Source organism: Pseudomonas sp. URMO17WK12:I7, from assembly GCF_003269045.1.
Classification (GTDB): Bacteria; Pseudomonadota; Gammaproteobacteria; order Pseudomonadales; family Pseudomonadaceae; genus Aquipseudomonas; species Aquipseudomonas putida_J.
This window is the reverse complement of record NZ_QLTL01000009.1, coordinates 111,859-224,001: the sequence shown is the minus strand read 5'-3', so window position 1 is coordinate 224,001 and position 112,143 is coordinate 111,859. Positions and strand designations below refer to the sequence as shown.

Sequence of the window (112,143 nt, the reverse complement as noted above, 5' to 3'; positions counted from 1 at the left end):
TGGACCAGGTCGCGCAAATTGAACGGGATGCTGTCGAGCACCAGCTTGCCGGCTTCGATCTTGGAGAAGTCGAGGATCTCGTTGATGATCCCCAGCAGGTTGTCGGCGGACTTTTCGATGGTGCTCAGGTAGTCCAGCTGCCGCGGGGTCATCTCGCTCTTCTGCAGCAGGTGGGTGAAGCCAAGGATGCCATTGAGCGGCGTGCGGATTTCATGGCTCATGTTGGCCAGGAACTCCGACTTGATGCGGCTGGCCTCCAGGGCCTCCTTGCGCGCCATGTCCAGCTCGATGTTCTGGATCTCGATGGTTTCCAGGTTCTGGCGGACATCCTCGGTGGCCTGGTCGATGCTGTGTTGCAGTTCCTCGTGGGCCCCGTGCAGGGTCTCGGCCATGCGGTTGATGCCGCGGGCCAGTTCGTCCAGTTCATGGCTGCCCATGGCCGGCAGGCGTTCGTCGAGGTGGCCGTCCTTGAGCTGGTTGACCGCATGCTTGATGCGGGCGATCGGGTCATTGATGGTGCGGCTCATGCGCATTGCCAGCAAGCCGCTGAGGCCCAGGCAAGCGAGGATCAGCAGCACGCTGGTGAACAGGTTGCGGTAGCCGCGCAGCAACATGCCGTCGTGTGACAGTTCGATCTCGACCCAGCCGAGCAGGCGCTCGGCCTCGGCCGGAATGGCATCGGTGGCCAGGTCGCGGTGGTGCCCGAACACCGGCATCAGGTAGCGGGTGGCGTCGTTGCCGGTGCGCTGCAGCAATTGCGTGCCGGTACCACCACTGGGCGCTTGGTTGATCATGCTCGGGCCGGCATGGGCCAGGCGGCTGCGGTCGGGGGCGAGGAAGGCCACTGCGCGCACGTCGGCCTGTTCCAAGGTCTGCGCGGCGATACGCTCCAGCTGGGCAGGCGTCTGCCGTGCCAGGGCCGGTGCGGCCAGCGGTGCCAGTTGCTCGGCGAGCATCTTGCCGCGCTGCAGCAGCTGGGTGCGCAGCTGGTCTTGCTGCAGCCAGGTGAAATAACTGCCCAGCACCAGTGCCATCAGGCTGGCCGGCAGCAGCGCCAGCAGCAGCACGCGGCTTCTGATTCCCAAACGATCGAGCACACTCGCCTCCTGTGATGTGCCTGGACGCCGTCGTCACTGCGACGGACCAAAGCGGAAAGTTACTCCGCTGGCTGCGCTAATGCACTCTTTGTATAGCTTTTCATTGCCTGGCCAGGGCGCTGGTCGCAAGGCGGTTGCCTGGACGGTGAGCATGCACAATAATTGCGCAACTGAGAATGGATGGCAGTTGCCAATGAATCCTGTAACTAATTACGCCTCCCGCATCCTGGCCATCGAGGACGACCCGGTCCTGGGTGCCTACCTGCACGAAGAGTTGCAGCGTGGCGGCTTCCAGGTCACCTGGTGCCGCAACGGCCTGGAGGGCCTGGAGGCGGCCGGTCGGCAAGCCTTCGACGTGGTACTGCTGGACATCCTGCTGCCAGGCCTCAATGGCCTGGACGCTCTTGCCCGGCTGCGCCAACACAGCGCCACGCCGGTCATCCTGATGTCGGCGCTGGGCGCCGAGGCCGATCGTATCAGCGGCTTCCAGCGTGGTGCCGACGACTACCTGCCCAAGCCCTTCAGCATGGCCGAGCTGCAGGTGCGCATTGAAGCGATCCTGCGCCGGGTTGCCCTTGAGCGTCGTCATCAGCCGCCGCTGGAGTCTGCCGGAAGCGAGTTGCACTTCGACGAAGGCCTGTGTGATGTCAGCCTGGGTGGCCAGCCAGCCGGCATGACTCCCACCGAATACCGCCTGTTCGACACCCTCTACCGCAATGCCGATGAAATGTTGAGCAAGGCCTTCCTTTACCAGCAGGTGCTGCAACGTGGCTATTCGCGGCACGACCGCAGCCTGGACATGCACGTCAGCCAGATCCGCCGCAAGCTCAAGGGTATCGGCTACCACGAGCGTCAGATCCGCACCGTGTGGGGCAAAGGGTACGTACTGAGCGTCGGCGAAGCGGAGTAAGCCATGCTTGATCGCCATTCGCTGTTCTGGAAGCTTGCCATCCTGCTGGTGGGCTTCTGCCTGTTGATGATCGGCCTCAGCTACACCTGGGGCCGGCATATGGAAACCCAGAACGCCTTTCTCGACGAGCCGGCCCGCCAGGTGCTGCGCGACTATGCCAGCGAGGCGGAAAAGGCCTGGCGCGGCGGTGGGCGCGAGGGGCTGGACCGCTGGGTGGCGGCGATGCACCAGCGCGAGCACGGCTGGGTCGGTGTGCTCGACCTCAACCTGCGGCCCCTCGACAGTGCCATGCTCGGCCCCCAGATCATGCAGCGGCTCACTCGCCTGCGTGGTGTCGACTGGCCCATGAGCCGGCGCAGTGTCGACCAGCCGTGGTTGCGCATTCCGTTCCCCGGTGCGCCGGAGCAGGGCATGCTGGTGATGGAACTGCCGCATCGGCTCAATCCTGGCCACTATCGGGTGTTCTGGCAGATCATCACCAACGGCATCATCCCCGGCCTGTTCACCTTGCTGCTGTGCGTCGGCCTGTACCGCATGCTGATCGTCCCGCTCAACCAGCTGCGCGAGCAGGCCAATGCCTGGCGTGCCGACCAGCTTTGCGCACGCCTGGATTCCCGTACTACGGCCCGGCACGATGAGCTGGGCGAACTGGCCCGTGCCTTCGATCAGATGGCCGAGCGGCTGCAAGGCACGGTGATGATGCAGCAGCAGTTGCTGCGCGACCTGTCCCATGAAATGCGCACGCCGCTCAGCCGCTTGCGCGTGGCCTGCGATGGCGAGACCGACCTTGAGCGCCTGCGTGAGCGCCTGAGCCGCGAGGTGGACGGCATGCAGCAGTTGGTCGAGAACACGCTGCAGCTGGCTTGGCAGGATGCCGAACGCGCACCGATGAACCTTGAGCCGATCCAGGTTCAGGCGCTGTGGGACCTGCTGAGCGAAGACGCCAGCTACGAAAGCGGCTGGTCGCCCGAGCGGCTGCGCTGCGAGCTGCCGGGTACTTGCTGGGTGCAGGGCAACCTCAACCACCTGGCCCAGGCCTTGGAGAACATGCTGCGCAATGCCATCCGCCATTCGCCGGAAAACGGCCTGGTGCGACTCGGCGGGCAGCGCGAGGGCGGGTATTGGCGTTTGTGGCTGGAAGATGATGGCGGCGGCGTGGCCGATGAGCATCTGGAGCGGATCTTTGCACCGTTCTCCCGGCTTGATGGCTCGCGGCCGGGGGATGGCGGATTTGGCCTGGGGCTGAGCATTGCTCGCAGCGCCATTCAGCGTCAAGGCGGCACACTGTGGGCGGAGAATGGCAAGCGCGGGCTGCGCCTGTGCATGCGCTTGCCGGCTCATGTGCCGGGCTCTGTGCCCCACAGGTACAACACTGTGCTTGATAGCGGCGCTGCCCTTGTTGAAGCAGGCTTGCCGGCGAAGCAGGCGGCGCCGTTATAGCTTGTAGCTATAGCGACCACAGATTGCGTGATATGGCCAGAAGGGGTTTGCCGGTATGATAGGCACCCCTGCCGTCCGGATTGTGAAATACGCCATGACCTTGCAGTACCCAACCATCGCCGATTGCGTCGGCAATACGCCCCTGGTTCGCCTGCAGCGCATCGCTGGCGAAACCAGCAACACCCTCCTGCTCAAGCTCGAAGGTAACAATCCCGCCGGCTCGGTGAAGGACCGCCCGGCACTGTCGATGATCACTCGCGCCGAACTGCGCGGCCAGATCAAGCCAGGTGACACCCTGATCGAAGCCACCTCCGGCAACACCGGCATCGCCTTGGCGATGGCGGCTGCGATCAAGGGTTACAAGATGATCCTGATCATGCCTGACAACTCCACCGCCGAACGCAAGGCCGCGATGACCGCCTACGGCGCCGAGCTGATCCTTGTGACCAAGGAGGAGGGCATGGAAGGCGCCCGCGACCTCGCCGAGAAGCTGCAGGCCGAAGGCCGTGGCCTGGTCCTGGATCAGTTTGCCAATGGCGACAACCCGATCGCCCACTACAACAGCACCGGCCCGGAGATCTGGCAGCAGACCCAGGGCAGCATCACCCATTTCGTCAGCTCCATGGGCACTACCGGCACCATCATGGGCTGCTCGCAGTACCTCAAGGAGCAGAACCCCAACGTGCAGATCGTCGGCCTGCAGCCGATGGAAGGCTCGGCCATCCCGGGTATCCGCCGTTGGCCCGAGGAGTACCTGCCGAAGATCTTCGATGCCACGCGTGTCGACCGCGTGATGGACATGTCCCAGCAGGAAGCAGAAGACACCACCCGCCGCCTCGCTCGCGAAGAGGGCATTTTCTGTGGCGTGTCTTCCGGTGGTGCGGTGGCAGCCATGCTGCGCCTGTCCCGCGAAGTCGAAAACGCCGTGATGGTCGCGATCATCTGTGACCGCGGCGACCGCTACCTGTCCACCGGCCTGTTCGACCCGAGCTAAATGTCCAAGAAAAAAAGCAACAGCGGCCTGCGCTTCCAGCCAGCCGGCGGCAACCGCACGCCCCAGGTCCCCGTGGGCAAGAAACAGCGCCTGGATATCGAGCGCCTGGCCGGTGACGGCCGTGGCATCGCCTTCCTCGAAGGGCGCACCTGGTTCGTCAGTGGCGCCCTGGCCGGTGAAGCGGTCGAAGCGCGCGTGCTCAATGCCCGTGGCAAAGTCGTCGAGGCGCGCCTGGAGCGGTTGCTGCAGGCCAGCCCCGAACGCCGACAGGCGCCGTGCCGTCACTACGAGCGTTGCGGCGGCTGCAACCTGCAACACCTGCCCCACGACGCCCAGCTGGCGCTCAAGCAGCGCACCCTGGCAGAACAGCTGCAACGGGTGGCCGGCGTGCAACCGGAAGAATGGGCCGCGCCCCTCAGCGGGCCGGAATTCGGCTACCGGCGCCGGGCGCGGGTGGCAGTGCGCTGGGACGTCAAGGCCAAGCACCTGGATGTCGGCTTGCGTGCCGAAGCCAGCCAGGAAATTGTCGCCATCGATGACTGCGCCGTGCTGGTACAGCCTTTGCAATCTATTCTTCGCCACTTGCCGACCGTGCTGCGTTCGTTGGGCAAGCCGCAAGCGATCGGCCACGTGGAGCTGTTCAGTGGCACTGCCGAAGCCGTGCTGGTGCGTCATGTGGCACCGCTGCCAGCCGACGACCTGGCGCGCCTGCAGGCGTTCTGCGACGAGGCCAGGGCGCAGCTCTGGCTGCAAGGCGAGGGTGAGCCGGCACCCGTGGATGCCAAGGCGAAACTGGGCTTTGCCCTGGAGCCTTGGCAGCTCGAACTGGCCTGGCGCCCGGGCGACTTCGTCCAGGTCAACGCCCAGGTCAACACGGCGATGATCGAGCAGGCCCTGGCCTGGCTCGCACCGCAAGCTGACGAGCGCGTACTGGACCTGTTCTGCGGCCTGGGCAACTTCGCCCTGCCGCTGGCTCGCCAGGCACGTGAAGTGGTGGCGGTGGAAGGTGTGCAGGCCATGGTCGATCGGGCCGCGGCCAATGCCCGGAACAACGATGTGCATAACGCCGCGTTTTTTCAGGCCGATTTATCGCAGCCTTTGGCAGGCGCCGGATGGGCCGCCGAAGGCTTTTCTGCGGTACTCTTGGATCCACCGCGCGACGGTGCATACGAGGTGGTGCAAGGCATCGCCCGCCTCAACGCCAAGCGCTTGGTGTATGTATCGTGCAACCCGGCCACGCTGGCGCGAGACGCCCAGGTGCTGGTCGGCCAGGGGTACCGGTTAAAAAGGGCCGGGATTCTCGACATGTTTCCTCAGACGGCGCATGTCGAAGCCATGGCGTTATTCGAAGCGGGCTAGCAGGCTGGCCCCTTGGTGCGGCTTCCACGGAAGCGAAGCTGCACGGTGATAGCCAGTGCACCCGTGCGGTGCGCTGTATGGAAAGGTAAAACAAAGATGGTACAGGTGAGAGTGCACCAGCCGGTCAACACAGACGGCAGTATCAATCTCGAAGCATGGCTGGATCACGTGGTGAGCGTCGATTCGGCACTGGATCGCGTGGCCCTGAAAGAGGCCTGCGAGTTCACCCAGGAAATCGAAAAGAAGGGCAACCCGGCCAAGCATTCATGGGCCGATGGTACGTCCAGTTATCAGGCTGGCCTTGAGATCGCCGAAATCCTCGCCGACCTCAAGCTCGACCAGGATTCGTTGGTCGCGGCGGTGATCTATCGCTCGGTGCGTGAAGGCAAGGTGACCCTGGCCGAAGTCGGCCAGCGCTTCGGCCCGGTGGTGTCCAAGCTGATCGACGGTGTGCTGCGCATGGCCGCCATCAGCGCCAGCCTCAGCCCGCGGCAGTCACTGGTGCTGGGCTCGCAGGCGCAGGTCGAGAACCTGCGCAAGATGCTCGTGGCCATGGTCGACGACGTGCGCGTGGCGCTGATCAAGCTGGCCGAGCGTACCTGTGCGATCCGGGCGGTAAAAGCAGCCGATGACGAAAAACGCCTGCGCGTGGCACGTGAGGTGTTCGACATCTATGCGCCGCTGGCTCACCGGCTGGGCATCGGCCACATCAAATGGGAGCTGGAAGACCTGTCCTTCCGCTACCTGGAGCCTGACCAGTACAAGCAGATCGCCAAGCTGCTGCACGAGCGCCGGCTGGACCGTGAGCGCTTCATCAGCGATGTGATGAACCAGTTGCAGAACGAGCTGCTGGCCACTGGGGTCAAGGCTGACATCAGCGGCCGGGCGAAGCACATCTATTCGATCTGGCGCAAGATGCAGCGCAAAGGCCTGGAATTCAGCCAGATCTACGACGTGCGTGCGGTGCGCGTGCTGGTACCGGAGGTGCGTGACTGCTACACCGCGCTGGGCATCGTGCACACCCTGTGGCGGCACATCCCCAAGGAATTCGACGACTACATCGCCAACCCCAAGGAAAACGGCTATCGCTCGCTGCACACTGCGGTGATCGGCCCCGAGGGCAAGGTGCTGGAAGTGCAGATCCGTACCCACGGCATGCACGAGGAAGCCGAGCTTGGCGTCTGCGCCCACTGGCGTTACAAAGGCACCGACGTCAAGCCAAGCTCCAACCACTACGAAGAGAAGATCTCGTGGCTGCGCCAGGTGCTCGAATGGCATGAGGAGCTGGGCGACATCGGTGGCCTGGCCGAACAGCTGCGGGTCGATATCGAACCGGACCGGGTTTACGTGTTCACCCCGGATGGCCACGCCATCGACCTGCCCAAGGGTGCCACACCGCTGGACTTCGCCTACCGCGTGCACACCGAGATCGGCCACAACTGCCGTGGGGCCAAGATCAACGGGCGCATCGTGCCGCTCAACTACAGCCTGCAGACCGGCGAGCAGGTAGAGATCATCACCAGCAAGCACGGCAATCCAAGCCGTGACTGGCTGAACTCGAACCTGGGCTACGTCACTACCTCGCGGGCGCGGGCCAAGATCGTCCACTGGTTCAAGCTGCAGGCGCGTGACCAGAACGTCGCTGCCGGCAAGACCTTGCTCGAGCGCGAGCTCAGCCGCCTGGGCCTGCCGCAGGTGGACTTCGAACGCCTGGCCGAGAAGACCAACGTCAAGACCGCCGAAGACATGTTCGCCTCGCTCGGTGCCGGCGACCTGCGCCTGGCGCACCTGGTCAACGCCGCCCAGCAGTTGCTCGAGCCCGAACGTATCGAGCAGATCGAACTGGTACCGCGCAAGCCCACCGGCCCGCGTACCGGCAAGCGTGGCGACATCCAGATCCAGGGCGTCGGCAACCTGCTCACGCAGATGGCCGGCTGCTGTCAGCCGCTGCCGGGTGATGCCATCGTCGGCTATATCACTCAGGGGCGCGGCGTCAGCATCCACCGCCAGGACTGCGCCTCGGCGCTGCAGTTGGCCGGGCGCGAGCCGGAGCGCATGATCCAGGTGAGTTGGGGCCCGATCCCGGTGCAGACCTATCCGGTCGACATCGTCATCCGCGCCTACGACCGCCCAGGGCTGTTGCGCGACGTGTCGCAGGTGCTGTTGAACGAGAAGATCAACGTGCTGGCGGTCAACACCCGCTCGAACAAGGAAGACAACACCGCGCTGATGTCGCTGACCATTGAAATTCCGGGCCTGGATGCGCTGGGGCGCTTGTTGGGGCGGATTTCGCAGTTGCCTAACATCATCGAGACGCGGCGTAACCGTACCCCTTGAGATCGCGGCGCCTGATTCGCGGGCAAGCCCGCTCCCACAGGAACGGTGCATACCTTGAATGTGCACAAGACCCTGTTGGAGCGGGCTTGCCCGCGAAGAGGGCTACACCGAAGGACCTGCTTATATGACCTACACCCTCGAAGACCTGCTGCACCTCATGGCTCGCTTGCGTGACCCGCAGTACGGCTGCCCATGGGACCTCAAGCAGAACTACGCGAGTATCGTCCCGCACACCCTCGAAGAGGCGTATGAAGTCGCCGATACCATCGAGCGCGGCGATTTCGAGCACCTGCAGGGCGAGCTGGGTGACCTCTTGTTCCAGGTGGTCTACTACAGCCAGCTGGCCCGGGAAGAAGGGCGTTTCGAATTTGACGGTGTGGTCGACAGCATCACCCGCAAGCTGATCCGCCGTCACCCCCACGTATTCCCCACAGGCGAGCTGTACGCGCCGCTGGACACGCCCAGCCTGAGCGAGGCCCAGGTCAAGTCACGCTGGGAGGAGATCAAGGCCGAGGAACGCGCCGAGAAAAGCACCCCTGAACAACTGTCGTTGCTCGATGACGTGCCGGCGGCATTGCCGGCGCTGTCGCGGGCGGCCAAACTGCAGAAGCGCGCGGCCACCGTCGGTTTCGACTGGCCAGCGGCGCTGCCGGTGCTGGACAAGGTGCGCGAGGAGCTCGACGAAGTGTTGCAGGCCATGGCCGACAACGACGCCGACGCCCTTGAGGATGAAGTCGGCGACCTGCTGTTTGCCGCCGCGAACCTGGCCCGCCACCTCAAGCAAGACCCGGAAAGCGCCCTGCGCCGCGCCAACCGAAAGTTCGAGCGGCGTTTCCGCTTCATTGAGCAGGCATTGCGCGACAGCGGCCGGCCGATTGAAAATTGTAACCTTGACGAGCTGGACGCCCTCTGGGGCGAAGCCAAACGTCAGGAAAAGAACCTGCCCAGCTGCGGCTGAGCTGTTGCATAAGTGAGTGAACATTCAATGAGCCTTTCCCTTCGCGACCAATTGCTCAAAGCCGGTCTGGTCAACCAGAAACAGGTCTCGCAGACCAACAAAGCCGAGAAGAAACAAAAACGCCTGGAGCACAAGGGCCAGGTCGAAGTCGACGACAGCCAGCAGCGCATCGCCAAGGAGGCCATGGCCGAGAAGGCCAAGCGTGACCAGGAGCTGAATCGCCAGCAGCAGGAAAAGGCCGAGCAGAAGGCCCGTGTGGCGCAGATCAAGCAGTTGATCGAAGCCACCCGCCTGCCCAAGCTGACCACCGAGGACTACTACAACTTCGTCGACGACAAGAAGGTCAAGCGCATTGCCGTCAACGCCTTGATGCGCACCCGCCTGAGCAATGGCGCGCTGGCCATCGTGTCGCATGCCGGTGGCTACGAAGTGATCCCGCGCGAGGCGGCGGTGAAGATTCAGGAACGTGACCCGAACCGCATCCTGCTGCTCAATACCCATGTCGAGGAGGCGGACGAGGACGATCCGTACGCGGCCTACAAGATCCCGGACGATCTGATGTGGTAAACACGAAAAACCCCGCCTTGGCGGGGTTTTTTATTGGAAGACTGTGTGAGTGCAGGGATCATTGCGTGTTGCGCTGGTTTTCCAGGTTTTCGAGCTCCACCCGGTACTGGTGAGCTTCATGTTCATTGTGGAACATACCTACCAGCTGGCCTTGTTGGTGCACATCCCAGATCCGCACGCCAGCGGCCAGGCCTTCGTGGGACATTTTCGATTCGTCGCGTTCGGTTACTTGGACTGTCATCGTTAAACTCCACTGCTTGAGTTGGCTGCGACACGGTGTCGCACAACCCCTTTATAGAGTTTGTTAGCAGGCTAAGTAAATAAAACGGGCATGAAACAAGTTTCATGAAGGCCCGTAAGCGGTCAGCTTTGCAGGAGCGGCCACCATCCGGGCACAAAAAAGCCCCGCACTGGCGGGGCTCCGGAGATTGCGGGCTGTAGCGGATCAGTTACCCTTCACCGACTTGCCATCGACTGTGCCATCCTGCAGCACGATGACGTATTCCTTGCCATCGGTTTCGACCTGGCGCAATTGCACCAGCAAGTAGTCCCAATCCTTGGCGAACCACAGTTCGGTGATGCGCTTGCTCTGGCTCGGATCGCGTACGCGTTCGACCTTCACCGCTTCGACCTGCCCGGTCTTGGTGGTGACTTTCTCGGTGCCCAATACACGGAAGTCGTAGGCGTCGATCTCGTCACCGTCGACCACCTGGTAGGTCATGCTCTTCTTGCCAGCGGCCACATCGTGTTGCAGGGCCAGCTGGTAGGACGATTTGTCCAGCACACCGCGGTTGAGCGGCAGGCTGATCGCATCGCCGCGATCGCTACCGGTGATTTTCTTGCCACTCCAGTCGAAGGTCAGGTCGACTTTCTTGGCCTTGCCCAGGCCGCCACGTTCGAAGTGGTACTTCTGTGGCAGCAGGGTATCGTTGTCCAGGCGCAGGGTGCTTTGCTCGGTCAGGCTGGCGATCATCATGGAAGCCTTGAAATTAAGGTCCCAGGTACCGTTGGCATTCTTGACCAGGCTGCGTTCGGCAGTGCCGCTCATGGGCAGCTGCTTCCAGTCAGCGGTGTAGCTGGCCGAGAACGGCTTCAGGTCAGCTGCCTGGAGAGGCAGGGCGAGCACAGCGAGAGCCAATAGCAGGGCGCGACGCATAAATTCTCCTAGGGTCGGATCAAGTGACCACTGGCCGGCAGCGGTTGGTCATCCAGTAAGGCACCCTGTTCACCCAGGCGCAAACGCCCTTGGGCAAACCAGTGCACCGCCAGCGGGTAGATCTGGTGTTCCTGATGGTGGACCCTTTGGGCCAGGCTTTCCACCGTGTCGTCAGACAGCACCGGTACCACAGCCTGTACGACCAGAGGCCCGCCATCGAGTTCCTCGGTGACGAAGTGGACGCTGCAGCCATGCTCGGCGTCGCCTGCCTCCAGTGCCCGGCGATGGGTATGCAGGCCCTTGTAGCGGGGCAGCAACGACGGGTGGATGTTGAGCAGGCGGCCCTGGTAGTGGCGCACGAAGTCGCCACTGAGGATGCGCATGAAACCGGCCAGCACCACCAGGTCCGGGGCAAAGCCGTCGATGCGCGCCATAAGCGCGGCATCGAAGGCTTCACGACCGTCGAACTGGGTGTGGTCGAGCACCACGGTGTCGATACCGACCGCCAGGGCCCGTTGCAGGCCATAGGCATCGGCGCGGTTGGAAACCACCGCGGCGATGCGCACCTGGCTGTCCTGCGTGCGGCAACGGTCGATCAAGGCTTGCAGGTTGCTGCCGGAACCCGACAGCAGTACCACAACATTGCAGGGCTTGCTCGGCATCAGTGTGCCTTGAGGTTCTGCAGTTCGACCTGGGCGGCGCCTTCGGCGGCTTCGGCGATGTGGCCGATGACCCAAGGCTGCTCGCCGGCGGCGCGCAGTTCGTTCAGGGCAGCTTCAACCTGGTCCTGGGCAACGCAGATGACCATGCCGACGCCGCAGTTCAGGACGCGGTGCATTTCGTGCTCGTCGACGTTGCCTTTTTCCTGCAGGAAGTCGAATACCGCCGGGCGCTGCCAGCTGGCCACGTCAACCACGGCCTGGGCGTTCTTCGGCAGTACGCGCGGGATGTTGTCCAGCAGGCCGCCGCCGGTGATGTGGGCCATGGCCTTGACTGCGCCGGTGTTCTTGATCAGCTGCAGCAGCGGCTTGACGTAGATGCGGGTCGGCGCCATCAGCAGGTCGGTCAGCGGCTTGCCGTCGAGCTGGGTGTTTTCGATGTCGGTGCCGGACACTTCGAGGATCTTGCGGATTAGCGAGTAGCCATTGGAGTGCGGGCCGGAGGAAGGCAGGGCGATCAGCGCGTCACCGGTGGCAACCTTGGAGCCGTCGATGATCTCGGCCTTTTCCACCACGCCGACGCAGAAGCCGGCCAGGTCGTAGTCTTCGCCTTCGTACATGCCCGGCATTTCGGCGGTTTCGCCGCCAACCAGGGAGCAGCCAGCCAGTTCACAGCCGGCGCCGATGCCGGTTACCACGGTGGCGGCGACGTCAACGTTCAGCTTGCCGGTGGCGTAGTAGTCGAGGAAGAACAGCGGCTCGGCGCCGCAGACCACCAGGTCGTTGACGCACATGGCGACCAGGTCCTGGCCGATGCTGTCGTGCTTGTTCAGGTTCAGCGCCAGGCGCAGCTTGGTGCCGACGCCGTCGGTGCCGGAGACCAGCACCGGCTGCTTGTAGCCGGCCGGGATCTCGCAGAGGGCGCCGAAGCCACCCAGGCCACCCATGACTTCAGGGCGTGCGGTGCGTTTTGCCACGCCCTTGATGCGTTCGACCAGTGCTTCGCCGGCGTCGATGTCTACACCGGCGTCCTTGTAGCTCAGGGAGGGTTGCTTGCTCATTGATCCAGGCCTTTAAGAGGGAGGGATTCGTAAAAACGACCATGACGGCCAAGGCCGGCTGGGAAGCGGCGGCTGCCTGAAACGTCAGTGGTCTGTGAAGGCGCGCGATTTTATCAGGGTTGCCGTGCAGCGGCCATCCTCAGGCCGACGGGCAGGGCGGTTAATTGCTGAAAAAGGTGTGCGGGTGGTTGATACGCCGCCTTCTGTATAAGCTGCAGGCACATGCTTCATGCGCAACCGGACAGGAATCCCCATGCGACTTCTCAATTTTCTGGCGGCAGGCTGTCTCGCGCTGGCCAGTGTCACCGCGCAGGCCGAAACCGTCTCCGGGCTCTATCAAGTGCGCGAGCCGGTCGAGGGGCAGGGCGCCGAAGCCCGTTCTGCGGCCACTGCCAAAGCCCTCGATACCTTGGTGCTGCGCCTGACCGGCGACCCCAAGGCGGTGCAGAACCCGGCGCTGGCCGGGCTGCGCAAGGACCCGCAACAGATCATCAACCAGGTTGGGACTGAAGCCGGGCCGCCGGAATCGGTGCTGGTCGAATTCGACCCCGGCAGTTCCGAACGCGCCTTGCGCAAGGCAGGCCTGGCGCTGTGGGGCAGCAACCGGCCATCTATCCTCGGCTGGTGGCTCAACGACAGCGCCGAAGGCAGCAACCTGGTCGGTGACGGCCAGGCCAGCGCCCAGCCGCTGCGCCGTGCTGCCCAGCACCGAGGCTTGCCGCTGCGCTTGCCGCTGGCTGACCTGCAGGAGCAACTGGTGGCCAACGCCAAGCAGCTCGAAGGCAATGACCCGGCGCCACTGCGCAATGCCGCGGAGCGCTACGGCGCCGATGCCCTGCTGGCGGTACACGCCCAGGAAGCCGATGGCAAATGGCAAGGTAAATGGCAGCTGTGGCTAGGCGACCAGCGTGAGCAGGGTAACGCCGAAGGCGCTGACCAGGCTGCCCTGGCGGACGCTGTCATGCTGGCGGTCAGCAGCCGCCTGGCGCCGCGCTACGTGATCAAGGCCGGTGCCAGCAGCCAATTGCAGCTGCAGGTGCAAGGCATGAACCTGCAGCGCTATGCCGAGCTGAGCCGTGTGCTGGAACCCTACGGCCCCCGCCTGCAGATGGCCGAGGGTGGCACCTTGACTTACGCGGTCACTGGCAATCGCGAGCAACTGCGTGCCCAACTGGGCTTGGCCAAGCTGCAGGAGGTGCCAGCCGAGCAGGTGCCGTCTGCCCCGGCCACACCCGCGCCCGGCGCAGGGGCTGCGCCAGGCCAGCCAGCGCCTGCACCTGCCGCAACCAAGCCGTTCGACGGCCTGCGATTCCGTTGGTAAAAGGGCCTATAGATGACTGACATGCGTCGCTGGATCGGCTGGGGTGCTGCACTGCTGATCGCCGTGCTTCTCTATAGCCTGCACAACATTCTCACGCCTTTCCTGGTAGGCATCCTGCTGGCCTACCTGGCCGACCCGCTGGTCGACCGCCTGGAGCGCCTGGGCCTGTCGCGCACCTGGGGTGTGGTGGTGGTGTTCGGCCTTTTCACCTTGCTGCTGATGGCCTTGCTGCTGGTGCTGGTGCCGTTGCTGGCCAAGCAGTTGCTGCGCTTGTACGAACTGGCGCCGCAGATGCTCGACTGGCTCGAGCATGTGGCGCTGCCCTGGGTGCAGGGGCGTCTGGGCCTGGCCGACGGGTTCTGGAAATTCGACAAGATCAAGGCCGCCATTGGCGCGCACATGAGCCAGACCACCGACATCGTCGGCATGTTGCTGTCCCATGCCACCGCCTCGAGCCTGGCGCTGATGGCCTGGCTTGCCAACATGGTGCTGATCCCGGTAGTGGGCTTCTACCTGCTGCGTGACTGGGACCTGATGATGGCCAAGCTGCGTGGCCTGCTGCCGCGGCAGCGTGAGCCTCAGGTCGTGGGGCTGGCTGGCGAATGCCATGAGGTACTGGGGGCGTTCGTTCGGGGCCAGCTGATGGTTATGGTCGCCCTTGGCATCATCTATTCCGCCGGCCTGATGCTGGTCGGCCTTGAGCTGGGCCTGCTGATCGGCATGCTCGCAGGGCTGGCAGCGATTGTGCCGTACATGGGCTTCATCATCGGTATTGGTGCAGCGCTGGTGGCCGGGTTGTTCCAGTTCGGCGGTGACCTGTACCCGATGCTCGGCATCGTCGCGGTATTCATGGTGGGGCAGGCGCTGGAAGGCATGGTGCTGACCCCACTGCTGGTGGGTGACCGCATCGGCTTGCATCCGGTAGCGGTGATCTTCGCCATTCTCGCCGGGGGCGAGCTGTTCGGTTTCACGGGGGTGTTGCTGGCGTTGCCGGTGGCGGCGGTGATCATGGTGCTGCTGCGACATGTGCACGACCTGTACAAAGAATCGGACATGTATGCCGGGGATGTCGACCCGGACCTGTGAATGAGGGGCTGCCATGCAGCCCCAGCAACAGCGCAACTTGTTGATTTTGCTTATGCTATCCGCCTGCATGATTGTGCGCCCTGCTTTGCGGGTATAGACTTTGCACATTGTTCACCAAAGGCCCCCTGCGGTCCTGCTGACCGCCCGCGAGCATGAAACCACCGATCCAGTTGCCCCTGGGTGTGCGCCTGCGCGATGACGCCACCTTCATCAACTACTATCCGGGCGCCAATGCCGCGGCGTTGGGCTATGTCGAGCGGCTGTGCGAAGCCGACGCCGGCTGGACCGAGAGCCTCATCTATCTGTGGGGCAAGCAGGGCGTTGGTCGCAGCCACCTGCTGCAGGCGGCCACCCATCGCTTCCAGCAGCGCGGCGAACCCGCCGTGTACCTGCCGCTGGCGCAGTTGCTTGATCGTGGCGTGGAGCTGCTCGATTACCTGGCTCAGTACGAACTGGTTTGCATCGACGACCTGCATGTGATCGCCGGCAAGGCAGACTGGGAAGAGGCAATGTTCCACCTGTTCAACCGCCTGCGTGACAGCGGCCGCCGTCTGCTGCTGGCTGCCTCGGCTTCGCCCCGTGAACTGCCGATCAAGTTGCCCGACCTCAAGTCACGCCTGACCCTGGCCCTGGTGTTCCAGATGCGCGGCCTGTCCGACGAAGACAAGCTGCGTGCCCTGCAATTGCGGGCCTCGCGCCGCGGCTTGCACCTGACCGACGAGGTCGGCCATTTCATCCTGACCCGCGGCACGCGCAGCATGAGCGCGCTGTTCGACCTGCTCGAACGCCTCGACCAGGCCTCCCTGCAGGCCCAGCGCAAGCTCACGATCCCTTTCCTGAAGGAAACCCTCGGCTGGTAAGCCCCGTAAACACAGGGCTTTGAGCTGCAAAACGAAAAAGTCACATCTTTTTCGATAAAATTTGCAAATGGCCATGATAGAGGGCATAGTTTCACCCTTCTAAAGGATTACAGACACGGTCGTGCCCATGCTGAAGCGCTTCGCACCCCTCGTGCCACTCGCACTCGTGACCCTGCTTTTTGGCTGCGCGGCTCAAGGCCCGGTTTCCCAGCCCCAGGATCACACCCCGGTTGCCTCGCAATCGGTCAACAAGGCCAAAGCTTCGCCTTCGTCGGTTTTCGGCGAACAAGAGCAGGCCACTGAAGATGACCTGGAGGCCTTCTCCAGCAGCAAGCCTTATCAGCTTCCGGTGCTGGCTGACAGCATCCTGGAGCGTGGCATGTCGCTGATCGGCACCCGCTACCGCTTTGGCGGTACCTCGGAAGCCTCAGGTTTCGACTGCAGCGGTTTCATCGGCTACCTGTTCCGCGAAGAGGCTGGCATGAACCTGCCACGCTCGACCCGCGAAATGATCAACGTCGATGCGCCGAAGGTGGCGCGCAACAAGCTCAAGCCAGGCGATCTGCTGTTCTTCAGCACCAATGGCCGTGGCCGTGTCAGCCATGCCGGCATCTACCTGGGTGACAATCAGTTCATCCACTCCAGCAGCCGCCGCAGCGGCGGTGTGCGCATCGACAGCCTCGGTGACCGCTACTGGAGCAAGACCTTCATCGAAGCCAAGCGTGCCTTGGCCATGGCGCCGACCACCAATATCGCGCGCAACTGATATCAAAATGATATATCCTGCCACGGCGGCGTAGCTTGAAAAAAGCTCGCCGCCGTGCGCATTTACAGAAAGCGTCTAATCTAAATTCTCAACTCTTTTCGGCTGCTGCCGTTCGGTCTCAGACAGGAAGTTCTGGCCATGGTGATGATGGCGCGCTTCGCATTCCTTTCCCTGGTGGCATTGCTTGCCGCCTGCTCCAGCCGTGCTCCAGCACCGGCCCCTGTGGTGCAACCACCAATCACCTACAGCCAGCCCGAGGGCTCGCCACTGGCTGACGACGTGCTGATCCGTGCGATCGGCCTGGTCGGCACGCCTTACCGCTGGGGGGGTAACACGCCGGACTCCGGGTTCGATTGCAGCGGCCTGATCGGCTATGTATACCGCGACGCTGCTGGCATTAGCCTGCCGCGCTCGACCCGCGAGATGATCGTCATGCGTGCGCCGACCGTGGACATCAACGCGCTGCAGTCGGGAGACCTGGTGTTTTTCGCCACCGGTGGCGGCTCGCAGGTCAGTCACGCGGGTATCTACGTGGGCGAAGGGCGTTTCGTGCATGCACCCTCTACCGGCGGCACCGTGCGCCTGGACTACCTGTCCAACAGCTACTGGTCCAAGGCCTACCTGCAGGCCAAACGCGTGATTCCCCAAGGGAATCTCGCGCAGAACCGTTGAGCGCTAGCGTGCCTTGGTCACTCGCCACACCACATTGCCCACGTCATCGGCGACCAGCACGCCACCGCGCTGGTCGTTGATGACGCCTACCGGTCTCCCTTTGGCCTTGCCATCCTCGTCGAGAAAGCCGGTCAGCAGGTCTATAGGCTTGCCTGCGGGGTTTCCGGCGCTGTCGAACGGTATGAAAATTACCTTGTAGCCACTGTGCGGCTTACGGTTCCACGAGCCATGCTGGCCCACGAACGCTCCGCGATCGAATGGCGAGGGCAGTACGCCGGGCTCGGCGAAGGCCAGCCCCAGTGACGCCGTATGTGGGCCTACGGCATAGTCCGGCACGAGCGCCGTGGCGACTTTCTGCGGGTTCTGGGGCGAAACCCGTGCATCCACATGCTGCCCGTAATAGCTGTACGGCCAGCCATAGAAGCCGCCGTCCTTGACCGAGGTGATGTAGTCCGGCACCAGGTCGCTGCCGATCTCGTCACGCTCATTGACCGCTGTCCACAGTGCTCCGCTGGCTGGCTGCCAGGCCAAGCCGTTCGGGTTGCGTAGGCCTGATGCGAACAGGCGATGCTGGCCGCTGGCCGGGTCCACCTCCCAGATCGCTGCGCGCCCCTGCTCCTTGTCCAGGCCGTTCTCGCCGACATTGCTGTTGGAGCCTACGGTCACGTAGAGCTTGCTGCCGTCGGGGCTGGCGATCACGTTCTTGGTCCAGTGATGGTTGAGCGGGCCGCCTGGCAGGTCGGTGACCTTGTGGCCTTCCCCGGTAATCTGCATCGCTCCCGGTTCATAGTGGTAGCGCAGCAGCTGGTCGGTATCGGCGACGTAGAAGTCCTTGCCCACCAACACCATGCCGAAGGGGGAATTGAGGCCTTCGATGAACGGTGTGCGAATTTCTGCGACGCCGTCGTGGTCGGCGTCGCGCAGCAAGGTGATGCGGTTGGCGCTGGCTACGCCGGCACCGGCCCGTTTCATCGCCTTGCCCATGAACCAGCCTCGCAGCCCCTTGCCGTCGTCAGGCTTGGGCGGGGCATTGGTCTCGGCAACCAGGACGTCACCATTGGGGAGCAGGTAGAGCCAGCGCGGGTGTTCGAGGTTGTCGGCAAATGCCTGTACCTGGGTGCCCGGGGCTGCCTTGGGTTTAGCCCCGTGCGGCCAACCTGTGGCAGGGGCGATGTTGACGGTCGGGATCAGGCTCTGGCGGGGTGGCGGAAGTTGCGGCAAGGGGCCGCTGCCATCGCTCACCTTCAGGTGGGCAGTGTCGCCGCAGCCTCCAAGGCAGGCGAGCAATGTCCACGGCAACAGCATGATGGTGCGTTTCATGTTCGCAGCCCTTTGTGCCGGTGTATGAACATGTGAGCACGCGCTGTTGCTCAAGGTTCACCGAGCACCGCTCCCGATTGACGAGGCTTAACCGGCCTCTTCCAGGTCCAGGTGATCGATGCGTTCGAAACGCTCGGTGAGAAAATCGATCAGGCGTCGTACCCGTGCCGACAAATGCAATTGCTGCGGATATACCGCGTAGACATCGGCCCGTGTCGGGGTCTGGTCCTCCAGCAACAGCCGCAGGCGCCCGCTGCGCACATAGCGGGCGATGTCCCATTCTGCGCGTAGCAAAATACCGTGCCCCTGCAAGGCCCAGTTCAGTGCCACTTCCCCGTCATTGCAACTGAGCGCGCCCTGTACCTTGATGTTCTGCGTGCGGCCGCCACTGGTGAAGCGCCATACGCCATACGGCGATTCGTTCTGGCGCAGGAAAATGCAGTTGTGCTGGGCCAGTTCCGAAAGCTTCTGTGGGGTGCCGTGCTTTTCCAGGTACAGGGGCGAGGCGCACAGCAGGCGGCGGTTGGAGGCGATCTTGCGGGCGTGGAAGGAGGCGTCCGGCAGGGTGCCGAAACGTATGCCCAGGTCAAAGCCGTGCGACGCCAGGTCCAGTGGGTGGTCACTGATCTGCAGTTGCACTTCGATATCTGGATGGCGCGCATAGAAGTCCGCCAGGGCCGGGCCGATATAGCGCCGGCCAAAACCCAGTGAAGCATTCACCCGGATCAGCCCTTTGGGCTCGGCGCGGTGCTGGCCGAGCAACTGCTCCACTTCGTCGACCTGGGCGAGAATTCGCGCGGCATGGGCGAAGTACAGCTCGCCCTCTGCAGTCAGGCTCATGGAACGGGTGGTGCGGTTGACCAGGCGAATGCCCAGGCGTGCTTCCAGCGCGGCCAGGCGTTTGCTCACTGCCGGTGGTGTCACGCCCAGTTCGCGAGCTGTGGCGGCCAGGCTGCCTTGCTTGGCCAGCAGGTGGAAGAAGCCCAGGTCCTGTGTCGGATTCATCATTAACCCATGGTTACTTAAGATGTGATCCAGGGTTAACTGCTGCCCTGACTTCACTACATATACTCGCCCCATCCCCGCTGGCACAAGCCTGGTGGGCCACAACAAGCATGGGAGTCGAGACATGAACCACTACAAGATCGCCGCCATCCCGGGTGACGGCATCGGCGTCGAAGTGATTGCGGCAGGCGTGGAGGTGCTGCAGGCCCTGGCTGCCAGGCGTGGTACCTTCACCATGGATTTCGAACACTTCGACTGGGGCTCGGAACGCTACCTGCGTGAGGGCCAGTACATTCCCGAGGGTGGCCTGGAATCGCTCAAGGCCTTCGACGCCATCTTCTTTGGTGCCGTGGGCAGCCAGGAGGTGCCCGACCATGTGTCTCTGTGGGGGCTGCGCCTGCCGATCTGCCAGGGCTTTGACCAGTACGCTAACGTGCGCCCGGCGCGTGTGCTGCCCGGGGTTAGCAGCCCGCTGGCCAAGGGCAAGGCGATCGACTGGGTGATCGTGCGCGAGAACTCCGAAGGCGAATACTCCGGCAGCGGTGGCCGGGTACACCAAGGCCTGCCCATCGAGGTGGCTACCGAGGTCTCGACGTTTACCCGCGTGGGCGTGGAGCGCATCCACCGCTTCGCCTTCGAACTGGCCCGCACCCGCCCGGCGAAGCACCTGACGCTGGTGACCAAGTCCAACGCCCAGCGCCACGGCATGGTGCTGTGGGATGAGGTGTTCGCCGAGGTGGCCAAGGATTACCCGGATGTGCGCACCACCCGTGAACTGGTGGACGCCGTGACCACCACCATGGTGCTCAAGCCCGAGCAGCTGGATGTGGTGGTGGCGACCAACCTGCATGCTGACATCCTTTCGGACCTTGCCGCCGCGTTGTCCGGCAGCCTGGGCATCGCGCCCACCGCCAACCTCAACCCGAGCCGCGAATTCCCGTCGATGTTCGAACCGATCCACGGCTCGGCCTTCGACATCACCGGCAAGGGCGTGGCCAACCCGATCGCCACCTTCTGGACCGCAGTAATGATGCTTGAACACCTGGGTGAAGCCGCTGCTGCGCGTGAGCTGATGGCGGCCATCGAAGCGGTGACCGAGAGTGGCCTGCACACGCCGGACCTGGGCGGCAACGCCACTACCCGAGCAGTGACCGATGCCGTGCTGGCGCTGCTGCACCGCTGAATTCAGGCCTGCTTCAGCAGCAGCGCCACCCCCGGGAAATACTGCCCCAGCTCGTTGTGCAGCTTGCGATAGGCATAAGGGAAGTACCAGGCGATGGCGCAGGCTGTGTGTTTCTGCAGGTCATCGACCAGGTCTTGCAGTTCTTCCGGGCTGGCATGCTGGCCTGCCTTCCAGGGGGTGATGAACAGCGCCCCCGCTTTCAGCTGGCTGGGGTAGGCCACGTGGCGGGCGAGGGATGTGGTTTCCTGCAGGGCTGCAGCCATGTCCAGCCGGGCGATTTTTGGCCAGCGCTGGCTCACGCTCAGGTAGAGCGCCTCGTCGGCGCTGCAGATCGAAAGGTCGCAGCGCCCCTCCTGTTCGCCCTCGTCACGCTGCTTCTTGCTGGCAAACTGCGGCAGGGCTGAGCGTTCGGCTTGCCAGGCAGCTGCGGCGAGCATGCCGATGTTGGCGGCGCTGCCATGCCAGTACGGGGCTTCGGCATCGCCATTGAACTGGTTGAAGCGGTCGATGCAGTCGACCCAGCGCTCCAGTACCGGCTGCAGAAACTCCAGGCGAGGGTTATTGATGATCTGGCCTTGCATGCTGAGCTCTCCTGTTATCGTTATGATCGCGTCCAGCGAAAAATGATGGCCATGTGACATCATTTTATTCAGTGTGGCACAAGCCGGCGGATCGGCCACTGACCCGGGCCAGTCCGGCCGAAGTAAAAGGCCCCGTTCGATTGACGCTCCCGGTGCAACCCTCTAACCTTCGCGGCGTGTTTCAGGTGCCCTGCCAGCCCCGACTGGGCAGGGTGAAACTGGGAAGCCGGTGGTCGCCAGCATGGCGCGATTCCGGCGCTGCCCCCGCAACGGTAGGTGAGTAGCGGCCGCGCAGGGCCACTGGGTACAGCTACCCGGGAAGGCGCGCAGGCCTGGGCCGAATGGCCCGCTCACAAGCCCGGAGACCGGCCTGAAACTGCCAACGGCATCACGGAGGGTGATGCGCGGTGCACCGTGGCTCCGGCCATGGCTCCTGCGCGTTCTCCGTCTGCCCGCCTATTACCTGTCGCCGCAGTTCACGTGGCGTCAGCCTGCGGAGAACCCTTCATGAGCGAATCCACCGACCGCGACGAACGCCACCTGGCGCGCATGCAGCGCAAGAAGGCGGTCATCGACGAGCGCATCGCCAATTCCCCCAATGAATGCGGCCTGCTGCTGGTGCTCACCGGCAACGGCAAGGGCAAGAGCAGCTCGGCCTTCGGCATGCTCGCTCGTGCCCTGGGTCATGGTATGCAGTGCGGCGTGGTGCAGTTCATCAAGGGCCGCAACAGCACCGGCGAGGAGCTGTTCTTCCGCCGTTTCCCCGAGCAGGTGCGCTACCACGTGATGGGCGAGGGCTTCACCTGGGAGACCCAGGACCGTCAGCGTGACATCGCTGCCGCCGAAGCTGCCTGGGCGGTATCGCGCCAGCTGCTGCAAGACCCGAGCGTGCAGTTCGTGGTGCTCGACGAGCTGAACATCGCCCTCAAGCACGGCTACCTCGATCTGGACCACGTGCTGAGTGACATTCAGGCCCGGCCACCGATGCAGCACGTGATCGTCACCGGTCGCGCAGCCAAGCCTGAAATGATCGAACTGGCCGACACCGTCACCGAGATGGGGATGCTCAAACATGCCTTCCAGGCCGGTATCCGCGCGCAGAAGGGCGTCGAACTGTGAGTGAAGCGCGCAGCTGCCCGGCGGTGCTGATCGCAGCACCTGCCTCTGGCCAGGGCAAGACGACTGTGACTGCAGCCCTGGCCCGCCTGCACCGCAACTTGGGGCGTAAAGTCCGGGTGTTCAAATGCGGCCCTGATTTCCTCGACCCGATGATCCTTGAGCGGGCCAGTGGCGCACCGGTGTACCAGCTCGATCTGTGGATGATTGGTGCCGAAGAAAGCCGTCGGCTGCTGTGGCAAGCTGCACAAGAGGCCGACCTGATTCTGATCGAGGGTGTGATGGGCCTGTTCGACGGCACCCCGTCCAGCGCTGATCTGGCCCGCCACTTCGGTGTGCCGGTGCTGGCGGTGATCGATGGCACGGCCATGGCCCAGACCTTCGGCGCCCTGGCCTTGGGCCTGGCGCGTTATCAGGCCGACCTGCCGTTCGCTGGCGTGCTGGCCAACCGGGTCGGCAGCCTGCGCCATGCGCAACTGCTCGAAGGCAGCCTGACCGAGGGCCTGCGCTGGTATGGGGGCTTGTCACGCGAGCGCGGCATCGAGCTGCCCAGCCGCCATCTGGGATTGGTCCAGGCCAGCGAGCTGAACGACCTGGATGCCCGCCTTGACGCTGCCGCCGAAGCCCTCGGCGCCAGCTGCGACGCTACCTTGCCGCCGCCGGTGGCCTTCGTCGCGCCCGCGCCACAACCGTGCGCCGCGTCGCTCAGCGGTGTGCGTATCGGCGTGGCACGTGACGAAGCGTTCGCCTTTACCTATCGCGCCAATCTCGACCTGCTGCGTGATCTGGGCGCACAGCTGGCATTCTTTTCGCCATTGCATGATCGTGAGTTGCCAGCAGTGGACAGCCTGTACCTGCCAGGCGGGTATCCGGAACTGCATCATCACGCACTGGCTGCCAATGCACCGATGTGCGAAGCGATCCGTGCCCATCACGCCGAAGGCAAGCCGTTGCTGGCCGAGTGCGGCGGCATGCTGTATCTGCTCGATGCGCTGACGGATGTTGCTGGCGAGCGAGCCGAACTGCTGGGCCTGCTGCCAGGCGAGGCGACCATGCAGAAGCGCCTGGCGGCCCTGGCGCTGCAGGCCGTGGAGCTGCCCGAAGGCACCCTGCGCGGGCACACCTATCATCACTCGCTGACCAGCACCGAGCTGGAACCGATCGCCCGGGGCCTGAGCCCCAACGGCGGGCGCGGCAACGAAGCGGTGTATCGGCTGGGCAGGCTGACGGCGTCCTACGTGCACTTCTACTTCCCGTCCAACCCTGACGCGGCGGCGGCGCTGTTGCGGCCATGAGCGATCACGCCTACAGCGCCGCCGAGCGCGCCGCGATCTACCGCGCCATCGGTGAGCGCCGGGACATGCGCCACTTTGCCGGTGGCACGGTCGCTCCCGAGCTGCTCGCTCGCCTACTGGCCGCCGCGCACCAGGCGCCGAGTGTCGGCCTGATGCAGCCTTGGCGCTTCATCCGCATCAGCGAGCCTGAACTGCGCGGGCAGATTCAGGCCTTGGTCGAAGAAGAGCGGGTGCGTACCGCCGAAGCGCTGGGCGAACGCTCTGACGCGTTCATGAAGCTCAAGGTGGAGGGCATCAGCGACTGCGCTGAAGTGCTGGTGGCAGCGTTGATGGACAACCGCGAGTCGCACATCTTCGGCCGCCGCACCTTGCCGGAGATGGACCTGGCTTCGCTGGCCTGCGCGATCCAGAACCTGTGGCTGGCCGCCCGTGCCGAGGGCCTGGGGCTGGGGTGGGTCTCGCTGTTCGAGCCGCAGGCCCTGGCCGCCTTGCTGGGCATGCCCGCCGGGGCCAAACCGGTGGCGGTGCTGTGCCTGGGGCCGGTCACCGCGTTCTACGCGCAGCCCATGCTGGTACAGGAAAACTGGGCCGAGGAACGCCCCTTGAGTGACATGCTGTTCGAGAACCAATGGGGAGAACGCCCATGAGCGTCGCTTTGCTGACCGTGGCCGGTGTGGCCCTGGATGCGCTGCTGGGCGAGCCGCAGCGCCGGCACCCGCTGGTGGGCTTCGGTAACCTGGCGTCGAGCCTGGAGCGTCGCCTGAATGCCAGCGGGCGCGGCTGGCGCAGCCATGGCGTGAGCGCCTGGTTCCTGGCCGTGGTACCACTGACCCTGGTGGCGTTGATAGTGTCCTGGTTGCCCTATGTCGGCTGGTTGGTGGACGTGCTGGCGCTGTATTGCGCCCTCGGATTGCGCAGCCTCGGCGAGCATGTGCTGCCGGTGGCCAACGCCTTGCGCCAAGGGGATCTGGAAGAGGCGCGGCGCCGCGTCGGCTACCTGGTCAGCCGGGAAACCCGCGAACTGGACGAACCAGCAGTCGCTCGCGCAGCCACCGAATCGGTACTGGAGAACGGCAGCGATGCGGTATTCGCCGCGCTGTTCTGGTTCGTCGTGGCCGGGGCGCCGGGGGTGGTGCTGTACCGCCTTAGCAACACCCTGGACGCCATGTGGGGTTATCGCAACGAACGCTTCGAGCGCTTCGGTTGGTGCGCGGCACGCATCGACGATGTGCTGAACTATATTCCCGCCAGGCTGGTGGCGTTGACTTACGCGCTACTTGGCAAGACGCGCCTGGCCCTGGCCTGCTGGCGTAAACAGGCTCCGCTGTGGGACAGCCCCAATGCCGGGCCAGTGATGGCCTCGGGGGCCGGGGCGCTGGGTGTCGAACTGGGCGGCCCGGCGGTGTACCACGGTGAACTGCACGAGCGCCCACGCCTGGGTGACGGGCCGATGGCCGACGCCGATGCCATCGAGCGCGGCTGGAGCCTGGTGCAGCGTGGTGTGTGGTTGTGGGTACTGCTGATCTGCGTGGGAGCCTATCTGAATGCTTGAACACGGTGGCCGCCTGTTGCGGGCGGTGCGGCAATACGCGATCGCGCGGGAAGACTGGCTCGACCTGTCCAGCGGCATCGCGCCGTGGTCTTATCCGATTCCGCCGATTCCACTGGACGCGTGGGCCCGGCTGCCAGAGACCGACGACGGCCTCGAAGACGCGGCGCGGCGTTACTACCGCGCCACCCAGCTACTGCCGGTGGCCGGTTCGCAGGCGGCGATCCAGGCGCTGCCGACATTGCGCCCGGCCGGGCGAGTCGGCGTGCTGTCACCCTGTTATGCCGAACATCCCCAAGCCTGGCGTCGCGCCGGGCATGAGGTGGTCGAACTGGATGAAACCCAGGCCGAAGCTGAGCTCGACAGCCTTGATGTGCTGGTGCTGGTCAACCCGAACAACCCCACCGGACGCCGGGTATCGCGCGAGCGTCTGCTGGCCTGGCACGCGCGGTTGGCCGAGCGCGGCGGCTGGCTGCTGGTCGACGAAGCGTTCATGGACAACACCCCCGAGCACAGCGTGACCGACTGCGCCGAACGCCCAGGCCTGATCGTGCTGCGTTCGTTTGGCAAGTTCTTTGGCCTGGCCGGCGTACGGTTGGGCTGCGTAGTGGCCGAACCTTCGTTGTTGCAGCGCCTTGCCGAGTTGCTCGGGCCTTGGACTGTCAGTGGTCCGACCCGGGTGCTGGCGCAAGCCTGCTTTGCCGACCACGCGGCGCATCAAGCGCAGATCGAACGCTGTGCGCTGGCCAGTGAACGCCTGGCAGCACTGTTGCAGGGCTGTGGCCTGGCGCCCAGCGGCGGCTGCGACCTGTTCCAGTACGTGCGCAGCGCGCAGGCAGCCCACCTGCATGACTTTCTCGCCCGCCGCGGCATTCTTGTGCGCCTGTTCGAGCAGCCTGCCGCCGTGCGCCTTGGCTTGCCGGCGAATGCCGCAGACGAGCAGCGCCTGGCCCGGGCCCTGGCCGATTATCAGAAGGAAACGGCATGACCACCCTCATGGTGCAAGGCACCACCTCCGATGCCGGCAAGAGCACACTGGTTACCGCCCTGTGCCGCTGGCTGTTGCGCCAGGGCGTCGGCGTGGTGCCGTTCAAGCCCCAGAACATGGCGCTCAACAGCGCCGTGACCGCCGACGGCGGTGAAATTGGCCGCGCCCAGGCGGTGCAGGCCCAGGCTTGTCGGCTGGCCCCCCACACCGACATGAACCCGGTGCTGCTCAAGCCCAACAGCGACACCGGTGCCCAGGTGATCATCCATGGTCGTGCGGTCACCAGCATGAATGCGGTGGCCTATCACGACTACAAGGCGATTGCCATGCAGGCAGTGCTGGCCTCGCACCAGCGCCTCACAGCGGCCTACCCGGTGGTGATGGTCGAGGGCGCTGGCTCGCCGGCCGAGATCAATCTGCGTGCCGGTGACATCGCCAACATGGGCTTTGCCGAGGCGGTCGACTGCCCGGTGATCCTGGTCGCCGACATCAACCGCGGCGGGGTGTTTGCCCACCTGGTCGGTACTCTCGAACTGCTCTCGCCGAGCGAGCAGGCGCGGGTCAAGGGCTTTGTCATCAATCGTTTTCGCGGCGACATCGCGCTGTTGCAGCCGGGCCTGGACTGGCTGGAGCAACGCACAGGCAAACCCGTGCTGGGCGTGCTGCCCTACGTCACAGACCTGCACCTGGAAGCCGAGGATGGCATCGACATCCGCCAGGGCGCCAAGCAGGAGCGCGTGCTCAAGGTGATCGTCCCGGTGCTGCCGCGCATCAGCAACCACACCGATTTCGACCCGCTGCGCCTGCACCCGCAGGTCGACCTGCAGTTCATCGGCCCGGGCCAGCCGATTCCGCCCGCCGACCTGATCATCCTGCCCGGCTCGAAGAGCGTGCGCGGTGACCTGGCGCAACTGCGCGAGCGTGGCTGGGACAAGGCCATCGAGCGGCACCTGCGCTATGGCGGCAAATTGATCGGCATCTGCGGTGGCCTGCAGATGCTTGGACGCGAAGTGCACGACCCGCTCGGCCTGGAAGGCGCCGCCGGTTCCAGCCCCGGGCTGGGCCTGTTCGATTACGTGACGGTGCTTGAAGCCGAAAAGCAACTGCGCAACGTTGCCGGCGTTCTGAGCCTGGAAGGCGTGCCGGTCTCCGGTTATGAAATTCATGCTGGCGTTACCGCAGGCCCTGCCCTGGAACAGCCCGCCGTGCAGCTCGCCGATGGCCGTTGTGACGGCGCGATCAGTGCCGACGGCCAGGTCCTCGCCACCTACCTTCATGGCCTGTTCGAGGGCAGCCAGTCCTGTGCCGCGCTGCTGCGCTGGGCGGGGCTGGAGAATGCGCAGACCATCGATTACGAGGCCCTGCGCGAACGTGACATCGAGCGCCTGGCCGACCTGGTGGAAACCCACCTGGATACCGCGCACCTGCGAACGCTTTGTGGAGTCGCCTGACATGCGCAACCTGATCCTCGGCGGCGCCCGCTCGGGCAAGAGCCGCCTGGCCGAGCAACTGGCCAGCGACAGCGGCCTGGCGGTCACCTACATCGCCACCAGCGAGCAGCTCGATGGCGAAATGAACGAGCGCGTGCGCCTGCACCGCGAGCGCCGGCCAGCCGATTGGGGGCTGATCGAAGAACCCCTGGCGCTGGCTGCTGTGTTGCGTGCAGAGGCCGCTGAAGGCCGCTGTCTGCTGGTGGACTGCCTGACCTTGTGGTTGACCAACCTGCTGATGCTCGACGATCAGCAGCGGCTGGCCGCAGAGCGCGATGCGCTGCTCGACTGCCTGGAGCAATTGCCCGGCACAATCATTCTGGTCAGCAACGAAACCGGCCTGGGCGTGGTGCCCATGGGCGAGCTGACCCGCCGTTACGTCGACCTGGCCGGCTGGCTGCACCAAGCCGTTGCCGAACGCTGCCAGCGTGTGGTGCTGACCGTGGCCGGCCTCCCTCTCATGCTCAAAGGACCCACTCTATGAACCACGCCTGGTGGCGCGCTGCCTGCCAACCTCTCGACAACGCCGCCATGGACCAGGCCCGCGCCCGTCAGCAGCAGCTGACCAAACCTGCCGGCTCGCTCGGCCAGCTCGAAGGCCTGGCAGTGCAACTGGCCGGCTTGCAAGGGCGTGAGCGGCCAACCCTGGATCAGGTCGCCATCACGATTTTCGCGGGCGACCATGGTGTGGTCGAGGAGGGCATTTCGGCCTATCCGCAGGCGGTCACCGGGCAGATGCTGCGCAACTTCGTGGGCGGTGGTGCGGCGATCAGCGTGCTGGCGCGGCAACTGCAGGCCAGCCTTGAAGTGGTCGACCTGGGGACCATTGACCCTGAACTGGAACTGCCTGGGGTGTGTCATCTGCGCCTTGGCGCCGGCACCGCCAACTTCGCACGCCAGCCAGCCATGACCGACGCGCAGCTGCAAGGTGCATTGCAGGCCGGTCGCGACAGTGCCTTGCGCGCGGCGGCCAATGGCGCGCAGCTGTTCATCGGTGGCGAGATGGGCATTGGTAACACCTCTGCCGCCGCCGCCCTGGCCAGCACCTTGCTGGCCTGCCCGGCGGGTGAGCTGAGTGGGCCGGGTACTGGGCTGGATAGCGCAGGTGTTCGCCACAAGGCCGAAGTGATCGAGCGCGCCCTGGTGCTGCACGGCCTGCGCGCCGATGAGCCGCTGCAGGCACTGGCATGCGTTGGCGGCTTCGAGATCGCTGCACTGACCGGTGCCTACCTCGCCTGTGCCCAGCAGGGTATTGCGGTGCTGGTGGATGGCTTCATCTGCAGCGTCGCCGCACTGCTGGCGGTACGCCTGAATCCGCAGAGCCGTGACTGGCTGCTGTTCGCTCATCAGGGCGCGGAGCCTGGGCACAAGACCCTGCTTGCAGCGCTGCAGGCCGAGCCGCTGCTGGCCTTGGGGTTGCGCCTGGGCGAGGGCAGTGGAGCCGCCTTGGCAGTGCCGCTGATGCGCCTGGCCTGCGCCCTGCACGGGCAGATGGCGACCTTCGCCGAGGCGGCGGTAGCGGACCGCCCGGCATGATTCTCGACCTGCTGCGCCACGGTGAAACCGAGCTGGGCGGCGGCCTGCGCGGCAGCCTGGATGATGCCTTGACCGACAAGGGCTGGGGCCAGATGCGTGACGCGCTGGCAGGCGCAGGCCCCTGGGATGTGCTGGTCAGCTCGCCGTTGCAGCGCTGTGCGCGTTTTGCCGAACAACTGGGCATGCCGGTTCAGCTGGAAGCCGGTCTGCAAGAGCTGCATTTCGGTGAGTGGGAAGGGCGCAGCGCCATGCAGATCATGCAAACGCAGGCTGACGCGCTTGGGCGCTTCTGGGCTGACCCTTACAGTTACACACCGCCCGCAGGCGAGCCTGTCGCGGCCTTCGCCCAGCGCGTGCTGTCCGCTATCGGCCGCCTGCACCAGCAATATGCCGGCAAGCGCGTGCTGCTGGTCACCCATGGCGGTGTCATGCGCCTGCTGCTGGCGCGTGCCCGTGGCCTGCCCCGGGAGCAGTTGCTGCAGGTCGAGGTCGGCCATGGCGCCTTGGTGCGCCTGGCGGTGGACGACGATGGCGCGCTGCTTGAGGTGCTCTGACATGCTGCCGTTCTGGATTGCCTTGCAGTTTCTCAGCAGTTTGCCGGTGCGTTTGCCGGGGATGCCAGAGCCACGTGAAATGGGCCGTTCGTTGCTCTGCTACCCGCTGGTGGGGCTGCTGTTTGGCGTGTTGCTGTGGCTTGCCAGCCATCTGCTGCAAGGTGTCGCGGCACCTTTGCACGCAGCCTTGCTGCTGGCGCTGTGGGTACTGCTTAGCGGCGCGCTGCACCTGGATGGCCTTGCCGACAGTGCCGATGCCTGGCTGGGCGGCTTCGGTGACCGCGAGCGCACGCTGCAGATCATGAAGGATCCGCGCAGCGGGCCGATAGCCGTGGTCACCCTCGTGCTGGTGTTGCTGCTGAAGTTCTGTGCCTTGTGGGTGCTGGTGGAGCGGGGCGCGGGTGCCTTGCTGATCCTGGCGCCGGTGGTGGGGAGGGCGGCGATGCTTGGCTTGTTCCTTGGTACGCCCTACGTACGCAAGGGCGGCTTGGGGCAGGCGCTGGCTGAGCACTTGCCACGGGGCACGGCGAGTTGGGTGTTGCTGGGCAGTGTGTCGCTGTGCCTGTTGATGGGTGGTTGGCTGGCGCTATGGCCGCTCTTGGCGTCGCTTGCAGTGTTCTGCTGGCTGCGGCGGCTGATGTGCCAGCGGTTGGGTGGCACCACCGGGGACACCGCGGGGGCGATGCTGGAATTGTTGGAACTGACGGTAGTATTGGGGCTGGCGTTGAGCCTGTGAGCTTGAGCGCGCACCTTGAAACTTGTTGTAACCACTCTGAAACGGGTATATACACGTATCCATGTTGACCAGTGAATGCATCTGCACCCATCTGCGTCGCGCCGCCCGAGGGGTGAGCCGGCACTACGACGAGGCCCTTGCCGGCTTCGGCATCAATGTCGCCCAGTTTTCCCTGTTACGCCACCTGCAGCGGCTTGATCGCCCCAGTATCACCGCACTGGCCGAGGCCATGGGCCTGGAGCGCAGTACGCTGGGCCGTAACCTGCGCGTGCTGGAAGCAGAAGGGCTGGTGGCGTTGGCCGACGGCGATGACCAGCGCAACCGCGTGGTGTTGCTGACCGGGGCGGGCGAGGCGCGCTTGCATGCGGCCCACCCAGCCTGGGAGCAGGCGCAGTTGTCGCTGGTCGAGCAGTTGGGCGAAGGGCAGCGTGACGAGCTGGTGCGGTTGCTGGAGCGGCTTGCCTGAATCATTACCACTAGAAGCGGGTATATACCCGTACAACCTTGCGATGTGCTGGAGATAACGACAATGACTTCGGTGTGGCGAACCAGCGGGTGGGTACTTGCAGGGGCGGCGTTGATCCTGGCGCTGTCGCTGGGTGTGCGTCACGGTTTTGGCCTGTTCCTGGCGCCGATGAGCGCCGATTTTGGCTGGGGCCGTGAAGTGTTCGCCTTTGCCATCGCCCTGCAAAACCTTATCTGGGGATTGGCGCAGCCGTTTGCCGGTGCGCTGGCCGACCGCCTTGGTGCGGCGCGGGTGGTGATTATCGGCGGCATACTCTATGCCGCTGGCCTGTTGCTGATGAGTACCGCCGATTCGGCCTGGTCGCTGTCGCTCAGCGCCGGCCTGTTGATCGGTATCGGTCTGTCTGGCACCTCATTCTCGGTCATCCTCGGTGTGGTCGGCCGTGCGGTTCCGGCGGAAAAACGCAGCATGGCCATGGGTATCGCCAGCGCCGCCGGCTCCTTCGGCCAGTTCGCCATGCTCCCCGGAACCCTCGGCCTGATCGAATGGCTGGGCTGGTCGTCGGCGCTGTTGGTGCTTGGCCTGCTGGTTGCGCTGATCGTGCCCTTTGTCGGCCTGCTGCGTGACCGGCCGCTGCCCAGTCATGGCGCGGAGCAGACGTTGGGCCAGGCCCTGCGCGAGGCGTCCTCGCACTCCGGCTTCTGGCTGCTGGCCCTGGGTTTCTTTGTTTGTGGCTTCCAGGTGGTCTTTATTGGCGTGCATCTGCCTGCTTACCTGGTCGACCAGCATCTGCCAGCAACCACCGGCACCACGGTGCTGGCGCTGGTAGGGTTGTTCAACATTGTTGGTACCTATACCGCTGGCTGGCTGGGTGGCCGCATGTCCAAGCCGCGTTTGCTGACCGCGCTGTACCTGCTGCGTGCGGTGGTGATCGCGCTGTTCCTGTGGGCGCCGGTAACGCAAGTAAGTGCCTACTTGTTCGGTATTGCCATGGGCCTGCTGTGGCTTTCCACCGTGCCGTTGACCAATGGCACCGTGGCCACGGTTTTTGGCGTGCGCAACCTGTCGATGCTCGGTGGCATCGTCTTCCTGTTCCACCAGCTGGGCGCATTCCTTGGCGGCTGGTTGGGGGGAGTGGTGTACGACCAGACCGGTAACTATGACCTGGTCTGGCAGATTTCCATTCTGCTCAGTCTGCTGGCTGCCGCGCTCAACTGGCCGGTACGAGAACGTCCGGTCGCCCGTTTGCAGGCGCAAGCGGCATGAACCGCCACCTGGCCCGTGGGCTGCTGCTTGCGGCCTTGGCGTTGCTGCTGGCGCTGGTATGGTGGGGCTGGCAGCGAGGCGGGTTGGCGTTGATGCAGCTGGGCATGAACGTTTGTTAAGCGCTACCCTGCAAGTTCAAGGATTATCTTGCAGGAGAAACGAACGATGCGTGCTCATTGGTTGACGATGCCGTTGCTCGCGCTGCTGGCCGCAAGCTCCAGCTGGGCCGCTGATTGTCCGGCGCTGTTGCAGGGCAGCTTGCCTGAGTTACGAGGCAAGGGGCAGGTCGACCTGTGCCAGCGCTTCGCCGGCAAGCCGCTGGTGGTGGTCAATACGGCCAGCTATTGCGGTTTCGCGCCTCAGTTCGAGGGGCTGGAGGCGACTTACAAAGAGTTTCACGAGCAGGGCCTGGAAATGCTCGGTGTGCCGTCCAACGACTTCAAGCAGGAAGACGCCGACAGCGAGAAGACGGCCAAGGTCTGCTACGCCAACTATGGTGTGACCTTCACCATGACCAAGACCCAGGCGGTGCGCGGCAAGGATGCGATACCGCTGTTTGCCGAGTTGGCGCACCAGAGCAGCGCGCCGAAGTGGAACTTCTACAAGTACGTGGTGGATCGCAAGGGTAAGGTGATTGGCAACTTCTCGAGCTTGACCAAGCCTGATGATCCAGCGTTCAGAGCCGCGATCGAGAAGGCGATAGCGTCGCATCCGTGAGTGCCTGTCTTGAGTGCTTCAGCGCTTATGAGATCGAGCGCCGCCCACGCGGCGCATCGCGGATAAATCCGCTCCTACATCTGTTTCGGGCCAGTCACTCCTGTTAAGTCAACAGGGACCGCCTTGTTGGTATGGCGATGCATCTCTGCGGGCATTGATGCAGCCCCATCTGTCTCGCGTCATGCACCAAGGCGGACAGCGATAACCTCACAGGAATAATTGGCCCGAAAAAAATGTAGGAGCGGATTTATCCGCGATGCGCCGCGCGGGCGGCGCTCGATCTCAAAGGCGCTGAAATACTCAAGGCTGGCCCTTGCCGCCCCTCAGTGCGTATGCACCGTGATAGCCACCAGCTTCAGCACCACCGGCCTCACCATCAGTACGCACACGAACGCCACTGGCATCGCAAGCTGGTAAGCCTTCAGCACATTGCCCAGATACTCCGGGTTCACCCCGGCATTTGCGGCTGTGATCACGAAGCACATCAGCAGCGCCATGATCGATGACATGTAGAGCGCGAACACATATGGCGTAGCGCCTGGGCGTAGTTTGCGCCGGCTGCGGGTGTTGGAAAGACTGCTCATGCGACCTCCTGAATGTTGGCTGAGGGCGCAGGTTAGCAATGCCTCCGGCAGCGGCTGTAGACCAGCTCGATTGAGTTCTTTATAAAGAGATTCTTACGAATCGAAGTACTTGCCATGGATCTGCTCAACGCCATCCGCAGTTTCATCAAGGTGGTCGAAGCCGGCAGTATCGCCGCCGGCGCCCGCAACCTTGGCCTCAGCCCAGCAGCGGTCAGCCAGAACCTGGCGCGCCTGGAAGGGCACTTGCAGGTGCGCCTGCTCAGCCGTACCACGCGCAGCATGGCGCTGACACCCGCTGGAAGCCAATACTATGAGCGGGTAAGGCACATCGAGCGCGACCTGGCTCTTGCCGAACAAGCAGTCACCGCCCCCGACAGCGAGCCACAGGGTCGGCTGTGCATCGCCTCGACCTCGGCATTTGGTCGTCACGTCCTGGCACCGCTGATCCCGGCGTTCAGTGCCCGCTATCCATTGCTTTCGATAGAGTTGGTAACGACTGATCGCAAGGTTAATCACGCCCGCGAAGACGTGGACGTCAGCCTGCGCATCACCCCGCAACTGGAAGACCAGCTGCTGGCGCGGCATATCGCTCGGATCCCGTTCATCTGCTGCGCGTCACCGGGTTACCTCGCCAGCGCAGGGTTGCCGACCACCCCCGAGACGTTGCGTGATCACTGCTGCCTGGTGTTCCGTTATCCGGTGGACGGCCGTTTCCTGCGTTGGGGCTTCGTGCGTGACGGCATGCGCTTCGAGGCGGAATTTGGCCGCGTATTGATCAGTGACGACATCGATGCCCTGACCCAGATGGCCCTCAACGATGGCGGCATCACCCGCCTGGCCGAGTTCATCGTCAGGCCGCATCTGGCCTCGGGGGCGTTGGTGCCGTTGTTCGAATACAGCGACAGCGGCCAGGCATATGCCCAGACCGAGCCGATGGACATCTACCTGTGCGTGGCTGATCGCTTTGCCCTGACGCCAAAGGTTCGCGCCTTCATGGGCTTCCTGCGCGACGCGCTGGGCGACAGCTGGCAAATCCAGGCATGAAAAAACCGCCACGAGGGCGGTTTCTTATGGAACAGGTATGAATCAGAAACGGTAGGTGAGGGAAGCACCGATACCGTGAGCGCTGTTCTCGTACTTGGCCTGGTAACGGCCCTTGGTCGGGCTGGCCAGGTTGACCTTGGTATCCTCTTCCCACAGGTAGGAGTAGGCCACGTCGATGGTCATGTCGTCGGTTGGGCTATAACCGGCACCGATGCTGATTGCCTTGCGATCACCCGTAGGGATGCGCGGCGAACGGTCGGTGTTGTTGGTTGGCGACTGGTCGACGGAGAAGCCGGTGCGCAGTACCCACTCCTTGTTGACCTTGTAGGACGCGCCAATGGCGTGAGCCCAGGTATCGTGCCAATTCTGCTCTTCAGTGATGGTGCCGAACTGAGCGGCCAGTGGTGCCGGCACTTCGTTGTTTACGGTGATGTCCTTCAGGCGGCTCCAGCGGGTCCAGGTGCTGCCTGCATACAGGGTCCACTGGTCGTCCAGTTCGTGAGTGACCGAGAAGTCCACAGACTCAGGCGTCTTGATCTTCAAGGTGGCGTCGAACTTGCTACCGCTGAAAGGCCCGATCAGGGCGTTGTTGATCTTGGTATTGCCTTCGAGCTTGTAGTCGACCATCGAGTGGTAGGTCAGGCCGACACGGGTACGGTCGGTGGCCTGCACGAGAATGCCGATGTTATAGCCGACGGCGGTGTCATCGCCCTTGATCTTCACTTCGCCGTCGTTGGTTCCAGGCGTGAAGCGGTTGATGGTGTTCGAGCCCAGTTCGCCCTTGATCTTGTTGATGGTCGGGCCGAAACCGATCGACACCTTGTCGTTGAAGGCGTAGCTGACGGTTGGCTGGAAGGTGATGACCTCGACGTGGCTCTTTTTACCCCAGTAGCGAGCGGCGTCGCCGCTGCCGTAATCGGTCACCAGGCCGAACGGGACGTAAACACCAAAGCCGACGCTCCAGTGCTCATCGATCGGCTTGACGTAGTAGCCCATCGGTACCCCTACCGTTGGCACCATGTCACCGTCGGTTTCACCTGGCAGTGGACTGCTGCCTCGGCCTGAAATGTCCGTCTTGGCGATTACAGCCGCGCCGCCCACGGTCACTTCCTGGCGCTTGAGGCGCGACATGCCGGCCGGGTTGCCATACACGGTGCTGGCATCATCGGCAGAAGAAGAACGACCTGCGAAGCCTGTCCCCATGCCGCTGATGCTTTGTTCGTTAAGTGCGAAGCCGGCAGCGAACAATTGGCTGGATGCCAGGGCAACGGCTACGCCGAGGGAGGTTTTGAGCATTGCTTTTTTCATTATTAGAAACTCCTTGTGATCTCCGGGGCGAAAAGCTACCAACAAATCACGCGCCGCGCTATAGCCTGAATCGCAGGAGATAGAGCGCTTTTGTAGGACAATCCGACCAAAATTCCCTTTTTTCCGTTAGTGTTGTAGGACGCCTCTTAAGATGCCTGTGGCAATTTCTGGGCAATGCACAACTGCCAAGCCTGGGTGAAGTCGCGCAGGCGACCTTGAGGGTGGAAAATCTGCCGCCAGATACGCGCCAGGCCGAGCAGGTCATCGGCTGCAGGCAGCAACGTGGACTGCTCTTCGATGAGCATCCAGGCGATGGCGGTGGAGTAACGCAGGTTCACCGTGAGTTCCAGGTGGGGCCCGCCGAGGAAGGCGTGCTGGCTGGCCAGGCCACGTACCAGGCTGGCCAGCTCTGGATCACGGGCGAGAAAGTCGTCCCAGACAGCCTGGTGACGGCTTTCGCCTATGCGGTAAAGGCCATGGCCTCGGCGGTCGTGCAAGGCTGAACCGAGTGCCGACTGGCTGGCCGCGATACCGAGCAGGAGGGCCTCGGCGCTGGCGCAATGACGATTCAGATAGACCAGGGTTGGTCGGATCACATACTGACACAATTCGTTCGCCGCGATACCCATGATGCCCTCGAGCAGTAAGGGACCGACGGGCGCTGGAGCTTGGCAGCTGGAAATTGGTCAGGCCCGCCGGAAGCGGTAAGGACCGCTCGAGTTGAAGTGTAGTGTGATAATCGTGGTGTAAAGGGCTGTTTTTAAATCGATTGCTGCCTGCTTCCCAGCGCTATATGCCTTGCGGCAATTAGGCCAAGAACGATCAGGCAGCATTCGGCAGGTGCCATTCAGGCCCTGAATACCCCGATATTCGCCGCTCACGCGGTGAGCGATTGGCGTGTGCGGGCGATTACTGCCTGCAAGGGTTCCGAGCGGCTGTACTGCTCTGGGTACAGGCGTTCGGTGTGGCAGGCGATGCCGTGCTCGTCCACCAGGGTGAAGCTGAAGTTGCCCTTGCGTGGGGCAGTGATCAAGCACTTCAACGGCGAGAAGGCTTGGGAGAGGGTGCCAATGGCAGCCTGAATTTGATGATGAGTTTGCATGTTGTTGGATGTTCCTGCTTTAAACACGGAGGGTATGATCCGTGCATGATAGAAACGTTCCAGTGACGCCATTATTAAGGGACGAAGAACCTGACTGGAACAGGGCAGCCAGAGAGAGCGCAATCAAAGTGTGGGCGCTTGGGCTGACTGGTAGGTACTTCAGAAGGCAGGCAGCACACCGGGGCCAAGGTTCTAGGCCGTCGGGTGGAATCCTGATCAATCTTCCGGTTGATTCGTGCTTGAACAGCGCTGGGCTGGCGAGGGAATCATCGAGTGGGCCGGTCCTGGTTTCAGCAGCGGTCGTTCGGGAGAGCGATGGGCTGCAAGGACGCTTAAGGCCAATTGACTTTCAGCTTGGGTACTAACGAAGCGCACCTTACCGGAAGTATGAGGCCTTTGCAAGCTTTGCACGTTTCGTCAGGCGAGCCGCGCAGTATGGCGCGTCTTTCGCCTGATGGGAAGAGGGGGCAACTGGCCTCCAACCGGGCCGATGTGCCAATTTCGTGCATCCAAACGCAGGCTTTCGGTGCACTTGTTCACATACGAGGCGTGACTTGTAACAGCCCGGCAACAGCCCCGTTCAAGCTCGCCAATGACTTGACTGGCACCTTAAGTCAATGAAAAAAAACACTAATTTTTGCTGGTGAAAAAATCGTCAGTTTGACTGTAGGCCCCATTTCACGGGGGTTTGCGGGCTCATTGAAGGGGTTGTCCACCGAGTTATCCACAGGAACTGTGGATTGTCCCGAGCGCTTGCTCTAGGACGGGCGTGCCAGCAAATCAGAGAACTGTCCGACAATCGTCAGGCATCAGCCGACCCACCAGTCATCCACTCGGAAACGTCAAGAAACGATCATTGAAAAAAAATTTCAATCCTCCGGAAATCGACAGGTCATGCACGAAAAAAAGGAGTAGAGTGGCGCGCCTTTCGAGTTGCTACCCTGCCACCGTCATGAAGTTTCGCGGTAAACCCCTCGCCAGCCCCGCTGTTGCCTCCTCAGCCGCTTCGCCCAAGCGCTTTTCCCTGAAAGTGGCCCTCTGGCTGCTCGACAACCCGCGCCTGGGTGACAAGTATCAGGTCAAGCACATCGCCGGGCGCCTGCTCAAGCAGCCCGCGCGCGAAGGCGTGGTGGTAGCGCAGAGCCGGTTGGGGCAGATGCTCTGCCGCGATTGCGGCAACGCCCGGGACCGCCGTATTGGTCATGAACTACTGCGCCAGGCGGCGCGGGCCGGAGATCGGCACGCGCAGCTGGAGTATGCGCGGCTATTCCAGGGTGATGCGCCGGAGCAGGCGCCCGATCAGTCAGACTGATAAGCTGCACGCAACTCGCAATAGTGTGATCGGGGTAAGCATGGCAGTGGATCTGACCAGCATTCTGCTGGGCTTGGTGGCAGGGGCCTTGCCTTGCTTGGCTTGGGTCATGCAGGTGCAGCGCCGTCAGGGTGCGCGTCAAGGCGAGCAGGCCCTGCTCGAGGAGCGCCTGAGCAGTGCGCAACTGGCCCAGGCCGGCCTGCAGGCGCAACTGGACGCCAGCCGCGACGAGGTCAGCGACCTCAGCGAAGCGAACACCGTCAAGCAGACTCAACTGGCCGCCCTGGGCCGTGAACTGGAGCTGCTGCAGATCGATCGCGATAACGCTCGTGATGCCGCCCACGCCTGGCACCTGGAGCGCGCCACTCGTGAAGCTGAACTGCGTCGCCTGGAAGCGCAGACCGCACGCCTGGAAGCTGAACTTCGCGAGCAGCAGGACAGTCACCAGCAGCGCCTGGAAGACCTTCAGGAGGCCCGTGACACCCTGCGTGCCCAGTTCGCCGACCTGGCCACGAAAATTTTCGACGAGCGCGAACAACGCTTCGCCCAGACCAGCCAGCAGCATCTGGGCCAGTTGCTCGACCCGCTCAAGGAGCGCATCCAGGCGTTTGAAAAGCGCGTCGAGGAAAGCTACCAGCAGGAAGCCCGCGAACGCTTCTCGCTGGGCAAGGAGCTGGAGCGCCTGCAACAGCTCAACCTGCGCCTGTCTGACGAAGCCACCAACCTCACCCAGGCACTCAAGGGCCAGAAGACCCAGGGCAACTGGGGCGAGCTGATCCTTGAGCGGGTGCTGGAACATGCGGGCCTGGAAAAGGGCCGCGAATACCAGACCCAGGTCAGCCTCAAGAGCGCCGACGGCGAGCGCTTCCAGCCCGATGTGCTGATCATGTTGCCCGGCGACAAGCAGGTAGTGGTCGATGCCAAGGTCAGCCTCACCGCCTACCAGCAGTTCGTCAGCAACAACGATGAAAACGCCCTGAAGCAGCACGTGCAGTCGCTGCGCAGCCACGTCAAAGGCTTGTCGAGCAAAGACTACAACCGCCTCGAAGGCCTGCACAGCCTGGACTTCGTGCTGCTGTTCGTGCCCATCGAAGCGGCGTTTTCGGCGGCCCTGCAAGCTGAGCCAAACCTGTTCCAAGAGGCCTTCGACCGGCAGATCGTGATCGTCAGCCCCACCACCTTGCTCGCTACCCTGCGGGTCATCGACAGCCTGTGGAAGCAGGAACGCCAGGGCCAGAACGCCCGAGAAATCGCCGAGCGCGCCGGTTGGCTGTACGACAAGTTCGTGCTGTTCATCCAGGACCTGGACGAACTGGGCAACCGCCTGCAGCAAGTCGACAAGGCCTACGCCGCAGCACGCAACAAACTGTGCGAAGGGCGCGGCAACCTGGTCAGCCGCAGCGAGCAGCTCAAGCTGCTCGGGGCCCGTGCCAGCAAGAGCCTGCCGGCCGAGCTGCTGGAGCGGGCACTCGCGGACGAAGCACTGGCCGACGCGGCGGTTACTGAACCAGGCTCAGATGGCGATTGAGCAGGGCACGCAAGGCCGCCGGCTTTACCGGTTTGGCCAGGTAATCCAGGCCAGCGGCATGCACGGTGGCCAAGGTTTCCTTGCTGCCGTCGGCGCTGATCACCACACCGGGCACCGGCTCGCCCAGGCGCGCGCGTAACCAGCCCATCAGCTCGGTACCGGTTTCGCCGTCATCCAGGTGGAAGTCCACCAGCGCCAGGTGCGGGCGCATGCCCTTGGCCAGCAGTGCCTCGCATTCGGCGCGATTGCGTGCGGTCCAGACCTGGCAACCCCAGCGGCTGAGCAGGCTGTTCATGCCGATCAGGATGCTGTCTTCGTTGTCCACGCACAGCACCTGCAAACCGGCCAGCGGCTGGCTCGCAATTTCCACCGGCGCGCTCGGTGCCGCCGCGGTGTGCTGGGCAATCGGCACATTGACGCGGAATACCGTGCCCTTGCCGGGCCAGGAACGCACTTCCAGCTTGTGGCCAAGCACCCGGCACAAGCCATCGGCGATCGCCAGGCCCAGGCCCAGGCCTTTTTCAGCGCGAGTCTGGTGGCTGTCCAGGCGCTTGAATTCCTGGAAAATCACCTGCAGCTTGTCATCGGCAATGCCCGGGCCGCGGTCCCAGACTTCCAGCCACAGGTGCTCGCCTTGGCGGCGCACCCCCAGCAGTATCGGGCTCTTGCCGTAGCGCAGGGCATTGGTGAGGAAGTTCTGCAGCACCCGGCGCAGCAGCTTCATGTCGCTGTCGACCCGCAGACGGCTACCGCGCAAGCGGAATTCCAGGCCCTTTTCGGCCGCCAGTACCTTGAACTCGGCGCCGAGGGTGTCGAACAGTTCGTTGAGGGCGAAAGGTTTGGCGTCGGGGGTGATCTTGCCGTTTTCCAGGCGCGAAATGTCCAGCAGGTCGCTGATCAGTTCCTCGGCCGAACGCAGCGAGCTGTCCATGTGCTGCACCAGCTGCTGGGCCTCTTCGTTCATGCCTTCGGCCTGCTGCGACAGGGCGGCGGAGAACAGCCGGGCAGCGTTCAGCGGCTGCATCAGGTCATGGCTGACGGCAGCGAGGAAGCGGGTCTTGGACTTGCTCACCGCTTCGGCCTGGCTCTTGGCTTCCGACAGTGCCTGGTTCAGCTGCGACAACTCATGGGTGCGCTCTGCCACACGCTGCTCCAGCCCTTCGTTGGCGTCGCGCAGCGCCTGCTCGGCCTCGCGGAACGGGGTGATGTCGGTGAAACTCATCACGAAGCCGCCACCGGGCATCGGGTTGCCGATCAGCTCGATCACCCGGCCGTTGGGGAACAAGCGTTCGGAAGAGTGGGCACGGCCCTGGCGCATCCAGTGCAGGCGCCGCGCCACATGCACTTGCGCCTCGCCCGGGCCACACAGGCCGCGCTCAGCGTTGTAGCGGATGATGTCGGCGATCGGCCGGCCGACGCTGATCAGCCCGTCGGGGTAGTTGAACAGCTCCAGGTAACGGCGGTTCCAGGCCACCAGGTGCAGGTTCTGGTCGACCACACTGATGCCCTGGTTGATGTTCTCGATGGCGCCCTGCAGCAGGGCACGGTTGAACTGCAGCACCTCGCTGGCTTCGTCGGCGATGCGTACCACGTCCTCGAGCTGCATGTCGCGGCCCTCGATGGCGGCCTTGACCACGGCGCGGGTCGAGGAACTGCCGAGCACACCGGCGAGCAGGCGTTCGGTGTGTTCGATCCAGTCGCCGTCGGCGTTCTGGTTGGGGTTGAAGCCTTTGCCCTGACGGTAGGCGAAGCGGATGAAACTCTGCCGCGCGCGTTCCTCGCCGACGAAGCGCGAGGCCAGGTTGAGCAGGTCATCGATCTGTACCGCCAGCAACGGTTTGCTGCTGGGGCGGGCGCTGGTCTGCTGGCCGATGAAACGGCCCGCCTGCCAGTGCTCCGACACGCGGGTGCGCGACAGCATCGACACCCACACGAACAGGGTGAAGTTGCCTGCCAGCGACAGCACCACGCCCTGGGTCAAGGGGCTGATCGGCAAGCCGAGCGGGTTGCCATGCAGCCAGGCCAGCCCCGGGAACAGCCCGAGCGACAGGCCCAGGCTATGGGCGATGATCGGCAGCACCAGGGTGTAGAACCACAGGAAGATGCCCGCCGCCAGGCCGGCGAACACGCCGCGCCGGTTGGCCTGCTTCCAGTACAGGGCGCCGAGCATGGCTGGGGTCAGCTGGGTGACGGCGGCGAAGGCGATCTGGCCGATGGTCGCCAGGCTCGCGGTGGAGCCGAGCAGGCGGTAGCTGACGTAGGCCAGCAGCAGGATCACCACGATGGTCACCCGGCGCACCGACAGCATCCAGTGGCGGAATGCCTCGAACGGCCTTTCGGCGTTGTTGCGGCGCAGCAGCCAGGGCAGCAGCATGTCGTTGGAGACCATGGTCGACAGCGCCACGGCCTCGACGATGACCATGCCAGTGGCGGCCGAAGCACCGCCGATGAAGGCCAGCAGGGCCAGGCTCGGGTGCGCTTCGGCCAGCGGCAGGCTGATCACGAAGGAGTCGGAAATCACCGTGCCCGGCAGCAACATCTGCCCGGCCAGGGCGATTGGCACCACGAATAGTGCAGCCAGGGCCAGGTACAGCGGGAACACCCAGCGCGCCAGGCGCATGTCCTGGGGTTCGATGTTCTCCACCACGGTGACGTGGAACTGCCGCGGCAGGCAGATGATCGCCATCATCGCCACCGCGGTCTGCACCACCATCGACGGCCAGTTGATGGTTTCCTGCCAATAGCTGTCCAGCTGCACCGATTGGCGCGCCTGGGTAAACAGGTCGTCGAAGCCGTCGTACAGGTTGAACACCACGAACACGCCCACGGCGAGGAACGCCAGCAGCTTGATCATCGACTCGAAGGCGATGGCCAGGACCATGCCGCGGTGGTGCTCGGTGACGTCCAGACTGCGGGTGCCGAAGACGATGGCGAACAGCGCCAGCACCAGCGATACCACCAGCGCAGTGTCCTGCACGCGGGTGCCGGTGGCGTCGGCGTTGGCGCCGATCAGCAGGTTGACGCCGAGCACGATGCCCTTGAGCTGCAGGGCAATGTAAGGCAGCACGCCAACCAGGCAGATCAGCGCCACCACCACCGCCAGGGACTGTGACTTGCCATAGCGGGCGGCGATGAAGTCGGCGATCGAGGTGATGTTCTGCTGCTTGCTGATCAGCACCATCTTCTGCAGTACCCAGGGCGCGAAGATCAGCAGCAAGATCGGCCCGAGGTAGATCGGCAGGAACGCCCAGAGCTGTTCGGCAGCCTGGCCGACCGCGCCGAAGAAGGTCCAGCTGGTGCAGTACACCGCCAGCGAAAGGCTATACACCCACGCACGCAGACGCGGCGGCAACGGCGTGCTGCGGCGGTCGCCGTAGAAGGCGATAGCGAACATGATGGCCATATAGGCCAGGGCGACCACGGCGATCAGCCCGCTGGACAACGACATGAAAACTCCGGAGCAAAAAAGATAACGCGGTCCCGATCAATCAGTCTGGCACGCAGGGGGCGGTTCGTCAGCGCCGACGATGGTTGTAGGAGCGGCTTTAGCCGCGATTGGCCGGTACGGACGACATCAACCCCGACGGGTACCCAGCCAGTAGAACACGCCGGCGAGTATCACTGACATCACCAGCAGGTAGAAGATCACCCCCGGCCACCACCGCCCCAGGGCGAATCCCACCATCACCGGCCCCAGCGCTGCGCCGAGGTTGGACAGGTTCTGCGCCCCGTAATACACCCCGCGCAGGTGCTCCGGGGCAATCAGGTCGATGAACATGTACTCGGCGGGTATGACGATGATCTCACCCAGGGTGAACACCAGCATTGCCAGGCACCAGCCCATGACCGACCCGGCCATGGCAAAACCCAGCAACCCGGCAATGAACAGCGCCATGCCCGCCAGCAGCCAGGGCATCAGCTGCTGGCGGCCGATGCGCCGGCCAATCAGGTACTGCAGGGCGATCACCGTGACCGCGTTGGTGGTTACCAGGTAGCCGACCAGCCGTGCTGCCTCGCTGGCGCTGCTGGTCACCACCAGGTACTGCGACAGGTACGCGGTGAACTGGCCGAACACCACCGCGCTCAGCACGCCACCCAGGGTGAAGCACACCAGTCGACGGTCACGTGCCAGGCCCAATGCCACTTGGGCGAAGCCTGCAGCTGGCTGCTCTGGGGTACTGGCCTGCAGCCCTCGGTCGCCCAGGCGCCAGTAGGCCAGGCACATGCCAAGGCCGGTCAGCGCCGAGGCGATGAAGGGCAGATGATCGTCGAGCGCCAGCATGGCCACGCCGAGCATCGGGCCGACGGCGTAACCGACGTTGTTCAAGGTGTACTTGATGGCGAACACCTCGGCCCGTTGCGCCACTGGCAGCAGTGCGCAGAAGCCCGCCTTGGCGGCGATGTCGACCACGGCCAGGGCCAGGTTGATCAGCACCAGGCAGAAAAAGAACAGCAACGCCGATCGACTGGCAATGGCGGCCACGAAGGCCAAAGCGAACACCAGTGTACTGGCGCTGACCAGGGTGTGATTGCGCACCGTGTCGACCAGGTGCCCGCCGTACAGGCTCAGCAGTGACGCGACGATCAGCGCGCCTCCGATCAACAGGCCGATGTGGCCCACCGCAAGCTGGAAATTGTCGGCCAGGTAGACCACCAGGTAGGGCAGGGTGAGGGCCCGGGCCACGGTGAGGGTGAAGGTAGTGGCCAGCAGCAGGCGGACGCTGGCGGGGTAGCCTTTCAGGGCGGCGAGCATTGCCACGTCCTTGTTGTGGAAATTTCCGATGCCTGAGGATAAGTGAGGCCGGCGGCGGCGACCAGCGGAGGATTGACAGCCTGTCACCCACGGGGAATACTCTCGAAAAATTCATATATATGTTTACATAACAAGACGAGAGCCGACCCATGCACCCACTGTCAGGTGATGCTCGACTACCACGCTATCAACAACTGCGCGATCACCTGATCGAGCAGATCGCCAACAACCGCTGGCGCCCGGGCGAGGCCATTCCCACCGAAGCGGCCCTGGCCACCGAGTTCGACATGTCCGTCGGCACCGTGCGCAAGGCCGTCGACGTGCTGGTCGCCGAGGGCGTGCTGGAGCGTCAGCAGGGCCGCGGCACCTTCATCCGCCGCCCGCAGTTCCAGTCTTCGCTGTTCCGCTTCTTCCGCTTCGAGACCGCCACCGGCGAGCGGGTGATGCCGGAAAGCCGCATCCTCTCCATCGAGCCGGTACCGGCACCGTCGGCCGTTGCCGAAGCCTTGGGCCTTGCCGCCGAGGCCCAGGTCATTCGCATTGTCCGTACCCGACTGCTCGGCGCCCAACCGGTGCTCGCCGAAGAGATCTGGCTGCCGCGTCAGACCTTCCAGCCGCTGCTCGATGTCGAGCTGCAAAGCAAAGGCCCGCTGCTCTATCCGATCTACGAGGAACTGTGTGGCCAGGTGGTCGCCTATGCCGAAGAAACCCTGACCGCCGAAGCGGTCGATGCGGCCCACGGCCGCTTGTTGCAACTGCCGGTCGACAGCCCGGTGGTGGTGATCGAGCGCCTGGCCCGCGATTACGCCGGCAAACCTCTGGAATGGCGCCGCTCGCGCGGCCATGCACAGCACTTCCGCTACCGCGTCGACATTCGCTGAGCCGTTAAGCCGGCCGCTTCGCCTTTTACCCGTCTGCGCCGTTCTGCCACGGCGCAGTGGCTTCGCCTGCCCGGTCGTCAGCGTGCCAAGCGCTTCGGCACGCCCGGCCGTCACACACACGACTAGAAGGATAACAATCATGTTCAGCTGGTACCGCCAGATCACTACACGGGAACGCAAGACGTTCTGGGCCTGTTTCGGTGGCTGGTCGCTCGATGCGCTGGAAGTGCAGATGTTCGGCCTGGCCATCCCCGCGTTGATCGCTGCATTCTCCCTGACCAAGGGCGATGCCGGCCTGATCAGCGGCCTGACCCTGGTCACCTCGGCGATCGGTGGCTGGCTCGGCGGCACCCTGTCGGACCGTTATGGCCGCGTGCGGACCTTGCAGTGGATGATCCTCTGGTTCTCTTTCTTCACCTTCCTGTCGGCGTTCGTCACCGGCTTTTATCCACTGTTGTTCGTCAAGGCCATGCAGGGCTTCGGTATCGGTGGCGAGTGGGCGGCCGGCGCGGTGCTGATGGCCGAGACCATCAACCCGAAATACCGCGGCAAGGTCATGGGCACCGTGCAGAGTGCCTGGGCTGTGGGCTGGGGCCTGGCAGTGGGCCTGTTCACCCTGATCTACTCGTTGGTGCCGGCCGAATACGCCTGGCGGGTGATGTTCTTCGTCGGCCTGCTGCCATCGCTGCTGATCATCTGGGTGCGCCGCAACGTGCCAGAGCCGGACAGCTTCCAGCGCCTGCAGAAAGACAAGGCCATCCCTGGCAGTTTCTTCAAGTCCATGGCCGGCATCTTCCGCCCGGAACTGCTGCGCGTGACCCTGCTCGGCGGCCTGCTGGGCCTGGGTGCCCACGGTGGCTACCACGCGGTGATGACCTGGCTGCCGACCTTCCTGAAGACCGAACGCAACCTGTCGGTACTCAACTCCGGCGGCTACCTGGCGGTGATCATCTTCGCCTTCTGGTGTGGTTGCGTGGTCAGTGGCCTGTTGATCGACCGCATCGGCCGACGCAAGAACATCCTGCTGTTCGCCCTGTGCTGTGTGCTGACCGTGCAGGCCTACGTGTTCTTCCCGCTGAGCAACACTCAGATGCTCTTCCTCGGCTTCCCGCTCGGTTTCTTCGCTGCCGGCATCCCGGCCAGCCTGGGGGCGTTCTTCAACGAGCTGTACCCGGCTGACGTGCGCGGTGCCGGGGTCGGCTTCTGCTACAACTTCGGCCGTGTGCTGTCGGCGGTGTTCCCGTTCCTGGTCGGCCACATGAGCGAATCCATGTCGCTGGGTAGCGCGATCGGTATCGATGCCGGCATCGCCTACGGCGTGGCCATGTTCGCCGCGCTGTGCCTGCCGGAAACCCGTGGCCGCAACCTTGAGGCCACTCCAGCGCCGGCCATGGCTGGCGCTGTCGCCAAGTAACCTGACTACCCTGTGAAAACCATGCCCGACGTTCCTGCTCCACACCTGACCGCCATCGACAGCCATGCCCATGTCTTCAGCCGTGGGCTGAACCTGGCCAACGAGCGGCGTTACGCGCCCAGCTATGATGCGCCGCTGGGCGATTACCTGGGCCAGTTGCTGGCCCACGGTTTCAGCCATGGTGTGTTGGTGCAGCCCAGTTTCCTGGGCACCGACAACCGCTACCTGCTCAGTGCCCTGCAGACCGTGCCGGGGCAGATGCGCGGCGTCGTGATGCTTGAGCGTGACGTCGAGCGTGAGACCTTGCAGGAAATGGCCCGGCTGGGTGTCAGGGGCGTGCGCCTGAACCTCATGGGTCAAAGCCTGCCAGACCTGACGGGTAGCGAATGGCGGCCCATGCTTGAGCGCATCGGTGAACAAGGCTGGCACCTGGAGCTGCATCGCCATGTGGCGGACATTCCTGCGCTGGTGCGGGCACTGGAGCCTTATGGCCTGGATATCGTGGTCGACCACTTTGGCCGGCCCGATGCCCGCCTGGGCCTGGGGCAGCCGGGCTTTGCCGAGCTGCTGACGCTGGGCGGCAAGGGCAAGGTGTGGGTCAAGGTATCGGGTATCTACCGGCTGGAAGGTACGCCGGAGCAGAACCTGGCCTTTGCGCGGCAGGCCCTGTGCGCACTTGAAGCCCACTATGGGGCAGAGCGGCTGATGTGGGGCAGCGATTGGCCGCATACCCAGCATGAGTCGTCGGTGAGCTTCAGCTCGGCGGTAGAGCAGTTCGAGGCCCTGGGTTGCTCGGCGCAATTGCGCCGAGCGCTGCTGGTGGAGACTGCGCGGGCGCTGTTCGGCTTCGAGTAATCCGCCATCTTGAAGGCGCCGCAGTATCTGTAGGAGCGGCCTGGTGTCGCGAAAGGGCCGCGGCGCGGCCCCGGCAAATTCAACTGCGAAGCTGAAATCCTGGGGCCGCTTCGCAGCCCTTTCGCGACACCAGGCCGCTCCAACACAAGTCAGTACAGCTTTCAGATCAATGGCTCAAAAGCGGAACCGGCTGATCATCTGCTGCAACTGCCCACCCAACCGCGCCAGTTCCACACTGGACGCTGAGGTCTGCTGACTGGCTTCAGCGGTCTGTTCGGAAATGTCCCGCACCGTGACTACGCTGCGGCTGATCTCTTCAGCCACCGCACTCTGCTGCTCGGACGCTGCGGCAATCTGCTGGTTCATCAGCTGGATCCCCGATACGCGCTGGGTAATCCCTTCCAGTGCCACCCCGGCCTCACGGACTAGCGCCACGCTGCTTTCGGTCAGGCTCTGGCTCTGTTCCATCAACTCGCTCACCGAGCGGGTGCCTTCTTCAAGGCTGCCGATCGCCGACTCGATCTCCAGTGTCGATGCCTGGGTACGCTGCGCCAGGCTGCGCACTTCATCGGCCACCACGGCAAAGCCACGGCCAGCCTCACCGGCCCGGGCCGCTTCGATAGCGGCGTTGAGCGCCAGCAGGTTGGTCTGCTCGGCCACGGCCTTGATCACATCCATGACCTTGCCGATACGCTGGCTTTCGGTGCGCAGGGCGTCCATGGCTGCGCCAGTGGCATCCACCTGGCTGGCCAGGCGGCCGATCTGGGTAACGGCGCGATTGACCACGCTGTCACCTTCACGGGCTTCGTCGTCGGTGGCGCTGGCGGCCTCGGAGGCTTCGCCAGCATTGCGCGCCACCTCTTGCACGGTGGCAGCCATTTCCTGCATGGCCGTGGCCACCTGGTCGGTTTCCACCTTCTGGTGGTTGGCACCGGCGCTGGTCTGCTCGGTGATCGCCGAAAGCTCCTCGGTGGCGCTGGCGATCTGCGAAATGCCATCGCGTACCTGGGCGATCAGCTCGCGCAGGTTGCGGGTCATGCCCTGCAGGGCGTTCTGCAATTGCCCGACCTCGTCGCGGCGGCGGCTGGTCGGTTGCTCGCTCAGGTCACCGCCGGCCACCTGCTCCATGGCGTTCAGTGCCTGGCGCAGCGGCTGGCTGATCTGCCGGGCGATCACCACGGCTGCCAGTGCCCCGATCAGCAGGGCGAGCAGGGTGGTGGCAATCTGCAGGGTGCGAGCGAAATGGCTGTCCGTGGCGACCCGCACTGCCTGGTCATCGAGCAGTTGGCCAATGACGCCGTTGAGGGTTTCGATGTCCTTGGCCATGGCCGCGCGGTAGCCGACCAGGTGGCTGACCTCGCCGCGGAACGCTTCGACAGCGGCGGCATAGGCCTGTACCTGCTGCTGCAATTGCTGGAACTGCTGCGGGAAGTTGCCATTGAAACGAGCGACCAGCCCAGGCAGATCGTTCACCGTGGTGGCGATCTGGGTGTTCATCAGCTGCTCGGTCTCGGCGTTGGTGTTACCCGTGTAACCGCGAACGTGGTAGCGCAGCAGGATCAGGTTCTCGCGGATCTGGTTGATCGCCTCGATGCGCACGAAACGCTGTTCGGCATCAGGCAAGGCACGCACCTGATTGCGAATCTGCTCGATGCTGGCAAACGACTGGGTGGCCAGCACGCCCATTTCCTTCTGTGCAGCGCGCATCTTTTCATAGGAACGCAAGCTGGCGGCCTGGTTGGCGCTGTAGCCCTGCAGAGCCTGGTCGGCAGTATTGATCAGTGCCTGGCTCTGCGCCCGGATCATCACTTCACGCAGCGTTGCCAGGGTTGGCTTGAACGCCTCCAGCGCGGCCTGCAACTGCTTGCTCTCGGTTGGCGCGCCATTGGCCATGGCGTGGCGCAGGCGCGCTTCGCGCAGGTCGCCCAGGGCGTCGTTGAGGCGCGACACATCGCTGACCACCTCGCTGCGCCGTACCAGGCTGCCCATACCGTCCCAGCTGATGAGCGACTGCACCAGCGTCAGGCACAGCACCAGGCCGAAACCGAGGAAGAGTTTGTGGGCGATCCTGAGATCGCCGAACCAGGTAAACATATACTGCCGAGCTCCTGTTCTTATGGATTGGAGGAGACCTGAGGTCCATCCCTTCTGTCAGATATAGTCATCTATATGAATTATCGGCATGTGTAACAAAATCTGAACAGTGCTTTTCATGAAATTAGTGTCACGGTGATATCAAACTGTGCGCGGGGTCCTGATTCATGCCGTGTTGCTTGCCAGCCCAAGGCTTTCCCGTGCAGATTTGTGGCTTGTCGCGCTCCGCGTGCCTCCAATGACAAAAGACACTCAGGAACAAGGACGATGAGTCACCCCTCGCAATTCACCTTGCTCGGCAAGCGGCGTTTCCTGCCGTTCTTCGTCACCCAGTTACTGGGTGCCTTCAACGACAACCTGTTCAAGCAGTCGCTGATCCTGGCGATCCTGTTCAAGCTCAGCCTGGGCGACGGCGACCGTTCGATCTGGGTCAACCTCTGTGCACTGTTGTTCATCCTGCCGTTCTTCCTGTTCTCGGCACTGGGCGGGCAGTTCGGCGAGAAGTTCGCCAAGGACGCCCTGATCCGTGCGATCAAGCTGGCCGAGATCGGCATCATGGCGGTCGGTGCCATTGGCTTCGTCACCAACCACCTCACGCTGATGCTGGTGGCCTTGTTCGGCATGGGTACCCACTCGGCATTGTTCGGCCCGGTGAAGTACTCGATCCTGCCCCAGGCCCTGCGCGAAGAAGAGCTGGTTGGCGGCAACGGCCTGGTGGAGATGGGCACCTTTCTCGCCATCCTGGTCGGCACCATCGGCGCCGGGGTGATGATGGCCACCGACAGCTACGCCACGGTGGTGGCCGGTGGCGTGGTCGGCACTGCCGTGCTGGGCTACCTGGCCAGCCGCTGGATCCCGCGGGCGGCGGCTGCGTCGCCGCAAATGGCGCTGGACTGGAACATCTTCAAGCAGTCGTGGGTGATCCTTCGCATGGGCCTGGGGCAGACCCCGGCGGTGTCGCGCTCGATCGTTGGCAACTCGTGGTTCTGGTTCGTCGGTGCCATCTACCTGACCCAGATCCCGACTTACGCCCAAGAGTGGCTGCACGGTGACGAGACCGCAGTGACCCTGGTGCTGACCCTGTTCTCGGTGGGCATTGCCCTCGGTTCGCTGCTGTGCGAACGGCTCAGCGGGCGCAAGGTGGAAATCGGCCTGGTGCCGTTCGGCTCGTTCGGCCTGACCCTGTTCGGCCTGCTCTGGTGGTGGCATTCCGGTGACGTACCGGCGGGCGCCCAGCCGCACGACTGGCTGGCACTGCTAGGCATGCAGGCGTCTTGGTGGATCCTGCTGTCGATCGTCGGCCTTGGCGTGTTCGGCGGCTTCTACATCGTGCCGCTGTACGCACTGATCCAGGCCCGCACCGCCGAGGACCAACGGGCCCGGGTGATCGCTTCCAACAACATCCTCAATGCCTTGTTCATGGTGGTCTCGGCGATCTTCACCATTGTCCTGCTGAGCGTGGCGAAGCTGAGCATCCCGCAGCTGTTCCTGGTGGTGTCGCTGCTGAACGTGCTGGTCAACGCCTACATCTTCAAGATCGTGCCCGAATTCACCATGCGCTTCCTGATCTGGCTGCTCAGCCACTCGATGTACCGCGTGCAACACCGTGACCTCGAGCGTATCCCTGATGAAGGCGCGGCACTGCTGGTGTGCAACCACGTGTCGTTCGTCGATGCGCTGCTGCTGGGCGGGGCGATTCGCCGGCCCATCCGCTTTGTCATGTACTACAAGATCTACAACCTGCCGGTGCTCAACTTCGTGTTCCGCACGGCGGGCGCCATTCCGATTGCCGGGCGCAACGAAGACCAGGCGACCTACGAGCGAGCCTTCGCCCGCATCGCCGAATACCTGGCGGACGGTGAGCTGGTGTGCATCTTTCCGGAAGGCAAACTGACCGGCGACGGCGAGATCGATGCGTTCAAGGGCGGCGTCAGCCGTATTCTCGAAGAAACCCCGGTGCCGGTGATTCCGCTGGCGCTGCAGGGGTTGTGGGGGAGCTTCTTCAGCCGCGATCCGGCCAAGGGCTTCTTCAAGCGCCTGTGGTCGCGGGTAACCATCGTGGCAGGCGCCGCCATCCCGGTGGAGGCGGCGCAGCCAGAAGCCCTGCGTGAGCAGGTCAGCCGCTTGCGCGGTGGCCTGCGCTAAGGACGGGGTATCAGCTGGCGCTGACTTTCAGGCCGATCAGGCCGGTAACGATCAGCGCCACGCTGACCAGCCGTACCAGGGCCATCGACTCGCCGAACAGGATGATCCCGGCGATCACCGTGCCGACGGCGCCGACGCCGGTCCAGATGGCATAGGCGGTACCCAGTGGCAGTTCCTTCATGGCCAGGCCCAGCAGGCCCAGGCTGACGGCCATGGCGGCGACGGTGAGCGCGGTGGGGAGGGGTTTGCTGAAGCCGTCGGTGTACTTCAAGCCGACGGCCCAGCCGACCTCGAACAGGCCGGCGAAGAACAGGATGATCCAGGACATGATGCGTCTCCATCGTTGCGAATGATGGGGCCGTCCCCGGGATGGTCACGCGGTGCGTCGTGAGGTCGTCCTCACAGTGGCCATCAGGGTACACATCAATGCCTGGCTGGCTCAACCTCTTCTATGGGGGCCGATGAATCTTCCATCCTGCGGAACCAGGTCGACAGCAGCGCCCCGGAAATGTTGTGCCAGACGCTGAACAGCGCACTCGGCACTGCCGCCAGCGGTGAGAAGTGTGCCGCCGCCAATGCCGCCCCCAACCCCGAGTTCTGCATCCCCACCTCAAGCGCCAGCGACTTGCGCTGGGCCAACGGCAGCTTGCAGAGGCGGCCTGTGAGGTAACCCAGCAGATAGCCGAAGGTGTTGTGCAGCACCACCACGGCCATGATCAGCAGGCCCGACTCGGCGATCTTGGCCTGGCTGGCCGCCACCACCGCGCAGACGATCATCACGATGCTCACCACCGACACCAGTGGCAGCACCTGCACCGCCGTCTGCAGCCGTGCACCCAGCAGGCGCTGGGCCAGCACGCCGAGCACAATCGGCAACATCACCAGCTGCAGGATTGACCAGAACATGTCCATGAAGGACACCGGCAGCCAGGCAGAGGCCAGGAACCAGATCAGCGCCGGGGTCAGCAAAGGGGCGAGCAGGGTGGTCACGGCGGCAATGGCCACTGCCAGCGCCAGGTCGCCCTTGGACAGCCAGACCATCACGTTCGACGCCGTGCCGCTCGGGCAACAGCCGACCAGGATCACGCCCACGGCGATTTCCGCCGGTAGGTGAAACAGCTGGCACAGCAGCCAGGCCATGCCCGGCATGATCACGAAGTGCGCCACCACGCCAAGGGCCACTCGCCAGGGTTGGCGGGCGAGGGCGGCGAAGTCGTCGAGCTTGAGGGTCAGGCCCATGCCAAACATCACCAGGCCCAGCAGCGGCACGATGGCGACCTTGAGGGCGATGAACCACTGGGGCTGCAGGAAGGCCAGCACGGCGAACACCAGCACCCACAGGGCGAAGGTATTGCCGACGAAGCGGCTTAAGGCGGCGAGGGCACGCATGGGGCAATTCCTTATCTATTTATAGCGTTATGAATTTCACAGGCCCTTTCGCGGGCAAGCCCGCTCCCACAGGTATCGCCACAGTATTCGAGTCTGTGGTGATCCCTGTGGGAGCGGGCTTGCCCGCGAAGAGGCCGGTACTGGTTACTGCTGAGAATCAGCCCAGCACCGGTCTTTCAAACTACCTCAGACCCCTTGCGGAATCTCCTCCCCACCCAGCGCTTCGAACAGCACCGGCAGGAATTCGGCAAAGGTCATCATCATCAGCTGGAAGCTGGCATCGAACTGCTGCGCGGCTTCATCACCCCCGTCCTGTTCAGCCTGTTCCTGCAGCAGCTCTTCGAACTTCAGGCGTTTGATCACCATCTTGTCGTCGAGCACGAACGACAGCTTGTCCTGCCAGGCCAGGGCCAGCTGGGTGACCACCTTGCCGGTGCTCAGGTGCAGCTGGATTTCCTCGCCGGTCAGGTCCTGGCGTTTGCAGCGCACGATGCCGCCGTCTTCGGCGGTGTCACGCAGCTCGCACTCGTCCAGCACATAGAAGCCTTCGGCAGCCTGTTGCGACTTGACCCAGTCGGTCATGGTCGCGGTCGGTGCAATCTTCACCGTGGCCGGGCGCACCGGCAGCGAGCCCATCACTTCACGCAGGGTCGACAGCAGGTCTTCGGCGCGCTTGGCGCTGGCCGAGTTGACCAGGATCATCCCCAGGCGCGGGGCGATGGCGGCGAAGATCATCGAGCGGCGGATGAACGCGCGCGGCAGGAACGCCTGGATGATCTCGTCCTTGATCTGGTCGCGCTCTTTTTTATAGACCTTGCGCATCTGCTCGGTCTCGATCTCTTCGACCTTTTCCTTCACGGCATCGTTGACCACGCTGCTCGGCAGGATGCGTTCTTCCTTGCGCGCGGCAACCAGCAGGAACTCGCCGCTGACGTGCACCAGGGGAGCGTCTTCGCCCTTGCCGAACGGCGCGACGAAACCGTAGGTGGTCAGCTCCTGGCTGGCGCAGGGGCGGGCCGGCTTGGAGGCCAGGGCGGCTTCCAGCGCTTCAGCCTCGAACGGTACTTCCTGGGTCAGGCGGTAGGACAGCAGGTTCTTGAACCACATGAGGGGCAATCTCTCCTTAATGCATAAGGCGGGCATTATTCTCCGAGCAGTGCTCCGAGGCCAGCCCTGTCATAGGGCCAGCAGGGTCATATAAGGAAAGAAAAGCCCCGGCTGCGCTAGGTCTTTGAAAGGGCTGGGATTTTTTTTGAAAAAAGTTAAAAAAGTGCTTGCCAGGGTAGCAGGCCGTCCGTAGAATGCGCGCCACACCGAGACGAAGGGTGATTAGCTCAGCCGGGAGAGCATCTGCCTTACAAGCAGAGGGTCGGCGGTTCGATCCCGTCATCACCCACCACTCGATGTATAGCGCAGCGGTAGTTCAGTCGGTTAGAATACCGGCCTGTCACGCCGGGGGTCGCGGGTTCGAGTCCCGTCCGCTGCGCCATATTCCACTTCCAGGGCCCACTGAACACCCGGAAGTAACAGAGAAAGCGACCTTAGGGTCGCTTTTTTTGTGCCTGAAATGTGTTGCTGATAATTTTTGCGAAAAAGTTGCATCAATGGCTTGCCAGGCTTCTGGTTCGTCCGTAGAATGCGCGCCTCACCGAGACGAATGGGTGATTAGCTCAGCCGGGAGAGCATCTGCCTTACAAGCAGAGGGTCGGCGGTTCGATCCCGTCATCACCCACCACTCGTTGAATAGCGCAGCGGTAGTTCAGTCGGTTAGAATACCGGCCTGTCACGCCGGGGGTCGCGGGTTCGAGTCCCGTCCGCTGCGCCATATTCCGCTTCCAGGGCCCACTGAACACCCGGAAGCCACAAAGAAAGCGACCTTAGGGTCGCTTTTTTTGTTTCTGTATTCTGAACAATTGCGCTGCCTGGTCGATCTTGGGGCTGCTTTGCAGCCTTTTGCGACCGGGCCGGCGCCCCTGCAATCTCAGCGATTACGCTCCTCTTCGCGCAACGTCAGCACTTCGACCCCGTCCTCCGTAACCGCCACCGTGTGCTCCCACTGCGCCGACAGGCAGTGGTCCCGGGTAATCACCGTCCAGCCATCCTTCAGCGTTCGCGTCCCGCGCCCACCCTGGTTGATCATCGGCTCGATGGTAAACACCATCCCCGGCTGCAACTTCATGCCCATGCCACGCAGGCCGAAATGCAGTACTTCGGGGCCTTCGTGCATCTGCTGGCCGATACCATGCCCGCAGTATTCGCGTACCACACTGTAGCCAGCCGCTTCGGCATGGGCCTGGATGGCATGGCCGATATCACCCAGCGTCGCCCCTGGGCGTACCTGCTCGATGCCTTTCCACAGCGCGTCGTAGGTGGTGTCGACCAGCCTTTGCGCGTCTTCACTGATCGGCCCGATGCTGTACATCTTCGACGAGTCGGCAATGTAGCCACCCTGTTCCAGGGTGACGTCGACGTTGATGATCGAGCCTTCCTTCAGCACTTCATCGGCCTTGGGGATGCCGTGGCAGACCACGTGGTCCACCGACGTGTTGAGCGAATAGGGGAAACCGTACTGGCCCTTGCTGGCGGGGCGGGCCTTGAGTGTATCGACGATGAATGCTTCGGCGTGGTCGTTGATCTGCATCGTGGTCACGCCGGGGCGGATGAAACCGTCGAGTTCGGCAAACACCTGGGCCAACAGCTGGCCGGCGTTGCGCATCAGTTCGAGTTGGGCGGGGGTCTTGAGGATCACCTTGGACATGGAGTGCGGGCTGTAGCTCTTGCTGGAAATTGCCCCAGCATAGCGCCATGGATCATGTGCTTGCCACCGCGTGGTGCGCCTTCTGTGCCGGTCTCTTCGCGGGTAAACCCGCTCCCACAGGATTGCCACAGGTTTGAAGACTGCGCAGTACCTGTGGGAGCGGGTTTACCCGCGAAGGGGCCGGCACAGCTGGCCCGCTAATTGCTGAATGACCGCTATCCAGGGCTATCAACGTCGACAGCCCGAAAACCTCACGACAAAGGCGCCGTGTTGCCCCGCTTGCCCAGCAAGCAGGAGCAGCCGACGCCTTTTTGCGTTCCTGAAAGGGGAGAGAACCCATGACCACCCGCGAAGTACGCAGCGTCTGCCCTTACTGCGGCGTAGGTTGCGGCATCGTCATGAGTGTCGTCGACGGCAAGGTCGGCAAGATCAGCGGCGACAAGCAGCACCCGAGCAACTTCGGCCGGCTATGTACCAAAGGTCTCACCGCCCACCTGCCACTGACCGCTGCCGGGCGCCTGGAAGACGCCTACGTTCGCCAGCAACGCGGTCAGCAACCAGCACGCAGCAGCATGGACCAGGCCATTGCCCAGGCCGGCGAGCGCTTGCGCGGTATCATCGACCAGCACGGCCCGGACTCTGTGGCGCTCTATGTGTCCGGTCAGATGTCACTGGAGGCCCAGTACCTGGCCAACAAGCTGGCCAAGGGCTTTATCCGCACCCGTCACATCGAATCCAATTCGCGGCTGTGCATGGCCAGCGCAGGCAGTGGTTACAAGCTGTCGCTCGGTGCCGACGGCCCGCCCGGCAGCTACCAGGATTTCGAACGCGCTGATGTGTTTCTGGTGATCGGCGCAAACATGGCCGACTGCCACCCAATCCTGTTCCTGCGCCTGCTCGACCGGGTCAAGGCCGGCGCCAGGCTGATCGTCGTCGACCCGCGGCGCACCGCTACCGCCGACAAGGCCGACCTGTTCCTGCAGGTGCGCCCCGGCAGTGACCTGGCCCTGCTCAACGGCCTGCTGCACCTGCTGCACAACAACGGCCATACCGATCCTGACTTCATCGCCCGTTACACCGAAGGCTGGGACGAGCTGCCGCCGTTCCTTGACGATTACACCCCTGAACGTGTGGCCGCCATGACCGGCCTGAGTGAAGCCGACATCCGCCAGGCCGCAGAATGGATCGGCACCGCCGGGGAGTGGATGAGCTGCTGGACCATGGGCCTCAACCAGAGCGTCCACGGCACTTGGCACAGCAACGCCATCTGCAACCTGCACCTGGCCACCGGCGCCATCTGCCGCCCGGGCAGCGGGCCGTTTTCGCTGACCGGCCAGCCCAATGCCATGGGCGGCCGCGAGATGGGCTACATGGGCCCGGGCCTGCCGGGGCAGCGCTCGGCGTTGGTGGCCGCGGACCGCGCCTTTGTCGAGCAGCAGTGGGGCTTGCAACCGGGCAGCCTGCGCAGCGAAAGCGGCGAGGGCACGATTGCACTGTTCGAGCAGATGAAAGCAGGCGAGGTGAAAGCCTGCTGGGTCATCTGCAGCAACCCGGTGGCCAGCGTCGCCAACCGCCAACAGGTGATCGACGGCCTGCGCCATGCCGAGCTGGTGATCACCCAGGATGCCTTCCTCGACACCGAGACCAACCGCTACGCCGATATTCTGCTGCCCGCTGCGCTATGGGCCGAAGGCGAGGGCGTGATGATCAACAGTGAGCGCAACCTGACGCTGATGCCACGGGCGGTCCAGGCACCGGGCCAGAGCCTGGCGGATTGGCAGATCATCGCCCAGGTCGCCTGCGCCATGGGCTACGCCGATGCCTTCGACTACCCCGACGCCGAGGCGGTGTACGACGAGATCCGGCGCTTCTGGAACTCGGCCACCGGCTACGACCTGCGCGGGATCGGCTATGAGCAATTGCGCGACAGCCCACGGCAGTGGCCCTGCGCACCCGGCCGCGCAGATGACCGCAGCCCGTTGCGTTACCAGAACGACGGCAGCAGTCAGCAGCTGTTGCGCGATGCCGAGGGCAACCTGCCTGAACTGGCGTTCCCCACCGCCAGCGGCAAGGCGCGCTTCTTCGCTCGGCCCTGGCTGCCTGCACCCGAACTGCCGGACGCCGACTACCCGTGGGTGCTCAATACCGGCCGTGTGCAGCACCAGTGGCATACCCTGACCAAGACCGGCAAGGTCCCGGCACTGAACAAGCTGGAGCCCGGCCCCTTTGTTGAAGTCCACCCCGAAGATGCCGCCCGCCTGGGCATCGCCGACAAGGACCAGGTCGCCATTCGCTCGCGGCGCGGCCAGGCTGTGTTGCCAGCGCGCATCAGCGACCGGGTCATGCCCGGCAACTGCTTTGCCCCGTTCCACTGGAACGACCTGATCGGCGAGCAGTTGGCGGTCAATGCCGTGACCTGTGATGCAGTCGACCCGCTGTCGCTGCAGCCGGCGTTCAAACATTGCGCCGTGGCCCTGGAGCGGGTCGCTGGCGAGCGTATCGATGCCCTTGAGCTCAATACCACTATTCCGGAGCCTGCCCGCATGCCGACCGCGACCCTGTCCCGCCTGCTTGGCCTGGACACCCTGCCAGCCCCGGTGCTGGCTGATGACGAGCGTCATTACCTGCAAGGCTTCCTGCTCGGCCTCGATCAGGCGCGTGCCGAGGGTGTCCCCAGCCTGCCGGCCAGTGCGCCGCTGGCCGCATCCCGGCGGCTGTTCGTAGACGGCTTGTTGGCTGGTCTGTTCGCGCAGCCAGCAGCCACGCCGGCTATCACGATGCCGCGCCACCAGGTGCTGTGGGCGTCGCAGACGGGCAATGGCGAGGGGCTTGCCCAGCGGTGTGCCGAGCGCCTGCGTGGCGCTGGCCTCCAGGTGCAGCTCAGCTGCATGGAAGCGGTAAGCCCCAGCCAACTGCAAGGCGCGGCCAGTGTGGTGCTGATCACCAGCACCTTCGGTGATGGTGATGCGCCCGACAGCGCCAAGGCGTTCTGGCAGGCGCTGCAAGGCGAGCAGGGTGCCTGCTGCGCGCAGCTGCCTTATGCCGTGCTGGCCTTGGGCGACTCCAGCTACGACCAGTTCTGCGGCTTTGGCCGCAAGCTCGACCAGCGCCTGGCCGAACTGGGCGGGCGCCGCTTGCTGCAACGGGTCGATTGCGAACCGGATTTCGATGAAGCCTTCGCCGGCTGGCTCGAAGCCCTGTTGCCAGAACTCGGCGGCACGGACTCTTTGGCAGCGGTCAGTGAACCAGCACCCGTGGTGAGCTACAGCAAGCAGCAACCCTGGTCGGCCCCACTGCTTGCAAACCAGCTGCTCAACGGCCCGGGGGCGAGCAAGGAAACCCGCCAGCTGATATTCGACCTGTCCGGCAGCGGTTTCACCTATGCAGCCGGTGATGCCTTGGGCGTATGGCCGCGCAACTGCCCGGCGCTGGTCGAGGAGCTGCTGGCGCTGACGCAGCTCGATGGCAAGGCGTTGGTGGAAGTGAAGGGGCAGCCGGCGATGCCACTGGCCGAGGCCCTGGAAGCGCATCTGGATATCGCCAAGGTCACCCCTCAGCAACTGCAGGCATTCAGCACGCATGCCGCCGACCTGCAGCGCCTGTTGCAGCCCGAGTGCAAGGCCGAGCTGCAGGACTGGCTGTGGGGGCGGCAGTTGGTCGATGTGCTGCGTGCGTTCCCTCAGCGATTGCCGCTGGATGCCTGGCTCGGCTTGCTCAAGCCGTTGCAGCCGCGCCTGTATTCGATCAGCTCCAGCCCGTTGGCTCATCCGGATCAGGTGCACCTGACCGTTTCCACCGTGCGCTACGGCGAGCGCAAAGGGGTCTGCTCAACGTTCCTCGCTGACCGGGCGCAGGCGCTGAAGGTGGCGATCTTCCCGCAGGTATCGAAGCATTTTCGTCTGCCCGAGGACAACGACGTGCCGGTGATCATGGTCGGGCCCGGTACCGGCGTCGCGCCGTTCCGTGCCTTCCTTGAAGAGCGCGAGGCGCGGGGTGCCAAAGGGGCTAACTGGCTGTTTTTCGGCGAGCAGTATGCGGCCACGGATTTCTACTATCAGGAACAGCTTCAGGCCTGGCAGGCGGCCGGGCATCTGCGCCTGGACACGGCGTTCTCGCGGGACCAGGCCGAGAAGATCTACGTGCAGCAACGCATGCTGGAGCAAGGCGCGCAATTGTGGCAGTGGCTGGAGGCGGGGGCGTACTTCTATGTCTGTGGCGATGCCCAGCGCATGGCCAAGGATGTGGATGCGGCGTTGCGTGAGGTGATCGCCGTGCATGGCAAGGTGGATGCGGATGCCTATGTCGAAGCATTGAGCAAGGCCAGGCGGTATCGGCGTGATGTGTATTGAAGTGCCCCAGGATGGTGAGCGCTGCACTTGAAATGTGCATTGGTAGCGCTGGCCCCTTCGCGGGCAAACCCGTACCCACAAGTGCTTGAGACCAGTGGAGGCCTTGTGGGAGCGGGTTTACCCGCGAAGAGGCCGGCACAGGTAACGGGCTTGGCACAGTCCCTGCTAGATCTCTGTTACAACAAAGCCCACTGATCAACGGCGATCAACCCGGGCCCCACCGTGATGAATACAGGCAAAGGCGCCTGGAGCTTCGGCTCCAGGCGCTTTTTTTTTGATCGAGGATCGGCTTATGAAGGCAACAGTGAGCGGGCAACGAGAGCGACTGGTCATCGTCGGCAACGGCATGGTCGGCCACCATTGCGTCGAGCAACTGGTCGAACGCGGCGCGCTCGGGCGCTTCGAGCTGCACGTGTTCGGCGAAGAACGCCAACGTGCCTACGACCGCGTGCACCTGTCGGAATATTTCGCCGGCAGCTGTGCCGAGACCTTGGCCCTCTGCGGGCAGGACTACTACGGCAGCAGCGGCGTGCACCTGCACCTGGGCGAAGCAGTGCTGGAAATCGACCGCGAACGCTGCGAAGTGGTGACAGCCGAGGGCCGCTACGGCTACGACCAGTTGGTCCTGGCCACCGGTTCCTACCCGTTCGTGCCCCCGATCGAAGGCTCAAGCGGCAATGCTCGCCTGGTCTATCGCACCCTCGACGACCTCGATGCCATTCGCGCCGCCGCCGGCGAAGCGCGCCGTGGCGTGGTGGTCGGAGGCGGCCTGCTCGGCCTGGAAGCTGCCAACGCGCTGAAGTCCCTCGGCCTGGAGGCGCATGTGGTGGAGTTTGCCCCGCGGCTGATGCCGGTGCAGCTGGACGGTGAGGGTGGCGCCGCGCTCAAGGCGCAGATCGAAGCGCTGGGTGTGGGCGTGCACCTGTCGTGCGCCACCCAGTCGATCAGCGCCGGTGAGGCCTACCGCTACCGCATGAACTTCGACGGCGGCCAACACCTGGAAACCGACCTGATCGTGTTCTCCGCCGGTATCCGACCGCAAGACGCCCTGGGCCGTGCCAGCGGCCTGGAAATCGCCCCGCGCGGTGGCGTGGTGATCGACAACCACTGCCGCAGCAGCGACCCACGCATTTTCGCCATTGGTGAATGCGCCTCGTGGAACGGCAGCGTGTTCGGCCTGGTTGCCCCGGGCTACAGCATGGCGCGCAACCTGGCAGCGTTGCTGATGGGCGAAGCCGCCAGCGCATTCACCGGTGCCGACATGTCGACCAAGCTCAAGCTGCTGGGCGTGGATGTCGGCTCTATTGGCGATGCCCACGGCGCCACGCCGGGGTCGCGCAGCTACCGTTTCATCGACGAGGCCAACAGCGCCTATCGCCGCCTGGTGGTGGATGCCAGCGGCAAGCACGTGCTCGGTGCAGTGCTGGTGGGCGACAACAGCTACTACGACACCTTGCTGCAGTACGTCCAGAACGGCATCGCCTTGCCGGCCGACGCTGCAGCGCTGATCCTGCCGCAAGGCGGCGGCGCACCGGCCCTGGGTGCCGACGCCCTGCCCGACAGCGCGACCATCTGCTCGTGCCACAACGTCAGCAAGGGCGCGGTGTGCGCGGCCATCGACAGTGGCTGCGGCGACCTCGCAGCGGTCAAGGGCTGCACCAAGGCGGCCAGCGGCTGCGGCGGCTGTGCGGCGTTGCTCAAGCAGGTGTTCGAACACCAACTCACTGCCCGCGGCGTGGTTGTCGACAAGAGCCTCTGCGAACACTTCGCCTTCACCCGCCAGGAGCTCTACGGGCTGGTGCGGGTCGAGGGCATCCGCAGCTTCAACGCGCTGCTCGAACGCCATGGCAAGGGCCATGTCGGCTGCGACATCTGCAAACCGGCGGTGGGCTCGATCCTCGCCTCGTGCTGGAACCAGCCGATCATGGACCCGGCGCTGGTACCGCTGCAGGACACCAACGATACCTTCATGGCCAACATGCAGAAGAACGGCACCTACTCGGTGGTGCCGCGCATCCCTGGCGGCGAGATCACCCCTGAGAAGCTGATCGTGATCGGCCAGGTGGCGAAAAAGTACGACCTCTACACCAAGATCACCGGCGGCCAGCGCATCGACCTGTTCGGCGCCCAGCTGCACGAGTTGCCGCTGATCTGGGGTGAGCTGATCGCGGCCGGCTTCGAGACCGGCCATGCCTACGGCAAGTCGACCCGTACTGTGAAATCCTGCGTGGGCAGCACCTGGTGCCGCTACGGCGTGCAAGACAGCGTTGGCATGGCGCTGCGCCTGGAGGACCGCTACAAGGGCCTGCGTAGCCCGCACAAACTCAAGTTCGCCGTCTCCGGCTGCACCCGCGAGTGCGCCGAGGCACAGAGCAAGGACATCGGCGTCATCGCCACAGACAAGGGCTGGAACCTGTACATCTGCGGCAACGGCGGCATGCGTCCGCGCCACGCCGAGCTGTTCGCCACCGACCTGGATGACGAAACCCTGGTGCGCCTGATCGACCGCGTGCTGATGTTCTACATCCGCACAGCCGACAAGCTGCAACGCACTTCGGTCTGGCGCGAGAGCCTGGAAGGCGGCCTGGATTACCTCAAGCAGGTGATTCTCGACGACAGCCTGGGCCTGGCGGCCGAGCTGGAGGCGCAGATGCAGCATGTGGTCGACCAGTATGAATGCGAATGGGCCAACGCCCTCAACGACCCCGAGAAGCTCAAGCGCTTCCGTACTTTCGTCAACGACCAACGCGCCGACCCGGACGTGCACTTCGTGCGCGAACGCGAACAACGCCGGCCGGTTGCACCCCTGCACCTGATTCCAACCGTCGAGGAGGCTGTCTGATGAACCTGTCCAATGTTGCTGCGAAAACCCAAGAGAACTGGCAGGCGGTGTGCCAGGCCGATGACCTGGTGGCCGACTCGGGCGTGGTGGTATGGCTTGACGGTGCCCAGGTAGCACTGTTCTACCTGCCCGCACTGGAGCAGAGCCTGTATGCGGTGGACAACCGCGATCCGCGGTCGGGGGCCAATATCATCGGGCGCGGGCTCGTCGGTAGCCTGCAGGGGGAACTGGTGGTGGCAGCGCCGCTGTACAAGCAGCACTTCAGCCTGCAAAGCGGGGCGTGCCTGGAAGATGCCGGGCAGCGGTTGCGGGTGTGGCCGGTGCGGATGAATGGTGGGGCGGTGGAGCTTGCGGTGGCCTGATAATTTGCTGGGGGGCGCTTTGCGCCCCTTTGCGACCGGTCCGGCGCCCCGACTTGCCCGCGAAGAGGCCGGTACAGGCGAGTTAAATGACCAACCCCTGCGGCTTGCGCCCGGCAAACACATCCACCAGGCTGGCCACCACCATCTCGCCCATGCGCGTGCGGGTCTGCACCGTGGCACTGGCACGATGCGGCTGCAGCACCACATCCTCACGGCCGAACAAGGCCTCGGGCGCCCGGGGTTCATCGGCAAACACGTCCAGCGCCGCACCGGCGATCTCGCCGGCCTCCAGCGCCGCAATCAACGCCGGCTCATCCACCAGCTTGCCGCGCGCGATATTGATCAGGTACCCCTCGGCCCCCAACGCTTTCAGGACTTCGCGATTGATCAGTGCTTCGCCCTTGTCGGCGGCCGCCGCCAGAATCAGCGCATCGCTGCCTTTGGCCAACTGCACGAGATCCGCCTCGAAGGCATAAGGCACCTCCAGCGCCTGCAGGTCGGTGTAGCGGATCGGGCAACCGAATGCCGCTGCCCGTTGAGCCACTGCACGGCCGACCCGGCCCATGCCGACGATGCCCACGCGCATGCCCGACACCTGGCGGGCCAGCGGCAGCGGTGCCAACGGTGTGGCGCTGGTGGCCCATAGGCCTGCGCGCACGAAACGGTCACCCGTGCAGATACCCCGGCACAAGCCGATCAGCAGGCCGATGGCGAGGTCGGCGACATCCTCGGTGAGGGCGCCGATGGTGGCGGTGACCTGGATGCCACGGTCACGGGCGTAGGCGAGATCCACCGCATCGGTGCCGACGCCATTGACCGCGATCACTTCAAGGTTGGGCAGGCGCGCCATCAGCGCCTGGCTGATACCGGTGTGGCCACCGGTGATCACGCCGCGAATGTGGCTGGCATGCTGGCTGACAAAGGCGTCCTTGTCGGCCTGTTCGTAGTAACGGTGCACGGTGAACAGCTGTTCCAGCCGCTCACGGATTTGCGGGATGAGGATCGGGCTCAGTTGCAGGACTTCGGGTTTCATCGGTCACTCCATCAGAATCAGCGGTCAGCCACGGCCAACGAACGGCATGCTGCTGGCCATCACGGTCATGTTCAGTACGTTGGCGTCCAGAGGCAGCGCGGCGATGTAGCGCACCGCGTCGGCCACATGGCGCACGTCGAGCATGGGCTCGGCGGCGATCTCGCCATTGGCCTGGCGCACACCACGGGTCATGCGCTCGGACAACTCGGTCAGGGCGTTGCCGATGTCTACCTGGCTGCAGACGATGTTGTACGGCCGGCCATCCAGCGCCAGTGCCTTGGTCAGGCCCAGCACCGCATGTTTGCTCGCGGTATAGGGGGCGGTGAAAGGGCGTGGGGTGTGCGCCGAGATCGAGCCGTTGTTGATGATCCGCCCGCCTTGCGGCTGCTGGCGGCGCATCAGGCCGAAGGCGGCGCGGGCGCACAGGAACACGCCGTCGACGTTGGTGGCGATGACGTTGCGCCAGTTCTCCAGCGGCAGCTCGTCGACCGGTACGGCGGGGGCGTTGATGCCAGCGTTGTTGAAGATCACGTCGAGGCGGCCATGCACCTCTTCGATGGTGGCGAACAGCTGCTCGACGCTTTGTTCATCGCGCACGTCGGTGGGCACGGCCAGGGCTTGACCGCCCGCTGCCAGTGCCTGTTCAACCACCGCTTGCAGCGGCTCTGCGCGGCGCCCGGCGAGGACCAGGCTGAAGCCGTCCTCCAGCAGGGCGAGGGCGACGGCCCGGCCGATGCCGCTGCCAGCGCCGGTGACCAGGGCGATTTTCTTGTTCTGATTCATGTTGGAGCTCCGCAAGGTTCAGGCTGCGTTGGCTGTTTGCCCGGCAGGGCGGGGGCCGACGCGCAGGTGCAGTTCGCCGATGCCATCGATGCCTGCGTGGATCGTGTCGCCTGGGTTCAGTGGCGCGACGCCGGGTGGGCTGCCAGTCATGATCAGGTCGCCCGGGCGCAGAGGTAGCTGGCGGGACAGCCGGCTGATCACCTCGGCCAGAGCCCAGGTCTGCTGGCTCAGGTGGGCGCGCTGGCGCTCCTGGCCATTGACCTGCAGCCACAGCGAGGCATCCAGTGGCCAGGGGCATTCGCTGGCGGGGACGATGGCGGTCATCGGTGCCGAGGCTTCGAACACCTTGGCACCTTCCCAGGGCAGGCCCTCGGCCTTGGCCTTGCGCTGGTGATCGCGGCGGGTCATGTCGAGGCCCGCGGCAAAGCCGAACACGTGTTCCAGGGCATGTTCCGGAGCAATGTCGGCCCCACCCTTGGCGATGGCGGCTACCAGCTCGATTTCGTGGCAGAACTCATCGGTCTGCGGCGGGAAGGGCAGTTCGCCCTGAGCCTCGACCACATTGCTCGCCGGTTTCATGAAGAACACAGGCTCTTGTGGCGCCGGCCCGTAAGCCGCTGGCCAAGGGTAGTTGCGGCCCAGGCAGAACACCCGGCCGACCGGGAAGCGCGCAGCAATGCCGCGGATCGGCAGGCTGACGATGGCCGGCGGGTTGAACAGGTAGGTCATGGGTGAATCCTCCGTACTGGAGTGGCCAGCGTAAGTCAGAGGCTGGCCGGCAAAGTTGGACGAAAACGGGGTTGGCTTGGACTATCCAAGTAACCTGCGCCGGCCTCTTCGCGGCTAAAGCCGCTCCTACAGGTACAGCGCTGTCCTCAGGCCTGGCGCTATCCCTGTAGGAGCGGCTTTAGCCGCGAAGGGGTCGGCATGGCCAATGCTTTGCTTGGATCAGGCTGCAGTTTTCAGCTCGATGCGGTACAGCTTGCCGAGCAGCAGCGAGTAAGACAGGGTGCCCATCAACGCCACCCCACCGATGAACCAGAACGCCATGGCAAACGACCCGCTTGCATGCACGATCGCGCCAATCACGATCGGCGTGACGATGCCGCCGATGTTCGCCGCCAGGCTGGTGACCCCGCCGGTCAGGCCGATCAGTTGCTTGGGCGCCACTTCCGACACTGCTGCCCACGACGCCGAGGCGATGCCCTGGGCGAAGAACGCCAGGGTGAGGATGGCGATGCACAGCACATTGGAGTCGGTGAAGTTCACCAGCACGATCGACATGCCCAGCATCGAGCCCACCACCAGCGGCAGCTTGCGGGCGAACGACAGCGAGTAGCCCTTGCGGATCAGCAGGTCCGAGACGATCCCCGCCAGAAGGATGCCGACCGTGGCACCGATGAACGGCATGACCGCGAAGATGCCGACCTTGATCAAGGTCAGCTGGCGCTCTTCGATCAGGTAGGTGGGGAACCAGGTGAGGAAGAAGTACAGCGCCGAGGTGCTGGCGAACTTGCCCAGGCAGATGGCCCAGACCTGGCGATAGCGGAACAGCTCGGCGACCTGGCGCCAGTCGAAGCGGGTGCGCTCCTGGCTGCTCTTCACCAGCCCACCGCCGTCTTCGATGTAGGCCAGCTCTTCCTTGCTGACCTTCTTGCAGTTCAGCGGGTCGCGGTACAGCCACAGCCACACCACGCCGAACAGGATGCCGACCAGGCCGGTGCTGTAGAACACGTGGCGCCAGTCATAGGTGGTCGCCAGCCACAGCAGGGCGCCGGTGAACAGCGCGGTGCCCAGGTACTGGCCGCACACGTAGATGCTGCTGGCCATGCCGCGTTCGCGGGCGGGGAACCACACCGTGACCGCGCGGCTGTTGGCCGGGAAGGCCGGGGCCTCCATGGCACCGACTGCCAGGCGCAGGCCGAACAGCGAAGCGAAGCCGCTGGCCAGGCCTTGGGCCACGGTGACTGCCGACCAGCTGATCAGGGATACGCCGTAGGTCAGGCGCGAACCGAAACGGTCGGCGATGAAGCCGGCAGGTACCAGGGCCAAGGCGTAGGTCCAGGCGAAGGCGGAGAAGATAAGGCCCATCTCGACCTTGTCCAGGCCCAGGTCCTTGGCCATGAACGGCGCTGCGATGGAAATGTTCACCCGGTCGACGTAGTTGATGATGGTCGCCACCAGCAGCAGCGACAGCATGAACCAGCGGCGGCGGGTGGGCAGGCGCTGGGCAGGGGCCGCGTCCAGCGCGTACGACGACGCGGCGCGGGGGGTAGGCGTGCTCGACATGAGTCGACCTCGTTTGTTGTTGTTGGTAGAGGTTGGGCTGCAGTCCCTTTTCTAAGGTGGTCGTACAACATCTCGAATGCAACGGCTGTTTTAGACCGTTTTTTTCATACGAGGCGGGGGATGGTGGCCCTGTCCAAGAAAATCAGCGGGCAGGGTTTTGCTCGGATTTCATGCTGCAGGGCGCGATTTTTGAGGGTTGCACAGTTTTCTGGTTGCGCTGCTTTTTGTAGACGGGTTTAAATTGGTAAGTCTAGACGTCGTACAACTTGGCTTTGCCTGCCCAGGCCTCTCACGGGCAAGCCCGCTCCCACAGGTACTGCGCAGTCTTGAAGCCCTGTGGAGATTTGTGGGCGCGGGCGTGCCCGCAAAGAGGCCTGGACAGGCAGCGCCACACACCGATTGGAGCAAGCCGAATGCCCCCCAAACGCGAGGTCCCGACCTACGTCATGCAGCAGCGCAGCGAGCTGATGGATTTCTACATCCGCGATCAGCGCGGCCGCCCCGCCGAGACCGCGCCGCATCGTCACGAGTACTTCCAGATTCAGGTCAATTTGGGTGGTGACACGGTGCAGCATATCGGCAGCGTGCAGCGCCCCTTCAGGCGCAACACCCTGGCCTTCATCCTGCCGCACCGGGTGCATGTGATTCCGCACCCGGCAGACAGCGACTTCGTGGTGATCAATTTCTCCCAGACCTTCCTGCTGCCGCACCTGGCCTGCGACCCGATGGACCTGGAAGAGGTGTCGATCCTGCAGGCGCCGGAACTGTCACCGTTCCGCTTCCAGGAGCATCTTGATTTCTGCCTCGATGAGGCCGACTTCGCCGAGGTGCGGCAGCTCCTCGAACGCATGCGGGCGCTGGACGGCAACCGCCGCTTCGGGAGCCGCGAAATGCTCAAGGGCCTGTTGCTGCAGCTGATCGGCCAGGTCTGCGGCCTGTACGCCGAGCCGCTGCGCGAACTGGCCGACAGCAATGCCGCCCAGCTCAGCCGCCGTGCCGCGCTGGGCCGCATGAGCGAGTACCTGCGCCGACATATCGACGACCCCGACCTGAACCTGCATAAAGTCGCCGCCGCTACCTACCTGTCGCCGACCTACCTGACCCACTGGTTGCGCAAGGAAATCGGCAAGACCTTCAGCGAGCTGGTACTGGAGCGGCGCATGCACACTGCGCGCAACTACCTGCTCAATGGCAGCCGCCCGGTGGGCGAGGTGGCGCGGCTTTGTGGCTTCGCCGATGAAGCCTACTTCTCCCGGCGCTTCCGCCAGATCCACGGCCTGCCACCGGGGCAGTTCCGCCGCCAGCAGCGCGACCCGGATACGCCGCAGGTCGCGATGCGGTAAGCTTGCCGGCATGAACCTCGACACCCGCATCAAGTACCGCCACCTGCTGTGTTTCCTGGAGATTGCCCGGCAGGGCAGCCTGGCCAGGGCGGCCGATATTCTGGCGATCAGCCAGCCAGCGATTTCCAAGACCCTAAAGGAGCTCGAGGACCTGCTCGAAGCGCGCCTGTTCGAGCGCAGCCGCCAGGGCGTTGAGCTGACCCCGGCCGGCACCCGCTTCATGCGTTATGCCGGGCCCAGCGTGCAGGCACTGCGTGATGGCGTCAGCAGCCTGCGCGGTGAAGCGCGGGCACCGTCGCAGGTGCGCATTGGCGTGCTGTCGACGGTCGAGGGGCTGCTGATGCCCGAGGTGCTGTGCCGGCTGCATCAGCGCCACGACGCTTTGGTGATCAGCGTGGTGACTGGGGTCAGTGCGCAGTTGCTCGGGCAACTGCACCTGGGCGAGCTGGAACTGGTGGTCGGGCGCATGACCGACAGCCCGCAGATTCAGGGGCTGTCATTCGAGCACCTGTACAGCGAGTCCATGGCCGTGGTCGTGCGCCCCGGCCACCCCTTGCTCGCGAGCGCACCCGTGGAGCGGCAGCGGGTCGGGCAGTATCCATTGGTGCTGCCACCACCTGGCACCACCATCCGCCAGCATGCTGACAGCCTGTTCGTGCAATGCGGGATCCAGATGCCGGCGCAGCGCCTGGAGACCTTGTCGCTGGCGTTGAGCCGGCGTTATTTGCTGGGTAGCGATGCGTTGTGGGTGGCGCCGCGTGATGCGGTACTGCTCGACTTGCGCCGAGGGGAGTTGGCGGAGCTCGACCTGGGCGTGAGTGAACCGGGTGGTTCGGTGGGGATCTGCCGTAATGCGGCCTTGCCGTTGAGCTTGCCGGGGCAATGGGTTTGCGAGGTGCTGCGCGAGCTCGCCGAGCAGTATCGCGAGGGGCGGTACCCTTGAGGAGCCGGGGACAACCTCACCCTCACACCAGCTCAGAACCTGCAGAAATAAAAAGCCACAAAAACCCGGAAAACCCGCCACAAACGGTCAATACTGGCCAATGGCTGTAAAGCTTCCATGAAGAAGCCTTTACCTACTGAACTTCCTTACGAAAACCCGCTCTTATGCCGGTAGCCATTGGTGATGGCCGCCTGATAAGCTCGCGGCTTTACCCTGATTGCCCTTATGGCGCATGAACAAGGAAATAGCATGAAACAGCATCGTCTGGCGGCTGCGGTTGCCCTGGTAGGCCTGGTACTGGCTGGCTGTGATCAACAAGCCAGCAGCCCCGAGCTGAAGACTCCGGCACAGAAAGCCTCCTACGGTATCGGCTTGAACATGGGCAAGAGCCTGGCTCAGGAAGGCATGGAAGACCTTGATTCGAAAGCGGTCGCCCTCGGTATCGAAGACGCCGTTGGCAAGAAGGAGCAACGTATCAAGGATGAAGAGCTGGTAGAAGCCTTCACCGCGTTGCAGAAGCGCGCTGAAGAGCGCCTGGCCAAGGCCAGCGAAGAAGCCGCCAGTGCTGGCAAGAAATTCCTCGAAGAAAACGCCAAGAAACCTGGCGTGGTCACCACCGCCTCGGGCCTGCAGTACGAAGTGGTGAAGAAGGCCGACGGCCCACAGCCGAAGCCGACCGACGTGGTCACCGTTCACTACGAAGGCAAGCTGATCGATGGCAAGGTGTTCGACAGCTCGGTCGAGCGTGGCAGCCCGATCGACCTGCCAGTCAGCGGTGTGATCCCAGGCTGGGTCGAAGGCCTGCAACTGATGCACGTTGGCGAGAAGTACAAGCTGTTCATCCCGGCTGAGCTGGCCTACGGTGCCCAGAGCCCAAGCCCGCTGATCCCGGCCAACTCGGTCCTGGTGTTCGACCTGGAACTGATCGCCATCAAAGACCCGGCCCAGCTGCAGGGTGGCGAAGCGCCGGAAGCCGAAGCCCCGGCCGAAGCTCCTGCCAAGTAATACTGCTGGTACTTGCACAACGCCCCGTTATGACGGGGCGTTGTCGTTTCTGGGTGATCATTTGCCGAACCTCATGCGGCTGGCATTGTCCGAGCATGAGCAGTGTGAAGAAGCCGGAAGCTTCTGACGCAAATCGTTTGCGGATCTGAAACGACTGTGTAAAAAACGCCCGATCTGACCGGGGCCCTTGCCTTGTGGGCGCCTGCCGTCTCAAACTTCGCCCTGTTCACAAGGTTATCCACAATAAATGTGGATAACCTGTCCCTGCCGGAGGCTCCATGAGCGCACCCTGGAATTTTGCCCGTTTCCTGCCTTTGGCCGAGCGCCTGCTCAGCCGTGGCCGGTTGCCGGCCTTGCTGTTCGCAGTGGCCCGCAAAGGCCCGCGCATCGGCCAGTTGCGTAATGACGTCAAGCTGCTGCAGTCGCTGTGCCTGGCCTGGTGGCGCGGTGAGTATCGAGCCATCAGCCCCAAGGCGCTGGTGACCATCGTCGCGGGCCTGCTGTACTTCGTCAGCCCTATCGACGCCATCCCTGACTGGATCCTGGGGGTCGGCTTTCTCGATGACATCGCCGTGCTCGGCTGGGTACTGAAGACCGTGGCCGATGAACTGGCGCGCTTCAAGGCCTGGCGCGACAGCCAGGCGCCCGAGCGCCTGCGGGTGGTCGAGCGCTTGCCCGACACCCCCGAAGCGCTGCGCCTGGAGCGCAATACGCACTGAAAAAGAGCAAGTCCCCACACACTCCCGCGCTTGGTAATATAATTGGCATAAGCGTTATGCCTACGGATTACATGCAGTAATCCTTACGTAAGGGGGTTGTAATGGGTATTCAGGTTATTAGCCGGGACGGTCAGCCCGAGTACGCAGTCGTGCCCTGGGAGCAATATCAGGCGCTGCTCAAGGCAGCCGGGCAGGCACCCGCCGAGGGGGGGGCCGAGTCCGCGCAACAGAGCACCCCGCCAGCCAGCCTTCCAGCGTTCAGTGAAGTGGCTCAATTGCGCCAGGCCAAAGGCATCGCTCCTGAGCAGTTGGCGCGTAATGTCGGGGTCAGCCCGGCTTACCTGGCCATGATCGAATCGGGCGAGCGCCAGCCGGATGCTGCGATCCGCCGTGCCCTGGCTTGGCATCTTGGGGTGGCTGGCTGGAGCGAGCCGTCATGAGCCAGGTCAGGATCAGCCGTCAGCATTGGCAAAACCTGCTGGACGAGCTTGACCTGGCCCGCCGTCAACGGCACCTGCTCACCTACCGTGCGCTGATCGAGCGGCTGCAGTTGCCCAGCCCGGCCATGCAGACCCTGACCGCCGCGCTGGAATACCTCGCCGTGCTCGATGCCCGTGCCGAGCAGCCGCTGCGCAGCTCGCTGGTGATCAGCCAGGGTGCCAGCCGTTTGCCGCGCACCGGCTTTTTCGAATGCGTGGAGCGCCTGGGGCGGTTCTCGGGGCCGGTCGATGGCATGGAGGCGGCGTCCTGGCATGCCTCCGAGGTTGTCAGGGTGTTCGAGTACAGCTATCCCGAGACGGCCTGATGCATCCCTAAGCCTGACGCGATTCCTGTCGGAGCGGCCTTGTGTCGCGAAACGGCTGCGCAGCAGCCCCGGCGGCGCACGCAGTGACGCTGAAACCCTGGGGCTGTTGCGCAGCCCTTTCGCGATACAAGGCCGCTCCTACAACAGGCAATGCATTCCTGTGAATGAATCCGCAAGACCGGCCATGGGTATCTACCACTTCCAATGCGTCCAGGTGCTGGTGCCGACCAAACAGCTCCAGTAGCTGCCCAAGCGTGGCGTCGAGCCGTACCCTTGGCTGTTCGGCCATCGGTACACTCATCAGCGCTGGCAGCTGTCGGCTCTCCCGTACTCCCAACTCCTGAGGCCGCCCCAGCAGGTAGCCCTGTACCAGGTCCACACCCATCTCGGTCAACACCGCCAGCTCTTCCGGCAACTCGATCCCTTCGGCAATCACCTGTGCTTTCGACGCACGGGCAATTTGCAGAATGGAGCCGACGAACTCGCGCTTGAGCGGGTCGCGGTGAATGCCATCGATGAAATGTCGGTCGATCTTGACGTACTCCGGGCGCAGCTCCGACCACAGGCGCAGGCTCGAATAGCCCGCACCCAGGTCGTCCAGGGCAATGGAAAAGCCCATGTCACGGTAGTGGTGCAAGGCGTTGGACAGCAGCTGGAAATCGTCGGTCGGGGTCTGCTCGGTCAGTTCGATCACCACCCGGCTCGGTGCCAGCCCTACGTGCTCGAGCAGCTTGAGGGTGAGCCCGGAAGGGTAGTGTGGTTCCAGCAGCGATTCGGGCGAGATGTTGAGAAACAGCTTGCCGTCGAGGCCTTGCTCGCTGAAACGCCGGCATGCGCTTTCCCGGCACGCAGCCTCCAGTTCGGTGAGTTGACCAGCCTGGCGGGCAATGGCGAACAGGTTCAACGGTGAGTGCAGCGGGCTGTTGGAGGGGCCACGGCTCAGGGCCTCATGAGCGAACACGCGCCGCTCGCTGATGCAGACGATCGGCTGGAACAGGCTGTGAATGCTGCGCTGAGCCAGAATGGCGCTCAAGGCACTGAGCTGTTCGGCGACGGTCATGACGGTATCCTGAAAATGAAAGGGCCGGGCGTTCGCACGCCCGGCCCCTCTATTTCACGACAGCGCGATGACTGTTTGATGACAGGTCACATTAATCTGCCATCACTGTCGAAGTGCCTTATTTCTTGGCTACCTTGGTGCTCGCGCTCAGGTAGTCGATCAGGATGCGCCCGGTCTCCGAGAGGTAGGCGTCATCTTCCGGCTTGGTATTTTCATCCTCGGCCGGCAGGGCATCCTCGTCCTCTTTCTTCAGCTCCTTGAGTGGCTCTTCGCCCTTGGCCTTGCGACGGGTGTTCTCCAGTGCCAGCTGCTTGGCCTCGACGTCGTCGTGGCGGGCACGGCGTTCCTGCTCGTTGAGGCTGACGGTCTTCTCGTCCATCAGCTTCTTGGTCAGGGCCAGGCGGTCGCGGATGTAGATGAACTCTGCATCCTTGTCGCTACGTGCTTCATGCTGTGCCTTGAGCTGCGCCAGGAACGGCTTGAACGGGTCGGACGCCGGCTTGACCACCGGGCGGATGGTATCCCACGGCATGGCCTCTGGCAGGGCGCTTTCGCCGATTTCCTTGGTGTCGATGATCGACGGGTAGTCGATATCCGGGAGCACGCCCTGGTGCTGGGTGCTCTGCCCGGAAACCCGGTAGAACTTGGCCAGGGTCAGCTTCAGCTCGCCATGGTTGAGGGGCTGGATGGTCTGTACGGTGCCTTTGCCGAAGGTCTGGCCACCGATGATCAGCGCACGGTGATAGTCCTGCATGGCGCCGGCGAAGATCTCCGAAGCCGAGGCAGACAGGCGGTTGACCAGCAGCGCCAGCGGGCCTTTGTAGAAGGCGCCCGGGTTTTCGTCTTCGAGCACGTCGACGCGGCCGTCGCTGTTGCGTACCAGCACGGTCGGGCCTTTCTCGATGAACAGGCTGGTCAGCTCGGTGGCTTCCTGCAGGGAGCCGCCACCGTTGTTGCGCAGGTCGATGACCACGCCGTCGACCTTTTCCTTTTGCAGCTCGGTGAGCAGTTTCTTCACGTCGCGCGTGGTGCTCTTGTACTCAGGGTCACCGGCACGGTAGGCCTTGAAGTCCAGGTAGAAGGCCGGGATCTCGATGATGCCGAGCTTGTAGTCACGCCCGTCCTGCTTGAGCTTGAGCACCGACTTCTTCGCCGCCTGCTCTTCGAGCTTCACGGCTTCGCGGGTGATCGAGACGATCTTGCTGGTCTGGTCGCTTGGCGCATTGCTGGCCGGGATCACTTCCAGGCGCACCACCGAGCCTTTCGGGCCACGGATCAGCTTGACCACTTCGTCAAGGCGCCAGCCGACTACGTCGACCATTTCCTTGTTGCCCTGAGCGACGCCGATGATCTTGTCGGCCGGTGCCACCTGCTTGGTCTTGGCGGCCGGGCCTGCCGGCACCAGGCGCACGATCTTGACCTGGTCGTTGTCGCTCTGCAGCACCGCGCCGATGCCTTCGAGCGACAGGCTCATGTTGATGTCGAAGTTTTCAGCGTTATCCGGCGACAGGTAGTTGGTGTGCGGGTCGTAGGACTGGGCGAAGGTGTTGATATAGGCCTGGAAGATATCCTCGGCACGGGTCTGGTCCAGGCGCGCCAGCTGGTTCTTGTAGCGCTTGGTCAGGGTTTCCTGGATCTGCTTCGGCTCTTTGCCAGCGATCTTCTGGCGCAGCACCTCGTCCTTGACGCGTTTGCGCCACAGGTCGTCGAGCGCGGCCTGGTCCTTCTCCCACGGTGCATCCTTGCGGTCGATCAGCAAGGTTTCCTTGGTGGTGAAGTCCATCTTGTCGACGCCCTTGGCCAGTTCGGCCAGGGCGAAGTCCAGGCGCTGCTTGACGCGGTCGAGGTAGCGCTTGTAGATGGTGAAGCCGGGGTCGAGGTTGCCGCTTTTGAGGAAGTCGTCGAACTGCGTCTTCCACTTGTCGAATTCGGCGATGTCGGCTGCGGTGAAGTAGCTGCGGGCCGGGTCGAGCAGCTTGATGTAGCTGTCGTAGATGATCACCGAGCGGGCGTCATCGAGCGGCGGCTTGCTGTAATGGTGGCGCTTGAGCAATTCCACCACGTTGAGGCTGGCGACGATTTCGTCACGATCCGGCTGCAGGCTGTCCCACTTGTTGGCGGCCGCCGCATTGCCGCCGAGCGCAAGGCTGCCCAGGCCAACCATCAGGGCCAGGGCGGTGCTAGGTAGGAAATGCTTCATGCTGATTCGACGTGGAGGCAATTGATCACGCATAGTAGGCCGTCTTTTCCGTTCGCCGGTTCCATCGGAGCCGGGCAAATACTGCAAAAAGCCTGAGGAGTGGCTCCTCAGGCTCAGTCTGTGATTCAACTATGGAGGCACTGTGAAGGCATTGCAAGGCGTTGACGGACATGTGGCCTGGGTCGAGGCCGAACGCCCGACCTGTGACGCGGGCCAAGTGCGCATTCGAGTGGCTGCTGCGGGGCTGAACCGAGCCGATCTGCTGCAGATGAAGGGTCTGTACCCACCGCCGCCAGGCGCCAGCCCGTACATGGGCCTGGAGTGTGCCGGGGTGATCGAAGAGGTTGGTGCCGGCGCTGACTGGCGTGTGGGCGATCGCGTTTGTGCGTTGCTGGCCAGCGGCGCCATGGCCGAAGAAGTGGTGGTCGATGCCCGCCATGTGTTGCCGGTGCCAGAGGGCCTGAGCCTGCACGAAGCGGCGGCGCTGCCGGAGGTGTACGCCACGGCATGGTTGAACATCTTCCAGCTGGGCAAGGTGAAGGCCGGTGAAAAAGTGTTGGTGCATGCCGGTGCCAGTGGTGTGGGCTCGGCGGCGATCCAGTTGTGCAAGGCCTTCGGCAGCCCGGTATGGGTCAGTGTCGGTTCCCAGGACCGCCTGGACTACTGTGCAGCGCTGGGCGCAGCCGGTGGCGTGGTGCGTAACGAGAACCTCGAGGCACTGGAAGGCTTCGGGCCGTTCGACGTGATTCTGGACCCGGTGGGTGCCAGCTACGGCGAGCTCAACCTGAAGCTGTTGGCCCGTGACGGGCGTTGGGTGATCATCGGCTTGATGGGCGGGCGCAAGTTCGAGCTGGACCTGGCCCAGGTGTTGGGCAAGCGCCTGGAAATCACCGGCTCGACCCTGCGCAACCGCGATGACGGCTTCAAGGCCGAACTGCTGCGTGAATTGCAGCAGCAGGTATGGCCGCTGTTTGCCGAAGGGCGGTTGTCGGCGCAGTTGGTCGATACCTACCCGGTCGAGTTTGCCCAGGCGGCGTATACCGAGCTCGAAAGCAACCAGGTATCCGGCAAGCTGGTGATGGTGATTGACCCAAGCCTGGCATAAGCAGGCACGGCCTCTTCGCGGGTGAACCCGCTCCCACCAGGAACGGTGATCCCTGTAGGAGCGGGTTCACCCGCGAAAGGGCCGGTACAGGCAATGCAAGATATTCAGGACCAGGTCAGAATCGGCCAGCCATTGGTCTGTGCATGCTCACGCAACACCGCATCCGGGTTCACCACATGCGGATGATCCACCTTCAGCAACAGCGGCAAATCATTGCGCGAGTCGGAATAGAAACTCGCCCCTTCCAGGTTCTCCTGCTCCTGGTCCAGCCATTCCAGCAGCCGGGTGATCTTGCCCTCGCGGTAGGTCAACACCCCGTGGGTCTTGCCGGTATACACCCCGTTCACCGCTTCAAGCTCGATCGCCAGGTACTCGTCCACCCCCAGGCGCGCCGCAATCGGCCCGACCAGGTGCGTGCCTGAAGCAGAAATGATCAGGATGCGATCACCCCGCTGGCGATGCTCGGCTATGCAGCGGCAGGCGTCGCCGTAGATGATCGGCTCGATCACGTCTTCGACCCACGGCTCCACCAGGTGCTCGACTTCCTCCAGCGTGCGCCCGGCAATCGGCTCCAGGCTGAACGCCATATAGTCTTCCATCCGCAGGTGGCCCTTGCCGTAAGCCTCCATCAGTTCATGGTCGCGGCGCAGGAATTCCTTGCCGTCGACCCAGCCCAGCCGGGCCATCTGTTCACTCCACAGCGACGCGCAGTCGCCGTGGATCAGGGTTTCGTCCAGATCGAAAATTGCCAATGCCATGATGGTGATTCTCCTTAGGCCACTTCGCGCAGCGCCGTGGGGTCGATCGACAGGGAAACGCGCTTGCCGTCGGCATGCAGGTCGTCAGGCGAACGATTGAGCACGTCGACCACCAGTTCCACCTCACGCACTTGTACGCGGTAGCGGATGACGTTGCCAAGCAGGCTGTGACTGAGCACCTCGGCGTCCAGTTCACCGTTGACACCCAAGGTGATCGACTCCGGGCGAATGGCCAGGCGGCCGGCCACCGGGCGCTGCAGCAGGCGGCTGGCGCTGTCGGCGTCGAGCAGGTTGTAGTTGCCGATGAAGCCGGCGGCGAACAGGTCGACGGGCGCTGTGTAGAGGGTTTCAGCATCGCCGCTCTGGACGATGCGCCCCTGGTTCATCAGGAAGATGCGGTCCGACATTGTCAGTGCCTCTTCCTGGTCGTGGGTGACGAAGATGGTGGTCAGCCCCAGCTCGCGCTGGATCGCACGGATCTGCTCGCGCAGGTGCTTGCGGATGCGCGCATCCAGCGCCGACAACGGCTCGTCGAGCAGCAGCAAGCGCGGGCGGGTGACCAGCGAGCGGGCCAGGGCCACGCGTTGGCACTGGCCACCAGACAGCTGGTGCGGGTAGCGCCCGGCGAAACTGCCCAGCTCCACCAAGTCCAATGCTTCGCGCACGCGCTGCAGGCTTTCATCGGCCTTGACCTTTTGCATGCGCAGGCCAAAGGCGACGTTCTGTTCCACAGTCATGTTGGGGAACAGCGCATAGCTCTGGAACACCATGCCGATGCCGCGTTTTTGCGGGCTTAGCGGCACGATGTCGTGGCCGTCGATAAGGATGTTGCCACCGTCCACTGGGGTCAGCCCTGCGATGCAGCGCAGCAGGGTGGACTTGCCGCAGCCGGAGGGGCCGAGCAGGGTGACGAACTGGCCGCGTTCGATCTGGCAGTCGATGTTCTCGAACACCGGGCTGCCGGCGTAGCTCTTTTGCAGGTTCTGTACGCTGACGAAGCTCATGTCAGGTTTTGTCCTTGTTCAGGCGGTTGGCGACCCAGGTCAGCACCAGCACGAAGGCGAAGTAGGAGATCACCAGCGCGCTGTTGAAGTGGCCGCTGCTGTTGCGCATGTTGTTCAGGTACACCTGCAGGGTCTCGTAACGGGTACCGACCAGCAGGTTGGCGAACACGAACTCGCCGAACAGGAACGAGAACGACAGCAGCAGCGCCACCATCAGGCCCTTGCGCAGGTTCGGCAGTACCACCAGCAAGGCGGCCTGCCAGGTGCTGGCGCCGAGCAGCTGGGCGGCATCCATCAGGTCGCGCAGGTTGATCGCCTGCAGGTTGTTGGTGATCGCCCGGTACATGAATGGCAAGGCGATGGTGAAGTAGCAGCCGATCAGGATCCACGGCGTGCCGACCATCGCCATCGGGCCGCTGCCATAGAGCTGCAGCAGACCCACCGATGACACCACCGGCGGTACCGCGAACGGCAGCAGGATAAGGATGTTCATCAGCGCGTCGAGTTTCGGGAAGTGGTAGTGGACCACGAACAGCAGCGGCAGGATCAGCACCACCGACAGCAGCAGCGCGCCCAGGCACACCAGCAGCGACTGGCCGAACGCGGCCAGGAAGCGTGGCTCGCTCCACAGCGCGATGTACCATTTGAGGGTCAGGCCGCTGGGCAGCAGGCTGGCCGACCAGCTGGTGGCCAGCGAGTAGAGCAAGGTGCCGGCCAGCGGCAGCAGCAGGATCAGGAACAGCAGGTACACGACCACGCGGTGGTACAACCCGGCGCAAGACTTTTCAGCGCGCATGGTAGCTCCTCTTGAGCAGCCATTGATGGACCACCGTGACCAACGTCATCAACCCCACCAGCACCACCGCCAAAGCGCTGGCCAGGTTCGGATCGAGGCTGATGTCCCCGGCCACCAGGCCGGCAATGCGGATCGGCAGCACGTTGAAGTTGCCGGTGGTCAGGGCATACACGGTGGCGTAGGCGCCGAGGGCGTTGGCCAGCAGGATGACGAAGGTGCCCAGCAGTGCCGGGGTCAGTACCGGCAGGCCGATGTGCCGCCAGAACTGCCAGTGGCTGGCACCGAGCAGCGCGGCCGATTCACGCCAGTCTTCGCGCAGGGCGTCGAAGGCGGGGTAGAGCAGCAGCACGCCGAGCGGGATCTGGAAATAGGTGTACACCAGGATCAGGCCGCTCTTGGAGTAGATGCTGAAGTCTTCCAGCAGGCCGATCTGTTTCAGCAGCAGGGTCAGCGCACCGTTGAAGCCGAGCAGGATGATGAAGGCGAAGGCCAGCGGCACCCCGGCGAAGTTGCTGGTCATGTTGGCGAAGGCATTGACGAAGTCGCGCAGCTTCGAGTCGACCTGGCGCAGCGAGTAGGCGCCGAGGGTGGCGATGACAATGCCGAACAGGCTCGACCAGAAACTGATCTCCAGGCTGCGTTGCAGCGCCTGCAGGTAGAACTTCGAGGCGAACACCTTGCTGAAGTTGTCCACGCCCCAGCCCGCTTCCGATTGCAGGCTGTTGATGGCGACCCAGGCCAGCGGGGCGATCTGGAAGATGACGAAGAACACCGCGAACGGCAGCAGGCAGAGCAAGGCCAGGTAGCGGCCACGGTTGCCGGCCCTCACGTGAGCAGCTCCCGGCAGACAGTCTTGTCGTGTGCCGCACCGAGCAGCTCGCAGATGGTCCCGCACAGTTCGGTCTGCAGCGGCTTGGCGGCCGGGTCGAGGCTGAAGGCGTCGCCGAACACGAACAGCGGCACCTCACGCTCCTCGGCCAGCAGGCCGTTGTGCGAGCGGTCGTTGTTCATGCCGTGGTCGGCGGTGACCAGCACCTGGTAGCCCTCTTCGAGCCAGCCCGGCAGGTAGTCGGACAAGAGAATGTCGGCGCTGCGTGCGGCATTGCGGTACTGGCTGCTGTCCAGGCCATGGCGGTGGCCGACATCGTCGATGCTCATCGGGTGCACCAGGAGGAAGTTCGGCGCATGCCGGCGACGCAGGTATTCGCCGTCGGCCAGCAGGTGCGAATCAGGGTAGCGATCGTCCCAGTAGAACAGGCCGTGCTGGATTGGCAGCTTTGGCGCGTGGGTGTGGCGGTCGCGTTGCGGGTCGAAGGGGGAGCGGTTGTACAGCTCGCTCATCCAGTGATAAGCCGCCGCGGCAGTACCCAGGTTGGCTTCCCGGGCGTAGTGGAACACGCTGCGCTGGTTGGACAGGCGGTTGATGTTGTTGTGCACGATGCCACTGTCGATCGGTGCCACACCTGTGAGGATGCACTCGTAAAGCGGCCGTGACAGCGACGGCAATTCGCATTCCACGCGGTACAGCGCGGCGCGGTCGGCCTCGACATAGGCGTGCAGGTGGCCCATGGCGTGGTGGGCGACCTGGTAGTTAAGGCCGTCGAGCAGGACCAGGATGACGTTGTGATGCATGGTGGCTCCAGTCTTGAATCGCGTTGGCCTCTTCGTGGCGTTTCGGCGCCCCGACAAGCTCGCGCCCACAGGGATATCACAGGCTCAGGGGCAGTGATTCACCTGTGGGAGCGGGCTTGCCCGCGAAAGGGCCGGGTCAGGGATTACAAAAGCTAGCCCTTTATTCCATCTCGATGATCACTTGCTCCTGCCACTTCTGTGGCAGTGCCTTGGAGGTCGCTTCCCAGGCCGCGGCATCCTTGATCGGTTGCGCTGCCTTGTACTGCTCGTTGGGCAGCAGCTTGGCCTGCACATCCTCCGGCAGCTTCAGGTGCTCGGCACGGATTGGTCGCGCATGCCCCTTGGCCAGGTTGATCTGCCCGGCGTCGCTGAAAATGTACTCGCGCGCAAGCTTCGCCGCGTTCGGGTGCTTGGCGTACTTGTTGATCACGGTGGTATAGCCCGAAATCACCGAACCATCGGACGGGATCAGCACCTCGAAGCGTTTCGGGTCGATCTGCTCGCGATAGCTCAGGCCGTTGAAGTCCCAAACCACACCGACTTCCACCTCGCCCTTCTCCAGGGTCTGGATGGTCGGGTTGGCCAATGACAGGCGTTTCTGCTGGGCCAGTTTGGTGAACAGTTGCAGGCCAGGCTCGATGTTCTTTTCGTCACCCTTGTAGGCGATGGCCGCAGCCAGAACGCCGTTGGCGGCCTGGGCAGCGGTGCCGACGTCACCGATCGCGACCTTGTACTTGCCTTTTTCCAGGTCGTGCCAGCTGGTCGGGCGATCGCCTTCCTTGACCAGGTCCTTGTTGATGATGAAGGCAATGGTACCGGTATAGGCCAGCGCCCAGTGGCCGTCCTTGTCCTTGGCCCACTCAGGCACCTGGTCCCAGGTGCTCGGCTTGTACGGCTGGGTCACGCCCTTGCTGGCGGCGATCGGGCCGAAGGCGGCACCGACGTCGCCGATGTCGGCGCTGGCGTTGTCCTTCTCGGCTTCGAACTTGGCGATTTCCTGGGCCGAGCTCATGTCGGTGTCGCTGTGCTTGAGGCCGTACTTGCTGGCCAGATCGTCCCAGGTGCCTTTCCAGTTGGCCCAGGCATCGGGCATGCCGACGCTGTTGACGTTGCCTTCCTTGCGGGCGGCGTCTTCCAGGGCCTTGAGGTCGGGGCCGGCGGCCATCGCCGAGGTACACAGGGTAATGGCCGAGCCGAGCAGTGACGCCATGAACAACTTTTTCATCCGAAGCTCCTTGGGTGGGTGCCTTTAGCGATCGTTGTTATGAGTGAAGCTGTTATTGCTGACCGTTGGTCTAGGTCAGCAAAGCTTGAGCCAAGGTAGGCCTCTTGCGTGACAGTTTGATGTAGGGCAGGGCCAACACAGGCCTTGAAGCTACAGCGTAGACCACCCAATCACCCCGGCTCTGCTGGCTTGGCGCGTTTCTGGCAGTGCCTGGCCGGAGCCTTTGTCACAGGATGTTCATCAGCCCTGCCTAGGCTTGCACTATTCTCCAAAGGCCCCGTCATGGGGCTGGACTAGTCCAGATAGGTAACCTTTTGATGCAGTCGACGCCACCGCGTGCGGTAACAGCCATCTGCCATGCGCTGCAAGAGCAGATCGAGCACGGCCTGCTGGCGCCGGGCGGCAAATTGCCGGCTGAACGCAAGCTCAGCGAAGTGTTCGACACCACGCGCATAACCTTGCGCGAGGCGCTGGTGCAGCTGGAAGCCCAGGGCTTGATCTACCGCGAAGAACGGCGTGGCTGGTTCGTCGCACCGCAGCGGCTGACCTACGACCTGATCGAGCGTAGCCATTTTCATGCGATGGTGCGGGACCAGGGGCGGGTGGCCATTACCGAATTGCTCTCGGCGCGCCTGCAGCCGGCTTCGGCGGCGATCTGCGCGCGCCTGCAACTGCCGGCGCTGTCCAGCGTGGTGCGGATCTGCCGCTTGCGGCGCATTGATGGGCGGGCAGTGCTGTATGCCGAGCACTATCTGAACCCGAAGTACTTCCCCAGGATCCTCGATCAGGACCTGGCGCAGTCGCTGACCGAGATCTACGGGCGGGTGTATGGCATCCAGTACGGGCAGGTGTGCTTTGAAATCCTGCCGACCGCCTTGCCGGTGGAGGCGGCGGGGGCATTGAAGGTGTCGGTGGGTAGCCCAGGTTTGCACATCACCCGGGTCAACAGCGACCAGCATGGGCGCCTGATCGACTGTGACCTGGAATATTGGCGGCACGATGCCATTCGCATCCGCGCCCATGCTGGCTGAGGTGTTGGATTCTTCGCGGGCTTGCCCGCGAAAGGGCCCTAACTGGAAGAACTCTTTTCTGCCATCCCGCCACCGCCGGCGGTGACCACCTGCACCGACAGGCGCGGCGTCGCCAGGTCCAGCCCGGCCGCATCGAGCTGACGCTTCAGCGCCAGGTTGAATGCCCGTGACACTTCCCATTGCTTGATCGGCGCGGTCTTGAACCGTGCCCGCAGGATTGCCGAGCCCGACTCGAAACTCTCCACCCCCTGCAATTCCAGAGGCGACCAGATATTGCGGCGCATCAGCGGGTCGTTGCGCAGTTTCTGCCCCACTTCGCGGATCAGTGTGATCGCCTGGTCGATGTTCATGCTGTGCGGGATGGCCACGCGGAAGATCGCATAGCCGAACTCGCGGGAGTAGTTCTTGATGCTCTTGATCTCGCTGAACGGGATGGTATGCACGATGCCGTCGATGTCACGCAGGCGCACGGTGCGGATGGTCAGGCCCTCGACCGTGCCCAGGTGGCCGCCGACATCGACATAGTCATCGATCGCCAGCGAGTCTTCGATGATGATGAACAACCCGGTGATCAGGTCGGCCACCAGCGACTGTGCGCCAAAACCGATGGCCAGGCCGATCACACCGGCACCGGCCAGCAGCGGCGTGACGTTCATGCCCATGTTGGCCAGGGCGACGATCACCGCGATGATGAAGATCACCACGAACATCACGTTGCGGATCAGCGGCATCATGGTCTGCGCGCGGGCGTTGGCCAGGCCCCGGCGCGAACGCACCAGGGCATGGTGCACCGCGGTGTCGGCGAGGATCCATACCAGCCAGGCGACGATCAGTGTGCCGGCCAGGCCCAGCAGGCGCACGCTCACCTCATGGCCGTCACCCTCGGCGAAGCTGATCATCGACAGCCCCCACACGCGCAGCCCCAGTTCGATGAAAACCAGCCAGATGAACAGATGCACCAGCAGGTAGCCGAAGTTGCGCAGGCGCTCGGCATACACCGCCTGGCGCTTGCTGGCGCGTTTGGGGTTGGCGGCGTGCCGGCGCACCAGGCCGTTGAGCACCATGCACACCACCACCAGCACGGTGCACATCAGTGACTGGCGCAGGGCGGTACTGGTATCTCCGGCGGAAATGAAGGTGGCGAACAGCGACACGGCCACCAGGATCAGCGCCGGCACGAACCAGAAACTGCCGAGGATTTCGATGGTGTCGCTCAGGGTGCGCCGGGTCAGGCGCCGGGCCAGCGGCTGGTTGCGGATCAGGTGGGCGATCGGCCGACGGAAGCGCAGGATGAACAGGCCGGACGAAAGCGCCGCAATGACATTGGCCAGTGTCGCCAGCGCATGGGCCAGGTGAGTACCCAGGGCGACCAGCATGCGTGGGTCGCTCATGGCCTCGCCAAAGGCGGCGAAGCTGCCGATCAGCCACAGCGGGCGGAAGGCCCGGTGGCGCAGGATGTGCAGGGCGCGGTGGCGATGGGGGCCGTCGAGCAGCGAGAAGGCGATCACGCAGATGGCCGAGAAGCAGGTCCCGACCACCAGTGCATAGGCCAGCACCATGGCCAGCGACTTGCCCAGCGACGGAGGCAAGGCGAAGCTCAGGTACACGGTGAAGATCAGTGCCACCAGCCACGGCCCCAGCTTGCGCAGGGCAAAGCGCACCAGGTCCCAGGTGCGCGGGTGTTGCGGCAGTTCCTCGGTCAGGCCGAAACGCACCCGCACGCGGTGGCCCACCCAGTTGAAGGCATAGGCCAGCAGGCTCCATACCGCAATGACAGCGGCGAAGCCGAACAGGATGGCCGGCCACTGATGCACCGGCACGATCAGCTCGGACAGTTCGGCCTGGGCCTGTTCGATTTCCTGCGACCAGCGGTAGAACGGGCTGGAGTCACCGCTAAACTGCTTTTCAAAGTCGTGCAGGGCGCCGCCGATCAGGCCCAGAACACCCTGTTCGACGGTGGGTTGCGATTGCTGGGTGGCGTCGCGCAGCTTCTTCAGGTCGGCCAGCAGCTTGGCGCGTTGCTGGTCGTTTTCGAGGTTCTTGATCACCTCGTCCAGCGATTTGCCCAGTGGCTCGGTGGCTTCGGGCTGGGCGGGGGCGCTGGAGCCCAACAGGCTGGGCAAGCTCGCCGCCTGTACCGGGGACATGAAGATGAACAGCAGCAGGGCTAGGCAACGCAGAAAGGCTGGCACCGGGAAATCTACCTCAGGTCAAACGATTGACCGAGTGTAGAGGTTTATGTCGGCAGTTTCTCCAGGATCGTCCAGCAGGTGAGGCCAAAAATGCCCAGCGTGCCGATCCACATCATCAGCACGCCGATATTGCGCTCGCGCATGCTGAAGCCGATGGTCAGCAGCATCAGGAACAGGAACACCGGCACGAACAGTGAAAGGAAAGGGGACATGGGCAGCGGTCCTTCTGCTTTGGGAGCCATACAACAAGCATAGCGGGTTGGGCAGAAGGGGGATTGATCCTGAGCAGCAATTGGCCTGAGGAATTCTCGGGCTGCTGTGCAGCCCTTTCGCGACACAAGGCCGGTCCTGCAGCGGCTATGCGATTTCTGTCGGAGCGGCCTTGTGGTGCGAAAGGGGGGCACAGCACTCCCCAGGATCTCAAGGCAGCTCGCGGCTCCGGTAGAACGCCGACAGCACCTTCACCAGGTGCGCCAGGTCATGGCTGCCGCACAGTTCACGAACCGAATGCATGGCAAAGGTCGGCAAGCCGATATCTACCGTACGCACGCCAAGATGGCTGGCCGTGATCGGCCCGATGGTCGAACCACAACCCATGTCGCTGCGTACCACGAAACTCTGCACCGGCACTTCCTCGGCCATGCACAGGTGGCGGAAGAACCCGGCGGTTTCGCTGTTGGTGGCGTAGCGCTGGTTGTTGTTGACCTTGATCACCGGCCCGGCGTTGAGCTTGGGGCCGTGGTTGCCGTCGTGCTTGTCGGCGTAGTTGGGGTGCACGCCGTGGGCGTTGTCGGCCGAGACCATCAGCGAGCGCTGGATGGTACGCACGTAGGCATCGCCGTCCGGCAGCAGGCGCTGCAGCGTCTGTTCGAGCATAGGGCCGTCGGCACCGCAGGCCGAGCAGCTGCCGACTTCTTCATGGTCGTTGCACACCAGCACGCAGGTCTCGTCGCTGTCGGCGGCCAGCAGCGCCTGCAGGCCGGCATAGCACGACAGCAGGTTGTCCAGGCGGGCGCCGGCGATGAAGTCACCGTTAAGGCCGATCAGCGCAGCGTCCTGGGTATCGTAGAAGCTCAGCTCGTAATCCAGCACGACGTCGGCGTTGAGGTCATGCTCGCGGGCCAGTTGCTCGGTGAGCACGGCGCGAAAGTCGATGCGCTCGTCACCGGCCACCTGAGCCAGAATGGGGGGCAGTTCGTTCTGCGGGTTGATCTGCCAGCCTTCGTTGGCGGTGCGGTTCAGGTGGATGGCCAGGTTGGGAATGATCGCGATCGGCAGCTTGAAGTCGATCAGCTGGCTCTCGACCTTGCCGTCACGGCGGAAGGTGACCCGCCCGGCCAGCGACAGGTCGCGGTCGAACCACGGCGCAAGCAGCGCGCCGCCATACACTTCCACACCCAGTTGCAGGAAGCCCTGGCGCTGCAGTTCGGGCTGCGGCTTGACCCTCAGGCACGGGCTGTCGGTGTGCGCACCGACCATGCGGATGCCGTTCAGCAGCGGCGGCTGCTTGCCCAGCTTGAGGGCGATGATCGAGGAGTCGTTGCGGGTAACGTAGTAGCGTCCACCAGGCACCGTGGCCCAGCTGTCACGCTCGTCCAGGCGCTGGTAGCCGGCCGCCTCCAGGCGCTGGGCCAGGCTGGCGGTGGCATGGAAGGGCGTCGGGGAGGCCTTGAGGAATTCAATCAGGCCGGTATTCAGTGCTTCGCGCATAACTCACTCCAGACAGCAGTGGCGCGAGTTTAGCCTATTGAGTCGACAATTTGTGTCGGCCTCTTCGCGGCTAAAGCCGCTCCCACTGGGACCGCACTGCTCTCAAGGCTGTGCAATACCTGTGGGAGCGGCTTCAGCCGCGAAGAGGCCGGTACAGGCCCAGCAAGATCAGAACGGGGCAGGGCACTCGAACTTCAAGCGCTCGCCGCTGACCGGGTGGGTGAAGCTCAGCATCGAGGCATGCAGGCACAGCCGCTCGTGCGCCGCCAGCGCCTGGGGGTTGGCATACAGGCGGTCACCCAGCAGAGGATGGCCGATCGACAACATGTGCACGCGCAGCTGGTGCGAGCGGCCGGTGATCGGTGTCAGCTCGACCCGGCAATGATCCCCGCAGCGCTCGACGATGCGCCAGAAGGTCAGGGCGTGCTTGCCCTGTTCATGGTCCACCACGTGCCGTGGTTTGGTGGGCGGGTCGTAGCGCAGCGGCAGGTCGATGCTGCCGCTGTCCAGCGCCGGTTGGCCCCAGCACAACGCGGTGTAGGCCTTTTCGGTTTCGCGGTCGTGGAACTGGCGCGACAGCTCGCGGTGGCTATCGGCATCGCGGGCCAGCAGGATGATGCCGGAGGTTTCCCAGTCCAGGCGGTGCACGATCAGCGCGTCCGGGTAGCCGTTTTCCTGCAGGCGGGTGATCAGGCAGTCCTTGTTGTCTTCGGCACGGCCGGGGACCGACAGCAGCAAAGTCGGCTTGTTGATCACCAGAATGGCGGCGTCTTCATGGAGGATCTGGATGTTGGACAGCGGCATTGCAGGGTCTCGGTCAAATCGGGAAAAACCATTGGGGCCGCTTTGCGGCCCTTTCCGACCGGTCCGACGCCCCGGCAAGGCCGCTCCAACAGGAATCGCGTATTCCCTGTAGGAGCGGCCTTGCCGGGGCGTCGGACCGGTCGGAAAGGGCTGCAAAGCAGCCCCAACTTTCAGCCGGATCAGCGATCAGGCAAGGTGATGTTCAGCTCCAGAATCGAGCAGCTGCCCTGGTTTTCCAGCTCGATGTGCACATCGTCGTTGCCGATGTTCACGTACTTGCGGATCACTTCCAGCAGTTCTTTCTGCAGCGCCGGCAGGTAGTCCGGCTCGCTGCGTTGGCCGCGCTCGTGCGCCACGATGATCTGTAGACGCTCTTTCGCTACCGACGCGCTGGTCTGTTTCTGCCTGCCACGAAAGAAGTCAAAAAGGTTCATGGTTTATTTGCTCCCGAAAATGCGCTCGAAGAATCCCTTCTTCTGTACATCGATGAAGCGCATCGGCTTCTCTTTGCCCAGCAGGCGGTCGACCGCGTCGCTGTAGGCCTGGCCGGCATCGCTCTGGTCGTCGAGGATGACCGGGATACCCTGGTTGGAAGCCTTGAGCACGGCTTGGGACTCGGGGATCACGCCCTTGAGCTTGATCGACAGGATTTCTTCGACGTCGGCGACGCTGAGCATTTCGCCCTTCACCACGCGCTCGGGGTGGTAACGGGTGATCAGCAGGTGTTCCTTGATCGGCTCTTCGCCGTTCTCGGAGCGGCGCGACTTGCTCGACAGGATGCCCAGCATGCGGTCCGAGTCACGTACCGAGGAGACTTCCGGGTTGGTCACGACGATGGCTTCGTCGGCGAAGTACATCGCCAGGTGGGCGCCTTTCTCGATACCGGCCGGGGAGTCGCAGATGACGTACTCAAACTGCTCTTTCAGGTCCATCAGGACCTTTTCCACGCCTTCCTGGGTCAGCGCGTCCTTGTCGCGGGTCTGGCTGGCGGCCAGCACGAACAGGTTCTCGAGGCGCTTGTCCTTGATCAGGGCTTGCTGCAGGTTGGCTTCGCCGTTGACCACGTTGACGAAGTCATACACCACGCGGCGCTCGCAGCCCATGATCAGGTCGAGGTTACGCAGGCCCACGTCGAAGTCGACGATGACCGTCTTGTGGCCGCGCAGTGCGAGGCCGGTGCCGATGGCGGCGCTGGTGGTGGTCTTGCCCACACCCCCCTTGCCGGAAGTAACGACGAGAATCTTGGCCAAGGTGTTTCACCCCTAAATAAGTCGGGACACGTGTCCCAGCAAAAAGCAAAAAAACGGCAACAGATAAAAAAGTTGCTCTAAAAATGACGGCAAGTATCCGTTAAAGACGGGTGATGTTCAACACGTCACCGGACAGGCTGACTTGCACGCCGGCGCCCCACAGCGGGTCGCGGCGCAGGTCTTCGCACACCTTGTACTGGCCGGCGATCGAGACCATTTCGGCGGTCATCTGCTGGCAGAAGATACGCGCCTTGGTATTGCCTTTGATCCCGGCCAGGGCACGGCCGCGCATGGCGCCGTACACATGGATGTTGCCATCGGCGAGAAGTTCCGCGCCCGGGCTGACCGAGGCGGTGACGATCAGGTCGCCACCCTGGGCGTAGATCTGCTGGCCGCCACGCACCGGTGAAGTGATGATGCGGGTCGGGCGCACCTCTTGCACAGGCTCCGGGGGTGGCACAGGAGCCTGTGCCGGTTCGGGTTTCTTCACCTCGGGCTCAGGTTCCAGCGGCCGCTCGCGCGCGCCAGACGGCGGCAGCACCGGCAGGTCGATGGCGATCGCCGCGGCGATGTCCTCGATGCGGTTGGCGCGGATCGCCAGGGTTCGCAGGCCATGGTGGCGGCAGATACGCATCAGCCCGGGCAGGTCGATCGCCCCTTCGTCGGCTGGCAGCTTGTCCAGCGCCAGCACCAGCGGCGTATTGCTGAAGAAATTGGGGGCCTGGGCCACTTTCGCTGCCAGCTGGCGGTCGAGGGCTTCCAGGTCGTTGCGCCCCAGTTCCAGCACAGTGATGGCGAGCATGCTGCCCTTGAGCTGGAACACGGAGGCGGTGTCGGGTGTGTGGTTTGGGCTCATGGTCTGCATAGACGGCTTGTTGCGAAAAAAGTGCCCTGACTTATAACGATAAGACCGGTCGGCCGCAACCGGTGCCGATCCGATGTAGAATGCCCGGTCTTTGTCTTGCCGGAAGCTTCAATGGAACGCCCGCGTTTTCGACCCTACTTCCTCCACCCGCGATTCTGGGGCCTGTGGCTTGGCCTGGGCCTGCTGTGGCTGGTGGTGCAGTTGCCTTACCGTGCCCTGCTGTGGCTCGGCAGTGCCCTGGGCGCGCTGATGTACCGTGTGGCCGGCGAGCGCCGGCGCATTGCCGCGCGCAACCTCGAGCTGTGCTTCCCGGAGCTGTCCGACGACGAACGGCGGCGCCTGCTCAAGGCCAACTTCGCTTCCACCGGTATCGCCTTCTTCGAAATGGCCATGAGCTGGTGGTGGCCAAAGGCCCGCCTGGCGCGCCTGGCTCACATCGAAGGCCTCGAACACCTGCAGGCTGCGCAGCAGGCCGGGCAGGGCGCCATTCTGATGGCGGTGCACTTCACCACCCTGGAAATCGGCGCCGCGCTGCTTGGCCAGGCCCACACCATCGACGGCATGTACCGCGAGCACGGCAACCCGCTGTTCGACTTCATCCAGCGCAGTGGCCGTGAGCGGCATAACCTCGATTCGCTGGCGGTGGAGCGTGATGACGTACGTGGCATGCTCAAGCTGCTGCGCTCGGGCCGGGCGATCTGGTACGCACCAGACCAGGACTACGGCGCCAAGCAAAGCATCTTCGTGCCGTTGTTCGGTATTCCGGCGGCCACGGTCACCGCGACCACCAAGTTTGCCCGTCTGGGCAAGGCGCAGGTGATTCCGTTCACCCAGAAGCGCCTGGAGGACGGAAGCGGCTATCGTCTGGTCATTCACCCGCCACTGGAGGGCTTCCCCGGTGAGAGCGAAGAGGCCGATTGCCTGCGGATCAACCAGTGGGTCGAAGGCGTGCTGCGTGAATGCCCCGAGCAGTACCTGTGGGCGCACCGGCGCTTCAAGTCGCGGCCTGAGGGCGCGCCGCGGCTGTATGACAAGAAAAAACGCTGAACTTTGTGTTGCCTGTACCGGCTCTATCGCCGGCAAGCCAGCTGCCACAGGTACACCACTGGCCTTGAAAGCTGTGTGATACCTGTGGGGGCCGGCTTGCCGGCGATTGGGCCGGGCCTGAAAACAGCTGATCCAGGAAGGAATCCATGGCGCCACCTCCGGTAACCGGTCTGATCCTTTCTGGCGGCGGCGCCCGGGCCGCCTATCAGGTCGGCGTTCTCGCCGGCATTGCCGAGCTGCTGCCACCCGGCGCCCGCAACCCGTTCCCGGTCATCGTCGGCACTTCGGCCGGCGCCATCAATGCAGTGACCCTGGCCAGTGGCGCCACCCGTTTCAACGACACCGTGCAGCGCCTCACCACGTTCTGGCAGAACTTTCGCAGCCATCTGGTCATCCGCAGTGACTGGCCCGGCGTGGTGCGCCAGGCCAGCCGCTTCGTCGGCCACAGCCTGCTGGGAGTGGGTGGCCAGGTGCCGGTGGCCTTGCTCGACAGCAGCCCCTTGCGGGGGCTGTTGGCCTCGCACCTGGACCTGGATGGCATCGGCCACGCCATCGCCGCCGAGCAGCTACAGGCCGTCGCCGTGACCGCATTCGGCTACGAAAGCGGCCAGGCGGTCACCTTCTACCAAGGGCGCGGCACCATCGACGCCTGGCTGCGCCACCGCCGCATCGGTGTGCCTACGCCGTTGACCATCGATCACCTGCTGGCCAGCGCCGCGATCCCGCTGCTGTTTGCACCGGTGCGCCTGGGCGACGAGTATTACGGCGACGGTGCGGTGCGCCAGTCGGCGCCCATCAGCCCGGCCCTGCATCTGGGTGCCAGCCGGGTGCTGGTGGTCGGGGTCAGTGGCAACCCGCAGCGCCCGGCGGCGCCGATGCCAGTGCAGCGCAGGTTCAGCGGCCAGCAGCCGAGCCTGGCGCAGATCGGCGCGCACATGCTCAACAGCACCTTCATCGACAGCCTTGAAGACGACATCGAACTGCTGCAACGGCTCAACCACCTCAGCCGGATGTTGCCAGCGCACCTGGATGCACGGGGCCTCGGGCTGGCACCGATCGAGGTGCTGGTGGTGGCTCCAAGCCAACCGCTGGATGAGATTGCAGCGCGGCACCGGCGCGAGCTGCCGGCGGCGTTGCGCCTGTTCCTGCGTGGCCCGGGCGCGACTCGGACCAGCGGGGCAGGGGTGCTGAGCTATCTGTTGTTCGAGGCCAGTTATTGCAGCGAGCTGATCGAACTGGGGCGGCGCGATGCCCTGGCCAAGAAGCGCGAGTTGTGCCAGTTCCTGGGCATTTGATGCCGTCTGTATTGGCCTCTTCGCGGCTAAAGCCGCTCCCACAGGTATTGCGCAGGTCACTGGCCTGAGGTGACCCCTGTGGGAGCGGGTTTACCCGCGAAGAGGCCAGGCCCGCTTATTCGGCGATCTGCAGCTTGCGCGCCTGGGTATACACATACCGCACTTTCTCGTACTCGAACGGTGAGTTGAGCTGCCCATAGCGGAATTTGGTGGTGTAACGCTTGTCCACCACGCGCAAGGCAAAGATCTCCGGGTGATCTTTGGTGGCCTCGGCCACGTTCAGGTAATTGACCGCCTGCTCGCCGGCATAGTCCACCACCAGCCCGGTGGTGTCGCGCAGGTTCGAGGGGCCGAGCACCGGCAACATCAGGTACGGCCCCTCCGGCACGCCATAGAAGCCCAGGGTCTGGCCAAAGTCTTCGCTCTGGCGCGGCAGGCCCATGCTGGTGGCCGGGTCCCACAAGCCGCCCACACCGATGATGGTGTTGAACATCAGCCGCGCGGTGATTTCTGCCGAGCGCTTGGCCTTGAGCTGCAGCACGCTGTTGAACAGGTTCGGCACGTCACCCAGGTTGTTGAAGAAGTTGCTCACCCCGGTGCGTACGAAGCTGGGGGTGACGTACTGGTAGCCGTTGACCAGTGGCAGCAGCACCCATTGGTCGAGACGGTAGTTGAAGTGATAAATGCGCCGGTTCACCGATTCCAGCGGGTCGTACACGTTCAACGCTTCCAGGGTGGAACGTTCGAATTCGCGCTGGTCGAGCCCAGGGTTGAATTTCAGTTCGCGCAGGGGGTCGATGAAGCCATCGGCCTCGGGCGAAAGCGGTGCGGGGCCGGCCACCTGCGGGTCGGCTTCGATCACGCTGGCCCTTGGCGCGGTTTCCGCGGCCAGGGCATTGCCGGCGACGACTAGCAGTGCGGTGGCGAGGAGGAATTTGTTAGCCACGGAAGAACTCCAGCATGGCGTCGCTGTTGACGCGGTAATTGAGGTTGCCGCAATGGCCGCCATGGGGGTAAAGGGTCAGGCGATCGCCAAACATCTTGCGCAGGAAACCGATGTCGCCGGGGCCGAGGATGACGTCGTCGGCGTTGTGCATCACGGCGATCTTGTCGCTGTTGTGCAGGTAGTCTTCCAGCGCATACAGGCTGACCTGGTTGACCAGCTGCAGGATGCTGTTGCCATCGGTGCGGGCGCGCCACATAGGGATCACCTGCTCGGTCATGTAGCAATCGAAGTCGCATTGCAGCGCACGCTTGAAGAACGGCGTCAGGCTGCTGCCCTCGGTGATCGGGAACTTCGGTGGAATGATCAGGCCGCGGCGGTTGATCAGGTCGGAGGTGAAGGCGATGTCGGCCGCCGAGAAGCGGAACGAGGTGCCGATGAGCATGGCCATCTGTTCGTTGGACAGGTGCTGTTTCGACTGCTGGAAGTCGTACAGCAGGGCGTCGTTGAGGTCGATGTAGCCCTTGTCCTGGAAGTAGCGGGTGAGCTTCTCCAGCATCAGTTCATAGAACGTTGTGCTGCGGTCGATGCCCTTGACCTGGGTCTGCACCAGTTTGTCGAGGTTGTTGATCGAGGTGTACAGGTTGACGGGTGGATTGAGCAGCAGCACGCGCTTGAAGTTGAAGCTGCGCCGGGTTTCGTCCAGGTGGCTGACGAATGCGGCGTCCAGCGCGCCCAGGCTGTAGCCGGTGAGGTAGTACTCGCTGACCGGCAGGCGCGGGTGCTGGGCACGCACGGCTTGCATCACCCGGTACATGTCTTCGGCGTCTTCCTGGCTGACCCCGGGGGTGGCGAAGCGCGAGGCGGCGCTCATGAAGTCGTAGCTGGTCGGCGACGACAGCTGCACCACGTGGAAGCCGGCCTGGTAGAACAGCTTCTTGAGGTATTCGTTGATGCTGCTGGAGTAGGGCGCACCGGTACCGGCAATAATAAAGATCAGCGGTGCCTCGTGGTCCTGACGCGCCAGTCGGTACTTGAGCTTCTTCACCGCCCAGAAGTTGTCGGGCAGGATGAACTCGCGCTCGGGGCGCAGGTTCAGGCTGTAGTCGGACTGGTCGATGTCATCGTCGCTGGGCAGGGTTGGGCGCTGCTCCGGCGGCGTGGTGGCGATGGTCGCCTCGAACGGGTTGGTCAAGGGGTAGCCGTAGCTCGCGGCGTCGATATCCCGCGCCGAAGCGGTCGCAGCCATGAGCAGGCCGCCAAGAAGGGCGGCGAGGCGCCAAGATCGAAGCATGTATTCCCCCAGAAGGTTCAAGGTCGTGCAGTACGCAGGCTAGGACCACGGCTGCCTTGGCAAAGTTGCCAAGTGCGGGGGCCTTTGGTGTGCTTGTTATCTGCAACATAGCTGCAGGGTTGTGATTTTGCCTTAGAACTGTGCTTGGGTGATCATGGATGATTTCGATTACCGCTATTGGAGAATGGGATGTCTCGATCGCTGCCGGCCGCTCTACTGCTGATGTTTCTGGCGCTCTGGCTCGCGGCCAGTTATGGCGTGCGCTATGGGTTGATGGAAGATGGACAGTGGGTCGGGTTGTGCGCGGTGCCAGGCGACCACTGGCAGTGCCAGATACGCGCGCTGCTGGGGTTGGGCATTCACTTCCAGGTGATGGCCTGGGCCGGGCTCGGGCTGGCCTTGCTCGCGCAGGCAGTTACCGGGCGCGTCGGGTGGTGGCTGGCGGTGCTGGCGCTGGTGTTCGGCATTCCTGCCCTGGTGCTGTATACCGCCAGCATTGCGGTGTTCGTGGTGGTGCTGGCGGGGTTGCGGCTGGTGCGGCAAACCGTTGCCTGAAAAACTACGCGGTATTTGTAGGAGCGGCCTTGTGTCGCGAAAGGGCCGCGCAGCGGCCCCAGGATGCCAGCATCACTGCGGAAAATGCTGGGGCCGCTGCGCGGCCCTTTCGCGACACAAGGCCGCTCCTACAATCGTTTGCCAAACCGCAAGCTTCGCCAGAGGGCCGAAGTCATCAACACACTGACCACCGCCCAGCCCCAAGCCTGCTGATTCTCCAGCCCTTCCCGATACAACTGCGGCAACACCCCGGCCCCGACGATGAACGCCAGCAACGCCACCTCCGCTCGCCGTGAAGCCACCGGCCTCAGCAGGTACACCACCGCCGGCAATGCCAGCGCCACGCTCGGGAAGCTGCGGTAGCGCGGGTCGAACACCATCGCCAGCATGCTCACCGCCGCGGCAAACCCCGCCGCCAGCAATAGCCATCCCGCCCACGCCTGTAGCCAACCGAACAGTCGCTCGCGCCAGCCTGTGCGGTGCACCAGGGCCAAAGCTTCATGGGCCAGCACCAGCAGGTTCAACCCGGCCAGCACCACTGCCCACAGCCATTCCCCGGCAAACCGCGCATGGGTGCGCATCAACTCGCCCCACAAACCCAGGCAGCCCGCGCCAAAGGCGGCCAGCAGCGGTAGCAGCAAGGCCGCCAGCGGTGTAGCAGGGCGCCCGGCCATCAGCAGCGTGGCCACCATCAACAGCACGCTTGCCAGCAACCACTGCGGCCAGTAATGCAGGTTGCTGACCGGCCCTTCGAGCACTCCCTTGTCCTGGCGGTCGGCATCGTAGAGCCCCCAATAACCACCCACAGCGCCTTCGCTGGCGCGCTTCCACGGCTGGTCGAACGCTTCGATCAGGTTGTAGTGCCAACCATTGGCCTCGGCCATGCTGACGAACCCCCGAATGAAACGTGCCTCGTTTGCCCGGCTGGGGACGGCGGTCTCGCGTTGGCGGCCTTCGCTGGGCCAACCGGTTTCGCCAATGAAGATGTCCTTGGGCGCAAAGCGGGTGCCGAATGCCCGCCGTACCTCGGCGACATGCACCAGGGCGTCATCGATACCGCGCGGGTCGTCTTCCCAGTAGGGCAACAAGTGGATGGTCAGAAAGTCCACTGCTGGCGCCACCTGCGGGTGCTGCAACCAGAATTCCCAGACATCGGCGTAGGTCACCGGCACCTTGACCTGGCTTTTCACCGTGTTGATCAGCGCGGCCAGCCGCTCGCCGGTGACTTCCTTGCGCAGCAGCGCCTCGTTGCCGACGATTACCGCGCTGACCACGTCCGGGTTGGCATTGGCGGCGGCGATCAGCGCGGCTACCTCCTTCTCGGTGTCGACCGGGTTGGCGTTGACCCAGGCCCCGAGCATCACCTTCAGGCCATGCTTGCGTGCCAACGCCGGGATTGCCTCAAGGCCGGTCATGGAATAGGTGCGGATGCACTGGAATCGCTCGGCCAGCAACGCCAGGTCGGCGTCCATGCGCGCAGGGCGCAGGCGGAAGGGCTGGTCGAATGGCGACTGGTCCTTGTCGAACGGCGTGTACGACGCGCACTGCAGTTTATGCGTGGGGCTGGCTGCGTCAGGCAGCACGACGGGCTTGCCCAGCCCGTACCAGAGCGCCCCCAGGCCGAGCAGGGCAAGCAGGCAGGCGAGCAGGTACAACGGCAGCAACAAGCGGGAAGCATCAGGCATCGGGCGGTCCATCGTCAGGCGCAAAACGTTAGATAGTAGCCCGGCGCCAATCCTTTGGCATGCAAGGATCGCGCAGGCCGGCGTAGGCCGATGCCGCTAATGGCATAGTGCTGTCGCATATGGGGCAGGTACAGGTCGCAGTGGGAGCAGGTCGACCTTTGTTGCAGGAAGATGATGCAATCTCCAAGACCTGACGAGGGGATGCTTTGATGGCTACTTTTACAAGAATGCGCCGTTTCCTGGGTGTGGGCACCGCCCTGGTATTGGCCATGGGCGCTGCACAGGCCATGGCCAAAGAAGTAAGCATTGGTTACGTGGATGGTTGGGCCGACAGTGTGGCGACCACCAACGTGGCCGCGGAAGTGATCAAGCAGAAACTCGGCTACGACGTGAAGCTGCAGGCGGTTGCCACCGGCATCATGTGGCAGGGTGTGGCCACCGGCAAGCTCGACGCCATGCTCTCGGCCTGGCTGCCGGTAACCCACGGTGAATACTGGGCCAAGAACAAGGACAACGTGGTCGACTACGGCGCGAACTTCAAGGATGCCAAGATTGGCCTGATCGTCCCCGAGTACGTCAAGGCCGTGAGCATTGCCGACCTCAAGACCGACAGCAGCTTCAAGCAAAAGATCGTCGGTATCGATGCCGGCTCCGGGGTGATGATCAAGACCGACCAGGCGATCAAGGACTACGACCTGACCGGGTACAAACTGCAGGCCAGTTCCGGCGCGGCGATGACCGCCGAGCTGGGCCGCGCGTATGCCAAGCAACAGTCGATTGCAGTGACCGGCTGGGTGCCGCACTGGATGTTCGCCAAGTGGAAGCTGAAGTTCCTCGAAGACCCGAAAGGCGTGTATGGCGCGGCTGAGACCGTGAACAGCATCGGCAGCAAGGAGCTGGCGACCAAGGCACCGGAAGTGGCGGACTTCCTGAAGAAGTTCAGCTGGCAGTCCAAGGATGAGATCGGCGAGGTGATGCTGGCGATCCAGGAAGGCGCCAAGCCTGAGGCGGCGGCCAAGGACTGGGTGGCCAAGCATCCTGATCGCGTGAAGGAGTGGACTGGCAAGTAACTGCCGCTAGGGCCAGTTTTGATTCATCGCGGATAAATCCGCTCCTACAGGGGCATGCAACGCCTGTAGGAGCGGATTTATCCGCGAAAGGCCCCTCTGTTTGTTACGCAATCGGTAAAACACCGTTGCATCTAAGACTAAGGTCGTCTGGTTGGCGTCCAACAGCTGCATAAAGTAAGGGTGTGGGTTCCATCCCCTACCTGTGCTGCTAGGACAAAAACAATGAACGACAGCATTTACCTCTCGATACAAAACAGCCCGCGCTTCAAGGAGCTGGTCAGCAAACGTGAACGGTTCGCCTGGATACTTTCGGCGATCATGCTCGGCCTCTACTGTGCCTTCATCCTCCTGATCGCCTACGGTCCTCAGATTCTGGGCGCCAAGCTCAGCCCTGACTCGTCGATTACCTGGGGTATTCCCCTGGGCGTCGGCCTGATCGTTTCGGCATTCGTCCTGACCGCCATCTACGTGCGCCGCGCCAACGGCGAGTTCGATGAGCTGAACAAGGCCATCCTGAAGGAGGCGCAACAATGATTCGCCACGCCAAAGCCTTGGCCGTACTGGCCTGCGGAGCCTTCGCACCCGCCGTGTGGGCCGCCGATGCCCTGACCGGCGAGGTGCAGAAACAACCGCTCAACGTCCCGGCGATCGCCATGTTCGTGGCCTTCGTCGCCTTCACCCTCGGCATCACCTACTGGGCTTCCAAACGCAACAAGTCGGCGGCGGACTACTACGCTGCCGGTGGCAAGATCACCGGTTTCCAGAACGGCCTGGCGATTGCCGGTGACTACATGTCGGCGGCCTCGTTCCTGGGTATTTCCGCCCTGGTGTTCACCTCCGGCTACGACGGCCTGATCTATTCGATCGGGTTCCTGGTCGGCTGGCCGATCATCCTCTTCCTGATTGCCGAACGCCTGCGCAACCTCGGCAAGTACACCTTCGCCGACGTCGCCTCGTACCGTCTCGGGCAGAAGGAAATTCGCACGCTGTCGGCCTCCGGTTCGCTGGTGGTGGTGGCGTTCTACCTGATCGCGCAGATGGTGGGCGCGGGCAAGCTGATCGAGCTGCTGTTCGGCCTGGACTACCACGTCGCGGTAATCCTGGTGGGTATCCTGATGTGCCTGTACGTGCTGTTCGGCGGCATGCTGGCCACCACCTGGGTACAGATCATCAAGGCGGTGCTGCTGCTGTCCGGTGCCAGCTTCATGGCACTGATGGTGATGAAGCACGTCGGCTTCGACTTCAACACGCTGTTCTCCGAAGCGATCAAGGTACACGCCAAGGGCGAGGCAATCATGAGCCCGGGCGGCTTGGTCAAGGACCCGATCTCGGCATTCTCGCTGGGCCTGGCGCTGATGTTCGGTACCGCTGGCCTGCCACACATCCTGATGCGCTTCTTCACCGTCAGTGACGCCAAGGAAGCGCGCAAGAGCGTGCTGTACGCGACCGGCTTCATTGGCTACTTCTACATCCTCACCTTCATCATTGGCTTCGGTGCAATCCTGCTGGTCAGCACCAACCCGGAATTCAAGGACGCCGCTGGCGCCCTGATCGGTGGCAACAACATGGCGGCGGTGCACCTGGCCGATGCCGTGGGTGGCAGCGTGTTCCTCGGCTTCATCTCGGCCGTGGCCTTCGCCACCATCCTGGCAGTGGTAGCCGGCCTTACCTTGGCCGGTGCCTCGGCGGTTTCCCACGACCTCTACGCCAGCGTCTGGCGCAAGGGCAAGGCCAACGACAAGGACGAGATCCGCGTGTCGAAGATCACCACCATCGCCCTTGGCGTGCTGGCGATCGGCCTGGGTATCCTGTTCGAGAAGCAGAACATCGCCTTCATGGTCGGCCTGGCGTTCTCCATCGCCGCCAGCTGCAACTTCCCGGTGCTGCTGCTCTCGATGTACTGGAAGAAGCTGACCACCCGCGGCGCCATGATTGGCGGCTGGCTGGGCCTGGTGAGTGCGGTTGGGCTGATGATCCTCGGCCCGACCATCTGGGTGCAGATCCTTGGTCATGAAAAAGCCATCTACCCGTACGAATACCCAGCGCTGTTCTCGATGATCATCGCCTTCGTCGGTATCTGGTTCTTCTCGGTCACCGACAAGTCCAAGGCCGCGGATGACGAACGTGCCAAGTTCTTCCCGCAGTTCGTCCGCTCGCAGACCGGCCTGGGGGCTTCCGGCGCCGTTTCGCACTGATCCATCCGGCAATGAAAAACCGCGCCTCGGCGCGGTTTTTCGTTTGTGCCGGCTAGATCATGCCTAGCAACAACAGCACCAGCAGAATCACCAGCACCACGCCGACGATGCCGGATGGGCCATAGCCCCAGCTGCGCGAGTGCGGAAAGACCGGTAAGCCACCAATCAGCAGAAGGATCAGGATAATGATGAGAATCGTGGTCATGACGGAGTCCTTGCGTGGTTGAGGGTCAAGGGCCTCGGATTGCTGGCCTCTTGCTAATTCGGACTGCTGCCGCTTGCGAAAGATTCCATTTGAATACTGCCTGTGCCGGCCTCTTCGCGGCTAAAGCCGCTCCCACAGGGATCACCTCAGGCCTGAGGCCAGTACAGTACCTGTAGGAGCGGCTTTAGCCGCGAAGAGGCCGGACCTGACCACGCAGTCATGCCTGCCCATTCACTATCCTGATGAACCCTGCCACCCACGAAGGCCTTGATTAGACTCATTGCACAACCTGTCAGAACAAGGCGTGCCACCATGCAAAACCGCATCATGATCACTGGCGCCGGCTCTGGCCTCGGCCGCGAGATCGCCCTGCGCTGGGCGCGCGAGGGCTGGAGCCTGGCGCTGGCCGATGTCAACGAAGCGGGCCTGCGCGAAACCCTGGAAATGGCAAGGGCTGCAGGCGGCGATGGCTTCGTCCAGCGCTGCGACGTGCGCGATTACAGCCAGCTCACTGCCCTGGCCCAGGCCTGCGAAGAAAGGTTCGGCGGCATCGATGTGATCGTCAACAACGCCGGTGTCGCCTCGGGCGGTTTCTTCGCCGAGCTGTCGCTGGAGGACTGGGACTGGCAGATCGCGGTCAACCTGATGGGCGTGGTCAAAGGCTGCAAGGCGTTCCTGCCGCAGCTCGAACGCAGCAAGGGGCGCATCATCAACGTGGCTTCGATGGCGGCCCTGATGCAGGGGCCGGGGATGAGCAACTACAACGTTGCCAAGGCTGGTGTGCTGGCGCTGTCGGAAAGCCTGCTGGTGGAGCTGCGCCAGCTTGAAGTGGCGGTGCACGTGGTATGCCCGTCGTTCTTCCAGACAAACCTGCTCGACTCCTTCCGCGGGCCGAACCCGGCGATGAAGGCTCAGGTCGGCAAACTCCTGGAGGGCTCACCGATCAGTGCGGCAGATATTGCTGACTACATCCATCAACAAGTCGCCGCGGGTGAGTTCCTGATCCTGCCCCATGAGGCCGGGCGCCAGGCCTGGCAACTCAAACGGCAAACCCCGGAGCGGCTGTACGACGAGATGGCGGACATGGCGTTAAAGATGCGGGCCAAGGCGCAACCGCGCTGATTGCAGGCGTTGTCTGTAGGAGAAATTACCTGGCCTTGTAGGCCTGCTCTGAATTGCTGGCGAAGTATTGTCCAGACGAATATCCCCAAGCACTCTGCGACTTTTCCTGTTGCGAGGAGGCCGGAGCATGTTGGTGATTGGGCGTGAAGTAGGCGAAGTCATCACTGTGGGTGACGATATTCGGATCAAGATAGTGGAGTCGCGCAATGGCATGGTGCGTTTTGGCGTGGAAGCACCACGCAATGTGTCGGTGCACCGGGCCGAAGTCTATCGGCGCATCAAGGCGGCGGCAGAGCGCAAGGCTGATTGACCTGCGCCGGCCCACGTAGGAGCGGCCTTGCGTCGCGAAGCGCTGCACAGCAGCCCCAGTATTCTCGGCGTCGCCGCTGATATCCTGGGCCGCTTTGCGGCCCATTCGCGACACAAGGCCGCTCCTGCAGCACCTGCGAACGGCTCGATGTCAGTCGAGCAGTTCGCGGGGCACATCATGCTTGGCGAGCAACTGGCACTGCTGGCTCTCCAGGTCGAAGAGGATGAACGCCTGGCCCTTGGCCAACGCCTGGCGCACCCGCAGCACGCGGGTTTCCAGCGGGGTGTCGTCGCCGTTGTCGGTGCCATCGCGGGTAACGAAGTCCTCGATCAGGCGGGTCAGTGTTTCGGCTTGCAGTTGGTCGTAGGGGATCAGCATGGGCAGCGCACGGTCTTGTTCATCAGGCCTTGCATGCTACGCGATTCTGCGCCCATCAGCTTTTGTTTCCTACCAGGCTGTCCACGGCCGGCACCCGGGTGTCGCTCTCCATCTGCGCATCGTGCTCCAGCTGGTGGCTGAAGCGCTCGAGCGAGGCATTGGCCGGTTGCGAATCGCTGGCGAACACTGGTGGGCTGATCAGGTAGGCCGAGAGCAGGCGGCTGAGCGCGGCCAGGCTGTCGATATGGGTCCGCTCGTAGCCGTGGGTTGCATCGCAGCCGAACGCCACCAGCGCGGTACGGATGTCATGCCCGGCAGTCACGGCCGAGTGCGCATCGCTGAAGTAATAGCGGAACAGGTCGCGGCGTACCGGGACATCCTGGTCGCCGGCCAGCTTCAGCAAGTGGCGTGACAGGTGGTAATCGTACGGCCCGGAAGAATCCTGCATGGCCACGCTCACCGCATGCTCGCTTGAGGCCTGGCCGGGGGCGACCGGGGCGATGTCGATGCCGACGAACTCGCTGACATCCCAGGGCAGGGCAGCGGCAGCGCCAGAGCCGGTTTCTTCGGTGATGGTGAACAACGGGTGGCAGTCGATCAGCGGTTGACGGCCACTTTCCACCACTGCCTTGAGTGCCGCCAGCAGGGCTGCCACGCCTGCTTTGTCGTCCAGGTGGCGAGCGCTGATGTGGCCACTTTCAGTGAACTCCGGCAGCGGGTCGAAGGCGACGAAGTCACCGATGGCAATGCCGAGTGCTTCACAGTCGGCGCGGGTGGTGCAGTAGGCGTCCAGGCGCACCTCGACGTGTTCCCAGCTGACCGGCATCTGGTCGATCGCAGTGTTGAAGGCGTGGCCGCTGGCCATCAGCGGCAGCACGCTGCCGCGGAACACGCCGGTGTCGGTGAACACGCTGACCCGGCTGCCCTCGGCGAAGCGACTTGACCAGCAGCCCACCGGCGCCAGGGCCAGGCGGCCGTTGTCCTGCAATTGGCGTACGCTGGCGCCGATGGTGTCGAGGTGGGCCGACACGGCGCGGTCGGGCGAACTCTGCCGGCCCTTGAGAGTGGCGCGGATGGTGCCGCGGCGGGTCAGCTCGAAGGGAATGCCCAGTTCATCCAGGCGTTCGGCCACGTAGCGCACGATGGTGTCGGTGAAACCGGTCGGGCTGGGGATGGCGAGCATTTCCAGGAGGACGCGCTTGAGGTAGTCGAGGTCGGGTTCGGGGAGTCGTTCGGTCATGGGGATTCCTCGTTTCCTGTACTGGCCTCTTCGCGGGTGAACCCGCTCCCACAGGAATCTCACATCCCCTGAGAACGGCGAAGAGGCCATTGATGTGTCATGCCAGAGGCCGGCTATGAGGGAACAGCAGGTCGACAAACCGTTCAGCCGTCGGCTGCGGTTCGTGGTTGGCCAGCCCGGCGCGCTCGTTGGCTTCGATGATCACGTAATCCGGGTGCTCGGCATCGCGGACCATGAAGTCCAGGCCCACCACCGGGATTTCCAGCGCTCGCGCCGCACGTACCGCTGCATCGGCCAACACCGGGTGCAGGCGTTCGGTCACGTCCTCCAGTGTGCCACCGGTATGCAGGTTGGCCGTGCGCCGCACCGCCAGGCGCTGGCCGGCCGGCAGCACATCGTCGTAACCCAGGCCCACGCCGAGCAGGGTACGCTCGGTCTCGTCATCCAGCGGTATGCGGCTTTCGCCACCGGTTGCCGCCTGGCGCCGACGACTCTGCGCCTCGATCAGCTGGCGGACCGTGTGCTTGCCATCACCGATCACCTGGGCCGGGTGGCGAATCGCCGCTGCCACCACCTCATAACCAATCACCAGGATGCGCAGGTCGCTGCCGGCATGGAAGCTTTCCAGCAGCACGCGGCTGTCGAAGCGGCGGGCATTTTCCACGGCCTGGGTCACTTCCTCGATGCAGGTCAGATTGACCGCCACGCCTTGGCCTTGTTCGCCATCCACCGGCTTGACCACCACCGCGCCATGCTCGTCGAGAAACGCCAGGTTGTCGTCGGCATTGCCGGCCAGCTGCTGCGCCGGCACCTGCAGCCCGGCGTTGTGCAGGGCCTGCCGGGTCAGGCGCTTGTCCTGGCACAGGGTCATGGTCACGGCGCTGGTCAGGTCGCTCAGCGACTCGCGGCAGCGAATGCGGCGACCACCGAGGCTGAGGGTGAACAGGCCACCAGCGGCATCGTCAACCTGTACCTCGATGCCACGGCGCAAGGCCTCGTCGACGATGATGCGGGCGTAGGGATTGAGGCCGGCTTCCGGGCCGGGGCCAAGAAACAGTTGCTGGTTGATGCCATTCCTGCGCTTGACCGCGAAGGTCGGCAGGTTGCGAAAACCAAGCTTCTCGTACAGGCGTTTGGCCTGGCGATTGTCGTGCAGCACCGACAGGTCCAGATACGTCAGGCCACGGCTCATGAAGTGTTCGATCAGGTGGCGCACCAGCACCTCGCCAACGCCCGGGCGGGTGCACTGCGGGTCTACGGCGAGGCACCACAGGCTGCTGCCGTGTTCGGGGTCGTCGAACGCCTTGCTGTGGTTCAGCCCCATGACGCTGCCGATTACCGCGCCGCTGTCTTCATCCTCTGCCAGCCAGTACACCGGGCCACCGAGGTGGCGCGGGGTAACCCGTTCGGGGTCGACCGGCAGCATGCCGCGCGCCTGGTACAGGGTATTGATCGCCTGCCAGTCGCCGGGGTTCTGTGCCCGGCGCACGCGGAAGCCGCGAAACACGCGCTGCGCCGGGCGGTAGTCGGTGAACCACAGGCGCAGGGTGTCGGAGGGGTCGAGAAACAGCTGCTGCGGGGCTTGCGCCAGCAACTGCTGGGGCGCCGCCACGTACAGGGCGATGTCGCGCTCGCCGGGGCGTTCGTCCTGCAGCGCGGCGGCAAGGCTGGCGGCGTCCGGGTAGGTGTGGCCGATCAGCAGGCGGCCCCAGCCACAGTGCAAGGCCCGCGGCTGGTCGTGGGGCTCGCTGCCGTCGCCGGCCAGGCGCGCCTGCAGGCGCTCGTAGGACGGCGCCTGGCCGCGCAGAAGGCGCTGACCGTAAGCGATTTCGTGGGCTTTCATCGGTCAGATTCCTTGTTCGCTGAGCCACAGGTTCAGGGCCGCCAGCTGCCACAGCTTGGAGCCGCGCAGCGGGGTGAGCTGGCCGTGTGGGTTGCTCAGCAGGCGGTCGAGCATGGCCGGGTTGAACAGCCCACGGTCCTGGCTCGGGTCGGTCAGCAGGTCGCGCACCCAGCCCAGGGTCGCACCTTCCAGGTGCTTGAGGCCGGGCACCGGGAAGTAGCCCTTCTTGCGGTCGATCACTTCGTGGGGGATTACCCGCCGCGCGGCCTGCTTGAGCACCTGCTTGCCACCGTCGGGCAGCTTGAAGCGTGCCGGAATGCGCGCTGACAGCTCGACCAGGCGGTAGTCGAGGAACGGCGTGCGTGCTTCCAGGCCCCAGGCCATGGTCATGTTATCGACCCGTTTGACCGGGTCGTCCACCAGCATCACCGTGCTGTCCAGGCGCAGTGCCTTGTCCACGGCATCGGGTGCGCCAGGGCGGGCGAAGTGCTCGCGGACGAAGTCGCCCGCAGCGTCGGTTTCCAGCAGCCAAGGGGCCTGGACGGTGTCGCGGTACTCGTCATGGCTGCGGTCGAAGAAGGCGTCACGGTAGGCGGCGAAGGCATCCTCGGCGCCGTCCACTTTCGGGTACCAGTGGTAGCCGGCGAACAGCTCATCGGCGCCCTGGCCGCTCTGCACGCCTTTGCAATGCTTGGCCACTTCCCGCGACAGCAAGTAGAAGGCGATGCAGTCATGGCTGACCATCGGCTCGCTCATGGCGCGGAAGGCGGCTGGCAACTGCTCGATGATCTCGTGCTCAGCGATGCGCAGCTGGTGGTGGCGGGTACCGTAATGCTTGGCGATCAGGTCGGAGTACTGGAACTCGTCGCCGCGTTCGCCGCCGGCATCCTCGAAGCCGATGGAGAAGGTCGACAGGTCATCCACGCCAACTTCGCGCAGCAGGCCTACCAGCAGGCTGGAGTCGACACCGCCAGACAGCAGCACACCAACGTCCACGGCTGCGCGCTGGCGGATCGCCACGGCATCGCGGGTGGCGTCGAGCACGCGGGTGGTCCAGCCCTCCAGGTCGAGGTCGCGCTCGTCCGGGTTGGGGCCATAGTGCAGCTGCCACCAGGTCTGACGTTCGATTTCACCGTGGCGGTCGATGCGCATCCAGGTGCCGGGTTCGAGCTTCTGCACGTTGGCCAGCAACGTGCGTGGCGCTGGCACCACGGCATGGAAGTTGAGGTAGTGGTTGAGCGCCACGGGGTCGATCATCGGGTCGATGTCGCCACCCTTGAGCAGCGCCGGCAGGGTCGAGGCGAAGCGCAGGCGTTCGCCGTTGCGCGACAGGTACAGCGGCTTGACGCCCAGGCGATCGCGGGCCAGGAACAGGCGCTGGTTGTCGCGCTCCCAGATGGCCAGGGCGAACATGCCATTGAGCTTGGGCAGCAAGGCCGCGCCCCAGGCGTGGTAACCCTTGAGCAACACCTCGGTGTCGCCTTCGGACCAGAAGCTGTAGCCCAGGTCCTGCAGCTCCTGGCGCAGTTCGGGGAAGTTGTAGATGGCGCCGTTGAAGGCCAGCGACAGGCCCAGAGTGTTGTCGACCATCGGCTGCGCCGAGCCGTCAGACAGGTCCATGATCTTCAGTCGGCGATGGCCGAGGGCGATCGGGCCTTGGCTATGGAAGCCCCAGGCGTCTGGGCCTCGGGGCGCCAGGTGATGGGTTATGCGCTCTACCGCAGCCAGGTCGGCTGGGCGAGGGGCTTGGTCGATGGGGGTGAAACGCAACTCTCCAGCTAATCCGCACATAAGTCCTTACCGGTTTTTCCGTTGGGGAATGAGTGCCCCGGATTAGGGCACCCTGTAAGGAACTGACCTGTGTGGTTTGTGGGAGTTTTAGATCGATCTGTTATAAGCAGTGGTGGGGGTGGAAGTGTTTGACGATCGTTCTGTGTGGGCATCGAGATCGAGCGCCGCCCGCGCGGCGCATCGCGGATGAATCCGCTCCTACATTTATTGCAACGTGCCGAACCTGTAACGCCATGGTTGCCTGCCTTGGCGCATGACTTGAGCCGTGCAAACCGGCTGACCACCATGGCCTCACAGGCATGGCCACGTTGCAACAAATGTAGGAGCGGATTCATCCGCGATGCGCCGCGCGGGCGGCGCGCGGTTTCACAGGCGTTGCAAACGTATCGTCATACCGCGCCCACCCTTCTCACTGCCCGCGAATCAGCTTGCGCAACATGAATCGATTGGGATGGCAGGCCTCAGCCACCGCCCGCGGCAACGGCAACGGCTCACCACTGGCCCAGGCGGCAATCAGCTCGCCACTCAACGGCGCCGTGATCAACCCCCGCGAGCCATGCCCACTGTTCACATACAACCCTTCCAGCCAAGGGCACGCCACCTCCGGCACCTGCCGCGCATCCTTGCCGAGCACCGCATAAGCCTCGGCGAACAGCGCCGGGTCGGCCAGCGGCCCGACAATCGGCAGGTAATCCGGGCTGGTGCAACGAAACGCCGCACGGCCTTGCAACTGCGTGGCGTCGAGGGCCTCTGCACCCAGGCGCGAGGCCAGGTCGGTAGAAATCTCTTCCAGCAACGCCAGGTTGCCCTGGTGTTCCGCTACCGTCGGGGTCAAGTCGTCGCTGTGGAAGTCGAAGCTGGCGCCCAAGGTGTGTTCATCATGGCGGGGCGGTGCGACGTAGCCATCGGCGCAGACCACGGTGCGCAATGCACGGCTGGCCTCCGTGGCCGGCAGGCGGGTGATCTGCCCACGAATACGCTTGAGCGGCAGCTGCGCGCAGGGCGCGAAACGGCGCACATCGGCAGCCCCGGCCAACACCACCAGCGGTGCGCTGGCCAGCAAGCGCTCACCTTCCCACGCCTGCCACAGGCCGTCGGCCCTGCGTAGTTCGAGCACATCCTGGTGGAGTTGAACGCGAATGTTCGGGTGCTGCAGCTGCGCCTGGCACAAGGCGGGTGGGTGCACCCAGCCACCTTGCGGGTAGAACAGGCCACCGGCCGGCAGCGCCACCCCGGCAATGGCTTCGGCTTCAGCCTGCTTCAGTGCACGCAGCAGGCTGTTGTCGAAGGCCTCGGCAAGCTTGGCCTGGCGCTCGCCTTCCTTGCTGTCGAAGGCCAGCTGCAGCACGCCGCAAGCGTCCCAATCCTGGCCGCGCTGCAACTGCTCCAGCTGGCGCCGGGTGTAGCCGAAACCGGCCAGGATCATCTGCGACAGGGCGGTGCCATGGGCGGACAGTTTCAGGTACAGCACGCCCTGTGGGTTGCCCGAAGCCTCCTGCGCGGGTGCCGCGTGGCGCTCCAGCACCGTTACCTGCCAGCCGCGTGCGGCCAGGCTGGCAGCACTGGCACTGCCCGCCAGGCCGGCCCCGATCACCAGTGCCTGGCGCGGGCCTGCCACGGGGGCAGGGCGGGCGTACCAGGGTGCGGCGACGGCCGCGGATGGATGCCCGGTGTATACACCACTCATCACCTCCCACTTCTTGCCGATGCCGGGGATCTTCTTCATGGTGAACCCGGCATCGATCAGCCCGCGGCGTACCCAGCCGGTGGTGGTGAAGGTCCCCAGTGCGGTACCGGCGTGAGCCAGGCGTGCCAGGTGCGCAAACAGCTCGGGGGTCCACATGTCGGGGTTTTTCGCGGGTGCGAAGCCGTCGAGGAACCACACGTCGATGCGCGCGTCGAGCTGCGGCAATTGCTCCAGTACGTCACCGATCAGCAGGGTCAGGGTGACCCGGCCGTTGTCGAAGCTGAACTGCTGGAAGCCGGGGTGAACCGCCACGTACTGTGCCAGGAACGGCTCGGTGAAGGCCGCCATCTCGGGCCACAGGCGCACGGCGCGGGCCATGTCGTCATGGCCGAGCGGGTACTTCTCGACACTGATGAAATGCAGGCGCGCATCGGCATGGGCCTGTTCGGCGAACAGCTGCCAGGCGCAGAAGAAGTTCATGCCGGTGCCAAAGCCGGTCTCGCCGATTACCAGGCAGCCATGTGGCGCCAGGTCGGCGAAGCGCTGCGCCAGGCGGGTCTGCTCTAGGAACACGTAGCGGGTTTCGTCGGTGCCTTCGTTTTTTGAGAAGTAGACGTCGTCGTACTGCCGCGAGTGGGGGCGGCCCTGGTCGTCCCAGTCGATCTGGGCGTGTTGAAGAAGGGTGGACATGGTTGGCTCGGTTGCAGCGGATGTGCGGATTTTATGTCATCTACCGGGTTTGCACAGGTACAACGCAAATCCGCTAGTCTTGCTTATCCAATGAAGGAGCCAGTGCATGTTCGAATCCGCGGAAATCGGTCACAGCATCGACAAGGAAACCTACGACGCAGAAGTCCCCGCATTGCGCGAGGCGCTGCTCGAAGCCCAGTACGAACTCAAGCAACAGGCGCGGTTCCCGGTGATCGTGCTGATCAACGGTATCGAAGGCGCCGGCAAGGGCGAAACGGTCAAGCTGCTCAACGAGTGGATGGACCCGCGCATGATCGACGTGCTCACCTTCGATCAGCAGACCGACGAAGAACTGGCCCGGCCACCGGCCTGGCGCTACTGGCGTGCGCTGCCGCCCAAGGGGCGGATGGGCGTGTTCTTCGGCAACTGGTACAGCCAGATGCTCCAGGGCCGGGTGCATGGCCACTTCAAGGATGCCGTGCTCGACCAGGCGATCACCGGTGCCGAACGGCTCGAAGAGATGCTTTGCGACGAAGGCGCGCTGATCATCAAGTTCTGGTTTCACCTGTCCAAGAAGCAGATGAAGGCGCGCCTGAAATCGCTCAAGGACGACCCGCTGCACAGCTGGAAGATCAGCCCGCTGGACTGGCAGCAGTCGGAAACCTATGACCGTTTCGTGCGCTTTGGCGAGCGCGTGCTGCGCCGCACCAGCCGCGACTATGCACCGTGGCATATCGTCGAAGGGGTCGACCCGAACTACCGCAGCCTGGCGGTGGGGCGCATCCTGCTGGAAGGCCTGCAGGCGGCCCTGGCCAACAACCCCAAGGGCAAGCACCAGGCCAACGTCGCCCCGCTGGGCCAGAGCATCGACAAACGCAGCCTGCTCGGCGCGCTGGACATGACCTTGCGCCTGGACAAGCACGACTACCAGGAACAACTGGTCACCGAGCAAGCCCGCCTGGCCGGCTTGCTGCGTGACAAGCGCATGCGTCGGCATGCCCTGGTGGCGGTGTTCGAAGGCAACGACGCCGCTGGCAAGGGCGGTGCCATCCGCCGCGTGGCGGCAGCGCTTGACCCGCGCCAGTACCGCATTGTGCCGATTGCCGCGCCCACTGAAGAAGAGCGCGCGCAGCCGTACCTGTGGCGGTTCTGGCGGCACATTCCGGCGCGCGGCAAATTCACCATCTTCGACCGCTCCTGGTATGGCCGGGTACTGGTGGAGCGGGTGGAGGGCTTCTGCAGCCCGGCCGACTGGATGCGCGCCTACACCGAAATCAACGATTTCGAAGAGCAACTGGTGAATGCCGGCGTGGTGGTGGCCAAGTTCTGGCTGGCGATTGACCAGCAGACCCAGCTGGAGCGCTTTGAAGAGCGTGAGCAGATTCCGTTCAAGCGCTACAAGATCACCGAAGACGATTGGCGCAACCGTGAAAAGTGGGACGATTACACCCAGGCCGTGGGTGACATGGTCGATCGCACCAGCAGCGAAATCGCACCTTGGACGCTGGTCGAAGCCAACGACAAGCGCTGGGCGCGGGTGAAAGTGTTGCGCACAGTCAATGAAGCCTTGGAGGCGGCCTTCGCCAAGCACAAGAAATGACCAGGCATGCCATCAGGGAATGACCCGATGAATTTATTTCCCGGTAGTTTCCTCCGGGCCTGTGCCTCAAGCCCTTAGAATTCGGTTACCCCCACCACGGGCTTATTCGAGGACTGTATGCACACAACTTCCGGCCGTTGGGGCTACGGCCTGTTTCTGGCACTGCTGACCGCGCTGCTCTGGGGCATCCTGCCGATCAAGCTCAAGCAGGTGCTGCAGGTGGTCGACCCGATGACGGTCACCTGGTACCGCCTGCTCGTCTCCGGCGGCGTGCTGTTCGCCTGGCTGGCGGCCCAGCGGCGCCTGCCTTCGCTGCGCAAGCTGGCACCCAAGGGCAGGGCCCTGATCGTGGTGGCCGTGTTCGGGCTGATGGGTAACTACGTGTTGTACCTGATCGGCCTGAACCTGCTGAGCCCCGGCACCGCACAGCTGGTGGTGCAGATGGGGCCGGTGCTGTTGCTGGTGGCCAGCGTGCTGGTATTCAAGGAGCGTTTCAGCCTGGGGCAAGGCATCGGTTTGCTGGTGCTGCTGGGCGGTTTTGGCCTGTTCTTCAACCAGCGCCTCGAAGAACTGCTGACCTCACTGGGTGCCTATACCACGGGGGTGCTGACCGTTCTGCTGGCCACCAGCATCTGGGTGTTCTATGCCCTGAGCCAGAAGCAGCTGCTGACGGTGTGGCATTCGCAGCAGGTGATGATGGTTATCTACCTGGCCTGCGCGGCATTGCTGACGCCGTGGGTGCATCCGCTGGAGGCACTGCGATTGACCCCGGTGCAGGGTTGGCTGCTGCTGGCCTGCTGCCTGAACACCTTGGTGGCCTATGGCGCGTTTGCCGAGGCGCTGGCGCATTGGGAGGCATCGCGGGTGAGTGCCACG

At 63.9% G+C, this 112,143-nt stretch carries 102 protein-coding genes, 4 tRNA genes, 1 pseudogene and 1 riboswitch (2 of these 108 cut by a window edge); of the genes and pseudogenes, 59 read left to right on the top strand and 48 right to left on the bottom strand.

Annotation, left to right across the window (positions count from 1 at the left end; genetic code table 11):
- A protein-coding gene (locus H040_RS14610; RefSeq protein ID WP_027918075.1) for a response regulator crosses the window boundary here: on the bottom strand, window positions 1–1,097 show its beginning. 1,663 nt of this gene lie to the left of the window's left edge; 1,097 of the gene's 2,760 nt are visible here — the first part of the coding sequence; its start codon is at window positions 1,095–1,097; the stop codon falls past the left edge of the window.
- A 193-nt stretch (window positions 1,098–1,290) separates the two neighbouring features.
- On the opposite strand from H040_RS14610, the gene H040_RS14605 reads away from it, so the two are divergent.
- From H040_RS14605 to H040_RS14575, 7 genes are all read left to right on the top strand, one after another.
- Window positions 1,291–2,007: a response regulator transcription factor gene (locus H040_RS14605; RefSeq protein WP_027918076.1), complete on the top strand. Its 717-nt coding sequence runs from the start codon at window positions 1,291–1,293 to the stop codon at window positions 2,005–2,007.
- 3 nt (window positions 2,008–2,010) lie between these two features.
- Window positions 2,011–3,447: a sensor histidine kinase gene (locus tag H040_RS14600; protein WP_027918077.1), complete on the top strand. Its 1,437-nt coding sequence runs from the start codon at window positions 2,011–2,013 to the stop codon at window positions 3,445–3,447.
- Window positions 3,448–3,541: 94 nt separating this feature from the next.
- Window positions 3,542–4,441 carry a cysteine synthase CysM gene (gene cysM, locus H040_RS14595; protein WP_027918078.1) on the top strand — a complete coding sequence of 300 codons (900 nt, stop codon included), beginning with the start codon at window positions 3,542–3,544 and terminating at the stop codon, window positions 4,439–4,441.
- Complete coding sequence (gene rlmD, locus H040_RS14590; protein ID WP_027918079.1) at window positions 4,442–5,800, top strand: 23S rRNA (uracil(1939)-C(5))-methyltransferase RlmD; 1,359 nt, start codon at window positions 4,442–4,444, stop codon at window positions 5,798–5,800. It begins immediately after the preceding gene.
- A 96-nt stretch (window positions 5,801–5,896) separates the two neighbouring features.
- Complete coding sequence (relA, locus tag H040_RS14585) at window positions 5,897–8,137, top strand: GTP diphosphokinase (protein ID WP_027918080.1); 2,241 nt, start codon at window positions 5,897–5,899, stop codon at window positions 8,135–8,137.
- Window positions 8,138–8,261: 124 nt separating this feature from the next.
- On the top strand, window positions 8,262–9,095 hold the full coding sequence (gene mazG / locus H040_RS14580) for a nucleoside triphosphate pyrophosphohydrolase (RefSeq protein ID WP_027918081.1): 834 nt from the start codon (window positions 8,262–8,264) through the stop codon (window positions 9,093–9,095).
- Between the two features lie 27 nt (window positions 9,096–9,122).
- Entirely contained in the window at window positions 9,123–9,662 is a 540-nt protein-coding gene (locus H040_RS14575; RefSeq protein WP_027918082.1) for a DUF2058 domain-containing protein, read from the top strand.
- A 58-nt stretch (window positions 9,663–9,720) separates the two neighbouring features.
- Here H040_RS14575 and H040_RS14570 read toward each other — a convergent pair whose 3' ends face one another.
- The 4 genes from H040_RS14570 to purM all read right to left on the bottom strand — a co-directional run bounded on the left by H040_RS14570 (window position 9,721) and on the right by purM (window position 12,538).
- The gene (locus tag H040_RS14570; protein WP_027918083.1) at window positions 9,721–9,903 is read right to left on the bottom strand and encodes a hypothetical protein; all 183 of its coding nucleotides are present in this window, start codon (window positions 9,901–9,903) and stop codon (window positions 9,721–9,723) included.
- A 204-nt stretch (window positions 9,904–10,107) separates the two neighbouring features.
- Window positions 10,108–10,818: a DUF3108 domain-containing protein gene (locus H040_RS14565; protein WP_027918084.1), complete on the bottom strand. Its 711-nt coding sequence runs from the start codon at window positions 10,816–10,818 to the stop codon at window positions 10,108–10,110.
- An 8-nt stretch (window positions 10,819–10,826) separates the two neighbouring features.
- Window positions 10,827–11,480, bottom strand: coding sequence for a phosphoribosylglycinamide formyltransferase (gene purN, locus H040_RS14560; protein ID WP_027918085.1), 654 nt, complete (start codon window positions 11,478–11,480; stop codon window positions 10,827–10,829).
- The gene (gene purM, locus H040_RS14555) at window positions 11,480–12,538 is read right to left on the bottom strand and encodes a phosphoribosylformylglycinamidine cyclo-ligase (RefSeq protein ID WP_027918086.1); all 1,059 of its coding nucleotides are present in this window, start codon (window positions 12,536–12,538) and stop codon (window positions 11,480–11,482) included. Before purM ends, purN begins: the two co-directional genes overlap by 1 nt.
- A gap of 253 nt (window positions 12,539–12,791) precedes the next feature.
- Here purM and H040_RS14550 point away from each other — a divergent pair, with 253 nt between their 5' ends.
- From H040_RS14550 to H040_RS14530, 5 genes are all read left to right on the top strand, one after another.
- Window positions 12,792–13,859: a DUF2066 domain-containing protein gene (locus H040_RS14550; protein ID WP_027918087.1), complete on the top strand. Its 1,068-nt coding sequence runs from the start codon at window positions 12,792–12,794 to the stop codon at window positions 13,857–13,859.
- A 12-nt stretch (window positions 13,860–13,871) separates the two neighbouring features.
- Window positions 13,872–14,945 carry an AI-2E family transporter gene (locus H040_RS14545; protein WP_027918088.1) on the top strand — a complete coding sequence of 358 codons (1,074 nt, stop codon included), beginning with the start codon at window positions 13,872–13,874 and terminating at the stop codon, window positions 14,943–14,945.
- A gap of 152 nt (window positions 14,946–15,097) precedes the next feature.
- Window positions 15,098–15,805 (top strand): DnaA regulatory inactivator Hda, encoded by a 708-nt coding sequence (gene hda / locus H040_RS14540; protein ID WP_008092169.1) that lies wholly within the window; start codon window positions 15,098–15,100, stop codon window positions 15,803–15,805.
- A gap of 127 nt (window positions 15,806–15,932) precedes the next feature.
- Window positions 15,933–16,571, top strand: coding sequence for a C40 family peptidase (locus H040_RS14535; RefSeq protein ID WP_027918089.1), 639 nt, complete (start codon window positions 15,933–15,935; stop codon window positions 16,569–16,571).
- A 138-nt stretch (window positions 16,572–16,709) separates the two neighbouring features.
- The gene (locus H040_RS14530; protein WP_027918090.1) at window positions 16,710–17,243 is read left to right on the top strand and encodes a C40 family peptidase; all 534 of its coding nucleotides are present in this window, start codon (window positions 16,710–16,712) and stop codon (window positions 17,241–17,243) included.
- Between the two features lie 3 nt (window positions 17,244–17,246).
- On the opposite strand, the gene H040_RS14525 is transcribed toward H040_RS14530, so the two are convergent.
- Entirely contained in the window at window positions 17,247–18,563 is a 1,317-nt protein-coding gene (locus tag H040_RS14525; RefSeq protein ID WP_027918091.1) for a PQQ-dependent sugar dehydrogenase, read from the bottom strand.
- An 87-nt stretch (window positions 18,564–18,650) separates the two neighbouring features.
- Window positions 18,651–19,568, bottom strand: coding sequence for a LysR family transcriptional regulator (locus H040_RS14520; protein ID WP_027918092.1), 918 nt, complete (start codon window positions 19,566–19,568; stop codon window positions 18,651–18,653).
- 124 nt (window positions 19,569–19,692) lie between these two features.
- On the opposite strand from H040_RS14520, the gene H040_RS14515 reads away from it, so the two are divergent.
- Window positions 19,693–20,751 (top strand): tartrate dehydrogenase, encoded by a 1,059-nt coding sequence (locus tag H040_RS14515; protein WP_027918093.1) that lies wholly within the window; start codon window positions 19,693–19,695, stop codon window positions 20,749–20,751.
- 2 nt (window positions 20,752–20,753) lie between these two features.
- Here the strand turns inward: H040_RS14515 and H040_RS14510 are convergent, their stop codons facing one another.
- Window positions 20,754–21,332 carry a hypothetical protein gene (locus H040_RS14510; RefSeq protein ID WP_027918094.1) on the bottom strand — a complete coding sequence of 193 codons (579 nt, stop codon included), beginning with the start codon at window positions 21,330–21,332 and terminating at the stop codon, window positions 20,754–20,756.
- Window positions 21,333–21,498: 166 nt separating this feature from the next.
- Window positions 21,499–21,720: riboswitch (cobalamin riboswitch) on the top strand.
- Window positions 21,721–21,839: 119 nt separating this feature from the next.
- Here H040_RS14510 and cobO point away from each other — a divergent pair.
- From cobO to H040_RS14445, 14 genes are all read left to right on the top strand, one after another.
- Entirely contained in the window at window positions 21,840–22,451 is a 612-nt protein-coding gene (cobO, locus tag H040_RS14505) for a cob(I)yrinic acid a,c-diamide adenosyltransferase (protein ID WP_027918095.1), read from the top strand.
- Window positions 22,448–23,743: a cobyrinate a,c-diamide synthase gene (locus tag H040_RS14500; RefSeq protein ID WP_027918096.1), complete on the top strand. Its 1,296-nt coding sequence runs from the start codon at window positions 22,448–22,450 to the stop codon at window positions 23,741–23,743. Before cobO ends, H040_RS14500 begins: the two co-directional genes overlap by 4 nt.
- Window positions 23,740–24,390 carry a 5,6-dimethylbenzimidazole synthase gene (gene bluB, locus H040_RS14495; RefSeq protein ID WP_027918097.1) on the top strand — a complete coding sequence of 217 codons (651 nt, stop codon included), beginning with the start codon at window positions 23,740–23,742 and terminating at the stop codon, window positions 24,388–24,390. The genes H040_RS14500 and bluB overlap by 4 nt, the downstream gene beginning before the upstream one ends.
- Window positions 24,387–25,295 (top strand): adenosylcobinamide-phosphate synthase CbiB, encoded by a 909-nt coding sequence (gene cbiB / locus H040_RS14490; RefSeq protein WP_027918098.1) that lies wholly within the window; start codon window positions 24,387–24,389, stop codon window positions 25,293–25,295. Before bluB ends, cbiB begins: the two co-directional genes overlap by 4 nt.
- A complete protein-coding gene (cobD, locus tag H040_RS14485; protein WP_027918099.1) occupies window positions 25,288–26,280 on the top strand; it encodes a threonine-phosphate decarboxylase CobD in 993 nt (330 codons plus the stop codon). The genes cbiB and cobD overlap by 8 nt, the downstream gene beginning before the upstream one ends.
- Entirely contained in the window at window positions 26,277–27,731 is a 1,455-nt protein-coding gene (locus H040_RS14480) for a cobyric acid synthase (protein WP_027918100.1), read from the top strand. The genes cobD and H040_RS14480 overlap by 4 nt, the downstream gene beginning before the upstream one ends.
- Window position 27,732: 1 nt before the next feature.
- Window positions 27,733–28,254, top strand: a complete 522-nt coding sequence (gene cobU / locus H040_RS14475; RefSeq protein ID WP_027918101.1) for a bifunctional adenosylcobinamide kinase/adenosylcobinamide-phosphate guanylyltransferase — start codon at window positions 27,733–27,735, stop codon at window positions 28,252–28,254.
- Entirely contained in the window at window positions 28,251–29,306 is a 1,056-nt protein-coding gene (gene cobT / locus H040_RS14470; RefSeq protein ID WP_027918102.1) for a nicotinate-nucleotide--dimethylbenzimidazole phosphoribosyltransferase, read from the top strand. The genes cobU and cobT overlap by 4 nt, the downstream gene beginning before the upstream one ends.
- The gene (gene cobC / locus H040_RS14465; RefSeq protein WP_027918103.1) at window positions 29,303–29,860 is read left to right on the top strand and encodes an alpha-ribazole phosphatase family protein; all 558 of its coding nucleotides are present in this window, start codon (window positions 29,303–29,305) and stop codon (window positions 29,858–29,860) included. The genes cobT and cobC overlap by 4 nt, the downstream gene beginning before the upstream one ends.
- A 1-nt stretch (window position 29,861) precedes the next feature.
- Window positions 29,862–30,596, top strand: a complete 735-nt coding sequence (locus tag H040_RS14460) for an adenosylcobinamide-GDP ribazoletransferase (protein ID WP_027918104.1) — start codon at window positions 29,862–29,864, stop codon at window positions 30,594–30,596.
- Between the two features lie 61 nt (window positions 30,597–30,657).
- On the top strand, window positions 30,658–31,062 hold the full coding sequence (locus tag H040_RS14455; RefSeq protein ID WP_027918105.1) for a MarR family winged helix-turn-helix transcriptional regulator: 405 nt from the start codon (window positions 30,658–30,660) through the stop codon (window positions 31,060–31,062).
- A 63-nt stretch (window positions 31,063–31,125) separates the two neighbouring features.
- Window positions 31,126–32,328: an MFS transporter gene (locus tag H040_RS14450; RefSeq protein ID WP_027918106.1), complete on the top strand. Its 1,203-nt coding sequence runs from the start codon at window positions 31,126–31,128 to the stop codon at window positions 32,326–32,328.
- Window positions 32,325–32,447 carry a hypothetical protein gene (locus H040_RS27775; protein WP_256208044.1) on the top strand — a complete coding sequence of 41 codons (123 nt, stop codon included), beginning with the start codon at window positions 32,325–32,327 and terminating at the stop codon, window positions 32,445–32,447. The genes H040_RS14450 and H040_RS27775 overlap by 4 nt, the downstream gene beginning before the upstream one ends.
- Window positions 32,448–32,493: 46 nt before the next feature.
- Entirely contained in the window at window positions 32,494–33,045 is a 552-nt protein-coding gene (locus tag H040_RS14445; protein WP_027918107.1) for a glutathione peroxidase, read from the top strand.
- A gap of 323 nt (window positions 33,046–33,368) precedes the next feature.
- Here the strand turns inward: H040_RS14445 and H040_RS14435 are convergent, their stop codons facing one another.
- Window positions 33,369–33,629 carry a DUF2798 domain-containing protein gene (locus H040_RS14435; protein WP_027918108.1) on the bottom strand — a complete coding sequence of 87 codons (261 nt, stop codon included), beginning with the start codon at window positions 33,627–33,629 and terminating at the stop codon, window positions 33,369–33,371.
- A 114-nt stretch (window positions 33,630–33,743) separates the two neighbouring features.
- On the opposite strand from H040_RS14435, the gene H040_RS14430 reads away from it, so the two are divergent.
- Window positions 33,744–34,673 (top strand): LysR family transcriptional regulator, encoded by a 930-nt coding sequence (locus tag H040_RS14430; protein WP_027918109.1) that lies wholly within the window; start codon window positions 33,744–33,746, stop codon window positions 34,671–34,673.
- Window positions 34,674–34,715: 42 nt separating this feature from the next.
- Here the strand turns inward: H040_RS14430 and H040_RS14425 are convergent, their stop codons facing one another.
- The 3 genes from H040_RS14425 to H040_RS14415 all read right to left on the bottom strand — a co-directional run bounded on the left by H040_RS14425 (window position 34,716) and on the right by H040_RS14415 (window position 37,083).
- Window positions 34,716–35,981, bottom strand: coding sequence for an OmpP1/FadL family transporter (locus H040_RS14425; protein ID WP_027918110.1), 1,266 nt, complete (start codon window positions 35,979–35,981; stop codon window positions 34,716–34,718).
- A gap of 146 nt (window positions 35,982–36,127) precedes the next feature.
- On the bottom strand, window positions 36,128–36,610 hold the full coding sequence (locus H040_RS14420; protein ID WP_027918111.1) for a hypothetical protein: 483 nt from the start codon (window positions 36,608–36,610) through the stop codon (window positions 36,128–36,130).
- A gap of 248 nt (window positions 36,611–36,858) precedes the next feature.
- Complete coding sequence (locus H040_RS14415; RefSeq protein WP_027918112.1) at window positions 36,859–37,083, bottom strand: hypothetical protein; 225 nt, start codon at window positions 37,081–37,083, stop codon at window positions 36,859–36,861.
- 952 nt (window positions 37,084–38,035) lie between these two features.
- Here H040_RS14415 and H040_RS14410 point away from each other — a divergent pair.
- Both H040_RS14410 and rmuC read left to right on the top strand, forming a co-directional pair.
- The gene (locus H040_RS14410) at window positions 38,036–38,395 is read left to right on the top strand and encodes a sel1 repeat family protein (RefSeq protein WP_050437195.1); all 360 of its coding nucleotides are present in this window, start codon (window positions 38,036–38,038) and stop codon (window positions 38,393–38,395) included.
- A gap of 154 nt (window positions 38,396–38,549) precedes the next feature.
- On the top strand, window positions 38,550–39,923 hold the full coding sequence (rmuC, locus tag H040_RS14405; protein WP_177326692.1) for a DNA recombination protein RmuC: 1,374 nt from the start codon (window positions 38,550–38,552) through the stop codon (window positions 39,921–39,923).
- Here rmuC and H040_RS14400 read toward each other — a convergent pair.
- Both H040_RS14400 and H040_RS14395 read right to left on the bottom strand, forming a co-directional pair.
- Window positions 39,895–43,371, bottom strand: coding sequence for a hybrid sensor histidine kinase/response regulator (locus H040_RS14400; RefSeq protein WP_027918114.1), 3,477 nt, complete (start codon window positions 43,369–43,371; stop codon window positions 39,895–39,897). The two genes, rmuC and H040_RS14400, sit on opposite strands and share 29 nt — an antisense overlap.
- A gap of 126 nt (window positions 43,372–43,497) precedes the next feature.
- Window positions 43,498–44,676, bottom strand: a complete 1,179-nt coding sequence (locus H040_RS14395) for an MFS transporter (protein WP_027918115.1) — start codon at window positions 44,674–44,676, stop codon at window positions 43,498–43,500.
- Between the two features lie 149 nt (window positions 44,677–44,825).
- Here H040_RS14395 and H040_RS14390 point away from each other — a divergent pair, with 149 nt between their 5' ends.
- The 3 genes from H040_RS14390 (at window position 44,826) to H040_RS14380 (ending at window position 47,826) form a co-directional block, all read left to right on the top strand.
- Window positions 44,826–45,557 carry a GntR family transcriptional regulator gene (locus H040_RS14390; RefSeq protein WP_027918116.1) on the top strand — a complete coding sequence of 244 codons (732 nt, stop codon included), beginning with the start codon at window positions 44,826–44,828 and terminating at the stop codon, window positions 45,555–45,557.
- A 139-nt stretch (window positions 45,558–45,696) separates the two neighbouring features.
- Complete coding sequence (locus H040_RS14385; RefSeq protein ID WP_027918117.1) at window positions 45,697–46,971, top strand: MFS transporter; 1,275 nt, start codon at window positions 45,697–45,699, stop codon at window positions 46,969–46,971.
- 21 nt (window positions 46,972–46,992) lie between these two features.
- Entirely contained in the window at window positions 46,993–47,826 is an 834-nt protein-coding gene (locus H040_RS14380; RefSeq protein WP_027918118.1) for an amidohydrolase family protein, read from the top strand.
- A gap of 174 nt (window positions 47,827–48,000) precedes the next feature.
- Here H040_RS14380 and H040_RS28155 read toward each other — a convergent pair whose 3' ends face one another.
- Together H040_RS28155 and H040_RS28150 are read right to left on the bottom strand one after the other, a co-directional pair.
- Complete coding sequence (locus H040_RS28155; protein ID WP_371260240.1) at window positions 48,001–48,864, bottom strand: methyl-accepting chemotaxis protein; 864 nt, start codon at window positions 48,862–48,864, stop codon at window positions 48,001–48,003.
- Window positions 48,856–49,815, bottom strand: a pseudogene (locus tag H040_RS28150) (methyl-accepting chemotaxis protein); the annotation flags it as partial. The gene H040_RS28155 and the pseudogene H040_RS28150, both read right to left, overlap by 9 nt.
- A gap of 372 nt (window positions 49,816–50,187) precedes the next feature.
- On the opposite strand from H040_RS28150, the gene H040_RS14370 reads away from it, so the two are divergent.
- A complete protein-coding gene (locus tag H040_RS14370; protein ID WP_027918120.1) occupies window positions 50,188–52,065 on the top strand; it encodes an MFS transporter in 1,878 nt (625 codons plus the stop codon).
- A 10-nt stretch (window positions 52,066–52,075) separates the two neighbouring features.
- On the opposite strand, the gene sugE is transcribed toward H040_RS14370, so the two are convergent.
- The 3 genes from sugE to rdgC form a co-directional block, all read right to left on the bottom strand.
- Window positions 52,076–52,393, bottom strand: a complete 318-nt coding sequence (sugE, locus tag H040_RS14365) for a quaternary ammonium compound efflux SMR transporter SugE (protein WP_027918121.1) — start codon at window positions 52,391–52,393, stop codon at window positions 52,076–52,078.
- A gap of 95 nt (window positions 52,394–52,488) precedes the next feature.
- The gene (locus H040_RS14360; protein WP_027918122.1) at window positions 52,489–53,454 is read right to left on the bottom strand and encodes a bile acid:sodium symporter family protein; all 966 of its coding nucleotides are present in this window, start codon (window positions 53,452–53,454) and stop codon (window positions 52,489–52,491) included.
- Between the two features lie 186 nt (window positions 53,455–53,640).
- Window positions 53,641–54,561 carry a recombination-associated protein RdgC gene (rdgC, locus tag H040_RS14355; protein WP_027918123.1) on the bottom strand — a complete coding sequence of 307 codons (921 nt, stop codon included), beginning with the start codon at window positions 54,559–54,561 and terminating at the stop codon, window positions 53,641–53,643.
- A gap of 216 nt (window positions 54,562–54,777) precedes the next feature.
- Here rdgC and H040_RS14350 point away from each other — a divergent pair.
- From H040_RS14350 to H040_RS14335, 4 genes are all read left to right on the top strand, one after another.
- Window positions 54,778–54,853, top strand: a tRNA-Val gene (locus H040_RS14350).
- 13 nt (window positions 54,854–54,866) lie between these two features.
- Window positions 54,867–54,943: transfer RNA gene (locus H040_RS14345), tRNA-Asp, on the top strand.
- 170 nt (window positions 54,944–55,113) lie between these two features.
- Window positions 55,114–55,189: transfer RNA gene (locus H040_RS14340), tRNA-Val, on the top strand.
- A gap of 13 nt (window positions 55,190–55,202) precedes the next feature.
- A tRNA-Asp gene (locus H040_RS14335) sits at window positions 55,203–55,279 on the top strand.
- A gap of 156 nt (window positions 55,280–55,435) precedes the next feature.
- Here the strand turns inward: H040_RS14335 and map are convergent.
- On the bottom strand, window positions 55,436–56,212 hold the full coding sequence (gene map / locus H040_RS14330; RefSeq protein ID WP_027918124.1) for a type I methionyl aminopeptidase: 777 nt from the start codon (window positions 56,210–56,212) through the stop codon (window positions 55,436–55,438).
- A gap of 338 nt (window positions 56,213–56,550) precedes the next feature.
- Between map and H040_RS14320 the strand changes: the two genes are divergently transcribed.
- From H040_RS14320 to nirD, 3 genes are all read left to right on the top strand, one after another.
- A complete protein-coding gene (locus tag H040_RS14320) occupies window positions 56,551–60,561 on the top strand; it encodes a bifunctional nitrate reductase/sulfite reductase flavoprotein subunit alpha (RefSeq protein WP_027918125.1) in 4,011 nt (1,336 codons plus the stop codon).
- Window positions 60,562–60,853: 292 nt separating this feature from the next.
- Complete coding sequence (gene nirB, locus H040_RS14315; RefSeq protein WP_027918126.1) at window positions 60,854–63,403, top strand: nitrite reductase large subunit NirB; 2,550 nt, start codon at window positions 60,854–60,856, stop codon at window positions 63,401–63,403.
- Window positions 63,403–63,765, top strand: a complete 363-nt coding sequence (nirD, locus tag H040_RS14310) for a nitrite reductase small subunit NirD (protein WP_027918127.1) — start codon at window positions 63,403–63,405, stop codon at window positions 63,763–63,765. Before nirB ends, nirD begins: the two co-directional genes overlap by 1 nt.
- A gap of 82 nt (window positions 63,766–63,847) precedes the next feature.
- Here nirD and H040_RS14305 read toward each other — a convergent pair whose 3' ends face one another.
- The 4 genes from H040_RS14305 to H040_RS14290 form a co-directional block, all read right to left on the bottom strand.
- Complete coding sequence (locus H040_RS14305) at window positions 63,848–64,798, bottom strand: 2-hydroxyacid dehydrogenase (RefSeq protein WP_027918128.1); 951 nt, start codon at window positions 64,796–64,798, stop codon at window positions 63,848–63,850.
- A 24-nt stretch (window positions 64,799–64,822) separates the two neighbouring features.
- Window positions 64,823–65,581, bottom strand: coding sequence for an SDR family oxidoreductase (locus H040_RS14300; protein WP_027918129.1), 759 nt, complete (start codon window positions 65,579–65,581; stop codon window positions 64,823–64,825).
- Window positions 65,582–65,599: 18 nt separating this feature from the next.
- Window positions 65,600–66,310: a fumarylacetoacetate hydrolase family protein gene (locus H040_RS14295; protein ID WP_027918130.1), complete on the bottom strand. Its 711-nt coding sequence runs from the start codon at window positions 66,308–66,310 to the stop codon at window positions 65,600–65,602.
- Window positions 66,311–66,529: 219 nt separating this feature from the next.
- Window positions 66,530–67,870, bottom strand: coding sequence for an MFS transporter (locus tag H040_RS14290; protein ID WP_027918131.1), 1,341 nt, complete (start codon window positions 67,868–67,870; stop codon window positions 66,530–66,532).
- A gap of 413 nt (window positions 67,871–68,283) precedes the next feature.
- Here H040_RS14290 and H040_RS14280 point away from each other — a divergent pair, with 413 nt between their 5' ends.
- The 6 genes from H040_RS14280 to H040_RS14255 all read left to right on the top strand — a co-directional run bounded on the left by H040_RS14280 (window position 68,284) and on the right by H040_RS14255 (window position 72,685).
- Window positions 68,284–69,213, top strand: a complete 930-nt coding sequence (locus H040_RS14280; RefSeq protein ID WP_027918132.1) for a helix-turn-helix transcriptional regulator — start codon at window positions 68,284–68,286, stop codon at window positions 69,211–69,213.
- A 10-nt stretch (window positions 69,214–69,223) separates the two neighbouring features.
- Window positions 69,224–70,156 carry a pca operon transcription factor PcaQ gene (gene pcaQ / locus H040_RS14275; protein ID WP_027918133.1) on the top strand — a complete coding sequence of 311 codons (933 nt, stop codon included), beginning with the start codon at window positions 69,224–69,226 and terminating at the stop codon, window positions 70,154–70,156.
- 249 nt (window positions 70,157–70,405) lie between these two features.
- Window positions 70,406–71,161 (top strand): FKBP-type peptidyl-prolyl cis-trans isomerase, encoded by a 756-nt coding sequence (locus H040_RS14270; protein ID WP_027918134.1) that lies wholly within the window; start codon window positions 70,406–70,408, stop codon window positions 71,159–71,161.
- A 278-nt stretch (window positions 71,162–71,439) separates the two neighbouring features.
- Window positions 71,440–71,880 (top strand): YkvA family protein, encoded by a 441-nt coding sequence (locus H040_RS14265; RefSeq protein WP_027918135.1) that lies wholly within the window; start codon window positions 71,440–71,442, stop codon window positions 71,878–71,880.
- Window positions 71,881–71,981: 101 nt separating this feature from the next.
- Window positions 71,982–72,320 carry a helix-turn-helix domain-containing protein gene (locus H040_RS14260; protein WP_027918136.1) on the top strand — a complete coding sequence of 113 codons (339 nt, stop codon included), beginning with the start codon at window positions 71,982–71,984 and terminating at the stop codon, window positions 72,318–72,320.
- Window positions 72,317–72,685, top strand: a complete 369-nt coding sequence (locus H040_RS14255; RefSeq protein WP_027918137.1) for a hypothetical protein — start codon at window positions 72,317–72,319, stop codon at window positions 72,683–72,685. The genes H040_RS14260 and H040_RS14255 overlap by 4 nt, the downstream gene beginning before the upstream one ends.
- 7 nt (window positions 72,686–72,692) lie before the next feature.
- On the opposite strand, the gene H040_RS14245 is transcribed toward H040_RS14255, so the two are convergent.
- Together H040_RS14245 and H040_RS14240 are read right to left on the bottom strand one after the other, a co-directional pair.
- Window positions 72,693–73,745 carry an EAL domain-containing protein gene (locus H040_RS14245; RefSeq protein WP_081784264.1) on the bottom strand — a complete coding sequence of 351 codons (1,053 nt, stop codon included), beginning with the start codon at window positions 73,743–73,745 and terminating at the stop codon, window positions 72,693–72,695.
- Window positions 73,746–73,863: 118 nt separating this feature from the next.
- Window positions 73,864–75,945, bottom strand: coding sequence for a carboxy terminal-processing peptidase (locus tag H040_RS14240; RefSeq protein ID WP_177326690.1), 2,082 nt, complete (start codon window positions 75,943–75,945; stop codon window positions 73,864–73,866).
- Between the two features lie 142 nt (window positions 75,946–76,087).
- On the opposite strand from H040_RS14240, the gene H040_RS14235 reads away from it, so the two are divergent.
- Window positions 76,088–77,050, top strand: coding sequence for an NAD(P)H-quinone oxidoreductase (locus tag H040_RS14235; RefSeq protein ID WP_027918139.1), 963 nt, complete (start codon window positions 76,088–76,090; stop codon window positions 77,048–77,050).
- A 104-nt stretch (window positions 77,051–77,154) separates the two neighbouring features.
- On the opposite strand, the gene H040_RS14230 is transcribed toward H040_RS14235, so the two are convergent.
- The 6 genes from H040_RS14230 to H040_RS14205 form a co-directional block, all read right to left on the bottom strand.
- Window positions 77,155–77,808, bottom strand: a complete 654-nt coding sequence (locus tag H040_RS14230; RefSeq protein WP_027918140.1) for an HAD family hydrolase — start codon at window positions 77,806–77,808, stop codon at window positions 77,155–77,157.
- A 14-nt stretch (window positions 77,809–77,822) separates the two neighbouring features.
- The gene (locus H040_RS14225) at window positions 77,823–78,812 is read right to left on the bottom strand and encodes an ABC transporter ATP-binding protein (protein ID WP_027918141.1); all 990 of its coding nucleotides are present in this window, start codon (window positions 78,810–78,812) and stop codon (window positions 77,823–77,825) included.
- Between the two features lies 1 nt (window position 78,813).
- Complete coding sequence (locus H040_RS14220) at window positions 78,814–79,608, bottom strand: ABC transporter permease (protein ID WP_027918142.1); 795 nt, start codon at window positions 79,606–79,608, stop codon at window positions 78,814–78,816.
- The gene (locus tag H040_RS14215; RefSeq protein ID WP_027918143.1) at window positions 79,598–80,437 is read right to left on the bottom strand and encodes an ABC transporter permease; all 840 of its coding nucleotides are present in this window, start codon (window positions 80,435–80,437) and stop codon (window positions 79,598–79,600) included. The genes H040_RS14220 and H040_RS14215 overlap by 11 nt, the downstream gene beginning before the upstream one ends.
- A complete protein-coding gene (locus H040_RS14210) occupies window positions 80,434–81,240 on the bottom strand; it encodes an alkaline phosphatase family protein (protein WP_027918144.1) in 807 nt (268 codons plus the stop codon). The genes H040_RS14215 and H040_RS14210 overlap by 4 nt, the downstream gene beginning before the upstream one ends.
- 160 nt (window positions 81,241–81,400) lie before the next feature.
- Window positions 81,401–82,465, bottom strand: a complete 1,065-nt coding sequence (locus tag H040_RS14205) for an ABC transporter substrate-binding protein (protein WP_027918145.1) — start codon at window positions 82,463–82,465, stop codon at window positions 81,401–81,403.
- A 317-nt stretch (window positions 82,466–82,782) separates the two neighbouring features.
- Here H040_RS14205 and H040_RS14200 point away from each other — a divergent pair, with 317 nt between their 5' ends.
- A complete protein-coding gene (locus tag H040_RS14200) occupies window positions 82,783–83,496 on the top strand; it encodes a UTRA domain-containing protein (protein WP_027918146.1) in 714 nt (237 codons plus the stop codon).
- A 38-nt stretch (window positions 83,497–83,534) separates the two neighbouring features.
- Here H040_RS14200 and H040_RS14195 read toward each other — a convergent pair whose 3' ends face one another.
- From H040_RS14195 to minC, 7 genes are all read right to left on the bottom strand, one after another.
- Complete coding sequence (locus H040_RS14195; RefSeq protein ID WP_027918147.1) at window positions 83,535–85,688, bottom strand: mechanosensitive ion channel family protein; 2,154 nt, start codon at window positions 85,686–85,688, stop codon at window positions 83,535–83,537.
- 44 nt (window positions 85,689–85,732) lie between these two features.
- Window positions 85,733–85,900, bottom strand: coding sequence for a hypothetical protein (locus H040_RS27480; protein WP_165837385.1), 168 nt, complete (start codon window positions 85,898–85,900; stop codon window positions 85,733–85,735).
- Between the two features lie 208 nt (window positions 85,901–86,108).
- Window positions 86,109–87,398 carry a M18 family aminopeptidase gene (locus H040_RS14190; protein WP_027918148.1) on the bottom strand — a complete coding sequence of 430 codons (1,290 nt, stop codon included), beginning with the start codon at window positions 87,396–87,398 and terminating at the stop codon, window positions 86,109–86,111.
- Between the two features lie 168 nt (window positions 87,399–87,566).
- Window positions 87,567–88,202: an RluA family pseudouridine synthase gene (locus H040_RS14185; RefSeq protein ID WP_027918149.1), complete on the bottom strand. Its 636-nt coding sequence runs from the start codon at window positions 88,200–88,202 to the stop codon at window positions 87,567–87,569.
- Window positions 88,203–88,381: 179 nt separating this feature from the next.
- Window positions 88,382–88,636, bottom strand: a complete 255-nt coding sequence (gene minE, locus H040_RS14180; RefSeq protein WP_003252572.1) for a cell division topological specificity factor MinE — start codon at window positions 88,634–88,636, stop codon at window positions 88,382–88,384.
- 3 nt (window positions 88,637–88,639) lie between these two features.
- The gene (gene minD, locus H040_RS14175; protein ID WP_027918150.1) at window positions 88,640–89,452 is read right to left on the bottom strand and encodes a septum site-determining protein MinD; all 813 of its coding nucleotides are present in this window, start codon (window positions 89,450–89,452) and stop codon (window positions 88,640–88,642) included.
- A 100-nt stretch (window positions 89,453–89,552) separates the two neighbouring features.
- Entirely contained in the window at window positions 89,553–90,317 is a 765-nt protein-coding gene (gene minC, locus H040_RS14170; protein ID WP_027918151.1) for a septum site-determining protein MinC, read from the bottom strand.
- 111 nt (window positions 90,318–90,428) lie between these two features.
- Here minC and H040_RS14165 point away from each other — a divergent pair, with 111 nt between their 5' ends.
- On the top strand, window positions 90,429–91,364 hold the full coding sequence (locus tag H040_RS14165) for a lipid A biosynthesis lauroyl acyltransferase (protein ID WP_027918152.1): 936 nt from the start codon (window positions 90,429–90,431) through the stop codon (window positions 91,362–91,364).
- A gap of 146 nt (window positions 91,365–91,510) precedes the next feature.
- Window positions 91,511–92,659, top strand: a complete 1,149-nt coding sequence (locus tag H040_RS14160; protein ID WP_027918153.1) for a patatin-like phospholipase family protein — start codon at window positions 91,511–91,513, stop codon at window positions 92,657–92,659.
- 115 nt (window positions 92,660–92,774) lie between these two features.
- Here H040_RS14160 and H040_RS14155 read toward each other — a convergent pair whose 3' ends face one another.
- Together H040_RS14155 and H040_RS14150 are read right to left on the bottom strand one after the other, a co-directional pair.
- Window positions 92,775–93,605, bottom strand: a complete 831-nt coding sequence (locus H040_RS14155; protein ID WP_027918154.1) for an MlaA family lipoprotein — start codon at window positions 93,603–93,605, stop codon at window positions 92,775–92,777.
- Window positions 93,598–94,896 carry a serine/threonine protein kinase gene (locus tag H040_RS14150; RefSeq protein WP_027918155.1) on the bottom strand — a complete coding sequence of 433 codons (1,299 nt, stop codon included), beginning with the start codon at window positions 94,894–94,896 and terminating at the stop codon, window positions 93,598–93,600. Before H040_RS14150 ends, H040_RS14155 begins: the two co-directional genes overlap by 8 nt.
- A gap of 189 nt (window positions 94,897–95,085) precedes the next feature.
- Here H040_RS14150 and H040_RS14145 point away from each other — a divergent pair, with 189 nt between their 5' ends.
- Window positions 95,086–95,451: a hypothetical protein gene (locus tag H040_RS14145; RefSeq protein WP_027918156.1), complete on the top strand. Its 366-nt coding sequence runs from the start codon at window positions 95,086–95,088 to the stop codon at window positions 95,449–95,451.
- Window positions 95,452–95,579: 128 nt separating this feature from the next.
- Here the strand turns inward: H040_RS14145 and H040_RS14140 are convergent, their stop codons facing one another.
- Complete coding sequence (locus H040_RS14140) at window positions 95,580–97,148, bottom strand: glycoside hydrolase family 17 protein (protein ID WP_027918157.1); 1,569 nt, start codon at window positions 97,146–97,148, stop codon at window positions 95,580–95,582.
- Between the two features lie 197 nt (window positions 97,149–97,345).
- Here H040_RS14140 and H040_RS14135 point away from each other — a divergent pair, with 197 nt between their 5' ends.
- From H040_RS14135 to H040_RS14125, 3 genes are all read left to right on the top strand, one after another.
- A complete protein-coding gene (locus tag H040_RS14135; RefSeq protein ID WP_027918158.1) occupies window positions 97,346–98,206 on the top strand; it encodes a glycine betaine ABC transporter substrate-binding protein in 861 nt (286 codons plus the stop codon).
- A 222-nt stretch (window positions 98,207–98,428) separates the two neighbouring features.
- Entirely contained in the window at window positions 98,429–98,740 is a 312-nt protein-coding gene (locus tag H040_RS14130) for a DUF485 domain-containing protein (RefSeq protein ID WP_027918159.1), read from the top strand.
- Window positions 98,737–100,401 (top strand): cation acetate symporter, encoded by a 1,665-nt coding sequence (locus tag H040_RS14125; RefSeq protein WP_027918160.1) that lies wholly within the window; start codon window positions 98,737–98,739, stop codon window positions 100,399–100,401. Before H040_RS14130 ends, H040_RS14125 begins: the two co-directional genes overlap by 4 nt.
- A gap of 52 nt (window positions 100,402–100,453) precedes the next feature.
- Here H040_RS14125 and H040_RS14120 read toward each other — a convergent pair whose 3' ends face one another.
- Complete coding sequence (locus H040_RS14120) at window positions 100,454–100,606, bottom strand: DUF3309 family protein (RefSeq protein WP_012271016.1); 153 nt, start codon at window positions 100,604–100,606, stop codon at window positions 100,454–100,456.
- A 312-nt stretch (window positions 100,607–100,918) separates the two neighbouring features.
- On the opposite strand from H040_RS14120, the gene H040_RS14115 reads away from it, so the two are divergent.
- Together H040_RS14115 and csrA are read left to right on the top strand one after the other, a co-directional pair.
- Window positions 100,919–101,728 carry an SDR family oxidoreductase gene (locus tag H040_RS14115; protein ID WP_027918161.1) on the top strand — a complete coding sequence of 270 codons (810 nt, stop codon included), beginning with the start codon at window positions 100,919–100,921 and terminating at the stop codon, window positions 101,726–101,728.
- 127 nt (window positions 101,729–101,855) lie between these two features.
- A complete protein-coding gene (csrA, locus tag H040_RS14110; protein WP_027918162.1) occupies window positions 101,856–102,038 on the top strand; it encodes a carbon storage regulator CsrA in 183 nt (60 codons plus the stop codon).
- A gap of 150 nt (window positions 102,039–102,188) precedes the next feature.
- On the opposite strand, the gene H040_RS14105 is transcribed toward csrA, so the two are convergent.
- The 5 genes from H040_RS14105 to mnmC all read right to left on the bottom strand — a co-directional run bounded on the left by H040_RS14105 (window position 102,189) and on the right by mnmC (window position 109,667).
- Window positions 102,189–102,416 carry a YheU family protein gene (locus H040_RS14105; RefSeq protein WP_003252629.1) on the bottom strand — a complete coding sequence of 76 codons (228 nt, stop codon included), beginning with the start codon at window positions 102,414–102,416 and terminating at the stop codon, window positions 102,189–102,191.
- A 55-nt stretch (window positions 102,417–102,471) separates the two neighbouring features.
- Entirely contained in the window at window positions 102,472–103,656 is a 1,185-nt protein-coding gene (locus tag H040_RS14100; RefSeq protein WP_027918163.1) for an osmoprotectant NAGGN system M42 family peptidase, read from the bottom strand.
- A 97-nt stretch (window positions 103,657–103,753) separates the two neighbouring features.
- Entirely contained in the window at window positions 103,754–105,499 is a 1,746-nt protein-coding gene (ngg, locus tag H040_RS14095) for an N-acetylglutaminylglutamine synthetase (protein ID WP_027918164.1), read from the bottom strand.
- Window positions 105,500–105,502: 3 nt separating this feature from the next.
- Complete coding sequence (locus tag H040_RS14090) at window positions 105,503–107,290, bottom strand: N-acetylglutaminylglutamine amidotransferase (protein ID WP_027918165.1); 1,788 nt, start codon at window positions 107,288–107,290, stop codon at window positions 105,503–105,505.
- Window positions 107,291–107,699: 409 nt separating this feature from the next.
- The gene (gene mnmC, locus H040_RS14085) at window positions 107,700–109,667 is read right to left on the bottom strand and encodes a bifunctional tRNA (5-methylaminomethyl-2-thiouridine)(34)-methyltransferase MnmD/FAD-dependent 5-carboxymethylaminomethyl-2-thiouridine(34) oxidoreductase MnmC (RefSeq protein ID WP_027918166.1); all 1,968 of its coding nucleotides are present in this window, start codon (window positions 109,665–109,667) and stop codon (window positions 107,700–107,702) included.
- A 106-nt stretch (window positions 109,668–109,773) separates the two neighbouring features.
- Between mnmC and pap the strand changes: the two genes are divergently transcribed.
- Together pap and H040_RS14075 are read left to right on the top strand one after the other, a co-directional pair.
- A complete protein-coding gene (gene pap, locus H040_RS14080) occupies window positions 109,774–111,267 on the top strand; it encodes a polyphosphate:AMP phosphotransferase (RefSeq protein ID WP_027918167.1) in 1,494 nt (497 codons plus the stop codon).
- A 117-nt stretch (window positions 111,268–111,384) separates the two neighbouring features.
- Window positions 111,385–112,143, top strand: partial view of a DMT family transporter gene (locus tag H040_RS14075; RefSeq protein ID WP_027918168.1) — the 5' portion only. Its footprint extends 195 nt past the window's final position; only the first 759 of its 954 coding nucleotides appear in the window; its start codon is at window positions 111,385–111,387; its stop codon lies beyond the right edge, outside the window.

Excerpts from the sequence above, each read along its gene's own strand:
- H040_RS14605 (WP_027918076.1), top strand. The coding sequence starts at position 1,291 with ATGAATCCTGTAACTAATTACGCCTCCCGCATCCTGGCCATCGAGGAC.
- H040_RS14600 (WP_027918077.1), top strand. The coding sequence starts at position 2,011 with ATGCTTGATCGCCATTCGCTGTTCTGGAAGCTTGCCATCCTGCTGGTG.
- cysM (WP_027918078.1), top strand. The coding sequence starts at position 3,542 with ATGACCTTGCAGTACCCAACCATCGCCGATTGCGTCGGCAATACGCCC.
- rlmD (WP_027918079.1), top strand. The coding sequence starts at position 4,442 with ATGTCCAAGAAAAAAAGCAACAGCGGCCTGCGCTTCCAGCCAGCCGGC.
- relA (WP_027918080.1), top strand. The coding sequence starts at position 5,897 with ATGGTACAGGTGAGAGTGCACCAGCCGGTCAACACAGACGGCAGTATC.
- mazG (WP_027918081.1), top strand. The coding sequence starts at position 8,262 with ATGACCTACACCCTCGAAGACCTGCTGCACCTCATGGCTCGCTTGCGT.
- H040_RS14575 (WP_027918082.1), top strand. The coding sequence starts at position 9,123 with ATGAGCCTTTCCCTTCGCGACCAATTGCTCAAAGCCGGTCTGGTCAAC.
- H040_RS14570 (WP_027918083.1), bottom strand. The coding sequence starts at position 9,903 with ATGACAGTCCAAGTAACCGAACGCGACGAATCGAAAATGTCCCACGAA.
- H040_RS14565 (WP_027918084.1), bottom strand. The coding sequence starts at position 10,818 with ATGCGTCGCGCCCTGCTATTGGCTCTCGCTGTGCTCGCCCTGCCTCTC.
- purN (WP_027918085.1), bottom strand. The coding sequence starts at position 11,480 with ATGCCGAGCAAGCCCTGCAATGTTGTGGTACTGCTGTCGGGTTCCGGC.
- purM (WP_027918086.1), bottom strand. The coding sequence starts at position 12,538 with ATGAGCAAGCAACCCTCCCTGAGCTACAAGGACGCCGGTGTAGACATC.
- H040_RS14550 (WP_027918087.1), top strand. The coding sequence starts at position 12,792 with ATGCGACTTCTCAATTTTCTGGCGGCAGGCTGTCTCGCGCTGGCCAGT.
- H040_RS14545 (WP_027918088.1), top strand. The coding sequence starts at position 13,872 with ATGACTGACATGCGTCGCTGGATCGGCTGGGGTGCTGCACTGCTGATC.
- hda (WP_008092169.1), top strand. The coding sequence starts at position 15,098 with ATGAAACCACCGATCCAGTTGCCCCTGGGTGTGCGCCTGCGCGATGAC.
- H040_RS14535 (WP_027918089.1), top strand. The coding sequence starts at position 15,933 with ATGCTGAAGCGCTTCGCACCCCTCGTGCCACTCGCACTCGTGACCCTG.
- H040_RS14530 (WP_027918090.1), top strand. The coding sequence starts at position 16,710 with ATGGTGATGATGGCGCGCTTCGCATTCCTTTCCCTGGTGGCATTGCTT.
- H040_RS14525 (WP_027918091.1), bottom strand. The coding sequence starts at position 18,563 with ATGAAACGCACCATCATGCTGTTGCCGTGGACATTGCTCGCCTGCCTT.
- H040_RS14520 (WP_027918092.1), bottom strand. The coding sequence starts at position 19,568 with ATGAATCCGACACAGGACCTGGGCTTCTTCCACCTGCTGGCCAAGCAA.
- H040_RS14515 (WP_027918093.1), top strand. The coding sequence starts at position 19,693 with ATGAACCACTACAAGATCGCCGCCATCCCGGGTGACGGCATCGGCGTC.
- H040_RS14510 (WP_027918094.1), bottom strand. The coding sequence starts at position 21,332 with ATGCAAGGCCAGATCATCAATAACCCTCGCCTGGAGTTTCTGCAGCCG.
- cobO (WP_027918095.1), top strand. The coding sequence starts at position 21,840 with ATGAGCGAATCCACCGACCGCGACGAACGCCACCTGGCGCGCATGCAG.
- bluB (WP_027918097.1), top strand. The coding sequence starts at position 23,740 with ATGAGCGATCACGCCTACAGCGCCGCCGAGCGCGCCGCGATCTACCGC.
- cbiB (WP_027918098.1), top strand. The coding sequence starts at position 24,387 with ATGAGCGTCGCTTTGCTGACCGTGGCCGGTGTGGCCCTGGATGCGCTG.
- cobD (WP_027918099.1), top strand. The coding sequence starts at position 25,288 with ATGCTTGAACACGGTGGCCGCCTGTTGCGGGCGGTGCGGCAATACGCG.
- H040_RS14480 (WP_027918100.1), top strand. The coding sequence starts at position 26,277 with ATGACCACCCTCATGGTGCAAGGCACCACCTCCGATGCCGGCAAGAGC.
- cobU (WP_027918101.1), top strand. The coding sequence starts at position 27,733 with ATGCGCAACCTGATCCTCGGCGGCGCCCGCTCGGGCAAGAGCCGCCTG.
- cobT (WP_027918102.1), top strand. The coding sequence starts at position 28,251 with ATGAACCACGCCTGGTGGCGCGCTGCCTGCCAACCTCTCGACAACGCC.
- cobC (WP_027918103.1), top strand. The coding sequence starts at position 29,303 with ATGATTCTCGACCTGCTGCGCCACGGTGAAACCGAGCTGGGCGGCGGC.
- H040_RS14460 (WP_027918104.1), top strand. The coding sequence starts at position 29,862 with ATGCTGCCGTTCTGGATTGCCTTGCAGTTTCTCAGCAGTTTGCCGGTG.
- H040_RS14455 (WP_027918105.1), top strand. The coding sequence starts at position 30,658 with ATGTTGACCAGTGAATGCATCTGCACCCATCTGCGTCGCGCCGCCCGA.
- H040_RS14450 (WP_027918106.1), top strand. The coding sequence starts at position 31,126 with ATGACTTCGGTGTGGCGAACCAGCGGGTGGGTACTTGCAGGGGCGGCG.
- H040_RS27775 (WP_256208044.1), top strand. The coding sequence starts at position 32,325 with ATGAACCGCCACCTGGCCCGTGGGCTGCTGCTTGCGGCCTTGGCGTTG.
- H040_RS14445 (WP_027918107.1), top strand. The coding sequence starts at position 32,494 with ATGCGTGCTCATTGGTTGACGATGCCGTTGCTCGCGCTGCTGGCCGCA.
- H040_RS14435 (WP_027918108.1), bottom strand. The coding sequence starts at position 33,629 with ATGAGCAGTCTTTCCAACACCCGCAGCCGGCGCAAACTACGCCCAGGC.
- H040_RS14430 (WP_027918109.1), top strand. The coding sequence starts at position 33,744 with ATGGATCTGCTCAACGCCATCCGCAGTTTCATCAAGGTGGTCGAAGCC.
- H040_RS14425 (WP_027918110.1), bottom strand. The coding sequence starts at position 35,981 with ATGAAAAAAGCAATGCTCAAAACCTCCCTCGGCGTAGCCGTTGCCCTG.
- H040_RS14420 (WP_027918111.1), bottom strand. The coding sequence starts at position 36,610 with ATGGGTATCGCGGCGAACGAATTGTGTCAGTATGTGATCCGACCAACC.
- H040_RS14415 (WP_027918112.1), bottom strand. The coding sequence starts at position 37,083 with ATGCAAACTCATCATCAAATTCAGGCTGCCATTGGCACCCTCTCCCAA.
- H040_RS14410 (WP_050437195.1), top strand. The coding sequence starts at position 38,036 with ATGAAGTTTCGCGGTAAACCCCTCGCCAGCCCCGCTGTTGCCTCCTCA.
- H040_RS14400 (WP_027918114.1), bottom strand. The coding sequence starts at position 43,371 with ATGTCGTTGTCCAGCGGGCTGATCGCCGTGGTCGCCCTGGCCTATATG.
- H040_RS14395 (WP_027918115.1), bottom strand. The coding sequence starts at position 44,676 with ATGCTCGCCGCCCTGAAAGGCTACCCCGCCAGCGTCCGCCTGCTGCTG.
- H040_RS14390 (WP_027918116.1), top strand. The coding sequence starts at position 44,826 with ATGCACCCACTGTCAGGTGATGCTCGACTACCACGCTATCAACAACTG.
- H040_RS14385 (WP_027918117.1), top strand. The coding sequence starts at position 45,697 with ATGTTCAGCTGGTACCGCCAGATCACTACACGGGAACGCAAGACGTTC.
- H040_RS14380 (WP_027918118.1), top strand. The coding sequence starts at position 46,993 with ATGCCCGACGTTCCTGCTCCACACCTGACCGCCATCGACAGCCATGCC.
- H040_RS28155 (WP_371260240.1), bottom strand. The coding sequence starts at position 48,864 with ATGACCCGCAACCTGCGCGAGCTGATCGCCCAGGTACGCGATGGCATT.
- H040_RS14370 (WP_027918120.1), top strand. The coding sequence starts at position 50,188 with ATGAGTCACCCCTCGCAATTCACCTTGCTCGGCAAGCGGCGTTTCCTG.
- sugE (WP_027918121.1), bottom strand. The coding sequence starts at position 52,393 with ATGTCCTGGATCATCCTGTTCTTCGCCGGCCTGTTCGAGGTCGGCTGG.
- H040_RS14360 (WP_027918122.1), bottom strand. The coding sequence starts at position 53,454 with ATGCGTGCCCTCGCCGCCTTAAGCCGCTTCGTCGGCAATACCTTCGCC.
- rdgC (WP_027918123.1), bottom strand. The coding sequence starts at position 54,561 with ATGTGGTTCAAGAACCTGCTGTCCTACCGCCTGACCCAGGAAGTACCG.
- map (WP_027918124.1), bottom strand. The coding sequence starts at position 56,212 with ATGTCCAAGGTGATCCTCAAGACCCCCGCCCAACTCGAACTGATGCGC.
- H040_RS14320 (WP_027918125.1), top strand. The coding sequence starts at position 56,551 with ATGACCACCCGCGAAGTACGCAGCGTCTGCCCTTACTGCGGCGTAGGT.
- nirB (WP_027918126.1), top strand. The coding sequence starts at position 60,854 with ATGAAGGCAACAGTGAGCGGGCAACGAGAGCGACTGGTCATCGTCGGC.
- nirD (WP_027918127.1), top strand. The coding sequence starts at position 63,403 with ATGAACCTGTCCAATGTTGCTGCGAAAACCCAAGAGAACTGGCAGGCG.
- H040_RS14305 (WP_027918128.1), bottom strand. The coding sequence starts at position 64,798 with ATGAAACCCGAAGTCCTGCAACTGAGCCCGATCCTCATCCCGCAAATC.
- H040_RS14300 (WP_027918129.1), bottom strand. The coding sequence starts at position 65,581 with ATGAATCAGAACAAGAAAATCGCCCTGGTCACCGGCGCTGGCAGCGGC.
- H040_RS14295 (WP_027918130.1), bottom strand. The coding sequence starts at position 66,310 with ATGACCTACCTGTTCAACCCGCCGGCCATCGTCAGCCTGCCGATCCGC.
- H040_RS14290 (WP_027918131.1), bottom strand. The coding sequence starts at position 67,870 with ATGTCGAGCACGCCTACCCCCCGCGCCGCGTCGTCGTACGCGCTGGAC.
- H040_RS14280 (WP_027918132.1), top strand. The coding sequence starts at position 68,284 with ATGCCCCCCAAACGCGAGGTCCCGACCTACGTCATGCAGCAGCGCAGC.
- pcaQ (WP_027918133.1), top strand. The coding sequence starts at position 69,224 with ATGAACCTCGACACCCGCATCAAGTACCGCCACCTGCTGTGTTTCCTG.
- H040_RS14270 (WP_027918134.1), top strand. The coding sequence starts at position 70,406 with ATGAAACAGCATCGTCTGGCGGCTGCGGTTGCCCTGGTAGGCCTGGTA.
- H040_RS14265 (WP_027918135.1), top strand. The coding sequence starts at position 71,440 with ATGAGCGCACCCTGGAATTTTGCCCGTTTCCTGCCTTTGGCCGAGCGC.
- H040_RS14260 (WP_027918136.1), top strand. The coding sequence starts at position 71,982 with ATGGGTATTCAGGTTATTAGCCGGGACGGTCAGCCCGAGTACGCAGTC.
- H040_RS14255 (WP_027918137.1), top strand. The coding sequence starts at position 72,317 with ATGAGCCAGGTCAGGATCAGCCGTCAGCATTGGCAAAACCTGCTGGAC.
- H040_RS14245 (WP_081784264.1), bottom strand. The coding sequence starts at position 73,745 with ATGACCGTCGCCGAACAGCTCAGTGCCTTGAGCGCCATTCTGGCTCAG.
- H040_RS14240 (WP_177326690.1), bottom strand. The coding sequence starts at position 75,945 with ATGAAGCATTTCCTACCTAGCACCGCCCTGGCCCTGATGGTTGGCCTG.
- H040_RS14230 (WP_027918140.1), bottom strand. The coding sequence starts at position 77,808 with ATGGCATTGGCAATTTTCGATCTGGACGAAACCCTGATCCACGGCGAC.
- H040_RS14225 (WP_027918141.1), bottom strand. The coding sequence starts at position 78,812 with ATGAGCTTCGTCAGCGTACAGAACCTGCAAAAGAGCTACGCCGGCAGC.
- H040_RS14220 (WP_027918142.1), bottom strand. The coding sequence starts at position 79,608 with ATGCGCGCTGAAAAGTCTTGCGCCGGGTTGTACCACCGCGTGGTCGTG.
- H040_RS14210 (WP_027918144.1), bottom strand. The coding sequence starts at position 81,240 with ATGCATCACAACGTCATCCTGGTCCTGCTCGACGGCCTTAACTACCAG.
- H040_RS14205 (WP_027918145.1), bottom strand. The coding sequence starts at position 82,465 with ATGAAAAAGTTGTTCATGGCGTCACTGCTCGGCTCGGCCATTACCCTG.
- H040_RS14200 (WP_027918146.1), top strand. The coding sequence starts at position 82,783 with ATGCAGTCGACGCCACCGCGTGCGGTAACAGCCATCTGCCATGCGCTG.
- H040_RS27480 (WP_165837385.1), bottom strand. The coding sequence starts at position 85,900 with ATGTCCCCTTTCCTTTCACTGTTCGTGCCGGTGTTCCTGTTCCTGATG.
- H040_RS14190 (WP_027918148.1), bottom strand. The coding sequence starts at position 87,398 with ATGCGCGAAGCACTGAATACCGGCCTGATTGAATTCCTCAAGGCCTCC.
- H040_RS14185 (WP_027918149.1), bottom strand. The coding sequence starts at position 88,202 with ATGCCGCTGTCCAACATCCAGATCCTCCATGAAGACGCCGCCATTCTG.
- minE (WP_003252572.1), bottom strand. The coding sequence starts at position 88,636 with ATGAACCTTTTTGACTTCTTTCGTGGCAGGCAGAAACAGACCAGCGCG.
- minC (WP_027918151.1), bottom strand. The coding sequence starts at position 90,317 with ATGCAGACCATGAGCCCAAACCACACACCCGACACCGCCTCCGTGTTC.
- H040_RS14165 (WP_027918152.1), top strand. The coding sequence starts at position 90,429 with ATGGAACGCCCGCGTTTTCGACCCTACTTCCTCCACCCGCGATTCTGG.
- H040_RS14160 (WP_027918153.1), top strand. The coding sequence starts at position 91,511 with ATGGCGCCACCTCCGGTAACCGGTCTGATCCTTTCTGGCGGCGGCGCC.
- H040_RS14150 (WP_027918155.1), bottom strand. The coding sequence starts at position 94,896 with ATGCTTCGATCTTGGCGCCTCGCCGCCCTTCTTGGCGGCCTGCTCATG.
- H040_RS14145 (WP_027918156.1), top strand. The coding sequence starts at position 95,086 with ATGTCTCGATCGCTGCCGGCCGCTCTACTGCTGATGTTTCTGGCGCTC.
- H040_RS14140 (WP_027918157.1), bottom strand. The coding sequence starts at position 97,148 with ATGGACCGCCCGATGCCTGATGCTTCCCGCTTGTTGCTGCCGTTGTAC.
- H040_RS14135 (WP_027918158.1), top strand. The coding sequence starts at position 97,346 with ATGGCTACTTTTACAAGAATGCGCCGTTTCCTGGGTGTGGGCACCGCC.
- H040_RS14130 (WP_027918159.1), top strand. The coding sequence starts at position 98,429 with ATGAACGACAGCATTTACCTCTCGATACAAAACAGCCCGCGCTTCAAG.
- H040_RS14125 (WP_027918160.1), top strand. The coding sequence starts at position 98,737 with ATGATTCGCCACGCCAAAGCCTTGGCCGTACTGGCCTGCGGAGCCTTC.
- H040_RS14120 (WP_012271016.1), bottom strand. The coding sequence starts at position 100,606 with ATGACCACGATTCTCATCATTATCCTGATCCTTCTGCTGATTGGTGGC.
- H040_RS14115 (WP_027918161.1), top strand. The coding sequence starts at position 100,919 with ATGCAAAACCGCATCATGATCACTGGCGCCGGCTCTGGCCTCGGCCGC.
- csrA (WP_027918162.1), top strand. The coding sequence starts at position 101,856 with ATGTTGGTGATTGGGCGTGAAGTAGGCGAAGTCATCACTGTGGGTGAC.
- H040_RS14105 (WP_003252629.1), bottom strand. The coding sequence starts at position 102,416 with ATGCTGATCCCCTACGACCAACTGCAAGCCGAAACACTGACCCGCCTG.
- H040_RS14100 (WP_027918163.1), bottom strand. The coding sequence starts at position 103,656 with ATGACCGAACGACTCCCCGAACCCGACCTCGACTACCTCAAGCGCGTC.
- ngg (WP_027918164.1), bottom strand. The coding sequence starts at position 105,499 with ATGAAAGCCCACGAAATCGCTTACGGTCAGCGCCTTCTGCGCGGCCAG.
- H040_RS14090 (WP_027918165.1), bottom strand. The coding sequence starts at position 107,290 with ATGTGCGGATTAGCTGGAGAGTTGCGTTTCACCCCCATCGACCAAGCC.
- mnmC (WP_027918166.1), bottom strand. The coding sequence starts at position 109,667 with ATGTCCACCCTTCTTCAACACGCCCAGATCGACTGGGACGACCAGGGC.
- pap (WP_027918167.1), top strand. The coding sequence starts at position 109,774 with ATGTTCGAATCCGCGGAAATCGGTCACAGCATCGACAAGGAAACCTAC.